The sequence below is a fragment of the Curtobacterium sp. MCLR17_007 genome (assembly GCF_003234655.2).
Lineage (GTDB): Bacteria > Actinomycetota > Actinomycetes > Actinomycetales > Microbacteriaceae > Curtobacterium.
Map to the genome: position 1 here is coordinate 3,591,068 of NZ_CP126271.1, position 107,890 is coordinate 3,698,957.

Genomic DNA, 107,890 nt, shown 5'->3' on the forward strand with positions numbered 1-107,890 from the left:
CCGAGCGCGGCCGACGGCGTCGTACAGCACGACGTTCCCGTCCGCCTGCATCCGGAGCGCCGCACCCGGGCCACCGGCCACCGTGAACACCGTCCTCGTGCCGATGATGATGCGGAGCTGCCCGTCGACGCGCACGAGCAGTCGGCGCACCCCGGTGGTGTCCCGGATCTCCTGCCCGGCGAGCAGGCTCCCCCCGGCGACCAACCGGTCCCGGGTCGCCGGCACCTGCTGCCAGAGCACCGTGCTGCCGCGCACGAGCTGCACGACGCCGAGGTCCGAGACCTGCAGGGTCGGCGCGTCACCCGCGGACGGCGAGCCCGCACTCCACAGGGTCGCTCCCGAGGTCGCCCGGAGTGCCAGCGTGCCGTCGGTCCCGACGGCCAGGGTGGCACCGGGCGAGCGGGTCGGTGTCGACCACAGCACGCCGCTGCCGCCCCACTCGACGAGCCGACCGTCGGCCTGCACGTCCAGCCAGTACAGGCCGTGCGGCGACCGGATCGAGGTGCCCGACGGCACGGCGGCAGCGGATCCCGTGATCCCGGTGGCCGTGGCACCCGCGGCGGCCGCCGATCCGGCAGGGGTCCCCGAGGCGCAGGCGCTCGCCGGCAGCAGCGCACCGAGCACCGACCACCGCGGTGTCCCGAGTCCGGTCGCCCGGTCGTGTCCCCGCGCCGCGCGGTACAGGCCACTCGTCCCCGTCGTGATGTCGCGGAACGCACCGGGGTTCGCGTAGATCGTCTGGTGCAGGTCGCCGACGCCAGCCGTGCACCCTCGCGCGCCGAGTGCTGCGGCGAGCTGTCCGGCGACCACCGGCGCGGCGAGGCTCGTCCCGCCGCCGTACACGAACCCGTGCGCGGAACCGAGGTAGATGCCCGGTCCCTTCGCCGGGTCGGCCGTCGAGGCGATGTCCGGCACCAGGCGCTGCCGGCCCGACACCCCGACTCCCGTCTGCCACGCCGGTCGCGCGTAGGCCGCCGAGGTGCCGCCGCCGCTCGCGCCGAGGTCGTTCCCCCACGCCGACTCCGTCGTGGACGAGGCGGTCGTCGTCAGTGACGTCCCGCCGACCGCGACGACCGCCGGCGACGATGCCGGGTACGTCACCGAGCGGACGGCGCTCGACGGACCGGTCGGGCAGTCCGCACCGTCGTCCCCCGACGCAGCGAACACCGTGGCACCCGCCGCGACGATGCGGTCGAGCGCGTCGTCGATGGCGGCGCGGGCTCCGGCCGAGGTGAGCGACTCACACGACCCCCACGACACGCTCACCGCCGTGATGCCGGCGCGCTGGACGTCGTCGGCGATCCGGCTGTAGCTGTCGTAGATCCCCTGGAAGGAGTTCGGCGCGACGTAGACGCGCTGCCGTGCCGCGGGCGCGGTCGCGAGCAGCGCCTGCTGGTCGAGCGCCACCTCGGTCTCCCCGCCGGCGCCGTCGAACCGGTGCACATCGGCTCCGTCGATCGCGATCTGGTCGACCGCCGGGACCGGTCGGCCGACCGCGGCGGCGTACGCCACCAGGTCGTTGCGGTCCCACCCCGAGAACTGCACGGTGGCGACGGTGGTCCCGGCCCCGGCGGTCGCGGCGGACGACGAGCCGTAGGCGCGAGCGAGGTCGGCGGGCGCGTAGCCCCCGGGCAGGGCCGAGTGCGCCGCGGCGGGTCGGGTGTCGAGCCCGAGGACGGTCGTCACGGCGTCGCCGAACGATGCGGGCAGGACCGCGTCCGCGGCCGGGTGCATGCCGTCCCCGGTGCCGAGCAGCTGGACGCCGAACAGTGCTTCGGCACGGGCGGCGGTGCCGGTCGCCTCGAGCTCCCACGTGTCGAGGTCGGTCACCGCGAACCCGGCGGCGACGAGTGCGGTGCGGACCGCAGCCCCCCGCTGGGTTGCCGGGGCCACCGCGTCCACGGCGTCTCCGCGTTCGGCCACGCCGGCCTCGGCGGTCGTGATCGGCAGGGCACGCAGGGCCGCCTGGTCGGTCGGCCGCAACACGATCGTCAGGTCCACGGGGGTGTCGGCGGGCGTGCGCCCGTCGGTCGGGTCCGACGGCGTCGGGACGCCGGTGGACCCGAGGGCGGGCGTCGGCAGGGGATCCGCCGAGACGGGAGCGGCGATGCCGACGGCGAGGCTCGCGGCGAGTGCGGTCGCCGCGAGCAGGGCGAGGGGTCGGTACGGCATCGGTCACTCCATGACTCGGGACGGCGCCCGGTCCGTGGGCACCCGCGCCCGCAGCTGGACTGCGAGCCGCCAGCACGGTACCGCGCGCCGGATCGCGGCGTCCCGCCCCCGTTCGGGTCCGACTGGAGGCCCGTCCCACCGCCGCCACACCGCCCACCGTGGATCGTGGGCTGGTTCAGCAGAGCGGGACGTTCACGGCCAGACCGCCCATCGCGGTCTCCTTGTACTTCGTGGACATGTCGGCCCCGGTCTGCCGCATCGTCTCGACGACCTGGTCGAGGGACACGTGGTGCACGCCGTCCCCGCGCAGAGCCATGCGGGCGGCGTTGATCGCCTTGTTCGCCGCGATCGCGTTCCGTTCGATGCAGGGGATCTGCACGAGCCCTCCGATCGGGTCGCACGTCAGGCCGAGGTTGTGCTCCATGGCGATCTCCGCCGCGTTCTCGACCTGTTCCGGGGTCCCGCCGAGCACCTCGGCGAGTCCGGCAGCGGCCATCGACGCCGCGGAACCGACCTCACCCTGGCAGCCGACCTCGGCGCCCGAGATCGAGGCGCGCTCCTTGTAGATCGAACCGATCGCACCCGCGGTGAGCAGGAACCGCACGACCGCGTCGTCGCGGTCGTCGGGGCCGATCGACGGCACGTAGGTGAGCGCGTAGGCCAGGACCGCGGGGATGATGCCCGCGGCGCCGTTGGTCGGGGCCGTGACGACCCGGCCACCCGACGCGTTCTCCTCGTTGACGGCCATCGCGGTCAGGTTGACCCACTCCATCGCGAAGAGCGGGTCGTGGTCGGGGTCGTCCCGCACCAGCTGCTCGTACCAGTTCGCGGCGCGGCGACGGACGTCGAGCCCGCCGGGCAGCGTGCCGACCCGACGGATGCTCCGGTCGACGCAGGACTCCATCACCCGGTGGATGGCGAGCAGGCCCGCACGGACGTCGTCCTCGGACCGTTCGACCCGCTCGTTCGCCAGGGCGATGCCGCTCATCGGCAGGCCGGTCCGGGCGCAGGCCGCCAGCAGTTCGGCGCCGCTCGAGAACGGGTGCGGCACGGCGTCGACCACGGGGATGGCCGCTTCGCTCACCGCCGCGGGGGCGTCGTCGCCGTCGCGCGTGATGAACCCACCGCCCACGGAGTAGTAGGTCTCGACCGCGATCTCGGACCCGCTCGTGTCGAACGCCCGCAGCCGCATCGCGTTCGGGTGCCGCGGCAGCATGGTGAGCGGGTGCTGGACGACGTCGCGCAGGCGGAACGGCACGGTGGTCCCGCCCGACATCCGCAGGACACCGGTGCGCTCGAGCTCGTCGAGCGCGAGCGCCATGGCGTCGGGGTCGACCGTCTCCGGCTGCTCGCCCGCCAGGCCGGCCGCGACGGCACCGAGCGTTCCGTGGCCCTGGCCGGTGGACGCCAGCGAGCCGTACAGGTCGACGCGGATCGTCGCGACGGGCAGCTCCGCGACCTGCGCGGCGAAGGCGACGGCGGCCCGCATCGGCCCCACGGTGTGCGAGCTCGACGGGCCGACACCGATGCTGAAGAGATCGAACACGGAGACCGGCACGTCCGCCACCCTAATCCGTCCGGACGGTCGGTCCCCGATCGTCACTCAGCGTCGGCGACCGCCCTGTGCGGGCATCAGGATCCAGAGGATGACGTAGGCGATCCACAGCGGGCCGGGGAACAGGCTGAGCAGCGCCCAGATGACACGGACGAGGAACCGGGACCAGCCGAGACGGTCGGCGATCCCGGCACACACGCCGGCGAGCAGACGACCGGAACGGGGACGCGTGAGTGACTTCATGGCCCCGACGCTACGGGATCAGGACGATCTTGCCCCGGGTGTGCCCCTGCTCGAGCTGCTCGTAGGCGTCCTGCACGCGATCGAGCGGGTACGTGGCTGCGACGGGCACCTCGATCTCGCCGTCGGCGACCATCCGGGCGAGCGCCCCGAGGATCTCCGGGTCGGCGGTGTCGGTGCTGCCGGAGGTCTTCGCCCCGACCTCGGCCGCCGCCTCGAACGCGATGATCGTCTCGATGCGGTCCGCGGGGATGCCGAGCGCGATGCCCAGGTGGACGTACTCGGCGCCGTGCGTGTCGATCAGGGCGTCGACGCCGTTCGTCGCGAGCTCCTCGATGCGCTGCTGCAGTCCGTCGCCGTACGTCACCGGACGGGCGCGCTTCGACGCGAGCCACTCGTGGTTGGCCTCGGACGCGACGGCGATCACGTCGATGCCCTCGTTCGTGAGCAGCTGCGTGACGAACCCGCCGACGCCGCCCGCGGCGCCGGAGACGACGACCGTCTCCCCCGGCTTCGGGTCGACGGCGCGGACGGCCGCGGCCGCCGTGGTCGCGACGACGTCCAGCCCACCGGCGACCGTCCAGTCGAGCAACCGGGGCTTCTGGACGACCTGCTCCGCCGGCACGGAGACGTACTCCGCCTGGCTCGAGCGCTCCCACGACCAGCCGATGACCTCTTCGCGCTCGTCGACGCCGTCCACGCCCTCGCCGACCGCGACGACGATCCCGGCGAAGTCGGTGCCCTGCCCGGACGGGAGCTTCGTGTCGTCGCCACCGTCGAACAGGCCCTGGCGGATCGCGGCCTCGCCCGGGTTGATGCCGGCGGCGCGGACGCGGACGAGCACGCGCCCGGGTTCGACGGCCGGCACGGGGACGTCGGCCACGTGCAGCACGGAGCGGTCGCCCCACGCGTCGAATCGGACGGCTCGCATGGTCTCAGGAAGATCACTCATCACGCCCGACGGTACCCCTGCTGCGGCCCGACCCCGATGTGGACCGCTCCATCGGCGTGGCCGTGGGAGACTGGCGACCATGCCCATCCTCCACAAGGACATGCAGGTCTGCATCTCGCTCGCGGCCCGACCGAGCAACATCGGCACCCGGTTCCACAACGTCCTGTACGACGAGCTGGGGCTGGACTTCATCTACAAGGCGTTCACCACGACGGACCTGGCGGGCGCCGTCACGGGCATCCGGGCACTCGGGATCCGCGGCTGCTCGGTGTCGATGCCCTTCAAGGAGGCGATCATCCCGCTGGTCGACGTCGTCGAGGACTCGGCGGCCGCTATCCAGTCCGTCAACACCGTGGTGAACGACGACGGCGTGCTCACCGCGTCGAACACCGACTACGAGGCAGTCGCCGCCCTGCTGGCCTCGCACGGCGTCGACACGTCCGCGCGCGTGCTGCTGCGCGGCTCCGGTGGGATGGCGAAGGCGGTCACCGCAGCCTTCCGCGGCGCGGGCTTCGACCACCTGACGGTCGTCGCCCGCAACGCGGACACGGGGCGGGCCCTCGCCGACCAGTACGGCTACGACTGGACGCGCACCGAGGACGAGGCCGGTGACGCCGACCTGCTCGTCAACGTCACGCCCCTCGGGATGGACGGCGACCAGGCGGAGACGCTCGCCTTCGACCAGGCTCGCATCGACGCGGCCCACACGGTCTTCGACGTGGTCGCCTTCCCCTCGGAGACCCCGCTCGTGCGCGCCGGGCGAGCGGCCGACAAGCACGTCATCACGGGTGCCGAGGTCATCGCCCTGCAGGCCGCTCGCCAGTTCGAGCGGTACACGGGCGTCGCCCTGACCGACGACCAGGTGCGGCGCGCGAGCGAGTTCAGCCGCGCTCGGTAGCCGGCCACGGTCCGGACCGGGGGCTCGTCACCAGCTGGCACCGCGCCTCCCGTCAGCGGTCGGCGCGACCCGTCGCGACCCAGCCGAGCCGGCGGAGCGCCTCGCGGTTGCGGACCCAGATGAGCGGCTGCATGAGGAAGCCGGGGACGTACGTCATCGGCCCGCTGACCGCGTCCTCGACCATCGTGACCCGGCACCCGCGCGCATGCGGCTCGACCGTCAGGGCCACGCGTGCCGCGCCGAGCGGCCAGCCCTCGGGCTGGATCACCAGGCTGCGCGGCGGGTCCCACTCCATCGAGGTGGTGACGTCGTCGACCACGAGCGGCCACACACCGAACGAGTGGTGCAGGCGGGTGCCGACGGCCGGCCAGTCCGCCTCCTGCTTGCGCATGCGCGACGCACCCACGACCCACGTGGGGTAGAGCCAGCCGTCGCGGAGCACCGCGAAGACGGCCTCGGGCGAGCAGCGGATGATGCGGACGTTCTTCGCCATGGTGGTCACTCCTCCGGGCGCAGGTCGACGTCCTCGGACAGGCCGAACGTGTGCCGCAGGGCACTGCGCGCCGCGTGCCAGCCTGCCATGCCGTGCACACCGGGCCCGGGAGCCGCAGCTTCGGACGACAGGTACATGCCGCCGCCCATCCGCCACGGGTCGCTCGAGAGCACGGGGCGTTTGACCAGCTGCCAGAAGCTCGCGGCACCGGCGGCGATGTCTCCGCCGACGTAGTTCGGGTTGTACTCGCCCATCTGGACGGCGGTGCGGGAACTCGACGCCAGGACGGTGTCGCGGAAACCCGGGGCGAAGCGCTCGATCTGCCGGGTGACCATCTCGGTCGGGTCGACGTCGGAGCCCGCGGGCACGTGCGCGTACGCCCAGAAGACGTGCCTGCCGGCCGGCGCCCGCGACGGGTCGACGACCGTCGGCTCCGCGCCGAGGACGTAGGGCCGGTCGGCGTGCCGCCCGCGGGCGACCGCTCCCTCGGCCTCCGCGATCTCCTGGCGGGTCCCGCCGATGTGCACGGTGCCCGCCTTCCGGAGCTCGTCGTTGGTCCACGGCACGGCGTCGGACAGCGCGAAGTCCACCTTGGCGGCGGCGTTGCCGAACCGGAACCGGCGGAGTGCACCCCGGCGCGGCGACGGGATCTGGCTGCCGGCGATCCGCAGCATGCCGGGCACGCTCGTGTCGAACAGCACGGCCTTCGCGGGTGTCAGGTCACCGAGCGAGCGGATCTCGCGACCGGTCTCGATCGTGCCCCCGTGCGCGACCAGGTCGGCGGCGAGCGCGTCGACGATCGCCTGGCTGCCGCCGATCGGCACCGGCCAGCCCCGTGCGTGCGCGTAGGAGCCGAGCGACAGGGCCGCGGCGGCGGTCGAGAGCGAGGGGACGTGCTGGATCGAGTGCGCGGCGACGCCGGTCACTATCGCGGGGGCGACGTCCTGGCGGAAGCGTGCGTTCCACGCCCGGCTCCCCTGTTCCAGTGCGCGGAGCCCGAACCGCAGGACCGTGAGCGGGTGGCGCGGGACGTGCAGCAGCGCGTCGGTCGCGAAGTCGGCGACCTGGTCAGCGCTCCGCGACAGCGGGCCCATCAGGGAGCGGAAGGCGGGGCCGTCGAGCCCGAGTCCCGCAGCGGTGCGCTCGAGGTCCTGGTAGGCGATGCCCGCGCGGCCGCCGTCGAGCGGGTGACCGTACTGCACCTCGGGCAGCCGGAGCTCGATGCGGCGTTCCATCTCGAACAGCCGGAAGAACTCGGACTGCAGCGCCATGGGGTGCACGGCGGAGCAGACGTCGTGGTGGAACCCGGGCAGCGTGAGCTCGGCCGTGCGGGCTCCCCCGCCGATCGTGTCGTTGCGCTCGACGACCTGCACCGACAGCCCCGCCCGCGCGAGCGTCACCGCGGCGGCGAGCCCGTTGGGTCCCGCCCCGACCACCACCGCATCGACCATGCCCCGAGCCTACGAGCGGGCGGTGTCCGCACTCGCAGGGTCGGTGCCCTCGTCGGACTCGTCGAGGTCGTCCGGCTCGTCGGTGTCCTCGAGCGCCGCAGGCCCGGACCCGACGGGGTGCTCGGCGAGCAGGGCGGCGAAGTCCTCGGCGAGCATCTCCTGCACGCGCTCGTCACGCCCGATCTCGTAGCCCTCGGTCGGACGCTGCGCCCAGCCGAGCCGCCCGACGACCGTCGTGCCGATGTCGTCCCAGGCGCGGGCCCGGGCGGCCAGCACGATCCGGTCGACGAAGCCCTGGTCGTCCCGCCGCGAGTCGAGCATCTCGGCCAGGCGGTCGTAGGTGGCCTCGCGCATCCGGAGCGCCAGGTCGTCGCCGCGCTTGTAGTCGTGCTGGTGCTTCGAACGGCCCTTCTGCTTGAGGGCCTTCGCGCGGATGTCCCGCATGCGCTCCGCGTCGCCGCGCTGCTCCTCCGCCATCCGGTGCAGTTCTTCGCGCACGGACTCGGCGGCGACGGCGTGGTCGAAGAAGCCCTGGTCACGCAGGGAGTTGGTGATGATGCGGTTCGCCACGGCGATCGTGACGGCCGCCTTCGAGATGAGGAAGCCCTCGTCGACCGCCCGCTTCAGCTCGACCTGGCTGACGGGTCGCTCGGTGGAGTCCTTGCCACGTCGTCCGAACATCGCCATGCCATCGACGATACCGGCGGAGGTCGGCCGTCCGTCCGCAGGTGGACCCGGATCACCGAGGGGAGGGACGACTCGCCGCACCCGCGTCCCTAGCGTGGTGCACATGGTCACCTCCACCACCGCTCCCCGTACCGGCCTCGGCACCGCCAGCCTGGTCCTCGGCATCTGCTCGCTGCTCGCCGGGTGGACCTTCGTCGCGCCGGTCGTGGGACTGGTGCTCGGCATCATGTCCCGTGGCCGCGAGCCCCTGGCCCGCGGTCGCGCGGGGTGGGGCATCCTGCTCAACCTCGTCGCGCTGGCGATCTGGGTCCTGCTCGGGATCGTGTTCCTGGCGTTCGGCACGATGGCCGTCTGGTCCCGCACGACCCAGGGCGGCTGAGCGACGGGTCAGAGCACCAGTCCGTACACGGCGACGTCGACGCGTCGCTCCCCCAGCGGCATGCCACTGCGCAGGGTCCCCTCGTGGGTGAACCCGAGCCGCTCGGCCAGCCCACGGCTGCGCACGTTGTCCGCCGCCGTCCGGATCTCGACCCGGTGCGCGCCCCGCGCCCGCGCGACCTCGACGAGGGCCGATGCCGCGCGCCGGGCGACCCCGCGGCCCTCCAGTCCGGCGTCGACCCAGTACCCGAGCGACGCCTGCCCCAGGTAGGTGTCGAACGCCAGCGACGCCGCGCCGACGATGCGGTCCTGCTCGCGGACGACGCACGGCAGCGACCGGTCCATCGCGTACTGGCCGAGCATGTGCTCCGTGTACCGCTCGGTGCCCGCGAGCGTCTGCGGTCCCCACGCCCACGGTTCGGCGGCCCGCAGACGGTCGAGGTTCGCGAGCACGAGGTCGTGCACCGGACGCACCGTCGTCAGGTCGCGCAGCGTCAGTGTGTACCCGTCACCGAGGTCCCGTCCGTACGCCGCCACGTCCTCGACACTAGGCATGCGCGACGGGCCCCGTCCGGCGTGGAGGGGTCCGTCGCGCGCGGTGGACCGGACTACTCGTAGCGCAGGGCCTCGATCGGGTTCTGGCGTGCCGCGCGGCGTGCGGGCAGTGTGCCGGCCAGGAACGCGATGGCCATCACGACGAGGATGATCGTGATCACCGAGGAGGGTGCGAACTGCAGGATCTGCAGCCCGGGCAGGTCCTTGAGCACGGTCCCGGCGAGCACGTTCGAGATCCCCGTCCCGAGTGCGATCGCCACACCGGCGCCGATCGCGCTCCCGAGGAAGCCGATGAAGACGGCCTCGAGCGAGAAGAGCGTGTAGACCTTGCCGCCGCCCATGCCCATCGCCTTCATGAGCCCGATCTCGCGGGTGCGCTCCTGGACGCTCATCAGCAGCGTGTTGATGATGCCGAACCCGGCCGCGACCAGGGCGATCACCGCGAAGGCGTTGAGGATGCCCACGATGCCGTTGATCACCGTCTGGAACTGGCCGAGCTGGTCCTGGATCGTCTGGCCCGTGTAGCCGTCCTTCGACAGCGCGCTCTTGACGGTGGAGGCCGACGCGCCGGATGCCAGCGTGGCCGAGGCGCTGGCGTACGAGGTCGCGATCGACGACGGCTTGCCGGTCTCCTGCGCGGACTGCATGGCGTCGGTGAGGGCCGCGTTCGCCCCCGCACCGCCGCCGAACAGTGACTCGTTCTGCACGCCGACGACCGTGGCGGTCAGGGTGTGTTCCGTCCCCTGGTAGTCGTCGACCGCGAAGGTCAGCTGCTTGCCGACGGCGGCCTCCGCACTGCCGAGCCCGAGCGACTTCAGGTCGTTGGTCGGCAGGATCACCTGGTTGGCCGACGCGTCGTCGTCGAGCTGCTTCCCCGCGGCCAGGTCGGCCTTGATCTCACCGGCGTTGGCGGTCAGGGCGACGACGTACTTGCCGTTGCCGTCGTACTCGGCGTACTTCGGCGACAGCGCGACGGCCGGGCGGACGTCCGTCACGCCCGAGATCTTCTTGATGGCGTCGACGTCTGACTGGGACAGGTACGCGAACGACGCCGGACCGCGGTTGACGCTCTGGTTGGACTCGTCCGGGTCGTACTTCGCGGGCCCGCCGTCGGTCGACCCGGTGTCGGCGGTCTTGGTGATCGTCAACGTCCCGGTGTCGCCGATGGAGGCCACCTGGGTGTCGATGTAGTTGCCGACGCCCGTGCCGATCGCCGAGGTCAGCGTGATGGTGAACGCGCCGATGAAGATCGCGATGACGGTGAGCGTGGTGCGGAGCTTCGAGCGGAAGGTGTTGCCGACGGCGGTCCGCAGCAGGTCGAGGAAGTTCATGCGGAGTGCCTTCCGTGGTGCTCGGGCTGGCCCGGGGCAGTGGGCGCAGCGGCGGCGGGCGCAGCGGCTGCCGGCGCGGGCGCGCCGTCCTCCGACCCGCCCACGATGAGCCCGTCGCGCACGTTGACGCTCCGATCGCACCGCGCGGCGAGCTCCTCGTCGTGCGTGACGACGACGAGCGTGATCCCCCGCTCGCGCTGCAGGCCGAACAGCAGGTCCTCGACGATCTCGCCCGTGTTCGTGTCGAGGTTGCCGGTGGGCTCGTCGGCGAAGATGACGCTCGGCTCCCCCACCAGTGCCCGGGCGATGACGACGCGCTGCTTCTGTCCGCCGGACAGGTCGTTCGCGTCGCTCCTGGCCTTGTCCGCCAGCCCGAGGGCGTCGAGTGCCGCCATGCCCCGGCGCTTCCGCTCGGCCCCGGAGACGCCGGCGATCTTGAGCGGGAGCACGACGTTGTCGAGCACCGAGGTCTTGGGCGTCAGGAAGAACTGCTGGAACACGAAGCCGAACGTGCTGTTCCGTGTGCGGTTGACCTGGCGGGCACTCAGCGACGCGGCGTCCGCTCCGTCGAGCAGGACCTCGCCCGTCGAGGGCCGGTCGAGCAGCGCCAGCAGGTGCATGAGCGTCGACTTGCCGGACCCGGACTTGCCCACGATCGCCAGGCTCTCGCCCTGGTGCACGGCGAGGGACACCCCCTTCAGTGCATCGAACCGCGTGGAACCGCGGCCGTAGGTCCTCGTGAGGTCTCTGGCCTCGAGCACGGGAGTCGTCATGGACCCACCGTACTGTCCGATGCACGAATGCAAGTTTGCATCTGCTGTAGACAGTGTGACGTTCCGGTTACAGTCGTGCCATGCCCGAGACCGCGCCGACCCCTGCACTCGGTCTCCGTGACCGCAAGCGGATCGAGACGCGGCACCGGATCGCCGAGTCCGCCCGCTCGCTGGCACTCGAGCAGGACATCGACCACACCACGATCGAGCAGATCGCCGCGCGAGCCGACATCTCGCCGCGCACCTTCTTCAACTACTTCGACAGCAAGGAGGACGCGGTCCTCGGGCACACGGAGCTCGACCTGTCGCCGGAGACCCTCGCGGACCACCTGCGCGCCGTCGCCGGGGAGCCCGCAGCGCAGGCCGTGGTGGACCTGGCCTTCCTGGTGTTCGGCGAGACCTTCGGCGACGAGCGCGAGCGCGAGACGCGGAAAGAGGTCCTGGTGCGGTTCCCCCAGCTGATGCGTCGGCAGGTCGCACGGATGACGACCGTCGCCGAGGCGATGACCGGCGCCGTCCGCACGGTGCTCGAGCGGGATCCCGCGTGGGGGCCGGAGGCTGCGACCCCCCAGGCCGCCGAGATGCTGCTCGGGATGGTGATGACCGCGCTCCGGAGTGCCGCCCGGCACGAGGGCACGGACCCGGACGAGGTCCGGGTGACCGTGGCGGCGCTGATCCGCGACACGGCGGCGCGGATCAGCGCGGCCTGAAACCGCACTCCGCAACGGACGGGAGGCGCGGTGCCAGCTGGCACCGCGCCTCCCGTCTGTCTGCTGGTCGGGTCCGGACTCGTCAGCCCTTGCTGATGAAGCCCTCGTCGACCATCCAGTCGAAGGCGACGTCGGCGGGTTCGCGCCCCTCGACGTCGACCTGGCGGTTGAGCTCCTGCAGCACCGCGTCGGTCAGCTTCGGCGAGATCTGGTTGTAGACACCGCGCAGCTGCGGGTACTCCTCGAGCGTCGCACTGTCGAGCACGGGCGCGACGTTGTACGCGGGGAAGAAGCCCTCGTCGTCCTGCAGCACGTCGAGCCCGAGGGACTTGATGCGACCGTCGGTCGTGAAGACCTCGCCGAAGTTGCACCGTCCGCGGTCCGTCGCCGTGTAGACCGTGCCGGTGTCGAGGATGTCGACGTTCCCCTTCGGGATGCCGTTGTCGCCCGAGCCACCCAGCTCGAGCCCGTACTTCTCGAGCATCGGCTTGAAGCCGTCCGCACGCGAGTTGAACTCGGACTCGACGCAGAACGTGCGCTGGTCCTTCGGCAGGTCGCCGATCTGCGACAGCTTCGTGATGCCGCCGAGCTCCTCGACCGCCTCCTTCCGCACCGCGAACGCGTACGTGTTGTTCATCGGTGCGGGCTTCAGCCAGGTCAGGCCGTTGCCGGCGTCCTCCTTGCGGACCGCCTGCCACTGCTCGGTCTTGTCCGGGATGCCCTCCTTGTGGCCCATGTAGGTCAGCCACGCGGTGCCGGTGTACTCGTACGTCATGTCGGCGTCGTGCCCGGTCATGAGCTGGCGGACGGCGACGCTGCCCGGGACGTTCGTCTCGTCGGTGACGTCGAACCCGGCGGCCTTCGCCGCGAGCACGCCGATCTTGCCGAGCACGAGCTGCTCGGTGAAGTTCTTCGACGTGACGGTGATGTGGGCACCCTCGGGCAGGTCGTCGATGCGCTCGATGGAGCCCGGTCCGGCGGCGGGGACGAACGATGCGGCGGGCTGCAGGCCACAGCCGGTCAGCGCCAGGGCGGCGGCACCGGCGACGAGCGTCGCGGCCAGGCGACGGGTCGTGCGTGAGCGGGTCGTCATCGGAGTCCCTTCGGTCGTGCGACGGTCTCGACGATGCGGCCGAGCCAGTCGATGGACAGCGCGAGCAGCGCGATGAGGAGCGCTCCGGACACCAGCACCTTGGGCAGGAACAGGTTCACGCCGGTGGTGATGAGCAGCCCGAGCCCACCGGCGCCGATGAAGGTCGCCAGCGCGGCCGACCCGACCAGCAGCACGAGGGCGGTGCGGATGCCCGCGAGCATGACCGGCACGGCGAGGGGCAGTTCGACCTTCACCAGGACCGAGAAGGCGCTCATGCCCATGCCACGGCCGGCCTCGACCAGGCGGCCGTCGACGCTCTCGATGCCGATGATGGTGTTGCGGAGCACCGGCAGGATCGCGTAGAGCACGAGCGCCACGACGGCGGCCCAGAACGAGAACCCGAGCCAGAACGCGAGCAGGACGACCAGACCGATGGCGGGTGCCGCCTGCCCGAAGTTGGCGATGGCCAGGATGAAGCCGCTGGCCCGGCGCAGCGGTCCGCGGGTCAGCACGATGCCGAGCGGGATCGCGACCACGAGCACGATGACGGTCGACACGATGGTCAGCTGCACGTGCTGCCAGGTGAGCGACAGCAGGCCGGAGGGGTTGAGCGTCGACCGCTCCGTCGCGGTCAGGTCGGCCGTGGCCAGCCAGACGGCGAACGCGGCGAGCACGACCAGGATCGCGACGGGCTGGATGACGAGCGGCTTCCACGACCCGCTGCGCGTGGTCTTGCCGGTGGTGGCGGCCGGTTCCACGAGGACGTCAGTCATCCGCGGACCCCCCGACGGTGGCCGGCGCGGGCATCGTCTCGATCGGGTTGGTGTTCGTGCCGACCGGCGTGTACGCCTGCTCCTCGGCCGCTGCGGCGCGGGACCGGGTGATCGCGTCCATCACGGTCTCGACGGTGATCACGCCGCGGAAGGAGTCACGGCGCCCGGTGACCAGCGCGGCACCGGCGCTCGAGACGAGCATGGTGTCGAGCGCGTCGTTCAGCGTCGCGGCCTCGCCGACCACGGGCAGGTCCGGCTCGATGCCCTCGGGGATGCGGTCGAGGCGCTCGAGCTGACGGCGCGACGGCCACCCGATCGGGCGCTGCCGACGGTCGACGACCACGGCGTGCCCGTGCCCACCGGCCTCGCGCATGCGCTGCAGCACGGCCTTCGCCTCCTCGCCGGGCGAGCAGGTGACGGCGTCGACGACCTCGACGTCGCGCACCCGGTTCAGCGTGAGCTGCTTCAGCCCGGCGCCGGAGCCGATGAAGTTCTCGACGAACTCGTTCGCGGGCTCGGCCAGGATGCGCTCCGGGGTGTCGTACTGCACGATGTGCGCGCCCTCGGAAAAGATCACGATCCAGTCGCCCAGCTTCACGGCCTCGTCGAAGTCGTGCGTGACGATCACGATCGTCTTGTGCAGCTCTTCCTGGATGCGCAGGAGCTCGTCCTGCAGGCGCTGCCGGGTGATCGGGTCGACGGCACCGAAGGGCTCGTCCATCAGCAGCACGGGCGGGTCCGCGGCGAGGGCACGGGCCACGCCCACGCGCTGCTGCTGCCCGCCGGAGAGCTCACGGGGGAAGCGGTCGCGGTAGGTGTCGGGGTCGAGCGACACCAGGTCGAGGAGCTCGTCCACGCGGGCGGCGATCCGGTCCTTGGACCACCCGAGCATCTTCGGGACGATCGCGATGTTCGCCGCGACGGTCATGTGCGGGAAGAGCCCGCCGGCCTGGATCACGTAGCCCATCCGCCGACGGAGCTCGTCGCCGTCGATGGCGGTCACGTCGTCGTCGCCCACCACGATCCGGCCCTCGGTGGGCTCGATCAGGCGGTTGATCATCTTGAGCGTCGTCGTCTTGCCGCAGCCCGAGGGGCCGACGAGCATGACGATCTTGCCGGCCGGGATCTCGAGCGTGATGCCGTCGACGGCGGGCTTCGACTGCCCGGCGTACCGCTTGGTGACGGTGTCGAGCAAGATGCTGCGGCCCGTGACGTCGCCGTCGGCGGCCACGGGTGCGTCGGTGGTGGACATGGGTGCGTCAGTGCTGGACACGGATACCTCGCGAGGTGGTCAGACGGCCGAGGCCGAGGAGGAGCAGGTCGAGGACGAGGGCGAGCAGGACGACACCGACCACACCCACCACGACGGAGTTGAGCGCGTTGGCACCGCCGAGTCGCGACAGGCCGGAGAAGATGAAGCCGCCGAGCCCCGGGCCGAGCGCGTAGGCGGCGACCGCGGCCACGCCCATCACCATCTGCGCGGAGACGCGCACGCCGGTGAGGATGATCGGCCACGCCATCGGCAGTTCGACCTGCACGAGCGTGCGGAACCGACCCATGCCGATGCCGCGGGCCGACTCGACGACGGCAGGGGAGATCTCGCTCAGCCCGACGACCGCGTTGCGCAGGATCGGCAGGGCGGCGAAGAAGGTGATCGTCACCACGGACGGCACGACGCCGAACCCGAGCGGGACGAGCAGCAGGCCGATCACGGCGAACGACGGCAGCGTCAACCCGATGGTCGACACCTCGTTCGCGACGGACCGGAAGCGCGGGCTGCGGTAGACGAGTGCTGCGAGCACCACGGCGATGACGGTGGCGAGCACGGTGCACTGGACGACCAGTGAGAAGTGCTGCCACGACGCGAACCAGATCTGGCTCCATCGCTCCACGACGTACTGGAACACCGGGACGGGCTCCTCTCGGGTCGGCAGTCCTGCCCACGGAACGGGGCACGAACGTCGCCAAAGCTAGCCATCGCACGCGGTAGTTGTACAACCGCAAAGGTCCGGAGCGCGCTCGACGCTGCTCGCGACGATCACGAGAAGCCCAGGTCAGCGGCTGTTGTCCGCAGCAACCCTGGGAGAACGGTAACGATCCGGCTGGGGACCCCGCTACAGCCCAGCGCTCCGCAGGCCCGCCTGTTCCGCGATGCCGACCAGGTGCTCCCGCCAGTCCTGCCACGCAGCGGGCGACCGGTCCGCCAGGTTGCCGTCGCCGTCGCCCGCCAGCCCGTCGAGCATCTCGCGGACGATGTCGACGTGTCCCGCATGCCGTGCAGTCTCGTACGCCATGTGCACCAGGACCCGGTGCAGCGTCACGTCGCGCACTTCCTCCGGCCACCACGGGACGACCCCGCGGGCGTCGAGGTCGAGCGCCGCGATGGTGGCGTCGGCGTGCGCGGCGCTGGCGTGGTGGAAGGCGACGACGTCGGCCACGGTCTCGTCGAGCGTCGCGTACATGTCGGCATCGGGGGCCGCACCCTCGCGCATCCAGGGCGGCAGGTCCGGGAACGGACGCCCGAACACCGCCCCGAAGTACTCCACCTGCACCGATGCCACGTGCTTGACCACGCCGAGGACGTTCGTGCCGGTCGGCGTGACCGGCCACCGAGCCTGGCGCTCCGCGAGCCCGTCGAGCTTGCCGACCAGTGCTGCCCGGTGCTTCTGCAGGTACCGGTGCAGGGTCGACTTCACGGTGGCGGCGTCGGTCACCGGCCGCGTCCCCTCGTCCGACAGCCGGGCGTTCCCGATGCCGGCGAGGGTGTCGCCGTGCACCGCCGACCGCACTGCCGGCACGTCGTCGGGCACGGGGGAGTCGACAGCGGGGCTCATGCTCCCGATCGTGCCACCGTCCGCTCGCGGACGTGCTCCGACTCGGTCACCGCGACGCGTTCCGCCGTCAGCAGGAGTCCGGCGACGTCCGCGGAGGTCCGCGACGGTGCGTCGTTCCAGCTCGTCAGGTCACGCACACGGCCCATCCGGACGTCGGGTGCGGGGCACCAGAGCACCGGTGCGCCCTCGTCGGCTGCCAGCGCGTGCCACACCACGTCGAGGGCGCGCTGCACCGGCTGCGAGTGGACGGCATGCGGGCCCCCTGCGGCGTAGACCACCGCGCCGACCAGGCACGCCCCGACGAGCGGGCGTCCGGCGACGTCCATCGCGGCGGCGCTCGACGCCTTGCGGGTCCGGCCCTTCTCGTCGACGTAGGCGAACCACGCGTGCTGGATCCAGCCGCGTTCGATCACCGCGCGAGCACCGGAGAGCAGGCGCTCGAGGTCGGCGAGCTCGAGCAGCTCGGCTTCGGCACGGCGGACCCGGGCAGCGGCACGGCGGGCCGCGAGACGGTCGAGGAGACCGCGGACGCCGGAGCGGGCGGGCGCGGAGGAGGAGGGAGCGGCGTCGGTGTCGACGTCGTGCTGGACGCGGAACTCGAGGGTCATCAGGCCCCTCCGATCTTCACGTGCACGGATTGGTGTGGAGTGACGATAACCCCGTTCTCGTCACCCGTCGAGAGCCGCTGCCATCCCGCGCACACCGACGGTCCGGAACGCGCGGTCGTCGCTGGTCCACAGGGCCGATGCGATGGACACGGCCCAGCCGCGGGCCCGCATCCGGGTCGCGTCGTCGACCGCGACGCGCTCCAGGAAGACGGCCCGTGCCTCCCGGTCGAGCGTCAGCCAGGCGGTGGCGAGGTCGACGGCGGGGTCGCCGGCCGTGACGTCGCCGAAGTCCACGACCGCCGACAGGCGGTCGCCGTCCGGTCCGGGTTCGACGAGCACGTTGAACGGGTGCAGGTCGCCGTGCACCCAGACGGGAGGCCCGGCGTGCGTCGGTGCGGACGCCGCGGTCCGCCAGAGGGCGGCCAACTCCGGAGCCCGGGGCACGTCCTCCGACCGCAGCCGGTGCAGGACGGCGTCCGTCCGGGTGGCGAGGGGCACCGCGCGGACCGGGTTCACCGGGGCGTCCGACGGCGCCGGGACGTGGAGCAGGCGGACGAACGCGGCGAGCGCCTCGGCCAGGACGACGCCGCCGAGCCGTTCACCCACCACCGTCCCCGGCAGCCAGGGCACGACGCTCCACGACCAGGGGTAGCCGAGCGCCGGACGGCCGGTGCGGACGGGCGCGGGCACGGGGACGACGGCGGCGACCTGCCGGGCCAGCTCGGGGAGCCATCGCTGCTCGTGCTCGACGAGCTCGGCGGCGGCCGAACGGCGGGGGAGTCGGACGGCCAGCGTGTCCCCGAGGCGGACGATCACGTTGTCCCACCCGTTGGCGGCGACCGTGAGCGGCAGCGCGGCGAGGTCGGGGTGCTGGTCGGCCAGGAGCGCGCGCACCAGGGTCGCGTCGACGGTGTGCTCGGCGGCGGGTGTCGGCATCGGGTCAGGGTAGTGCGCGCCCCCGCCCGCCGTCCCCGCGAACGGGGGCGTGCAGATGGTGAGGACTGCTTGGTATTTTCTCAGCATCGGTCGCGTGGGCTCGTTGGGGGGGCTCACGACCCGAGAGCGGCAACGCTCACCGGCGCTCGTCAGGCACGGTGTCCTACGGTTCCCGGCATGGACGGATGGCGGAACCCGGTGCGCTGGGCACGGACGGGGCGGTGGCTCCTGGTGCCGATCGCGGTGCTCGACTGGTTCGCGCTCGTGCCCCAGGGTGCCTTCGTCGCCGCGTTCGCCGTCGCGGTGGTCGGGCTCGCGGCCGTCGCCGCTGCGCTCGTCGTGCGGATGCTGCGCGGCCGCCGCGGTGCGATGGCCGCACTCGGCGTCGTGATGCTGCTCGGGGGACTCGCCTGGTTCGTCCTCGACCCGTTCCCCGGGTCCTTCCCGCTGATCGACGCCTGGTGGCCGGACGCCGTCACACAGCCGCAGCACGTCGGCAGCGCCTACTGGCAGCTGGCCGGGCTCGGCATCGAGCTGTGCGCGTTCGGGCTGCTCGGGACGCTGCTGGTCGCCGCGCTCACCCGACCGGTCGGCGGGTCAGCACCGCGACGGTGACGTCGGCGTCCGGCGCCGTCGGCAGCAGCGCCAGGGCACGGTCCGCGAAGTCCGGGCCCGCGTCGACGGCGAGCGTGGCCACGGCGTCGATGTCCGGGAGACCGTCGAGTGCGAACACGCCGTCGGTGAAGAGCACGAGCCGGTCACCGGGCTCGAGGGTCCCCTCGACGTGCGTGCGCGCCGACCCCCGCTGCAGGCCGATCGGCAGGTCGAGCGTGCGCAGGACCGTGTGCGTGCCGTCCGCACCCAGGTGCAGCGCCAGGCCGTGCCCCGCGTCGACGAACACCATCCGTCCGGTGTCGGGTTCGACCCGCACCTGGAACAGCGACCCGACGGCTCCCGACGCGGCGAGGTCGTCGCCGATCTGGGTCTCGAGCGCCGGACCGTCCGACCCGAGTTCGACGTCGGTGCGCGCCACGACGGCCGACCTGATCGTCGACGCGAGCAGGGCAGCCGCGCGACCCGCAGCCGACACGGACCCGATCGTCAGGCGCAGCGTGCCGTCCGCGGCGAGGCGCCAGTCGGCGACGTCCCCGGATGACTCGCGTGCCGACGTCACCACCTGCAGGTCGTGGCCGGGGACCTCGACCGGGTCGGGCGTCATCCCGGCCAGGACCCTGCGGACCCGGTCCAGGTCCATCGCGTGTCCGAGCTCGCGCTCCGCCCAGCGCGCCAGGTCCGTCAGGAGCTCGAGTTCCTCGGCGGACAGGTCGCGGGGCTCGGCGTCCATGATGCAGAGCGTGCCGACCTGCGTCCCGTCGGGCATCGACAACGGGGCGCCCGCGTAGAAGCGGATGCCCTGCTCGCGGACCGCCGCCATGTCCTTGAACCGCGGGTCGAGTGTGGCGTCGCGGACCGTCACCGGGCCGTCGTGCATGACGGTCACCGAGCAGAAGACCTGGTCGGACGGGGCACTGCCCCCCTGCTGCCACCCCTGCGTCGACTGCGCGGTGACGACGTCGTGGTGCACGAGGTTGAGGAAGCTCAACGGGACCCCGAACGCCTGCTGCGTCATGCGGGTGATCCGGTCGAAGCGCTCCTCGGGACCGCTGCCGAGGATGCCGAGGGCCTCGACGGCAGCGGTCCTGCGGGTGGAACTCTGATCCGTGGTGGTGGTCACCCGTCCTGTCTACCCGCACCCGGAGCCAGGAACCAGTCCCGAGGGTGGGGGTCGGCGCTCAGTGTCCGGCGGGGCGTCGTCGGGGCTGCCCAGCCGGCCGCGTTCGCCAGGACCCGCTGGATGTCGGCGTGGTGGTACACCGGGTACTCCTGGTCGCCGGGCGAGAAGTAGAACACCCGTCCGCGACCGCGGCGGTAGGCGACACCGGAGCGGAAGACCTCGCCGCCGGCGAACGTCGACAGGAAGACCTCTTCGTCGGGTCGGGGGATGTCGAAGTACTCGCCGTACATCTCCTGCCGGTCGATGACGATCGGGTGCGGCACGCCCTCGGCGATCGGGTGCTCGGGCGCCGTGGTCCACACCAGCTCGCGCTCCCCGTCGTTGCGCCACTTCAGCGAGCACGTGGTGCCCATCAGCCACTTGAAGGGCTTCGAGTAGTGCCCGGAGTGCAGCACCACGAGGCCCATGCCGGCGTGGACGGCGTCGACCACGCGCTGCACGACCTCGTCGGCGACCTGGTCGTGCGCGACGTGCCCCCACCAGAACAGGACGTCGGTGGCGTCCAGGCGTTCCTGCGTCAGCCCGTGCTCGGGCTCCTGCAGCGTCGCGGTCGTGACGTCGGCATCGGGGTGGTGCTGGCGCAGCGCGTCCGCGACCACGGTGTGGATGCCGTTCGGGTAGTGCCCGAGGACGATCTCGTCCCCGCGGCTCTCGTGCACGTTCTCGTTCCAGACGACGATGTTGGTCACGCCTACACCTCCACTTCGTGCCCGGCAGCCGCGGACGCGTAGATCGCGTCGACGACACGGCTCCGGTGCAGTGCGAACTCCCCGTGGTGGCCGTCGTGCAGGCCGCTCCGGATCGTCGCGATGAACTCCTCGATGACGCGCTGGTGGTGCCCGGACGGCACCTGGACGGCGGGACGGGTGACCGTCGGCACGCCCTGCTCGTCCGAGTACAGCGTCACGGTGCCCTCGGTCGCGTAGTCGCGGACGAAGAGGCGTGCGCCGCCGGTCGACCCGAGCAGCTCGACCTCGATGTCCTCGGCGTCCTTCGAGTAGCTGGCCCACGAGGCCTGCAGCTGCAGGCTCGACCCGTCGTCGAAGCGCAGCAGGGCGCTCGCGAAGTCCTCGACGTCGAACGGGCGACCGGTCGCGGCGGAGACCGGCGTGCGGGCACTGCCACCACGGCCGGCGCTGCCGAGCTCGTTGTACGCCACGGCGCTCGCCGTGACCACCCGGGGTTCGCCCATCAGGTGCAGCGCGATGTCGAGCACGTGGGAGCCGAGGTCGATGAGCGGACCGCCGCCCGCCGTCTCCTTGTTCGCGAACCAGCTCTGGATGCCGGGGATGCCGGCACGGCGCAGCCAGCTGGCACGGGCGTGGTAGACGTGGCCGAGCGGGTCGCCCTGGGCCAGGTGGTTCGCCAGGAACTGCACGTCGGCGCGGCGCCGGTGGTTGTAGGCGACCTCGAGCACCCGGTCGTTCTCGACCGCGGCGTCCACCATCTCCTGCGCCTGGTCGCCGGTCGTGGCGAGGGGCTTCTCGCAGAAGACGTGCTTGCCCGACGTCAGCGCGGCCACCGCGATCGGGTGGTGCAGGGAGTTCGGCACGCCGATCGACACGATGTCGAGGTCGTCGCGGGCGACCAGGTCCTGCCAGTCCTCGTACCGGTTCGGCACGTGCCGGGACTCGGCGAGCTCCGCCAGGCGGGCCGGTTCCTGCCCCGCGAGTGCCACCACCTCGACTCCGGGCAGGGCCGTGTAGGCATCGAGGTGGGTGGTCCCGGCGAACCCGAGCCCCACCACCCCGACTCGGAGCGTGCGGGTCGGATCCGTCGTCGTGTTGGTCGTCATCGACATGCCTCCGACGCTACCCGAGGCTCGGGTCGAATCGATACGACCTCCGGCGTGTCATCGCCTCCGCGCGTCGCGAGGTCGCACGACGCGTCGCGCACGTCCCGCGACGTCGCGCACCCTGTCGCCCGCGTGCTCGACGGCCGGCGGAACGTGCGACGTGGGCCGATGACGTGCGGCTCGTCGTGCGGCGCCGGAGCCCTGCCCGAGCGCGGAGCATTCCCAACCACGGTCCGGGACGATGGACGCATGACGCCTCGATCCCTGTTCCGCGCACTGGCGGTCGCCGAACTCGTGACCTGGACGATGCTGCTGGTCGGCATGCTCATGAAGTACGCGATGGGCCTCGGTGACCTGCCCGTGCGGATCGGCGGCAGCGTGCACGGGTTCGTCTTCCTGGCGTACCTCGTGGTGGCCACGGTCGTCGCAGTGAACCAGCGCTGGTCGTTCGGCGCCACGGTGCTCGCGTGGGTCAGTGCGATCGTGCCCTACACGACGCTGCCGTTCGAGCTCGGGGTCGCCCGCCGCGGCATGCTCGACGGTCCCTGGCGCCGCTCGGGCGACGGCGGTCGTCACCCGGGGTTCCTCGACCGACTGCTCTTCGCCGTGGTCGCGCACCCGTTCGTCGCCGCGCTGATCGGCGTGGTCCTGGTCGCACTCGTGTTCGCCGTCCTGCTGACGATCGGTCCGCCGGTCCCGTCCCGCTGACCGCAGCGCGCACGCTCGGCCAACCGTCGCATCCACCTCCTGAGGTTCCACGACTCGCCGCTCAGTTCCGCCCCGGTTCCGCAGACGACCGGTGCGGGCGCTCGAGGTTCCGTAATTACGGAACCTCGAGGTGCGTGAGTGGGCCCCAGGACGGACGGGAGGCCCGGTGCCAGCTGGCACCGGGCCTCCCGTTCGTCGCGTCTCGCGCCTACAGCGCGGCCAGGACCGCGTTCAGCGTGGCGGACGGACGCATGACCGCGCTCGTCTTGGCGTCGTCCGGGCGGTAGTACCCGCCGATGTCGACCGGCGAACCCTGTACGGCGACGAGCTCGTCGACGATCGTGCGCTCCTGCTCGCCGAGCTGCCCGGCGATCTCGGCGAAGGCCGCCGCGAGCTCGGTGTCCTCGGTCTGCGCCGCCAGTTCCTCGGCCCAGTACTTGGCCAGGAAGAAGTGGCTGCCACGGTTGTCGATCGTGCCGATCTTGCGACCGGGGGACTTGTCCTCTTCGAGGAAGGTGCCGGTCGCACGGTCGAGGGTCTCGCCGAGGATGCGTGCGCGGGCGTTGCCCGTGACGCCGGCCAGGTGCTCGAGGGAGACCGCGAGCGCCAGGAACTCGCCGAGGCTGTCCCAGCGCAGGTAGTCCTGCTGCACGAGCTGCTGCACGTGCTTGGGCGCGGACCCGCCGGCGCCGGTCTCGAACAGACCCCCGCCGCCCAGCAGCGGGACGACCGACAGCATCTTGGCCGAGGTGCCGAGCTCCATGATCGGGAACAGGTCGGTGAGGTAGTCGCGCAGGACGTTGCCGGTGACCGAGATGGTGTCCTCGCCGCGGCGGATGCGCTCGAGTGAGAAGCGCATCGCGTCCTCGGGCGACATGACCTCGATCTGCAGACCCTCGGTGTCGTGCTCGCCGAGGTACCGGTGGACGAGCTCGATGAGCGCCGCGTCGTGCGAACGGGTCTCGTCGAGCCAGAAGACCGCCGGCGTCTGCGAGGCGCGGGCGCGGGTGACGGCGAGCTTCACCCAGTCGCGGATCGCGACGTCCTTGGTCTGGCACGCGCGCCAGATGTCACCCTGGGCGACCTGGTGCTCGATGACGGTCTCGCCGGCGGCGTTCGTGACGCGGACGGTGCCGTCGCCGGGGACCTCGAACGTCTTGTCGTGGGAGCCGTACTCCTCGGCCTTCTGCGCCATCAGGCCGACGTTCGGGACCGACCCCATGGTCGACGGGTCGAAGGCCCCGTTGGCGCGGCAGTCCTCGATCACCGCCTGGTAGATGCCGGCGTAGCTCGAGTCGGGGATGACCGCGACCGTGTCGTGCTCGTCGCCGTCCGGGCCCCACATGTGCCCCGACGTGCGGATCATCGCGGGCATCGAGGCGTCGACGATGACGTCGCTCGGCACGTGCAGGTTCGTGATGCCCTTGTCCGAGTCGACCATCGCGAGCTCGGGGCCCGCGGCGATGCCGTCGGTGAAGGCCTGCTTGATCTCGGCACCGTTCGGCAGCGCGTCGAGCCCGGTGAGGATCGAGTTCAGGCCGTCGTTCGGCGTCAGCCCGGCGGCGGCGAGGTCGGCGCCGTAGCGGTCGAAGACGTCGGGGAAGAACGCGCGGATGACGTGGCCGAAGATGATCGGGTCCGAGACCTTCATCATCGTGGCCTTGAGGTGGACCGAGAACAGGATCCCCTCGTCCTGCGCGCGCTGGATCTGTGCGCGGAGGAACTGCTCGAGCGGCCCCACGTGCAGGACGGTGCCGTCGATGACCTCGCCGGCGAGGACCGGGATCGACTGCTTGAGGACCTGCGTGCTGCCGTCGGTGCCGACGAACTCGATCGTCAGGGTGTCGTCGGCGGGGGCGACCCATGTCTTCTCGTTGGAGCGGAAGTCGTCCGCGCCCATCGTGACGACGTTCGTCTTCGAGTCCGGGCTCCACTTGCCCATGCGGTGCGGGTGCTTGCGGGCGTAGTTCTTGACCGAGAGCGGCGCGCGACGGTCGGAGTTGCCCTCACGCAGGACCGGGTTGACAGCGCTGCCCTTGACCTTGTCGTACCGGGAGCGGGTGTCGCGCTCGTCGTCGGTCGTCGGCTCGTCCGGGTAGTCCGGCAGGTCGTAGCCCTGCGACTGCAGCTCTGCGATCGCGGTCTTGAGCTGGGGGATCGAGGCCGAGATGTTCGGCAGCTTGATGATGTTCGCCTCGGGGGTCTTGGCGAGGTCGCCCAGTTCGGCCAGCGCGTCGTCGAGTCGCTGCTCGTCGGTGAGCCGCTCGGGGAACAGCGCGATGATCCGGCCGGAGAGGGAGATGTCCCGGGTCTCGACGTCGACGCCGGCAGTGCCGGCGAACGCCTGGATCACGGGCAGGAAGGAGTGGGTGGCGAGGAACGGCGCCTCGTCCGTGAGCGTGTAGATGATCTTGGCCATGCTGGCGGGTACTCCCTTGTTCGCGCGTCGGTGGCTCCACGCTACTCGCGGTGAGCATTATCTCGACATCAAGATACATGGGCTGTGGACGAGCCTCCCGAGATGCCGACCTGTGGAAGCCGGAGGGTGCCACCCTGGGGACATGACAGATCCCCTCGTCGTCGGGCTGGTCGGGCTGCTCGTGATCGCGGGTGCCGCTCTGGTCGGGCCGAAGATCGGTGTCGCCGCGCCCCTGGTGCTCGTCGCGGCGGGCATCGTCGCGAGCCTGGTGCCGTGGATCCCGGACGCCGAGATCGACCCCGAGTGGATCCTGGCCGGCGTCCTGCCACCCCTGCTCTACGCGTCGGCGGTGTCGATGCCGACGATGAACTTCCGCCGGGAGTTCGGTGCGATCAGCGGGCTCTCCGTCGCGCTCGTCGTCGGCAGCTCCCTCGTGCTGGGGCTCTTCTTCGCCTGGGTCGTCCCGGGCCTGGGCCTGGCGTGGGGCATCGCGCTCGGCGCCATCGTCAGCCCGACCGACGCGGTGGCGACGTCGATCGTCAAGCAGACCTCGGTGTCACGCCGGGTCATCGCGATCCTGGACGGTGAGTCTCTGCTCAACGACGCGACGGCGCTCGTGCTGCTCCGGACCGCCATCGCCGCCGGTGCCGCGTCGTTCTCGTTCTGGGGCGCGGTGGGGGACTTCGCCTACGCGGTCGCCGTCGCGGTCGCGATCGGGCTGGTCGTCGGCTGGCTGAACCTGCGCGTCCGCGCCCGGGTGACGAACGCGACGGTCAACACCGCCCTGTCCTTCGCGGTGCCGTTCGCGGCGTCGATCCCCGCCGAGGGCCTGCACGCATCGGGCCTGGTCGCCGCGGTGGTCGCCGGGCTCGTTACGGGCATCCGGGCGCCGCGGGTGCTGCCGCCGACGCACCGGCTGTCGGACGCGCAGAACTGGGGGACGGTGTCCTTCGTGCTCGAGGGCGCGGTCTTCCTGGTGATGGGCCTCGAGCTCGCATCGATCGTGGCCGACGTGCAGCGCGACCACGCCGGCATCGTGCCGGCGCTGCTCATCGCCCTGGGCGCCCTCGTCCTGACCGTCCTCGTCCGGGCGGCGTACGTCGTCCCGCTGCTGTGGGGCCTGTCGCGGAGCGCCGACCGACAGGCCCGACTGCAGGGCCGGCTCGAGGAGTACCGCTCGGCCGACCGCGCGGCGACGAGCGCCGCCCTGCAGGAGCACCGCTTCGGCAACCGACAGCCGAGCGAACGTGACCTCGAACGCTTCGGCGCCCGGATCCGTCGGGTCCTCGCCGACATCCGGTACTTCTCGGCGGCTCCCCTCGGGTGGCGTGAGGGCACGGCGGTCGTGTGGTCGGGGATGCGCGGCGCCGTGACGGTCGCCGCCGCCCAGACCCTGCCGGACGGCACCCCGCAGAAGTCCCTGCTGGTGTTCGTCGCGTTCGCCGTCGCCGTGCTGTCGCTGCTGCTGCAGGGCGGCACGATCGGCCCGCTCCTGCGGCGGATCAGCCCGCCGCGGTCCGACGACACGGCGAAGGACCGCGAGGAACGCCGCCGTCTGATGGAGGTCATGCGGAGCGCCGCCGAACAGGTCACCGCGGCGAGCGCCGAGCCCACGGCGCCGCGCACGCGCGAGGAGCTCGAGGCCACCGACCCGGCGGAGCTGCGGGCGTGGTTCGGCCGCGAGAAGACCCGGCGACTCCAGGTGCTCGACGCCCAGCGGTCCGCGCTGCTCGACGCCCGTGACGACGGCGTGTTCGACGCCGACGTGCTCGAGTCGGTGCTCGGGAACCTCGACGCCGAGCAGATCGCGCTCGAGCTGCGCGGCGGACCGGCCGGCTGACGGGCACGGGCCGGTGGGGACCCCAGCCGGTTCGGTTCAGTGCCCGATCGTGATCCGGAAGACCCGCACACCCGCGGCCTGCAGCGCCGCCAGTCCGAGCCGCAGCCGCATCGTCCGGAACGGTCGCCGGAACCCGGACGGAGCCGATGCGGCCCCGATCTGGTGGAGGACCTCGGACGTCAGGGTCCGCTCGAGCTTCGGGACCAGGCGGGTCGCACCCGACACCGTGATCACGATGCGGACCGCGTGCGGCGTGAGCAGGGGTCCGATCAGGTCCGCCGCCTCGTGCGCGCGGTGGAAAGCCGGGTCGTTCCCCGGACGTCGGATCGCGATGACGGCGAGCTCGGCGTCACCCGTCTCGGACGGGTCGGGCAGGTCGTCGACACCGATGACCCGCATGCGTGCCGCGTCGACACCGGCGCGGACGGCCGCGACTCGGAGCACCGGCAGGAGTTCCTGCGTGCCGGCGAGGACGACCTCGGCGTGCTGCAGGTCGATCGGCTCGTGGCGTTCCCGGGGCGTTCGGGCCATGAGGGGGTCCTTCCGCTCGTTCGTCGTCCCGACAGTACTGATCGGCGGCTGACCGGGCCGGTCCACCCCGAGACCGGCCCGGTTCGCCCCTAGGCTGGCGCCATGGCACGGGTGCTGCGGACGGACCGGGGGCTCGACCGGCTCGTGAACTTCTCGGACGCGACGGTCGCGATCGCGATCACGCTGCTGCTCCTGCCGCTGGTCGACGTGGCGAACGACATCGACCGGATGTCCCTCGGCGCGCTGCTCAGCGAGAACGTCGGCAAGCTCATCGCCTTCGTCGTCAGCTTCGTCGTGATCTCGCGGCTGTGGTTGTCGCACCACGGCCTGTTCGAGGCGACCCGCTCGTACTCGACCACGGTCATGCGTGTGAACTTCGTCTGGTTGGCGAGCATCGCGTTCCTGCCCTTCTCGTCCAACCTCATCGCGCAGACCACCCACGACCGCGGCGTGAACGCGCTCTACATCGGCACGATCGCGCTCGCGAGCCTGAGCATGACGGCGATGCAGTGGACGATCTGGCGGGACCCGGAGCTCATCCGTCCGGACGGTCGCGGCATGGTGCACCCGGTGGACGGCACGGTGACGTTCATCGCCCTGGTGGTGGCGCTGGTCGGCGCCGTGATCGTGCCTGCCGGGGGGCCGTTCTGGCTGTTCCTGCTGGTGCCGGCCGGCTGGGTCTCGACGGCGCTGGAACGCCGGCTCCATGCGGATGACGGGTGGGCAGCGACCCCCCACGAGGACGACACCGGCGACGTGTGACCCCGTCGAGGGGCTGTACAACCGGACAGCTTCGTGCAGAATGGTCTGCGGCCATGACGATTCCCAGCGACGCAGACCAGCAGCACGCCACCCCGACCGTGCACCTGTCGCGTCGTGCTGCCCTCGAGGCGGAGCGCGCCGCGGCGAAGAAGCCGAAGCCCATCGTCACGAAGGCGACGAAGCCCGTCGTCTCGAAGGCGACGAAGAAGACGAAGCCCATCGTCACGAAGGCGACGAAGAAGCCGAAGCCCGCCAGCGCAGCCCCGACCACCCGCTTCACCCGCACCCCGCGCCGCACCGTCACCACCCGCCCGAGCCTGCGGCGCACCAGCCGGCTCACGCTGACCAGCGCCGCGGCCGCCGTCGCGATGTTCGCCGCCTCGGCCATGCCCGCGCACGCCACGGTCGGCACGTCGAGCGCCACGTCGACGCTCGCCCCGGTCGTCCGCACGCAGGACTACGCCGTCACGCAGGCCGTCGCGACCGCCACGACCTCGCGGGACGGCTTCACCATCGGCGGCGGCAACAAGGTCGTCACGACCGACCCCGATGCCGCGGTCGTGTACGGCGGCGAGGTCCGGTCCCCGTTCCCCGCTCCGGTGCGCATGAGCTCGGGCTTCGGGTGGCGCTCGGCCCCGTGCGCGGCGTGCTCCTCGCAGCACCAGGGCCTCGACTTCAACCCCGGCATGGGTGCGCCGATCGGTGCCGTCGCCGCCGGTACGGTCCGCGTCTCGGGCACGTACTTCTCCTACGGCAACGCGGTCATCATCGACCACGTGGTCGACGGCCGGAAGGTCTCCACGCTCTACGGTCACATGATCCCGGGGTCCTCGCCGGTCACGGTCGGCCAGCGGGTCGAGGCCGGCGAGTTCATCGGCAGCGTCGGCTCGTCGGGCGTCTCCACGGGCGCGCACCTGCACCTCGAGGTCCTGATGGACGGCACACTGCCGGTCGACCCGCGCGCGTGGATCGAGTCCCACACCGGACGCCCGCTCTAGCCTCCTTCCCAGCACCTGCGGGCTGATCACCCAGCCGACCTGTGCAGGATCACAGGGTGGACACCTGGATCGCCTTCGCCCTCGTCGTCGTCTTCGTGCTGGTCGGCGGGGTGTTCGCGGCAGCCGAGATCGCCCTGGTGTCGCTCCGCGAGTCCCAGCTCCAGCAGCTGGAGCGCCGTGGCAGCCGCGGTGCACGGGTGGCCGCGCTCGGCCGTGACCCGAACCGCTTCCTGTCCGCCGTGCAGATCGGCGTGACCGTCGCCGGCTTCTTCTCCGCCGCGTACGGTGCGTCCTCGATCGCCCCCGACGTGGCCCCGCTGTTCACCGGGCTCGGGCTCGAACGCGGTGCCGCCGAGGCCGTCGCCCTGGTCGCCATGACCCTGGTCATCGCCTACCTGTCGCTCGTCTTCGGCGAACTCGTGCCGAAGCGCCTGGCCCTGCAGCGTGCCGAGGGCTTCTCGATGGCCGTCGCCCCGACGCTCGACCGGTTCGCGGTCCTGATGCGGCCCGCCATCTGGGTGCTGTCGAAGAGCACCGACGCCGTCGTGCGGCTGCTCGGCGGCGACCCCGACGCGCGCAGCGAGTCGATGAGCACCGAGGAGCTGCGCGGACTCGTCTCCGACCACGACGCGATCGACGAGCAGGGGCGCCGCATCGCCCGCAGCGCGCTCGACGCCCACGACCGGATCCTGCGCGAGTCCATGCGGCCCTGGTACGACGTCGCGACGCTCGACGGCGCACAGAGCATCGCCGAGGCCACCGACCGCGCGCTCGACCTCGGGCACACCCGCTACGTCGTCACCGACGGCTCCCGTGACGGGGTGACGGGCTTCGTGCACCTGCGCGACCTGCTCCGACCCGAGGACGCGACGGCCGAGATCCGGTCGGTCAGCCGGTCGATCGTCGCCTTCCCCGAGACGAAGTCCCTGTCGAGCACCATCGCCGAGATGCGCACCTCCGGCGCCCAGATCGCGCTGGTCGTCGACGAGTACGGCGGCAGCGCGGGCATGGTCACGCTCGAGGCACTGCTCGAAGACCTGGTCGGCCCGATCCGTGACGAGTACGACGCCCCAGTCCGTGACACGGGCGACGTCGACGGCGCCACGGTGCTCGAGGACCTGGTCGCCGACGGCGGACCGGCCCTGCCGGACGGCGACTACGAGACCGTCGGCGGACTGGTGCAGGTGCACCTGGACCGCGTCCCCCGGGTCGGCGACGTGGTCGAGGTGGGGGACCACCGCCTCGAGGTCACCCGCATGGACGGCCACCGGGTGGCCCGCGTCGCCGTCACCGCCACGACGGAGCGCGTCGTCACCACCTGACCCGCGTCACCACGTGATCCGCGTCACCACGTGATCCGCGTCACCACGTGACGGACTGGAGGCCCGGTGCCAGCTGGCACCGGGCCTCCAGTCCGTCTGTGCGAGCGTCAGAAGTCCGTGCCCCGACTCACCGACTCCCACGCGTCCACCTCGGAGCGGAGCGCGTCGAGCGCGGCTCGGAACCCGTCGGACGCGTCGTTGCCGAGCAGCAGCATGAACGGCGTCGCGTCGGACTGGACCGCGGTGATGAGCGCCTGCGCCGCCTTCGCCGGGTCGCCGGGCTGTGTGCCGTGGGCGGTGTCGTGCTCGATGCGCCGCTTGCCGGCGGTGTCGGCGTAGGCCTCGATCGGCGTGGCGGACTGGGTCAGCGAGCGCCCCGCGAAGTCGGTGCGGAAACCCCCGGGCTCGACGACCATGACGTCGATGCCGAGCGGCGCGACCTCCTTGCGGAGGGAGAGCGACAGGGCCTCGAGCGCGGCCTTGACCGCCGCGTAGTAGCCGGAGCCCTCGGGCGAGATGCGGGCGCCGATCGAGGAGATGTTCACGATCGTGCCGGTCCCGCGCGCTCGCATCCACGGCAGGACGGCGCGGATCAGCCCGGTCGGGCCGTGGACGTGGGTGTCGAAGAGCGTCCGGACGGCCTCGGGCTCGCCCTCCTCGACCGCGGCGCGGTAGCCGTACCCGGCGTTGTTGACGAGGACGTCGACGCGGCCGAACCGCTCCTCGGCAGCGGCCACGGCGGCCGTCACGGCGTCGGGGTCCGTGACGTCGAGCGCCAGGGCGAGCGCGCGGTCGGGCGCGGTGTCGGCGATGTCCTGCACGCGGGCGGCATCGCGGGCGGTGACGACGACGGAGCCGCCGGCGGCCAGGACGGCCTCGGCGAACGCGCGACCCAGCCCGGTCGAGCAGCCGGTGATGAACCAGGTGGTGTCGGAAGTGGTGGTCATGCGCCCATGCTGCCGCTGTGCACGGGGGCGAGACGGGGCACGGTGGTACCTGCCTGACGTCAGGCACCAGGACGTAGCCTTCTCGGCATGGGTATCGACGTGCGCAACGAGATCCGCGACTTCCTGTCCTCCCGGCGGGCGCGGATCACGCCGGACCAGGCGGGCATGCCCTCGTTCGGCGGCGGGGTCCGGCGGGTGCCGGGGCTGCGTCGGCACGAGGTCGCGATGCTCGCCGGTGTCAGCGTCGACTACTACACACGGCTCGAACGCGGCACGCTCAAGGGCGTCTCGGACAGCGTGCTCGAGGGCCTGGTCGGCGCACTCCAGCTCGACGAGGACGAACGGACGCACCTGTGGGACCTCGCCCGCCTGGCGAACTCGGGCGTGAAGACGATGCACCGGACCATGCCGACCCGGATCCGCCCGGGTGTGCAGCGACTGCTCGACGCCATCACCGGCGCGCCGGCGTGGGTGCGCAACGAGCGCGGTGACGCCCTGGCGGCGAACGAGCTCGGCCGGGCGCTGTACGCACCGATGTTCGCCGGCCCGGGCCGTCCGGTGAACTCCGCGCGCTTCACGTTCCTCGACCCGGCGGCGCGGACCTTCTTCGTGGACTGGCCCCGGACGGCGCGTGACTCGGTCGCGATCCTCCGGGCGGCCGCGGTCGCGAACCCCTGCGAGCCCGGGCTCGTGACGCTCGTCGGCGAACTGTCCACCCGCAGCGAGGAGTTCCGCACGTGGTGGGCCGAGCACGACGTGCGTCTGCACCGCAGCGGCAAGAAGCGGCTCGACCACCCCGTCGTCGGCGTGCTCGAGCTCGACTACGAGGCGCTCGACCTGGTCGCCGACCCCGGCCTGACCATGTTCACGTACAGCGCCGAACCCGGCTCCGAGTCCGAACGGTCGATCGCACTGCTGGGCAGCTGGGCCGCCACGGAGCGCGCCGAACAGGTCGCGGCCGAGGCCTGAGCGCGACCGACGGAATGCCGACGCCGAACGACGACCCCGATGTCGTACGACGTCGGAGATGTCGTCGCGGCGCCGCGGATCGACGCCGCCGTAGGCTGACCGCGTGAGCACCCCCGGCGCCGACACCGACCACCGCGCCGAACCCGCGTTCGCCCGCGCGGTCGCCAAGGCCCTCGGGGAGGCTCGGACCGTGCTGGCCCTCGGCGCCGGCAGCGTCCAGTACCTCCCGAACGCCGTCGACGTGACGACCGTCGAGGACCCGACTGCCCCGCTCCCTGCCGCGGACGCCGCCGTCGCCGCCTTCTGCGTGCAGGACTGGTCAGACCCGGAGCGCGTGCTCGCCGAGGTCCGGCGCGCCACCACCGGCCCGGTGGTGGTCCTGACGCGGGACCCCGCGCGGATCGCCGAGCACTGGCTGGCGGAGTACGCCCCCGACGTCACGGCCGCCGACGCGGCGCGCCACCCCATGCTCGACCGCATCGCCGCGGCGCTCGGCGACGAGGTCACGACCACCCGGCTGCCGGTCCCGTTCACGAGCGTCGAGCGGTTCGCCGAGGCGTTCTACGCGCGGCCGGAGCGGCTGCTCGACGCCGACGTGCGCCGGGCCGACCCGGCCTGGGGACTGGTCGACGAGATGAGTGCCCGGCGCTCGGTCGCCGCGCTCCGCAGCGCGCTCGAGACCGGCGCCTGGGACGACCGGTACGGGCACCTGCGCGTCCAGCCCGCGTACGACGGGTCGGTCGCGCTCTTGACAGCGGGTCCTAGGCTGACCTCGTGAGCAATCGTCCCCAGGAGGTCGTCGGCGTCCACGCCGGCATCAGGGCCTGACGCCCCCGGCTGTGTCGTCCGACACGGCCGCGCTCGTCGACCCCCCTCCCGGAAGCGCCGTCCGGCGCGACGCCCGTGGGCGCCCCGGACGGCACCACAGAACGGTTCACACCATGCTGCCCATCAGCGAGACCACCATCCGCACGTCCTTCGTCAACGCCTCGCGCAAGGAGACGAGCGACGTCACGCTGCCCGCCGGCTTCGACACGATCGTCTGGGACGACCTCGACTACCTGGGCTGGCGCGACCCCAAGATCGGACGGCGCGCGTACGTCGTCGTGCCGACGCTCGACGGCGGCCTGGTCGGGATCCTGTTCCGCCAGGCCGAGGCGTCGCCTCGCTCCCGGGCCCAGTGCTCGTGGTGCCAGGACGTGCAGCTGCCGAACGACGTGGTGTTCTGGAGCGCCAAGCGCTCCGGCAAGGCGGGCCGGAACGGCAACACCGTCGGCACCCTGGTGTGCGAGGACTTCCAGTGCTCGCGCAACGTCCGGAAGACCCCGCCGTTGGCCTACGAGGGCTTCGACGTGCAGGCCGCACGCCTGCGGCGCATCGAGGACCTGCAGGTGCGCGCGGCGGGCTTCGCCGCCGAGGTCTGACCCACACCCCAACACGGACGGGAGGCCCGTGGCGGGGTCGCCACGGGCCTCCCGTCCGTCTCCTGGTCGGTTCTACCGGCCGATGCTCGACATGTCGGGGTAGCGGTCGCCCGACGGGGCGGGCAGCGCCGACAGACGCTCGACCTGCTCCGGGGTGAGGGTGAGGTCGGTGGCGCCGACGTTCTCCTCGAGTCGGCTGACGCGCTTGGTGCCCGGGATCGGGACGACGTCGTCGCCCTGCGCCAGCAGCCAGGCGAGGGCGACCTGGGCGGGCGTGCCGCCGACCTCGTCCGCGACGTGCTTGACCTCGTCGACGATGCGCATGTTCGTCGCGAAGGCCTCCTCCTGGAAGCGGGGGTTGTCGAGGCGGAAGTCGCCGGAGTCCAGGTCCGAGGGCTTCGTGATCGCTCCGGTCAGGAACCCGCGGCCGAGCGGCGAGTACGGCACCAGGCCGATGCCGAGTTCGCGCAGGGTGTCGAGCACGTCGCCCTCGGGGTCGCGGGTCCACAGCGAGTACTCGCTCTGCAGGGCCGTGATCGGGTGGACGGCGTGCGCCTTGCGGATCGTCGCGGCACTGGCCTCGGACAGGCCGATGTGGCGGATCTTCCCCTGCTGGACGAACTCGGCGAGCTGGCCGATGACGTCTTCGATCGGGACCTGCGGGTCGACGCGGTGCTGATAGTACAGGTCGATGTGGTCGGTGCCGAGGCGGCGGAGGGAGCCCTCGAGCGCCTCCTGGACGGACTCGGGGGCAGAGCTGATGCCACGCTGCGTCGCCGGCTCCGCTTCGCCCGGCTGGTGGGTGATGAGGCCGAACTTCGTCGCGATGACGACGTCGTCGCGGCGGTCGGCGAGGGCTCGACGCAGGAGCTCCTCGTTCGTGTAGGGACCGTAGGCCTCGGCGGTGTCGAAGAGGGTGACGCCGAGGTCGATCGCGCGGTGGATGGTGCGCACCGACTCGTCGTCGTCCGTGCCGGCGCCCGTGTAGAAGGCGCTCATCCCCATCGTCCCGAGGCCGAGGGCGCCGACGTGGAGGTCACTGAGCTTGCGTGTCTGCATGCATCCCGGTCTACTCGTGCTGTGATCAGAGCGTGAACCTGTACTTCCGGCTGCTGCTCCTGCGTCTCCGGACCCGGCGAGCGCGCCGCCTGTCGCTGTGGGACGAGGCGAGGACGCCGTTCCGCGTGGTGCCGACCGACCTCGACCCGCTGCGGCACGTCAACAACGGCAAGTACCTGTCCATGCTCGACCTGGGCCGGATGGACCTGATGCTCCGCTCCGGGTTCTGGCAGTCGCTGACCGATCGTGGCTGGTACCCGGTCGTCGCCGCGCAGACGATCACGTACAAGCGGTCGCTGACGCTCGGGCAGCGGTTCGAGCTCGTGACCCGCGTGCTCGGGGTGGACGACCGGGCCGCGTACATGGAGCAGACGTTCGTGCGGCGCGGGTCCGTCGTCGCCCGTGCGGTGGTGCAGGCACGCTTCCTGCGGACCAGTGGCGGCACGGTGCCCTCGGCGGAGTTGCTCGACGCCCTCGGCGGGGCCCCGGCGGACCGGGAGCTGCCGGCGTGGGTGCACGACTGGGCCGGAGCCGTCCGCATCAGCTCGACGGAGGCGTAGACAGGTTCCGTGAGCGAACGACCGTCGAGCAGCACCACCCGCAGGAGACTCATCGCCGGGGGAGTCGGCCTGGGACTGGCGGGGGTGCTCGCCGCGTGCAGCGGACCCGCACCGAAGCCGTCGGGGTCGCCCACGTCCGCACCGTCCGACTCCACGCCGTCCGGATCCGCGTCGCCGTCGTCGGGCGGGACCGGTCCGACCACCTGGGACGCGTTGGCCGCGGCCGTGTCCGGCACGCTGCTCAGATCCGGCTCGCAGGGATGGGACGGTGCCCGCGTGCTCGAGAACCCCCGCTACGACGACGCCGACCCGCAGGGCATCCTCCGCGTGGCGGACACGGACGACGTCGCCGCGGGGTTGGCGTTCGCGCGGAACACGAACACCCCCGTGGCACTCCGCGCCGGCGGTCACTCGTACACGGGGTGGTCGGCCGGCGGCGCCGCGGGCACGGACGTCCCCCGGTCGCTCGTGATCAGCACCGCGGACCTCGACGGTGTCCAGGTGTCCGGCGACTCGGTGACGGTGGGCCCCGGCGCACGGCTCGCGGACGTCTACGCGACCCTGGCCGATGCCGGACGTGCCATCGGCTCGGGCTCCTGTCCGACGGTCGGCATCGGCGGCCTGACCCTCGGCGGTGGCGTGGGGGTGCTCGTCCGCTCGTTCGGGCTCACCGCCGACCAGGTGACCGCCGTCACGATGGTCACCGCGGACGGGACCGTGCACGAGACGTCCGCGTCGTCGGACCCGGACCTGTTCTGGGCCAGCCGTGGCGGGGGTGGCGGGACGGTCGGCGTCGTGACGTCGATGACGCTGCGGACGCAACCCGCGCCTCCCGTGCTGCTCTTCACCGTCGTCTTCCCCTGGTCTGCCGCTGCGGCGGTCGTGCGTGCCTGGCAGGCCTGGGCGCCCCGGGCGGACCCGAAGCTGTGGTCGACCCTGAAACTGCTGGCCGGGTCGCGACACAGCACACCGACCGTGACCGTCACGGGAACGTGGACCGGCGAGAAGTCGGGCGCAGACACCTCCGTCGACGGTTTCATCGCGTCCGCCGGGGTGACTCCGACGACGCACACCGCGACGGAGCTCAGCTACGGCGCTGCGATGGCGCAGCTGGCGGGGAAGCCGCAGCGGGTGTCCGAGGCGGCGACGTCGTCGATCGGGACCACGGCGCTGTCCGACGCGCAGATCGACGTGCTGGTGCAGCAGGCCGCGGGTGCGTCCGACGTCTCCGGGATGCAGGAGGGCGGTGTCGCGCTCGACGCCCTCGGCGGGGCCGTGGCCGACGTCGGGCGAACGGACACCCCGTTCCCGTGGCGGTCGGCGCTGTGCACCGTGCAGTACACGGCGGTGTTCGCGAACGGCAGCGACCCGGCGCCGTTCGACCGGTACGTGCGCGGGTTCCGCTCGGCGATGCGTCCGGCGTGGGGCGATGCGGCGTACGCGAACTACTGCGACGCCGCGATCACCGACCCGTCGGCGTACTTCGACGTCAACACCTCACGGCTGCACCGCATCGCTGAGCAGGCCGATCCGCACGGGGTGTTCGCGCAGCCGCACTGGGTCTGAGCCGCGGCGCTGATGCGGGCGCGGGCGGAACGGCACTGCACGCCGGAACGGACACAGCACCACGGGATCCCGTGGTGCTGTGTCCGTTCTGCGGTGCGGTGCGGGCTGCACGCCCGCGCGCTGTGGCTCAGCCGCGGCGGAAGTAGCCGTTCGACGCCGGCAGGAACATCAGGACCGTCGCGATGATGACCGCGATGAGGCCGATGGTGCCGAGGATCGTGAACGAGGCAACGCCGAACAAGACCTGCAGGATCGCCAGGACCAGCAGCACGATCCGGGCCCAGTTGCGGCCATCGCGCATGCGGAAGACGATGAACAGCTGAACCAGCGCGATGACGATGCCGATAATGCCGCCGGCCACAGCGATGCCGCCCATGTTCTGAGCCTGGACCTGCGTGGAAGCAGAGCTGGAGAACAGGGCGACGACGCCGCCGATCAGGCCCAGCAAGACGGTGATCAGCCAGAGGAAGAACGAGACGGTGACCGCGGTCGGCCGCCCAGAAGATGCGCTCATGGTGTGTGTTCCCTTCGTGGTCCCTGTGGACCGGATGTGACAGAAGGTAGTCGTCGGCGGCCCGGTTCGTCCGCGACGACCTACGATGTGCGCATGGTGGCACCGGAGCTGGTCGTCCTCGACGCCGATGCCTGGCGTGCCTGGCTGGTCGCGCACGAGGACGAACCCGACGGCGTCTGGCTGGTGCTGGCGAAGAAGGGCACCACCGAGCCGACGAGGCTCACCTACGCCCAGGCGCTCGACGAGGCGCTGTGCTCGGGCTGGATCGACGGGCAGAAACGCTCGCGTGACGCGGCCACGTTCCTGCAGCGGTTCACCCCGCGCCGGAAGGCCTCGCTGTGGTCGGAACGGAACATCGGCCTGGTCGCGACGCTGACCGCCGCGGGCCGGATGCGCGACCGCGGACAGGCGGAGGTCGACCGGGCGAAGGCGGACGGACGGTGGGACCGGGCGTACGCGGGCGCGGCGAGCGCCACGGTGCCCGAGGACCTGCAGACCGCGCTCGACGCCGACCCCGCGGCGGCCGCCCTGTTCGCGGACCTGGACGGGACCAACCGGTACGCCGTGCTGCACCGGGTGACGACGGCCCCGAGCCCCACCGCCCGCGCGAACCGCATCGCCAAGCTGGTCGGGATGCTCGGACGCGGCGAGACGCCGTACCCGCGACCCGAGCGCTGACCCGGGGGACAGGTGTGGATGCTCCACCCGCCATCGCGGCGTAGACCGGGTCCATGACCAACTCCGATACCACGACCCGTCCCGCAGACGCCTCCGGCACGTTCCGCATCGGTGGCGACCTCGAGGTCAACCGCCTCGGCTACGGCACCATGCAGCTCACCGGCCCCGGGGTGTGGGGACCGCCGAAGGACCACGACGAAGCCGTCCGCGTGCTCAAGCGCGCCGTCGAGCTCGGGGTGAACTTCTTCGACACCGCCGACTCGTACGGCCCCTACGTCGCCGAGGAGCTCCTCAAGGAGGCCCTGCACCCGTACGGCGACGACGTCGTCATCGCGACCAAGGCCGGCCTGACGCGGACCGGACCCAACAAGTGGCCGCCGGTCGGCCGTCCCGAGTACCTGCGCCAGGAGGCCGAGATGAGCCTCCGGCGCCTGGGGCTCGAGCGCATCGACCTGTTCCAGCTGCACCGCATCGACCCGAAGGTCCCGCTCGAGGACCAGGTCGGCGAGCTGAAGAAGCTGCAGGACGAGGGCAAGATCCGCCACATCGGCCTGTCCGAGGTCTCGGTCGACGACGTCAAGGCCGCGCAGGAGATCGCCACCATCGTCTCCGTGCAGAACCTCTACAACCTGCAGAAGCGCGACGCCGAGGAGCTCCTCGACTGGTCCACCGAGCAGGGCATCGGCTTCATCCCGTGGTTCCCGCTCGCCACCGGCGGACTGACGGGCGACCGCTCCCCGCTGACCGATCTGGCGCAGCGCAAGGGCGCGACCCCGGCACAGCTCGCCCTGGCGTGGCTGCTCAAGCGCTCGCCGGTCATGCTGCCCATCCCGGGCACGTCGAGCGTCGACCACCTCGAGGACAACCTCGCCGGTGCGACGATCGAGCTGACCGACGACGAGTTCGAGGAGCTGTCCGGCCTGGGCAAGTGACGCGACCGGGCCCCGCTGGCGGCGGTGGTTCCCGGATCGAGCGGTGACGAATCCGGTTCGCGATCCTGCGGGATCCCGGACCGGATTCGTCATCTGACAAAAGCGATGGCCGCCATCGCCCGCGCAGCAGCCCGGCCGAGCCCCTCCGCCGGCCTGGTCCACCGCCAGGGCGCGGGCGACTACCGTCGACAGCATGCAGCGACGCCCCCTGGCCAGCACCGGCCGCGAAGTCTCCGTCATCGGTCTCGGCACGTGGCAGTTCGGTGGTGACTGGGGGCCCGTCTCCGACGAGGACGCCTTCGCCGTGATGGACGCCTCCGCCGACGCCGGTGTGACCCTGTTCGACACCGCCGACGTCTACGGCGACGGCGAGAGCGAGCAGCGCATCGGCCGTTGGCTCAGGGCCAACGCGGACTCCGGGGTGACGGTCACGACGAAGATGGGCCGCCGCGCGGACCAGGTCCCGGAGAACTACGTCGCGGCGAACTTCCGCGAGTGGGTCGACCGGTCGCGGACGAACCTGCAGCAGGACACGCTCGACCTGGTTCAGCTGCACTGCCCGCCGTCCGTGGTGTTCGCGGACGACGCGGTGTACGACGCCCTCGACGCCCTGATCGCGGACCAGTCGATCGCCGCGTACGGCGTCAGTGTCGAGACCGCCGAACAGGCCCTGACCGCGATCGCCCATCCCGGTGTGGCCAGCGTGCAGATCATCCTCAATGCGTTCCGCCTCAAGCCGCTCGACGCCGTCCTGCCCGCAGCCCGTGAGGCCGGTGTCGCCGTCCTGGCCCGTGTGCCGCTGGCGTCGGGACTGCTCTCCGGCAAGTACACGACCGACACCGAGTTCGCCCCGCAGGACCACCGAACGTACAACCGGCACGGCGAGGCCTTCGACCAGGGCGAGACCTTCAGCGGCGTCCCGTTCGAGGACGGTGTCCGCGCGGCGCAGGAGTTCGCGGCGTCCCTGCCGTCAGGTGTGTCCGTCCCGCAGGCCGCGCTCGCGTGGATCGTCGCGCAGGACGGCGTCACCGCGGCGATCCCGGGTGCGCGCAACGCCGACCAGGCCCGCTCGAACGCCGAGGCCGGCTCGCTCGACCTCGACTCCGTGCCCGGCCTCGACAGCACGGTGAACGACCTGTACGACCGCTGGTTCCGCGCGACGGTGCACGAGCGCTGGTGACCTACGGCCTGAGCTCCTCCCAGCGTCGGCTCCGAGGGGCTTCAGGCAGCAGGCGTGGTTCCCACCGGTCCCACGGCTGACCGGCCCGGTGCGGGCCTACGGTGATCCCGCAGCTGCAGGACACCCGGGAGGACCGCCATGCGTCCGCGTCACATCGTCACCGTCGCGTCACTGGTCGCGGCCCTCGTCGCGGTCCCCGCCGTCGTCGTCCTCGCGTCGCACCCGGTGGTCACGACCACCGCCACCGCCGAGGCGGCACGCATCGCCGCGGCCCAGATCCGCGAGCTCCGGCACACGCCGAACCAGGTCCTCACCGGCGTCGTCGGCGCGGACGTCCGTGGTGCGGTGACGTTCGCGTACGCCGGGGACTCGATCACGGCCCGCCCGGGTTCGTGGCTCCGTGACCTCGCGAGCGACCCGACCGGCTCGGGTACCGGCGTGCACGCGCTCGGCGGCTACGCGCACAGCGGGTACCGCTCCGACCAGGTCCTGGCGCGGATGCCCGCCGTCCCCGGGGCGGACGTGCTGGTCGTCGAGCTCGGCACCAACGACGTGAACCAGGGCGTGCCGACCGACCGCATCGTGCGCACCATCGACACCCTCGTCGAGCGGCAGGGCACGCCGCACGTGCTGCTGGTCGCCGCTCCGCCGTCGAACCACACCACGAGCCTGTGGGGCGTCGACCGTCGGACCGGCAACCGGGTGCTCGACCGAGCCCTGGCGACGGACGCCCACGCGCACGGCTGGTCCTACGCCGACCCGTTCGCCGGCGACCGCGAGCCCGACGACTCCTGGGCGCCCGGCACGACGGCGGACGGCATCCACCCGACGACCGCGGCGAACGTCCGGATCGCCGGCGCGTTCGCCACGGCGATCCGCACGGCGTCGGGATCGTCGGGGACCGGCGCCCCCGCAGTCAGCGAGACCGCCGTCAGCGACACCACGGTCACCACGCGCTGAGCGTCAGCGCGAGGTCGTCAGCGCGAGGTGAGGACCTTCTGCGTGCCGGCGATCACCGCGGCGTCCTCGGCGAGCGCCACGAGCGGGTCGTGCAGGCCGGTGGTCTTCCCGACGGCCTTGCGCGCGGCCAGGCCCACGAAGCTGCCGATGACCGCGCCGACCGCGCCGAGCACGGCACCCTCGACACGGCGGTCGCGCCTGCCGGTCGTCCCGATGGCGAGCCCGACGACGGCTCCGGACGCTGCCCGGCCGATCAGCCCGGTGGCGGCGGTGCGGTTCGGGGTCATCGGGAGCTTGTCGCCGATGATCTCGCCGACCGCGGCAGCGACCAGCAGCCCGCGGCCGAGCGGCGTGCGGAACACCGCCCAGTCCTGCCACGACCCGGACAGCTGCGACTGGTCCCGGTTGAGTGCCAGCAGTGCGAGCGGGGTCGCGCTGCGGCCGCCGGTCAGGATCCCGAGCAGCAGTGCCTTGGTGCCGGTGTGCTTGGTGTGCTTCGCCATCGTGTGTCTCTCCTCGTACAGGTCCAGTCCGACGCTACGCGCACGCCTCGACGCCAGCTGGAGGGTGTAGCAATGTGCCGTGCATGTGGGCGTGATCGACGAGGCCGGACGGCTCCGACTGCTCGGCGCCGCGATCGCGGGGGCCGCGTTCGCGGTCGTCCTGGTGATGCTCGTGCTGTCGTCGTGGACCACGGCGACGACCGGCGTGCTCGTGTCCGTCGGCATCCCCGCCGCGGTCGTCGGAGGTGCGATCGGCGTCGCGCTGACACTGCGGTCCTGGCGGCTCGAGGGCGGCTACGAACGTGCGACGGTCGCGCAGCGGTGGGTCTCCGACGGCGAGGTCCCGGTCGACGTGCCCGCCACCGAGTGGATCCCGCTCGTCCAGGCGCAGGCCGAACGCCAGCTCGCCGGCTGGGGGAAGATCGTGCTCAGCGTGTTCTGGATCGCGATGACATGGTCGATGCGCGCGCAGCACGGCATGCTCATCACCCTGCTGCTCACCGGCCTGTGGGTGGGGCTCGGCCTCTGGAGCGCCGTCGTGGTCATCCCGCGGGCGCGGGCAGCTGCGGCGATGCTCAGGCGTCCGTTCGTCACCGAGCCGGATGGTCCGGTCACGTCCGTGTAGGCAGGGTGCATGACACCCCCGAAGCACCCGTTCCGTTCCCGTCGCGCCCTGGTCACCGGTGCCAGCGGTGGCATCGGCGAGGCCATCGCGGTCGGCCTGGCGCGCGCCGGCAGCGACGTGGTCCTGGTCGCCAGGTCCGCTGACGCGCTCGAAGCGGTCGCGGCGCGGATCCGGCGTGACCACCGGGTGCGGACCGAGGTCCTCGTGGCCGACCTGGCGACTGACGACGGGGTCGACCACGTCGTCGAGGCCATGCGGGGGACCCGCGTCGACATCGTGGTCGCGAACGCCGGGGTCGGCGCGCACGGAGACTTCGTCGACGCCACGGACGAGCGGAACCGGACGCAGATCGCGCTCAACTGCACCGCGCTGACCCGGATGGTGCACGCGTTCCTGCCCGCCATGCTCGAGCGTCGGGTCGGCGGTGTCATGACGATCGCGTCGACCGCGTCGTTCCAGCCGACGCCGGGCATGGCCGTCTACGGGGCGACCAAGGCCTTCGTGCTGTCGTTCACCGAGGCCGTCTGGCAGGAGACGCTCGGCTCGGGCGTCCGGGTCCTGGCACTCTGCCCCGGTCCCACAGAGACGGGCTTCTTCGACGCGGCCGGTGGCGGCGACGTCATGACGAGCGGGCGGCAGACCGCCGACCAGGTCGCCGCGGTCGGCCTGCGCGCCTTCGCCCGTGCCGGGGGCCCGACGGTGGTGTCGGGGCTCGGCAACACCGTGATCGCGAACGCGCACCGGTTCGTGCCGCGTGCCCTGATGGCGCGGATGTCCGCGAAGGTGACGGCCGAGCACTGAACCCGGCCACGGCCGGACGGGAGGCCCGGTGCGGGCCCGCACCGGGCCTCCCGTCCGGTGGTCAGGCCGTGAACTGCCGGTAGAAGGCGGCGGGGTCGGCCGCCAGGGCCGCCTTCGCGGCGGCGCTCCAGTCGTCGACGACGACCTCGAGCGCGTCGCGCTCGACCCCGTCGAGCGACGCCCGTGCCACGTCGGCCGGGTCGACCTTGGGGCCCTCATAGCCCGCCATCATGTCGGTGTCGGCCGCACCCAGGTGCAGCCCCTGCATGCTGATGCCCTTCGGCGCGAGTTCCAGGCGCAGGGCGTTCGTCATGTTCCACGCCGCCGCCTTGGCGATCGCGTAACTGCCCGAGCCGGGGTACGCGAACCACGACAGCGCCGACAGGACGTTCACGATGCCGCCGCCCCCGTTGCGCTCGATGACGGGTGCGAAGGCCCGGGTCATCGCGAGCGTGCCCCACACGTGCGTGTCGAGTTCATGCCGCAGGTCGTCCAGGTCGTCGGTCAGCAGCGCCGACTGCGAGGTGATGCCGGCGTTGTTGACCAGCAGCGTGACGTCGCCGGCGCGCTCCGCGACGGCGTCGACGGAGGCCTGGTCGGTGATGTCGAGGGGCAGGACCTCGACGCCGGGGACGTCGACGAGCTCGGGCCGGCGAGCGGTCGCGTAGACCTTCGCGGCACCGCGCTCGAGCAGCTCCGTGACGAAACGGCGACCGATGCCGCGGTTCGACCCGGTGACGAGTGCGACCGATCCGGTGATGTCCATGGTGTCCTTCCGTCGCGCGGGCCTCTCCCGCGACGACGGACGTACGCTAGGACCTCACATGGACGTCAGGGGCAAGTCGTGATCGACGAACGGATGCGCATCGGGGACCTCGCCGCACGGGCGGGCGTCAGCGTGCGGTCGCTGCGGTACTACGAGGAACAGGGGCTGCTCGTCGCCGACCGGACAGCGGCGGGGCAGCGCACGTACGACGACGCCGCCGTCGAGCGGGTCCGCCTGGTGCAGCAGCTCTACGCCGCCGGGTTGTCCAGCCGGACGATCGCGCAGCTGCTGCCGTGCGTGGACGCGGGTGTCGCCACGCCGGAGAGCTTCGCGCTGCTGACCGACGAGCGCGACCGGATCACGGCGCAGATGGCCGAGCTGCGCGCCGCGCGTGACCGGCTCGACGAGGTCATCAGCATCAGCGAGCACCCGACGCCGGAGCACTGCCCGGCGCTGCGCTGACCGTCAGCGGCGGGAGCGACCCGGGTCGACGACGCGCCGGTCCGCGGCGCTCGAGCGCACGGCGAAGCCCGCCGCGACGGCGCCCGCCGTGTCCGCAGCGAGGTCGCCGATCGTGTCGTCGTAGCCGACGAAGATCGACGAGTCGAGGTACGTGTGCCCGACCCACTCGCACATCTCCCACACGCCACCGATCGCCAGCCCGGCCGTCCCCGCCAGCACCACGACGGCGACCAGCGGCATCCGCCGGACGTCGGGGAGCACCCGGACGTCGGAGCCGATCACGACGACCAGGATGCTCAGCGCGCCGATGAGCAGGAAGTGGATGATCTTGTCCCAGAGGAACACGGTCGTGTACCACTCCAGGACGCTGCTCCAGCCGGCCACCAGTGCCAGCAGGCAGAGCGCGGTGTCGAAGGCCGGACGCAGGCCCAGGATGCGCGGGACGACGACGCCGAGCATCGTCAGCGACATCACCGCGAAAGCGATCGGGCCCCAGCCGACGGCCGCGACGGGGATGCTCACGAGCGTCAGTGCCCGGAGCACGTCGGCCACGTACTCGGCGCCGTGGGGACGACGCAGGAAGGTCGGGCCGGCGGTGGTGACGATGCTGGTCACTCAGGTCTCCCAACGAATGACGGCATGGACGGGGAGGTGGTCGGAGGGCCAGGTGCCCGACGGCCGCAGCGTGGAGATCGACACGCTGTCGACGGCCGGACGGGCCCCGGCGGCGCCGCGGACCAGGATCCGGTCGAGGCGGGGACCGCCGGGCTTCGGCTGTCGGTAGGCCGCGTACGTGCCGACGCTCGCCGGACGCCGCTCCGCGGGCATCAGGTCCCAGGTGTCCTCGAGCCCCGCCGCCGTCAGCACCCGGGCGGACGCCGAGCGCTCCCCGGCGTTCCAGTCGGCCATGACCACCGCGGGCAGCCCGGCGGCGTGCACCTGCCGCCCGAGCAGCCGCGCGGAGCGGACCTGCGCGAGCGGGGAGAACGGGTCGACGTGGGTCGCGACGGCCAGGAACGCCGTGTCCGACACGAGGTCGTGCAGGCCGACCAGCACGGCGATCCGCGGGAAGGGCGCTCCCCACGCCCGGGAGCCGATCCGGGTCGGGTCCAGCGCGAGTGCGATCGTGCGGGTGTCGCCGACCCGCAGCCGCTCGGTGTCGACGAAGAACCCCACGTGCTCGCCACCGCCGGCCGCACTGCGGTCGGCGACCACCGGGGCCCACCGTGACCCGAGTGCGGTGGCGAGGTGCTGCACCTGGGCGGACACGGCCTCCTGGACGGCCAGCAGGTGCGGTGCCTCGGACCGGACCAGTTCGGCGACGGCCGGGGCGCGACGGGTCCAGGCGTCCGGGTGCCCACGCCGCAGGTGCGGCATCGGCCGGCGCACGTTGAACGTCATGCAGTGCAGACCGGGGTGGTCGACCGTCACCGCTGCACCGGCACGGCATCGCTCGGCTGCGGTGCTCGATGCGGGGCCGCTCGACGGACGACCGGCACCGGGCGCGTGCCGACGAGTGCTCGCCGCATGATGCGGGCGGGGGAGAACGCCCGCATGCCGGACACCCAGAACGTGCGGGCGGCCTTCCGGGTCCGGACGACCAGTCCCCACGGATCCTGCACGGGCGTGCCCGACACCGACGCGACGAGCCCGGTGTCGAGCACCGTGCGCCAGGTCGGGTCGAACTGGATCGACAGGTCGACGTCGTCGTGGACCATCGGGTCCTCACGGTGGACGCGGTGCCGGATCGCCAGCCAGGCGGTGCGCCGCATGAACATGTTCGAGCCGAACAGCGGCGGGCGTCCGAGCGCCCCGGTCATCAGCGTGAAGTACGCCCGCATGTAGGCGACGTCCCAGAACCGTCCGGCGCCCGTGCCCAGTCCGCGGAAGTGCCCGGGACCGGTCACGGCCGTGACGAGCGGGTCGGCGAACCAGGCCGTCCCGCGGGCGATCCAGTCCGCCGGCAGGACCGAGTCGGAGTCGACACGGGCGATCAGGTCGCCGCGGGCGGCGTCGTACCCGTGGCTCGTGGCGGCACCGATCCCCCGCAGTGGCTCGTGCAGCACCGTCGCACCGGCCGCCCGTGCCACCGCGGCGCTGCCGTCGGAGCTGCCGTTGTCGACGACGACGACCTCGTCCGGCCGGCGGGTCTGCCCGGCGAGGGACGCCAGGCAGGCGGTGAGCTGGTCCGCGTCGTCGAGGACCGGGATCACGACGGTCACGGTCAGCGGGGAGTGCATGCACCCACCCAACCAAGAGGGTGCTGAGCACCGGTCACCCTTCGGTACGCGCGTGGTGTTCGGACGGCGTCCCCGGGTCGCCCTCGGGGTCAGCGCCGATGTCCGTCAGGTCGTCCCGGGTGTCGGCGTGCACCGGCTCGCTGTGCCCGAAGGTGCGTGCTGCTGCGCGCAGCCGGGCGACGAACTCGTCGTTCTCCATCTCGAGCTCGTCCTCGTCCGCGTCCTCGACGACCACCTCGCTCGCCGGTCCGATCAGGATCTTCGTCGTCGTCATGGTGCCGTCGTGCGCGACCGCCGGGACGGCGACGGTGTCGGCTCGGTCGCCCCCCGCGAGCGCCGCGGCGTACTCGATCACGGCGTCGGCGACGTCGTCCCCGGTCAGGATCTTCGAGCCGTCGTAGTTGATGTGCTTCATGGGTCTCCCTTCGCGGCCAGTGAAGCGTGCTCCGCCGGGACGGGCGCCCAGGAGGGACGGATCACGCGGACGGAGGCCGGTACGGTCGGGGCATGGGCCGACGCAACGTCCTGGTCGAGGGGGTCTCCGGCAGCGGGAAGTCATCCGTCTGCCGTGAGCTCCGGCGTCGTGGACACGATGCGGTGGACGGCGACCGCGAGCTCGCGTACCAGGGCGACCCCGTGACGGGTCGCGTGGTCGATGGCGTGACCGGCACGGACGTGCACCGCCACCACCTGTGGGACGTCGGACGCGTTCGCGCGCTGGTCGCTGATGACGCGACGCCGGTCACGTTCTTCTGCGGGGGATCCCGGAACGTCGGGGCGTTCATCGACCTGTTCGACACCGTGTTCGTGCTGACGATCGACCTCGACACGCTGCGGAGCCGGCTCGACCAGCGTGCCGCGGACGACTGGGCGGGGCGGGGGAGGACGGCGGAGCGGGCGATGGTCGAGGAGCTGCATGCGTCCGGTGCGGACACTCCGGCCGGGACGCCCGTCGACGCCACGCGGCCCCTGCACGTCGTGGTCGACGAGATCCTGCGGCGCTGCTGATCCCGCGCGCTGTGGTCCGTGCTGCTGTGCCGTGATCCGTGCTGTGGTCCGTGCCGTGGTCCGTGCTGCGATCCGTGCTGGGGTCCGTCAGGCGTGCGGGTCGTCGTCGGCTCCTGGGGAACCTGTCAGTCGCTGACGGAAGACCCAGACGCCCACACCGGTCATGACGCCACCGGACGCTGCCGCGACGAGGAACGCCAGGCCCGCCAGCACGTGGCCGCCGGTGAGCAGGACCACCCCGATCAGCGCGGCCGCCCCTACGAAGAGCGCGGCGAGCACGAAGGTGACGACGGTGCTGCGCGGCGTGGCGTTCTGCGCGAGCCAGGTGTCCCGTACCCAGTTCGGGTCCCGCGCCCGCCAGACGAGGCCGACCGTGGTGCCGAGCAGCACCACGATGCTCGCGAGGAGCAGGACCAGCGCCGCCATGCCCGAACCCTACCCGGACCGTTGAGTGTCGCTCGTGGATGCGCCAGGATCGGACCATGGTCGGGGAACAGGGAGACGGGCCGCGCGTCGTCGCGGTGAGCAGGGACGGCGAGCACCGGTTCAGCAAACCGCTCGTCGACGAGGTCGTCCTGGTCGAGGGATGGGGCATCGAGGGCGACGCCCATGCGGGGACGACCGTGCAGCACCGCTCCCGCGTGGCCCGCGACCCCTCGCAGCCGAACCTGCGCCAGGTGCACCTGATCCACGCCGAGGTCTTCGACGAGGTCGCCGCTGCCGGCTTCCACGTCGAGCCGGGGCAGATGGGCGAGAACGTCACGACGCGGGGGGTCGACCTGCTCGGCCTGCCCACCGGTACCGTGCTGCACCTCGGTGACTCCGCCCGGGTCCAGGTGACGGGGCTGCGGAACCCGTGTCAGCAGATCAACGACTTCGAGCCGGGGCTGTTGCGCGCGGTGCTCGGCCGGGCCGACGACGGCTCCGTCGAACGCAAGGGCGGCGTGATGAGCATCGTCCTGGCCGGTGGGACCGTGCGGCCCGGCGACGGCATCCGCGTCGAGCTGCCCGCTGGCGAACCGCAGCCGCTGCAACCGGTGTGAGCGTGCGGATCGCCGACCTCGCCGATGACCCGCCGGCCTGGTCCGGCACACTGCTGGTCGCGCGCGGGTCGGACAGGGCCGAGTGGGGTCCGACGGACGAGCGGTACCAGGCGGGCTCGATCAGCAAGCACCTGATGTCGGTCGTGGTCCTCTCCCTGGTGGGCCGCGGTGTGCTCGACCTGGACGCCCCCATCGCTCGCTGGGTGCCGACGCTCCCAGCGCACCTGGGACCGGTGACGCTCCGGCAGCTCCTGAGTCAGACCTCCGGGATCGGACACTGGGGGCAGATCCCCGGGCTCCCGCCGCTCCTCGAGGTCCCACCGCCGCGGGACGAGCTCGTCGCCATGGTCGTGTCCGCACCGCCGACGTCCGCGCCCGGGGAGCGCTGGCGGTACAGCTCGCCGGCGTTCCTGGTCGTCGCGCTCGTGGTCGAGGCCGCGACCGGCAGCGGGTACTCCGACCTCGTGACCGAGATCGTGCTCGGGCCCGCCGCGATGACGTCCACGACCTCCGGACGTTCCCCCCTCGGCGATCCGTCCGTCGCGGTCGGCCACCGGGACGGACAGGTGCTCGAACCCCACCCGGCGTTCGCGGCACTCCCGGGCAGCGGCGACCTGTGGACGACGACCGAGGACCTGCTGCGCTACAGCCGGGCGCTGCGCGGGGGAGCCCTGCTCCGCCCGGACCTCGCGTCACAGCTGTGGCAGCAGCACGCACCGATGGAGCAGGCCGACGCCGTCGAGCGCCCGACCGCGGCGTGGGCCTACGGGTTCGGGACGTTCCTCGGACGGGTGCTGGGGCAGGACGCCTGGTTCGTGCCCGGCGACAACCCCGGGTACCAGTCCCTGCTGGCATACCTCCCGGCAACGGACACCGACGTCGTCGTGCTGAGCAACGAGGAGTCCGGCGTCGACACCGTGCTCGGGCACCTGACGCTGCGGTGGACCTCGTCCGCGCGGATGACCATGATCGACCTGTGCCCACATCCACCAGCCTCGTGACCTCCGACGACGGGCACACGTTCGCGTGCGTCGACGGTTCGGGGGCCCCGGGACCGACCTGGGTCCTGCTGCACGGGTCGGACGGCAGCGAGCTCGACCTGCTCCCGCTCGCGGAGCGCCTCGCCCCGTCGGCCACGAAGATCGCTCCACGCGGCACGGTCAGGACGACCGGCGGGTGGGCGCACTTCCGTCGGAGGGCGGACCTGTACCCGGTCGAGGAGGACCTGACGGCTCGGATCGAGCCGCTCATGTCCCTCGTCACCGCGGCGCAGGCCGGCTCGCACACCGCGGTGCCGGGTCGCGCGGTCGTCATGGGCTTCTCGAACGGCGCGATCATGGCGGCGGCGCTGCTCGAACGACATCCCGAACGGTTCGCGGCGGGCATCCTCCTCCGCCCGCGAGCACCGTTCCGTGCCGATCCGGCTCCCGCGGCGTCGTCGATGCCGGTCCTGCTGCTCGAGGGGCGCGACGACGCCAGGCGGACTCGCGACGACGGGCTCATCGTCGCCGACCGCCTCCGGAGCGGCGGTGCTGCGGTGACGCACCTGGTCCTGCCCGTCACGCACCGCGTCACCCGGTCGGACGAACGAGCCGCCAGCGACTGGCTCTCCGAGCTGCCCGCTGACGCCCCCTGACGAACCGGAGCCAGAGCGCCCCTCCGGCTAGCGCTTCTCGTCGACCAGGGCGACGAAGCGGCTGCCGATGCCCTCGACCTCGTGCCGGGTGAAGCCCGCGACCGGGTCGGGCGCCTGGTACGGCGCGTGGTAGTCGCACATCAGGTGGTCCCAGTCGGGCCACCACTTCTTCGGACGAGCCGTCTCGGCGTACCCGCAGACCACGCACTCCAGCTGCACCCAGACCTTCTTGGAACCCGTCCGGTTGGCCCGGGACTGCACGAGCCACGCGGGCGGGTCCTGCTCGATCGCCTGGAGTTCGGCCTCGCTGAGTCGCGAGGGGATCCCGTGGTGGGTCGCCATCTCGAGGGGGATGTCGAGCCGCACGGCGGCGTCGCGTCGGGAGAGCATCCGGCCAGCCTAGGTTCTGTCGCCGGGCACCGCGTGCCGAGTGGCCTCGTCGTACACCCCGAGCAGGCGGTCGAGGAAGGACTGCACGACGGCGCGGTCGGCGCTGCTCAGATCGCTGATCAGGGACTCGACACCCGAGATCAGGGGGGCGACGAGTGCTTCCGCCCTGGCCGCTGACTCGGCGCCGGGGGTGATGACGACCTTCCGGCCGTCCTGCGGGTGCGGCTCGCGGTCGACGTGCCCCGCTCGCTCGAGCCGTTGCACCACGAGCGACAGGGCAGCCGTCGAGATGTCGAGCCGGTCCGCGAGCTCGGTCGGCGTCGAGGGGCCCGACGTCAGCAGGTGGTCCATGGCCCGGAGCCCGTTGTCGTCGACCGCGAGCTCGCGCACGAGGTGCCGCTCGAACGCCTGCTGCCGGACGGCGATCTGCTGCACACGGGCTCGCAGGTCGTCGTCGGGCATCGGGCGACCGTCGCGACGCGCACGCCGCCGGTCATCTCGGTCCGAGGGGTTCTGCTCATGCACGACGCCGATGATACCCGTGTAGATTGCCAATCTCATTGACAATTCACGGAGGCACCATGGCTCGTCGCGCACTCATCTCGGGCGCCAGCATCGCCGGGCCCACCCTGGCGTACTGGCTCCACCGGTACGGATGGGAGACGACGGTCGTCGAACGTGCCCCGGAACTCCGGCTCGGCGGCCAGAACGTCGACGTCCGCGGAGCCGGGCGCGAGGTCGCACGGCGGATGGGCGTCGAGGACGACATCCGCGCGGCCACCACCGGCGAGGTCGGCACCCGCTTCGTGGGCCGCAACGGCGTGACCAGCGCCGAGTTCCCCGCGGGGACGTCCGACAGCGGTGGGGCCACCGCGGAGCTCGAGATCCTGCGCGGCGACCTCGCGGCGCTGCTCGTGCAGCGCACCGCGGGCGACACCGAGTACCGGTACGGCGACCGGGTCACCGCCGTGCACGACGATGCCGCGGACGGCATCGCCGTCTCGTTCGAGCACGGTCAGGAGGAACGGTTCGACCTGGTCGTGGCGGCCGACGGTCTGCGGTCCAGCACCCGGGATCTGGTCTTCGGCGACGAAGCCGAGATCCGCCCGCTCGGCCTCGAGACCTCGTGGGCCACGATCCCGCGCACGGCGACGGACGACGACTGGTGGCGCTGGTACTCGGCACCGGGCGGCCGGTCCGTCACGCTCCGACCCGACCCGCACGGGACGATCCGCGCGGCGCTGTCCGTCGTGACCCCGCGGGACCGGGCCACGACGCAGCGGCGGCGTTCGCCCGACGAGCAGCGCGCTCACCTGCGTGACGTCTTCACGGGTGCGGGCTGGGAGACCGAGCGGGTCCTCGACGCGATCGACCTGGCCGACGACCTGTACTTCGAGTCGATCGCGCAGGTCCGGGCGCCGCGGTGGTCCTCCGGCCGTGTCGCGCTGCTCGGCGACGCCGCGTACTGCGCGTCACCCGTCAGTGGCATGGGCACGAGCCTGTCCCTCGCCGGGGCCTACGTCCTCGCCGGGGAGATCGCCGCACACGTCGACCTGCGCGATGCCTTCGGCGGGTACGAGCGTGTGATGCGCCCCTGGGTCGAGCGGGCGCAGCAGCTCCCGCCGGGGACCCCACGGCTGGCGAACCCCGTCACCCGCGCCGGCGTGACGGCGTTCGGCCTGGCGGTGCGGGTCGGGGCGTCGCCGGTCGCCGGCAGGATCGCCGGTCACCTGTTCACCCCACCCGCCGAGGCCATCGACCTGCCCGACTACCGGCACCTGGAGCGCTGATCATCGCACCAGCAGGCCGATCGCCGACGCGAGCCGCTCGCGGTGGGCGTCGCGGGTCCGCACCTGGTGCTTCAGCCCCACCGACACGCTGCACAGGGTCCGTGCGACGGCCGGTGCGTCGTCAGCGTGGCCGGTCAGAGCCGCGGTGAGCATGGCCTCGAACACCGCCGGCGCCTGGCGCACGCTGTCGTCGACCAGGTCCTGGTTGTCCTCGAGCACCGCCGGGACGTCGTGCACCATCCCGCCCACGTAGCGCCCGGCCCACCGGTCGAACGCCTCGAGCACGCGCTCGTCGACGGGGCGTCCGGCGTCGCCCAGGATCTGCTCGATGGCTGTCAGGTCGCGCGACAGCACGTGGGTGGCTGCTTCGCGGAACAGGGCCTGCTTCGACGCGAACAGGAAGTACAGCCCGGGTCGCGAGATCCGCGCCGCGCGTGCGACGGCGTCCATCGAGGTGGCGCGGTAGCCGGTGCGGGCGAACACGTCGAGTGCGGTCTCGAGCACGGCATGACGGCGACCGGTGTCCGCGGGTGCCGTGGTGTCGCTCATGCGATCGACCCTACCGCGCGGGAGACGCACTAGACAGTTCTTGTTCAGCGTGTACAGTCAGCTGCATGACCGACACCCGCATCCACACCCGGTTCGACGCCGGGTCCACGGCCGCCGACGTGCTCGTCGACGTGGACCTCACCGGCCTCCGTGCGGTCGTCACCGGCGCCTCGTCCGGTCTCGGCGTGGAGACGGCTCGTGCCCTCACTGCCGCCGGCGCCACCGTCACGCTCGCGGTGCGGGACACGACCGCCGGCGCGACCGTGGCCGAGGCGATCGCGCGGGAGACCGGACGACAGCCGGACGTCCGCGTGCTCGACCTGGCCGATCGCGGTTCCGTCGCCGGCTTCGTCGACGGGTGGACGGAGCCCCTGCACCTGCTCGTGAACAACGCCGGCGTGGTCACGTCCGGACTCGAGCGGACGGTCGACGGCCGCGAGCTGCAGTTCGCGACGAACCACCTGGGTCACCACGCCCTCGCCCGAGGTCTGCGTGCGGCACTCGCCACCGGCGCGGCCGAACGCGACGGTGCCCGCGTCGTCGTCCTGAGTTCCACCGCGCACATGCGTGCCGGGGTCGACTTCGACGACCTCGACTTCACCCGGCGCGACTACGACCCCCAGATCGCCTACGCGCAGGCGAAGACCGCGAACGTCCTGTTCACGGTTGCGGCCACCCGGCGCTGGGCCGACGACGGCATCGTCGCGAACGCCGTGAACCCCGGCGGCATCGTGACCGGGCTCCAGCGGAACTTCAGTGCGGCGCAACGGGCGTCGCTCGCAGCCGCCGAGGCCGCCGGTGCGTTCGCGTACAAGTCGGTGGAGCAGGGTGCCGCGACGACGATGGTCGCCGCGGTCGCGCCCGAGTTCGCCCACACCGGAGGGCACTACCTGGACGACGGCAACGAGGCGTACACGGTCCCGGACACCGCGACGCTCGTCGAGCACCCGCACGGGGTCAAGGCGTGGGCGCTCGACCCCGAGGCGGCCGAACGCCTGTGGGCGGTGTCGGACGAGCTGACCGCAGCGAGCTGACCGCATCCGCCCAGAGCGGACACGAGCCCGCCGCGTGCGCGTGGACGATTGACTGGCTAGATGCGGGCTCTGGTGCTGGGTGGGACGGGATGGCTGGGACGCGCGGTCGTGCGCGACATGCTCGCCGCGGGGACGGACGTCACCTGTCTGACGCGGGGGACGTCCGGCGAGGTGCCCGAGGGAGCGCACCTCGTCCGGGCGGACCGTCAGGCATCCGGGGCGTACGACGGTGTTCGTGGGGACTGGGACGACATCGTCGAGCTCTCGGCCGACCCGGACCTGGTCGAGCCGGCCCTGGACGCCCTCGCCGACCGGGCCGCGCACTGGACACTCGTGTCGACCGTCTCGGTGTACACCCGCAACGACCAGCCCGACGCCGACGAGACCGCGACCCTGGTCGAGCCACGCGACCTGACGCAGTACGCGGACGCGAAGGTCAGCGCCGAGCGCAGCAGCGCCGCCCGTCTGGGCTCCCGGCTGCTGATCGGCCGCCCGGGTCTGGTCGTCGGGCCGGGGGACCCGAGCGACCGGTTCGGCTACTGGCCGGCGCGGCTGAGCCTGGGTGGACGGGTCCTGTCGCCGACGACCGCGGGGCGCTTCGTCCAGGTCATCGACGTCGGTGACCTGGCCGCCTGGATCGGCCACGCCGGTCGCACCGGGCAGACGGGCGTCGTGAACGCGGTCGGCCCGGCGGTCCCCCTGGTCGACTTCCTCCGGCAGGTGACGACGAGCACAGCCGGCCCCCCGCGCACAGCCGGCCACGACACCGAGCTGGTCGAGGTCGAGGACGACGTGCTCCTCGACCGTGACGTCCGCTACTGGGCCGGCCCCCGCTCCCTGCCCCTGTGGCTTCCGCGATCGGACGCCGCCTTCGCACAGCGCTCCGGTCGGGCCTTCGTGGCGACCGGCGGCCGGACCCGCCCCCTCGAGCCGACGGTGGCAGCCGTCCTGGCGGACGAGCGTGCCCGCGGGCTGACTCGGGCCCGACGCTCCGGCCTCACACCGGTCGAGGAGGACGCCGTCCTGCGCAGCCTGCGCTGACCTTCGGCGACACCCGGATGATCCGCACCGTCACGCCAGCAGCGCCTCGCTGAGCTGCCAGAGACGCCGCGCGTCGTCGGCATCGAGCATCGCCGAGTTCGCGTCCGACGGGACGCTGTCGGCGGTGAGCGGTCGGACCTCGTCGTCGATCACCGCCACGTCGCTGTCCTTCAGGTAGACGCCCCCGACACCGTCGAGCAGCGGGCTCGCCGCACCGAAGACGAGCGTCGCCGCACCCTGCTCGATCGACTTCCAGCCGCGCTCCGGGTCGATGACCGTCCGCCCCTGCTCGTCCACGAGCCCCTGCTGACGGTAGGACGCGATCCGGCTCGCGTCGTGCGGCCCGGGCCCGATGACGACCCCGGGGTGTGCGGCGAACGCCCGGACACCCCGGCCGGCGTACCGACGGTCTAGCTCGACCGTGAACAGCACGTTCGCTCGCTTGGACTGCCCGTAGGCCGCACCCGCGTCGTAGCCGTGGGCGAACGCCGGGTCGTCCCACCGGATCTGGCCGAACCGCGCCGCGCCGGACGTGACGTTCAGGACCCGCGCACCCCGGGCCTCCAGGAGGGCGGGGAGCAGCGCCCGCGTGAGCTGGAAGTGGCCCAGGTGGGAGGTCGAGAACGACAGTTCGTTGCCGCGCGCGTCCACGCGGCGGTCCGGGGTGAACAGCACGGCGGCGTTGTTCACCAGGGCGTGGAGGGGACGGCCGGAGGCCGACCACCGTGCCGCGAAGGCGTCGATCGACGCCGGGTCGGTGAGGTCGAGCGGTTCCACGCGGACGTCGGGGATGCCGTCGAGCGCCGCGGCGGCGCGGTCGACGTCCCGCGATGCGACCGTGACCGCGGCGCCGGCCGCGGCGAGCGCCCTGGTGGCCTCGCGGCCCAGCCGGCCGTGGCCGCCGGTGATGACGACAGTGCGTCCGGTCAGGTCGACGCCGCGCAGGACGTCGGTGGCGGTGGCTGCGGCGGTGAAGCCGGTCCCGATGGGCTGCAGGTCGGTGGTCATGATGGTCCTGCTTCCGGTCGTGGGGGTTCGGTGGTCACTTCGGGTCGATGTGGCCGACGGGCTCGACGCCGGCGGCGATGAACGCGGACCAGGCACCGGCGTCGACGCCGAGTTCGGTCTGCAGGAACGCCGTGCTGGCTCGGCGGACCAGGTCGACGCGCTCGGGGCTCTCGTCCGTGGTGGCGGTGGAGTCGTAGTCCTGGATCCCGCCCAGCAGGTGCTCACCGCCGTGCACCGTGACCAGCGCCCGGGCGCCGGGGCTGTGGTGGAACACGTCGGTGAACCAGTCCGGGCCGCGCGTCGACAGCTGCGACTGGTCCTGGTCCCCGGCGACGACCAGGGACGGCGTGCGCAGCTGGCTGAAGTCGGGGCTCATGAACGCGAAGTGCTCGCGCGCGAAGGGGGTGAGGTCGTCCCCCGCGAGTCCCGTCGTCGAGAGGAGGACACCGGCACGGACGCGGTGGTCCGTGCGGTCGACGCCCGGGTGACCGTCGGCGTCGAGCACCCGCGCGCCGAGGAGCATCCCCACGGACTGCCCGCCCCACGAGTGTCCGACGACCGCCAAGCGCGCCGTGTCGACCCGGCTGGGCAGCCCCGGTACCGCGGTGAGCAGCACGTCGAGGTCGTCGATGACCCGTTCGAGGTCATCGACCCGGGTCGCCCAGATGGTCGGGTACCGGGGGTCGTCGAGCGTCAGCCCGTAGGCCTTCGCGTCGAGGAACGTGGGCTGCACGACGACGAAGCCGTTCGCCGTCCAGTGGTCGACGAGCGGGTCACCGCCGGTCATCGACTGGCCGAACCCGTGGGCGAAGACGATGACCGGCAGGTCGGTGCCGGTCACCGGGGCGGTGACGCGGACCTCGAGGTCATGGCCCCGTCCGGGCGCGGACAGGGCGACCGGGCGGACGCTGAGGATCTGGGGTCGGGTCGGGAGCGTGGACATGCGGGTCCTTCCTGGAGGCGGTGCTCACCGAAACGGAGCAACGTTCCGCAACGATACGGAACGCTGATCCGGATCGCAAGCGAAACGGAGCGATGTTCCGCTCCAGGCGGACAGCATGCGATGATCGACGCATGAGCACCCAGGCCAGCGAGGACACGGCACCCCGCCGCCGACGGGACGTCGCTCGCAACGAACAGACGATCCTCGACGCTGCCGCCACCGTGTTCACCAGGTCGGGTGTGGGCGCTCCGGTACGCGAGGTCGCCGCCGCGGCCGGCGTCGGCGTCGGCACGCTGTACCGGCACTTCCCGACCCGGTCCGACCTGGTCGTCGCGGTCTACCGGCACCAGATCCAGGCGCTGGCCGCAGCCGGCCCCGAGCTGCTGGAGTCCGCACCGACCCCGTTCGCCGCCGTGCTGCGGTGGGTGCACGGGTTCGTGGACTTCCTCGGCACCAAGCACGGGCTCGCGCGGGTGTGGGAGGGCGACGCCGACGGGTTCACCGCGCTGCACGCCCTGTTCGTCGACGAACTCGTGCCCGTGCTCGGACGGCTGCTCGACGCCGCGCGGGCGTCGGACGAGGTGGTCGCGGCGGCGTCCGCGTACGAGGTGCTCCGCGCCGTGGGGGACCTGGTGGCATGGAGCCCGCAGGACCCGGACTACGACGTGCGGCGCATGGTGACGCTGCTCGTCACGGGGTTGCGGCAGGAGCAGCCGGTGGTCGGGGCAGACCCGTCCTGACCCGCGGCGGACGCTTCCCCGACCTCAGGCGCCGGTGGTCACGCGGTCCGCGCGGTGGCGGGCACCGTCGTCGTCCTGCGTGCTGAGGTACAGGCGGTGGCTGGTGATGATCATCGACAGCCACCCCGCCCCCGTGACCCACCCCACCGCGACGTCGGTGAACCAGTGCGCACCGAGCAGGACCCGCGACAGGCCCACCGTCAGCGCGGTGCCGGCCGCCGTCCCGATCACGGCGACCTGCGGGCCGTCCCGCTCCTGTCGGAGAGCCATCAGGTAGGCGATCACGCCGAGGATCGTCGTCGCGTTCAGGGTGTGTCCGGACGGGAACGACGGGGACTTCTCGAAGGGCGGGATCGCATCGCGACGCCGCGGACGGTTGCGCTTGATCAGGTCCTTGCCGATCAGGGTCATCGCGAGCGAGCCGGCGCCCGCGGCGACGAGCAGGGTCGCCGGGCTCAGCCGACGGTCACGCACGGCGAAGCCCACGGCGGCCCCGATCGTCAGGACCGGCATCGCGACCGGGCCGAAGGCGTGCGCGATCCCGGCGGCGGCACCGTCGACGGCGGGGGACCGCAGGCGCTTCGCCCGCGCGAGTGCCGGTCCGTCCAGGCTCTCGATCCCGTCACGGCCGGTCACACCGTCGTAGATGTACGCCGCGGCGGCCGTCGCGGCGACCGCGATCCCGCCGCCGACCGCCAGGGTCGTGACGAGGGCCCGTCGGGCGCCGACGCGTTGCGCCAGGCTCCGGTGCCGCTCGGCCAGGCGCTTGCCGGCGCGGGAGCGCCACTCCGTGACGTCCCGCCGTCCGATCCGCCGGTCGTACCGCGTCGTGGCCGTCGGGGTCGAGTCCGAGGTCGGGGTCGAGGTGCCGGGGTCGGTCATGCGGCCAGTCTGACCCGCCCCGGTCGAGCACGGTCAGGAACGCGCTGCGGGTCCGTCCAGGTCGGCGAGCCGCCGGATACCGTCGACCCATGACCGACATCGACTGGACCACCGGCACCTGGACGAACGCTCCCACCCGAGTGGAGATCACCGACGACGGGATGCACGTCACCGCGGTCGAGGAGAGCGATGCCTGGCGCATCACCTCCTACGGCTTCGTGCACGACACCGAGCACGCGCTGCTCACACCGTTCGAGCAGGACACGGCGATGGAGGTCGCGTTCCACCTGGACTTCTCCGCCCAGTTCGACCAGGCCGGCATCTTCGTCAAGGTCGACGAGACCACGTGGACCAAGGCCGGCGTCGAGCGCAGCGACGGGGCGGACAGCCTCGGCGCCGTGGTCACCCGCGATGTGTCGGACTGGTCCCTCGCGCCCGTTCCCGGGTGGCACGGGCGGCTCGTCACCGTCCGCGCCAGCCGCTCCGGCGACGCGTTGACCATCCGTGCCCGGGTCGACGACGAGCCCTCGCGTCTGGTGCGGGTCGCCCCCCTCGACCCCGACGCCGCGGTGTCCGCGGGGCCGATGTGCTGCGCGCCGTCGCGGGCCGACCTCACCGTGCACTTCACGGCCTGGCGGACCGGCCCCGCAGACGCGAGCCTGCACCCGGACGACTGACGCGACCGCGCACCGGCGTGCAGGCAGTGCCGCTGGCATACTGACGACGTGACGATGGCGCAGCCCGTCATCGGGCGTGAGCGGGAGACGGCCGTCCTCCGGGATGCCGTCCGCGACGTCGCCGGCGGCGGATCCGCGTTCGTGGTGGACGGTGAAGCGGGCATCGGGAAGTCATCGCTCGTCGCCGCGGTCGTCGCGGACGCGAGCAGCCACGGTCTCCGGGTCCTCACGACCACCGGCACCCTGGCCGAGTCCGCCGAGCCGTACACCGCGCTCCACCTGCTCCTGTACCCGCTCCGCGACGGCATCGGGGACCTCCCGGCACCGCAGCGGCAGGCGTTGGAGGTGGTGTTCGGGCGCACGTCGGGCGACCAGCCCTCGCCGCTGCTCGCGGGACTCGCAGCCCTCACGTTGCTCTCCGACGCTGCCGCCGCTCATCCGCTCCTGGTCGTCGCCGAGGACCTGCACTGGGTCGACGCGCCCTCCGAGTGGGCACTCCGGATGCTGGCCCGTCGCGTCGGTGAGGACCCGGTCGTCATGGTCATGACCACGCGGGACACCGCAACTGCGCAGGACCCCGGTCTCCGACGTCTGCACCTCGCCCCGCTCGATGATTCGGCTGCCGACGAACTGCTCGAAACCGTGCCGGGAGCGCCGCGGGGGCCGGCGCGACGCGACCTCGTACTCCGAGCCGAGGGCAACCCGCTGGCGCTGCACGAACTCGGCCGGTCGGCATCCGGGGGACGGCCCCGAGAGCGCCCGGTCGTCGGTCGGGTCGAGCAGGAGTTCGCCGATCGGTACGCGGAGCTGGACCAGACCGTCCGGTTGGCGATCCTCGCCGTGGCACTGTCTGGCGGGACCAGCGCAGAGGAGGCGGCCCGGGTCGCCGCACGGGCCATCGGGCGGTTCCCGACGCCGACGTGGACCGAGCAGGCCTCGGCATCGTCGCTGCTCGAGTGGGCCGCGCCACGCGGGATCCGCTTCCGGCACCCGCTCGTGCAGTCAGCAGTCCTGTCGGCGTCGTCACCGACGGAGCGGACCGCGGTCCTGCGGTCCCTCGTGCTCGAACACGAGGACGACCCGGCGCGCACGGTCTGGTGGCGCGCCGAGCTCGCCACCGGTCACGACGATCCCCTGGCCGAGGAGATCACCGCGCTCGGCGTCGGACGGACGGCGATGTCCGACCCCCTCGTCGCGAGCCGGGCGTACGAACGAGCGGCCGAGCTCTCGTCGGACGTCGCCGCGCGGGTCGAGCGGCGCATCGTCGCGGCCGAGCTCGCGGGGCTGTCCGGCCGGGTGTCGGAAGCGGCGCTCCTCGTGCAGCGAGCGCGCGAGGAGGCCCCGGACCCGCTGCTCGCGGCGCGCGCGGCCTGGGTCGCCGAGACCCTGCCGACCGGCCGGACGGGGCTCGCCCTGGGCGACCTCGGCCCGGCTCTCCACGCCGTGTCCGCGATGCAGGCAGCTGGCGGGGTCGAACACGCCACCGCCGCGTTGCTGCACCTGGCCGCGATCGCCTGGGACCACACCACCGAGGCGGACCCCGGCGACCCCATGCTCGTCGTCGTCGAGGCCCTCGGGCTCCCGGACGACGACCCGCGGTCGATCCTGCTGGCGGCCCGGACCGAGCCGGTGGCCCGGGGCGACCAGGTCATGGAACGTGCACTCGCCGCGGCACCGCACGCCGACGACGAGGAGTCCGCCTGGCTGCTCGGCTACGCCCTCAACCTGGTCGGGGAGATCGAGACCGCCCGTGTCCTGCTCGACCGAGCCCTCGCGAGCATGCAGGCACGCGGGGAACTGCGGACGTTCCCCCAGGCGCTCATGGGGACCTCCTTCACCACCTCGCTCGCCGGGGACGTCGCACGGGCGCGCGCCCTCGCGGGACAGGCCGTGGCGCTCGGCGGTGACCTGGGCGATCCGGGCTTCTCCGCTGCGGCGCGGTGCGCGCTCGCCTGGTTCGACGCACTCGACGGGGAACTGCCCGACCTCGAGCGGATCACCGGTGGGACCGAGGCGGGCGCGCAGGTGCTCCGCTCCAGCGCCATGCGCGCGACGGTCCTCGGCGCCGAGGGGGCGGCGCACCTGGTCTCCGGTCGGGCGACGGAGGCCCTGGAGCGCCTCCGGTGTCTGCTCGACCCGGACCACGACGCCCACAACCCGTCGTTCGCGGTGCTGACCTCCCACGACTTCGTCGACGCCGCACTGGAGTCGGGCAACCGGGCGGACGCCGAGCAGCGGTTGGCCGACCTCGAGGGGCTCCACGCGCGCTGGCACACGCCCATGGTGCGGACGGCGGTCGACTACGCCCGGCTCGCACTCATCGCCGACGACGAACTCGAGTCGGCATGGGCGACCCTGCAGCACGAACGCTGGCCGATGCCCTACCTGCAGGCCCGCGCGCTCCTCCGACTCGGGCGCCGCCTGCGTCGGGCCGGCCGGAACGACGTCGCCCGCGCCGCACTCCACGCCGCCCAGGAACGGTTCCGGGCGATGCCCGCGCCGGCATGGGAGGAGCACACGCGCGACGCCCTCCGGGCCGCCGGGGAGCGCCTGCCGACGGCCCGGCGCCGCAGCGTCGAGCTGCTGACCCCGCAGGAGTTCCGCGTCTGCACGCTCGCGGCGCGGGGCATGAGCAACCGGGCCATCGGCGAGCACCTCTTCGTCTCGCCCCGGACGGTGGGTGCGCACCTCTACGCCGCGTTCCAGAAGCTCGGGATCTCGACCCGGCAGCAGCTGCCGGCAGTCCTCGCGACCGACGGCGGGCAGGCGGCGGACGACTAGGTCATCCGGCGGCAGATCTCGGTCACCACGACCGATGTGCACCGGTGGTGCCGGTCCGTACCGTCACGAGCGGACCGACACCCACCCACCGACGCAGGTTCGGGCCACCGGCTCCGGACCAGAAAGGACCGCGCCATGCCCGGATCCCCCACCATCGTCCTCGTCCACGGGGCGTTCGCCGACGCCTCCAGCTGGGCTCCCGTCACGAGGCTCCTGCTCGACCAGGGCCACCAGGTCCTCGTCCCGCCGGTGTTCAACCGCAGCCTGTCCGGCGACGCGGCGTACATCCGGTCGTTCGTCGAGCAGATCGACGGACCGGTCCTGCTCGCCGGGCACTCCTACGGAGGTGCGATCCTCACGGTCGCCGGCGTCGCGGAGAACGTCGTCGGCCTGGTGTTCGTCGCCGCGTACGCACTCGAAGAGGGTGAGAGCCTCGGTGCGCTCCAGGGCGGCTTCCCCGACAGCGACCTCGCCGGGGCCCTCGTGTACTCGCCGTACCCGGTCGACGGCGCCGAACCCGGCACGGACGTCTCCGTTGCCGTCGACCGCTTCCCGGCGGTCTTCGCGGGCGGCCTCGACCCGGCGCGCGCGGAGGTCCTCGCGGTCTCGCAGCGTCCGCTGTCCGCGGTCGCGTTCGGCGAGCCGGCCTCCGCGGCAGCGTGGAAGACGAAGCCGTCCTGGGGCATCGTCTCGAGCGCCGACCACACCATCAACCCGGACGTCGAGCGCTTCGGCTACCAGCGGGCCGGGGTCCGCAGGGTCGTCGAGCTCGATGCGCCGCACCTGGTGATGCAGACCCACCCCGCCGAGGTCGCAGCGGTCATCACCGACGCGATCACCGAACTCGGCTGACCCACCACACCGATCCAGACCCGACGACCATCCAGAGGAGAACGACATGGGATTCGTGACCACCGACGACGGTGCAGAGATCTACTTCAAGGACTGGGGCAGCCCCGACGCCCAGCCGATCGTGTTCCACCACGGGTGGCCGCTGTCGTCCGACGACTGGGACGCGCAGATGCTGTACTTCCTGGCCGAGGGGTTCCGCGTGGTCGCCTCGGACCGACGGGGCCACGGGCGCTCGTCGCAGATCGGCACCGGGCACGACATGGACCACTACGCCAGCGACGTCTCGGCCGTCGTCGAGCACCTCGACCTGCACGACGCCGTCCACGTCGGCCACTCGACCGGCGGTGGCCAGGTCGCCCGCTACGTCGCCCGGTACGGCCAGCCGCAGGGCCGGGTCGCCAAGGCCGTCCTCGTGTCCGCCGTCCCGCCGCTCATGGTCAAGACCGAGGCCAACCCCGAGGGCACCGACATCTCGGTGTTCGACGGCTTCCGACAGGCGCTGGCTGCGAACCGCGCCGAGTTCTTCCAGGCGGTGGCCTCCGGCCCGTTCTACGGCTTCAACCGTCCGGGCGCGACGACGTCGCAGCCGGTGGTCGACAACTGGTGGCGACAGGGCATGACGGGCAGCGCACTCGCGCACTACGAGGGCATCAAGGCGTTCTCGGAGACGGACCAGACCGAGGACCTGCAGGCCATCACCGTGCCCGTCCTGGTCCTGCAGGGCGACGACGACCAGGTGGTGCCGTACAAGGACGCCTCCCTGAAGCAGGCGGAACTCCTCAGCGACGCGACGCTCAAGGTCTACGAGGGCTACCCGCACGGCATGCTGACGACGCACGCCGACGTCATCAACCCCGACATCCTGGCGTTCATCCGCGGCTGACGTGGACGACGCTGCGTCCGCAGCGGACCGGACTGGAGGCCCGGTGCGGGTGAGCTGACCGGCTCACCGGCACCGGGCCTCCAGTCCGTCCGGCTGCGACCAACGGGTGTCCTGGCAGAGCATCCCTCGTTCCCACCTCGACTCGTAGGGTCGGCTCATGACCACGAACCGCGACGACGTCAAGGACTTCCTCGTCAGCCGCCGTGCCCGGGTGCGTCCGGAACACGTCGGCCTGCCGGCGGGGCCGAACCGTCGGGTCGCCGGGCTGCGCCGCGGCGAGGTCGCGGTGCTCGCCGACGTCAGCGTGGAGTACTACTCCCGACTCGAGCGCGGCAACCTCTCCGGGGTCTCCGACAGCGTGCTGCACGCCGTCGCGGACGCGCTGCTGCTCGACGACGCCGAACGCGACCACCTGTTCGACCTCGCCCGCGCCGCGAACGCCTCCCCGGTGCGCGGCCTCCGACGCTCCAGCACGCCGAAGACACTCCGTATCGGCCTGCAGTACGCTCTCGATGCCTTCACGGGCGGACCGGCGTTCATCCGGAACGACCGACTCGACATCCTGGGAGCGAACGCGCTGGGGCGGGCCCTGTACGCCGACCTCTTCCGCAGGGCGGCACGCCCGAACCTGGCCCGCGCCGCGTTCCTCGACCGCGACTGGGCCGACGCGTTCTACCCGAACTGGGACCTCGCTGCGGACCAGAGCGTCGCGATCCTCCGCGCCGCCGCCGGCCACGACCCCCACGACCGGGACCTGCAGGACCTGATCGGCGAGCTCTCGACGCTGAGCCCGGAGTTCCGGGCGAAGTGGGGCGCGCACGACGTCCGCCGGCACGCCACCGGGGAGAAGCACTTCGTGCACCCGGTCGTCGGTGCGCTCGACCTGTTCTTCGAGGGCTCGCGGCTGATGAGCGACCCGAGCCTGAGCTTCCTCGTGTACACGGCGGAGCCCGGCTCGCCGACCGCCGACGCGCTCCGGCTGCTCGGGTCCCTGGACGCCACCGACCGGCTGGCGGCCGAAGCCGACGACAGCAGGGCGCACGCGGACACGTGATCCCGGGCCGCGGTCGCGACGACCTGTCGGACGGGAGGCCCGGTACCAGCTGGCACCGGACCTCCCGTCCGACACATGGTCTGGACCCGCGTCGCGGCTCGTGTCAGACCGCCGGCATCCCCCCGAGCAGTTGCGCGTTGCGCGCCGCGATCGCCTCGGCGGTGTCCGGGAAGATCATCGGCAGCCCGAACTGCTCGGTCTCCTTCTGGATCTTCTCGGCGGTCGGTCGGAACGCGCGCTCGTACTCTGCGAAGGCGCGTTCGATGTCACCGTCGGTGGCGAGGAACGCGTCGTACAGGGCCGTCGCGCCCAGGATCGCGACCGACCCGCCCATCCCGGCCGCCGGAGACGGGCAGTACGCCGCGTCGCCGACGAGCGCGACCCGGCCGGAGGACCACCGCGGCAGCCGGTTCTGGCTGAGCTTGTCGAAGTAGAAGTTGTCGGCGGTGAGCGCCGGCTCGACCAGCCCGGTGAAGGGCTTGCCCGCGTCGGCGAACCGCTCGCGGATGATCTGCTTCTGCTGGTCGACGTCGTGGTGGTCGTACCGGATCTCGTGGTCGGCGTGGAACACGAAGACGACGCGGTGGTGTCCTCGTAGGAGTTGAGCAGCAGCGTCCGTCCCGGGGTGTTCTGGATCCGTGAGGTCCACGGCGGGATCACCGTGCCGTCAACGATCGTGACGGACGTGTAGTGGTGCAGGAAGTGGCTGTGGTCCGCCTCGGGCCCGAACCGGAGTCGACGCACGCCGGAGTGGTTGCCGTCGCAACCGAGCACCATCGTGAAGTCCCGCGTCGCTCCGGTACGGAAGGCCGCGCGGACGCCGCCGGGGACGTCGGTGAGTTCGGTGATCGCGTCGTCGAAGACCACCTCGACGGTGCCCTCGGCCTCGGCCCACAGCACGGCGAGCAGGTCGTCGCGGTGGACCTCGACGTCGTCGTACCGGTGTACCTCGTAGTCGTCGATGACGAGCGTCCCGCTCGTGTCCTCCGGTTCCATTGCGGCGATCGGTGTGCCGTCGACGTCCGCGAACTCGGTCCGACGCGGTGGGAGCGCCCTGGCCCGGACGGCGGGGAGCACCCCCATGCGGTCGAAGATCGTCATCGCGTCGTTCCGCAGGTCAACCGGCGTGCCGCCCTTGCGCAGTCCGGGGGCGTTCTCGACGACGGTGACCCGGTAGCCCAGGCGCTGCATCCAGATCGCCGTCGTGAGGCCGGCGAAGCTCGCTCCGGAGACGAGCACCGTCCCAGGCTGGTCGTTCGTGGTGGTGTCCATGCCGTGCTCGCTTCCCACCCGGTCATCGGGTGATTCTTGTAGTGACTCCAACTTGCTGGACGGTACCACGGAAAGTTGGAGTGACCACAAGTTCGTGCGAGGATCGTCCCATGACGACGGCAACCAGCCTGCGCGAGCGGAAGAAGCAGGAGACACGAGGACGTCTGGCGACGGTCGCAGCCCGGCTGTTCGCGGAGCACGGCTACGACGCCGTGTCGATGTCCGACGTTGCGCGGGCGGCGGGCGTCGCCGACCAGACGGTCTACAACTACTTCCCGACCAAGCCCGACCTGGTCCTCGACCGGGCCGACCAGATGCTCGAACGGTCGTGTCGTGCGGTTGCCGAGCGGGATCCGTCTCTGACGCCGGCCGACGCGCTCCGGGACCAGGTGCACGACGACATCGATCGGTTCCTGGCTCGGGACCCGTTCCTGGCACGCGGGGAGTACCCGACGCAGTCCGTGGTGAGCGACGCACTCCGCCGCTACGCGCTGCAGTTCCGGCACGCCCAGGCGGCGGCGATCGCGGCGACCATCCGCGAGACCGACCCGGAGATCAACGAGCTCGTCGCCTTGGCGCACGCGACCGTCCTGGTCACGGTGATCCAGACCGTCACCGACCGGATCGGCGCGGTGGAGCTGTCCGACGCCGACCTGCCGGCGCTCGCCCGCGAACTCCACGAGGACGCCGAGGCCACGCTCGCCGACGCTGCCGAGAACTTCCGGGCGACGAAGGCGCGTGCCGTCGCAGGGGCTCGACGGCCGCGGTAACGTGCGGTCGTGACTGACAGCAACGGACACGGACCGCACCCGAAGGTCGCCGTCGTGACGGGTGGTGGCAGCGGCATCGGCAGGTCCGCAGCGCTCGCCCTGGCCGACGACGGCTGGACGGTCGTCATCGCCGGACGCCGAGCCGGACCGCTCGCCGAGGTCGCCGCGGACTCGACCCGGATCGTCCCGATCGTCGCGGACGTCTCCGTCGAGCCCGACGTCCAGCAGCTGTTCGACCAGACCGTGGAGCGCTTCGGCCGCGTCGACCTGCTCTTCAACAACGCCGGTGTCGGCGCACCCGCCACGCAGTTCGACGAGCTGGCCCTGGAGACGTGGAACACCGTGATGGCGACGACGCTGACCGGCTCGTTCCTGTGCGCCCGTGCGGCGTTCCGGGTGATGCGGTCGCAGGACCCGCAGGGCGGCCGGATCATCAACAACGGTTCGATCTCCGCGCACGCACCGCGCCCGCTCTCGGCGCCGTACACGGTGGCGAAGCACGCCGTGGCCGGTCTCACGAAACAGCTCCAGCTCGACGGACGACCGTTCGGCATCGCGTGCGGCCAGATCGACATCGGCAACGCGGTCACCCCGATGACCGCCGGCGGCGGGGGCGGGACACTGCAGGCCGACGGCTCGGTGCGACCCGAAGCGACGATCGACGTCGGCGAGACCGGGCGCGCGATCCGCTACATGGCCGGCCTGCCGGACGGGGTGAACGTGCCGAACCTGACGATCATGCCGACCACGATGCCGTTCGTCGGACGCGGCTGACCCGCTGCGACCCGTCCGGCTCGGGCGTCGGTCAGAAGATCGCCTGGGGGTTCACGGGCACTCCGGTGAGCCCGTTGATGCGGGGTGGGGCGACGCTGAGCAGGAAGGTGTGCCGGCCGAGCTCGGCACAGGTCGCGGCGAGGTCGTCGGTGGCGACGCTGTCGATCAGGGGCATGCCCAGCCGGGCCAACCCCACCATGTGCATCGGCATGGGCATCGCCGGGTCGCTCGGCGGGAACGAGTCGCTGACGTCGCCGGCGTACAGGGCGACCCCGTGGTCGCGCATCCATGCGACCGCGTCGACGGTCATGCCCGGCGCCTGGACCTCGGCGTCCCAGCTGAAGCCCCAGCCGCTCCGCACGACGACCGCGTCACCGGGCAGGACCTCGACGCCCGCGCGTGCCTGTGCCGCGTCCAGGTCCGCGGCGGTGACGGGGTGCGCGGCCGGCAGTCGACCGTCGGGCGCCAGGTCGAGCAGGACCCCCCGCGTGACGATCCCCGCGGCGAAGGCGGTCGTCGAGCCGTGCCGGACACCGCCCGCCGTGACCGCGTCCTCGAGCGGTCGGCCGGGGTAGACGGTGCCGTCGATCGGCATGTGGGCGAACGCGTCCACGTGCGTCAGCGCCGGGTGGTGCGGCGTGACGACCAGCACCTCGGACATGCCCATGGGCGGTGTGCCGGTGTACAGCAGTGCCTGCTGCACCGGCGGCGACGGCGGAGCCGGAGGCGCGAACGGCCCTCCGAGCATCGAGGCCGGCTCGACCGGGTAGGCGAGGGACACGCTCGTGCCGACCCGGACCTCCCGGGCTGCGCGCGCACGCGCGGCGTCGTCGATCAGGTTCAGGGTGCCGAGTTCATCGTCGGCGCCCCAGCGGCCGCGGTCGTCGGGGAGTTCGGAAGCGGTCATGGTCTGTGTCCTGTCGGTTCGACGGCGGGCGGGTGGGTGGTGCACACTCCAGGGAGGACCTGCAGTAGCAGGTTCCTGCACCCTAGTCCTACAAACAGGTCCCTGCTTGTGGGAAGGACGACGAGGAGGCCCACATGGACACCGACGAACGCTCCGGCCTCGACTCCGTGCTGGGCTGGAACGCAGTGAAGGTGGCACGCATCATCGGGTCCCAGATCACCGCGGGGATGGCCGAGCACGACCTGAGCCTGGTGCAGTTCGGCGTGCTGTCATGCCTGGCCGACGGCGCCCAGCTGACGTCAGCGGAGATCGCGCGTGCGGTCTTCGTCCGCCCGCAGACCATGTCCGACGTGCTCGACGGCATGGAGCGACGCGGTCTGGTCCGACGCGTGGGTGTCCGGGCACGGGGGCGCAGGAACCCGGCGGAGATCACCCCGGCCGGTAGGGCTGCCCTGGACGCGGCACAGGCCGTGGCGCTGGCGACGAACGACCTCAGTGCCTTCGGCCTGGACGCGTCGGCGAGCGCGCAGTTGAACGCACTCCTGCTCGCCGTGATCAGCGGAGCCGAGGCGGCGGGTCGTGACGAGCACCCGGGACGGCCCGACGGGGCCTCGGGGTAGCGTGGCGCCATGGCGAACGACGACGGTCCGCATCACGGGGGCTTCCCGTTCGTGCCGGTCGTCGCCTTCGCGCTCGGCGGTCTCGTCGTCGTCGCAGCGGCACTCGGCGCTCGGCCCGTCATGACCGGTGCCCGGTGGTCCCCGCCCATCGGCCAGGCCACGGCACCCCCGCCGCTCCGGGTCACCTCGGACCAAGCCACCGTCGCGCCGCAGCGGTCCGGGACGCAGGCGGCGCAGCACGTGGACACCTCGTGGCTCCTCGTCGTCGCCGCGGTCGTCGTCGCCGTGCTCGTGGTCCTGGCGGTGCTGTACGTCCTCCGCCACCGGCGTCGCCGTGCTCGCCCGGAGCGGATCGACGTCGCCGGACTCGCTGTCGACGTGACGGCCGATCCCACGGCCGAGGTCGGGCTTCAGCACATCCGCCGTGGCCTCGCCCGTGCGCTCGCGGTGCTGTCCGACCCGCGCGACCCGTCCGACGCCGTCACTGCGGCGTGGGTCGGGCTACAGGAGTCCGCGGAGGACGCCGGGTTCCAGCGAGGCTCCGCGGAGACGCCGACCGAGTTCACCACGCGCATCCTCCGGCAGCTCGACGTCGACGAGACCGCCCTCGGCACCCTCCGTCGGTGCTACCTGGCGGTGCGGTTCGGCGGTGCACCGGCCACCGAGGCGGACGTCGACGCGGTCCGCGCCGCCCTGCGCACGCTGGAGCAGCAGTGGGCCGCGGCACCGACGGGCCGATCGTGAAGGCCCGCGTCACCGGCGTCGTGGTGGTCGCCGTGGTGGCGGCCGGCATCGTCTGGTTCTTCGGTGTCGGCATCCTGCTGTCCCTCGCCGTCGGGGGCGCGTTCGCCGCGGTGGGGCTGACGTGGGCCGCGGTCCGTGACGGTCCCTCGTTGGCCTGGCCCGTGCCTCCCGTCCGGTCCGCACCCGGCGCCCGACGCGACCTGTCCGAGATCGCCTGGACGCTCCGGTCCCACGGCGGCGTGCCGGAGCGGGCGCTCGGCCGCGTCCGCGCGGTCGCACGGCACCGCCTGCGCACGCTCCACCGACTCGACCTGGACGACCTGGACGACCGCACCGCGATCGAGGCGCTCCTGCCGCCGGCCGTCGTCGCCGTGCTGCGGAGCGAACGGCGGCCCGAGCTCGACCTCGCCGCCTTCGGCTCCGTCCTGACCGCCGTCGAGGCGCTCGCCCCCGACACCGACCGCACCGCGACCGAGAGGCAGCCGTGACCCAGACCGAGACCGCGCCCCCGATGCCCATCGCCGACGTCGCCGCACGGGCGCGTGACGTCCTCGACACCGTCGGCGCCGTCGTCGTCGGGATGCGGGAGCCGCTCGCCCTGGCGTTCGCGAGCATCCTGGCGGGCGGCCACGTGCTCTTCGAGGACGTCCCCGGCCTCGGCAAGACCCTCGCCGCACGCAGCCTGGCCGCGGCGTGCGGACTCGACTTCCGCCGGCTCCAGTGCACCCCGGACCTGCTGCCCGCCGACATCACCGGGTCGTTCGTCTACGCCCCGGCCACGGCCGAGTTCGTCTTCCGGCCGGGACCCGTCTTCACCGGGATGTTCCTGGCTGACGAGATCAACCGGACGTCGCCGAAGACGCAGTCGGCGCTGCTCGAGGCGATGGCGGAGGGGCAGGTCACGGTCGAGGGCGAGGGCTTCCCGCTCCCGCGGCCGTTCCACGTCATCGCGACGTCGAACCCGATCGAGTACGAGGGAACGTACGCGCTGCCGGAGGCCCAGCTCGACCGCTTCATGGTGCGGCTCTCCGTCGGGTACCCGTCCCGCGACGGCGAGCACCGCGTGCTGCTCAACCGGATCGCCCGACGGCACGAGGTCGCCGAGGTCCCGGCCGTCGTCAGCGCCCCCGAGATGCTGCGCATGCAGGCGAGCGTCGAGGGCGTGCACGTCGACGAGGACATCGCCCTGTACTGCGTCGACCTCGCGGGTGCGACGCGGACCCACCGTGACGTGCAGGTCGGGGCGTCGCCGCGCGGAGCGCAGGCGCTCATGCTCGTGGGTCGCGCACGCGCGGTCATGGACGGGCGGGACTTCGTCACCCCGGAGGACGTCAAGACCGCCGCGGTCGCCGTGCTCGCGCACCGCATCTCGCTGACGCCGCAGGCGTGGGCGAACGGGGTGGACCCGGCCGGGATCGTCCGGGGGATCGTCGCGCAGGTGGCCGGGCCTCCGGTGGTGGGCGCCGGTGCGTCCGGCGCGTCCCGGACGTCTGGTGCTTCCGGTGCTTCCGGTGCTTCCGGCCTGGAGGCTCGGTGAGCGTTCCCGACCCGGCTCCCGCCCGCCCCGCGGCCGGGCCCGACGTCACACCGTTCTGGGTGCGCAGTCCGGCGCTGGTGTTCGGGGTCGCCGGCGGCGTGTTCCTCGCCGGCCTCGCGCTGGTGCTGGGGCGCCCCGAGCTCGCCGTGGTGGCCCTCCCGGTGCTCGTCACCGCCGGGTTCGGTGCGGGTCGGCGTCTCGGCGGCGAGCAGGTCCGGGTGGTCGCGACGCTCGCCCCGTCCGACTCGGGTCGCGGCGTCGGGTACCGGACGCAGGTGACCCTGCCGCCGTCCGCCGAGGCCGTCGCCCTCGAACTCCGCGTGGCGGGTGACCGACGGCACGTCGTCGTGGTCGATCGCCGGACCGCGGCGCAGCTCGCCGGCACCGTCCCGGTGTCGCACTCCGGACCGCAGGAGATCCTGCGGACGCACCTCTCGCTCCTCGAACGCGGCGGCACCGCGGTGTCGGTGCCGGCGGCGGGCCCGATCCGGTCGGCGGTCGTCCCCCCGCCGCACCTGCGCATGCAGCACCTGCCGATGCCGCGGCGCGTGACGGGCATCACGGGCGCGCACGACTCCGCGCGCTCGGGCGACGGCGGCGAGTTCCGCGACGTCGCGCTGTTCGCGCCCGGGGACCGTCTGCGACGCATCGACTGGCGGCGCACCGCACGGCGTGCCGAGCGGCCCGGGGACCTGTACGTGCGGCGCACCTTCGCCACCGCGGACGCCCTCGTCGTCCTGGTCATCGACGGCCGCGACGACCTCGCCTCCGACGTCACGACGTGGGGCGGCTCCCGCCACGACACGTCCGAGGCGACGTCCCTCGACGTCGCACGCGAGGCCGCCGTCTCCCTCGCGACCGCGTACATCGGCGCCGGTGACCGGGTCGGTCTGCGCTCCCTGGCCGGCACCGCACGCTCGGTCGAACCCGGCGGCGGCACACGGCACCTGGAGCGGCTCCGCTCGACGATCGCCTCGGTCATCCCGACCGGCGACGCGACGACGGCAGCGCGAATGCCCCTCGTGCCGGCCGCGTCGCTCGTGGTCGTCCTGTCGACGTTCCTCGACGACCAGGCCGCGACGATGGCGATGACGTGGGCGGCCACCGGGCACCGGGTCGTCGCGGTGGACGTCCTCCCGACCCCGGACGTGACCGGGGTCAGCAAGCAGGAGCGCACCGCGTTCCGGCTCATCGCGCTCGAGCGCCAGGACCGGCTCGCCGAGATGGCGGCCACCGGCGTCGAGCAGATCCGTTGGCAGACGGGCGACGGTGACTCCCCGGCCGTGCAGCTCCGGCTGCTCAGTCGTCCTCGGCGGGCCGGATGAGCGTCGGCTCGCGCGCGGAGCGGACCGGGTCGCCGGCGATCGGACCGGCGGTCCCCGCATGGTCGATCGGGGCACTCGGCCTGGTCGCGGGGCTCGTCGGGTCGGTCGTCGTGATCGGGGCGAGCGGGTGGCTCGTCGTCGCCGCCGTCCTCGCCGTGGCCGCCGCCGTCCTGCCCCGCGGTCCGTTCGCCGCCCTGCTCGTGGTGCAGCTCGCGATCGCCGGGATCGGCGGGTCGAACCTGGCCGTGCTCGTCCTCACGACGCACCTGGTCCTCGCCACGAGCTTGCTCTGGGCGTGGACGCCCCGGACCGCGCGGGTGCAGCTCCGGGCGCTCGTGCCGTCGGCGCTGCGGTTCGTCGTGGTGCAGGTCGGGGTGCAGGCGGTGGCGTTCGTGGTGGTCGGGTTGTTCGGCGACGCCGGACAGGTCGGGGGCGTCTGGCTGGCGGTCGCTGGCGCGGTCGGGCTCCTCGCACTGGCGCTCGGGCTGTTCGTGCCGCGGTTGCTGCACGTCGGGGACGACGTCGGGCGCTGAGCCGCTGGGTCTACGCCCGCAGCTCTCGCGCGAAGGTGCTGTACACCGTCGGGTCGCCCGCAGCGTCCGTCTCGGCGAGCGCGGCGATGTCCCCGAGGTGGATGAACCCGCTGTTCCGCGCGACGGCGATCGAGGCCGGATTGCCGAGCTCAGCGCGGATGACGGCACGACGTCCGGCCCCGATGCGCGCGAGGTGGGCACAGACGAGCTGGACGGCCGCGGTCGCAACTCCCCGTCCCCGCGCCCAGGGGTGGACCGAGTACGCGACATTGACGTCGCCGGGTTCTGGCATGTCGCCGGCATCCGGGTCGAAGTCGATGTAGCCCGCGAGCTCGCCATCGAGCAGCACGCCGAACCCGCGCTTGCCGCCCTCGCAGCGCTCGTTCGCGCTGAGCATCGCGAAGTGGCGACGGGTGGACTCGGTCGTGCCACGCCGGCCGCTCAACCACCGGACGGTTGCATCGTCCTCGCCCGCGTTGTGGGCCGCCACGTCGGCGTCCGTCAGCGCACGCAGTGACACTCGCCCGTCCGCAAGTGGTCGGGTCGTTCCGGGGCTCTGCTGTTCGTCGTCCACACCGTCACTCTTCCATCTGACGAACTGCTGGTTGTTGACCGCCGCTTGCTGCTTGATTGGAGGGCATGCGGCCCAACCCGGAACACTCGAGCCAGCGGCGTCGGAGGCCCATGGTGATCCTGCTCGGAGTCGTTGCGGCTGCTCTCTGGGTCGTCGCGGTCGCGCTCCCGATCCTGGTCCTCGTGCTCATCGGCGGCCTCCCCGGTGATGACCCGGCACATACGCAGCGGTCCCTCGTGATCGCATCCGGTGCGTTCGTGACCGTCGCGCTCCTAGCGATCGCGGCGACGATCGGCTTCGTCGTCCTGCGACGAGCACAAGACCGCGACCACGACTCCTGACGACGTATGGTCGAGCGATGTCTGACTTCGACGACGGTCGTTCACTTCCGGAGTCGCTCTGTCTGGTCGCGACCTGTCACGACCCGCTCGGACGGTTCGCAGCAGAGATCGAGAACGCCCGGCCTGCGCTCACGCAGGTGTTCAGTGCCGTCGCAGTGAACGTCACCGCTGAAACGCATCCCACGACCATTGCGGCGCTGCAGGATCTGCCCGTACCGCTGGCCCTCGACGAGCACGGTGCCGGAACGATCGGGATCGGGACGGCGCGGAAAGACGCGCTCGCCCTCGGGCTGCGCAGCGGCTGCGGGTGGCTGTTCCACTCCGACCTCGACCACGTCCTCCGGTGGCTGGCCGACGCACGAGACGAGGTGGAGTGCACGCTCGCACGACGCGACGCCGACTTCCTGGTCGTCGGACGCTCCGCGGTGGCGATGGACGCCGCTCCGGATCGGCTCCGCCGGACGGAGGAGGTCGTGAACCACGTGTACGGGCTCGCGAACGGCCTCACGCAACGGTGGGACCTGATGATCGCCATGCGACTGATGACCCGCGACACCGCACGGCTGATCATCGACCACACTCACGACGCGGCGATCACGAACGATGTGACCTGGCCGATGCTGGTCAGCGCACTCGGATCCAGCGTCGGGTACGCCGAGGCCGACGGGATCCGGTTCTTGGCCCGCGATGACTTCGATGACGTCGACCGTCGTGACGAGGACCCACGGGAATGGCGGGCGCGCATGGACACCGCGACCGCCCACGTCACAGCGATCGTCGACTTCGGCGGAGACGGTACGGTGTGAGCCGTGCCCGCAGAGGAATGGACCATCAACCACTTCTCGCAGAGCAATCCGACCGGCGAGGACCAGGGTGACGTCCCCGCTCTCCTCCGCCGCGTCGCCGACAGCATCGAAGCACTGGGCGATGTCGACGTGCAGGACGTCACCTTCTCCTCCGGGGTCGCTGACACGGAAGACGACCTGACGATGACGGTGTACTTCCACCGACAACCGCGCCGTCGCTCGGGAGCGAGTCCGTCCGTGCCCGAGCTCGACCAGGAACACCCCGGCGGCGATCAGGGCGATCCCGTCGAGCATGAGCCCCGTCAGAGAAGAGCAACGAGGCGTTGAACCCGGCCGTCTTCCTCGAGGAGACCCGGGCTACTACGTCATGTCGGGCTTCACCCCAGCCCGCGCACACGGGTTCCGGTCGCCGTCCGTGACACTGGTGTACCCGGAAGCCTTCTGGGCCACGGACACCGTCGGACTCCGATGACCCCCGCCGTTGTGCGTGCCGGGCGGATCAGCGACCGGGGAGCGTGTCCAGCGACCGCGAGCGCTGCTCGAGCAGCTCGGCGTAGGTGCCGTCCCGCTCGGCCCAGCGGAGCGGCTGCGCCCGCTCGACGACGATCTCGTGCGGTGTCGGGTCCTGCGAGAGCAGGCCGAGCACCTCGTCGAGGAACGCGTCCAGAGGCAGTGCGTTCGGGTTCACCTTCTCCTGCCCGGCCGTCGCCACCGCCGGCGGGACGAGTTCGGTGACACCGACGCCCGTTCCGGCGAGGTGGGCGCGGAGCGACTCGCTGTAGGCGTGGACGGCGGCCTTCGACGCGCCGTAGGTCGGCATGAGCGGGAACGGCATGAACCCGATGCCGGAGGTGACCGTGAGGAAGTCGCCACGGCCGTGGCCGATGAGGTGCGGTGTGAACGCGTCGAGCACGCGGATGGTGCCGAGCAGGTTGACGTCGATCGTGGACTGCGCCTGCGCGAAGTGCGCCGGGTCGCGCAGGTCCTCGAGGATCATCACGCCGGACATCGTCACGACCAGGTCGAGGTCCGGGTGCTCCGCGAGCACCTCGTCCCGGGCCCGGAGGACCGACTCGGCGTCGGTGACGTCGATGGACACGGTCTCGAGGTCGTCGACCCGGCTGGTGTCGCGCCCGCCGACGACGACGGTGGAGCCGGCGTCCGCGAATCGGCGCGCGAGCCCGCGGCCGATGCCGGAGGTCCCTCCGACGATGAGGACGGTGCGGTCGGTGATGTCCATGTCAGGCTCCCTGGTGCTGTCTGGTGGTCGGTACATCACGATGGTGCGGCGAGCGCCTCCGCCCGGGAAGGACCCCCGTGGTCCAGGGCACTGACGGGGCACCCCCTCCCGGCGCTGCGGCTCACTAGCGTGAGGCCATGGACGAATCACCCGCGGCGAACCGGCTCGGCGACTACCTGCAGGCACGACGTGGTCTCGTCACGCCGGAGCAGGTCGGCCTCCCGACGGCGAAGAACCGGCGGGTCACGGGCCTCCGCCGCGAGGAAGTGGCGCTGCTGGCCGGGATCAGCCTCGACTACTACCTCCGCCTGGAGCGAGGGCGCGACCACAACCCCTCCTCGCAGGTCCTGGAATCACTGGCACGGGTGCTGCAGCTCGATGACGTCGAGACGGAGTACCTCATCGGTCTGGGCGCGCACCGGCCCCGGTCTCGCCGACGTCATCGTCCCGAGGAGCGCGTCCCCGCACGCCTGCACCACCTCCTCGCTGCGCTCGAGGTCCCCGCGTTCATCGAGGGACGCTCCTTCGACGTCCTCGCCTCGAACGACATGGCAACGGTGTTCTCGCCGCGTCTTGCGCCGGGGCACAATCGGCTCCGATCGCTCCTGCTCGACGAGGAGGAGCGTGCGTTCCAGGACGACTGGGAGCGCGCGACCGTCGATGCGATCGCGTCGTTCCGGCACCTCGTCGGCGATGACGTCACCGACACCCGGGCGATCGAGATCGTCGGCGAACTGTCCATGGCGAGCGCCCGGTTCCGCACCATCTGGGCCCGCCAGGACGTCCGCCGACTCGCGGGGAACTCGACCGTCGTGCACCACCCGTCCGTCGGGACGATGCAGATGCACCGCGAGAAGCTGCCCGTGGACGGTCTGATGCTCGTCGTCTACTACCCGGACGCCGACAGCGACAGTGCCGAGAAGCTCCGGCTGCTGGCCACCCTCTCCGCCGACCGTCACGCCAGGTCGACGGAGGCATGAGCGGCGTCTCCATCCGCAGCGGACGCGTCAGTGCCCGAGCTCGACCAGGAACACGCCGGCCACGATCAGGGCGATCCCACCGAGCATGAGCCCCGTCAGCGGTTCGCGGAAGAGCACCCGACCCAGGATCGCCGTCAGTGCGACCCCGGTCGCCGCCCAGATCCCGTAGGCGACGCCGATCGGCAGGCCGAGCGTCAGGGCCACCGCGAGCAAGCTGAACGCGATGAGGTAGCCCGCGACGACGGGGACGAAGAACACCTTCTTGCCGTCGGTGGCGAGTTTGAGGCTGATCGTCGCGCCGACCTCGGTGACGATCGCGACCGCGAGCAGGACCCAGGCCATCAGCGGACCTGCCGCTTCCGTGCGGCCAGAGCGCGTTGCGACCCGATCTCGACCAGCAGCACCCCGGCAGCGATCAACGCGATCCCGATGACCATCGTGACCGTCAGCGCCTGCCCGAACAGCACGGCGGCGAGCACCGCGGTCAGGGCGACACCGGACGCGCCCCAGATGCCGTAGGCGACCCCGACCGCCATGCCCGCCCGGAGCACCAGGATCAGCATCGCGAACGCGGCGACGTACCCGACGGCGACGAGCACGTACCAGCCGGGCTGGTCGACGGCAGCCTGCATCGAGAGCGCTGCCGTGACCTCGGCGACGATCGCCGTGCCGAGGAACACCCACTTCATGCGCCGCTCCCGTCGGCCAGGGACGCGATCGCCCGTGCTGCGGCCAGGACAGTGGCCTCCGCCGCAGCGTCGTCGCGGTCAGCGAGCCACGTCGATCCGATGCCGTCGGCCGTGGCGATGAGCAGTCGGACGACCTGGTCGACGGGGATGGTCCACCGGATGTCGTCCTCGGCGGTCCACGCCTCGACCTGCGCACGGACGGCAGCGAGGTACGCATCCTGCTCCCAGGCCGCGAGGTCCTGCAGGTCCGGGTCACGACGCGAGTACGTGACGAGCTCGACCAGGGCGAGTGCAGTCGCTGGGTCGCTGCGCGTCTGCGCGAGGTGGGCCGACAGGCCGGAGGCGATCCGGGCCTCCAGGCCGAGCGGGGTGACCGGGGGGGCGAACGCGACCGCCATCGCGGTGCGCAGCTGTCGTTCGAGCACGGCGTGGAAGAGCGGCGCCTTGCCCGCGAAGCAGTAGTGGAAGGCGCCGTGCGGCAGCCCGGCACGGGCGGTGACCGCGCGGGTGGTCACCGCAGCGATCCCGCCGTCGCGCAGGACGGCGATCGCGGCGTCGACGAGCTGGTCGCGCCGTTCCTCGACGCTGCGGTGCTCTTGCTGGAGGGTCATGCGAGGACCCTAGCGCCACACTTGGCCAGTTGGCCAAGTATGGGCTGACGATCACCTCTGTGTCGTCGCGTCGACGACGCACCATGCCCCTCGAGGTCAGCTGGCGAGTTCGTCGATCCAACTGGATCGCATCCGCAGGGCGCGCTCGGTGCTCCCCATGACCGCGCCGAGCCCGACGAGCACGTTCAGGTGCAGTGGCAACCGCACCGGCGAGGTGAAGGTCCCGACCGCGTCGGCGACGGGTGGGATCTGCGAGATCGTCTCGACGAGCTGGGGTACCGCGACACCGAGGCCGCCGGCCACGAGCGCGATCGAGACGAGCCCGATGCTGCGACTCACGGTCGGGTGGTCCCGGTGCAGACGGGCACGACGGCCCTCCGCCGACGCGGGGTCGGGTGCGAGCTGTCGCTCGGTACCGTCCTGGCTGACGTGGTGGCAGCGCTTCAGCCCGAAGCCGTTGATCGCGACTTCGATGCGACCATCCGGCACGGTGAACACGGCTGGCATCGTGGAGTACGACCGCAGCGCGCCGTCGACGAAGAGCCTGGCTCGCACCGCACCATCGCGTGCGTCACCCCCGTGCCGGACGTCGATCGTGTAGGTCGAGGCCGTTCCGTCCGGGCCGGCGATCGTGGTCGAGCGGAGTGACCGGCTGAACATCTGCCACCAGCGGAACCGTCGGAGCGGCTCTCCGGAGCCGGATCGCACGCGCCGACCCCGCAACCCTACGAATCGCATCTCCCACTCCTGACCATGGTTGCTAGTACACCGTGATAGTCCATGCGAAGTGAAGCTAGCACATTGTGATAGAACTTCGAGAGGCTCGTCCGGCTGTCGGGGCACGCTCGTGCCGCACCGGACGACAGCGAGACGGAGGACACGGATGATGAGGACACCAGTGACGGCGGAGCACGTCCATGGAGCCCTCGACGTCGAACGAACGCGATCGGGCGTGCGGCCACACCGACTCCCGACCGGCATCCGGTCGCGTGACGCGGACGCGCAACTGCTGAGCGCCGAGGCACAACCGTCCGGCGTCCGCGTCGTGGTCCGCACGACGGCGCGTCAGGTGGCGCTCGAACTCCGAGCCAGCCGGGTCGTGTACCGCGGCGTACAGCGACCACGCGGAGTCGTGGACGTCGTCGTCGACGGGGGAGCCGTCCGCAGCACTGCCCTCGAGCACGGCGACAGCATCGAGGTCGACCTGTCCACCGGTGCGAGCACCCCGCGCTCTGGGGACGCCGACGTCGTGACCGTGACCGACCTGCAGCCGGGGGAGAAGCAGATCGAGTTCTGGCTGCCGCACAACGAGCAGGTCGAGCTGATCGCGCTGCACACGGACGAGCCCGTCGGGCCGGGTCTGGCAGGCGGACGTGTCTGGGTGCACCACGGCAGCTCGATCAGCCACGGCTCGAACGCGACCCGTCCGACGGGGATCTGGCCGGTCGTCGCAGCTCGCCGGGCCGGTGTGGACCTCATCAACCTCGGCTTCGGCGGCAGTGCCCTCGTTGACCCCTTCATGGCCCGCCTGATCCGCGACACCCCGGCGGACGTCATCAGCCTCAAGCTCGGCATCAACGTGGTCAACCTCGATGCGATGCGCCTGCGGAGCTTCGTCCCGGCGGTCCACGGGTTCCTCGACACGATCCGCGAGGGGCACCCGACGACGCCGCTGCTCCTGGTCTCGCCGATCCACTGCGGCATCCACGAGGACACGCCGGGCCCCGGAGCGTTCGACCCGGAAGCGCTCGCCAGCGGAGTCGTGCGGTTCGTCGCCACCGGTGAGCCGTCGGACGCCGATCAGGGCCGGCTCACGCTGCGGGTCATCCGGGAACAGCTCGCGCAGATCGCCGCAGCTCGCTCGGACGCGGCCCTGCAGGTCCTGGACGGCCGCACGCTCTACGGCCCTGGCGACGCCGAGACGGATCCCCTCCCGGACGCGCTGCACCCGAGTGCGTCGGCGCATCGGATGATGGGGGAGCGCTTCGCCGACATCGCGTTCGGTCCCGGCGGTCCGCTCGCGGAAGTGCCCGCATGACCGCCGCCGGGGGGCGGCGCGGCGCCATGCGGGCTGCCCGCCGCGGGGGGCGGCGTGACGCCATGCGGGCTGCGCGCCGCCGGGGGGCGGCGTGACGCCATGCGGGCTGCGCGCCGCCGGGGGGCGGCGTGACGCCATGCGGGCCGCTCCCCGATGCGTCGTCAGCTGGCGAACTGGAAGGCGATCACCGAGATCACTGACGACGACGCGTTGTTCACCGCGTGGACGACGACACCTGGCCAGACCGATCCGGTCCGCCGGATGAGGAGCGCGGCAGAGACGCCGACGATGAACGCAACGGGCGTGGCGAGGTTGACGCCGTGGGTCAGTCCGAACACCGCTGCGCTCACCAGGGTCGCGACCCAGGCGCCGTAGCGGGTCAGCAGGTTGTGGACGACACCCCGGAAGAAGAACTCCTCGCCGATCGGCGTGAGGACGGCTCCGAGCAGGATCGCGGCCAGGAAACCGAGCACGCCGCTGGTGGCGGCGGAGCGGTAGTCGGTCTGCACATCCTGGGCAGGAGTGGCTGCCGCGACGATGCTGCTGATGGCGACGTTCAACGCGACGACGCCGAGTCCGATGACGAACGCGACGAGGAGCCACTTCGGCGCGACTCGGCGCAGCCCGAACAGTCGTCGGTCGCGACGGCGGAGTGCGATCGCGATGACGGTACCGCCGAGGGGTGCCAGTCCGGACACCGCGTAGAGTGCCAGGCCGCGGGACAGCGCGTCGCCGTCGGGGACCAGGCGGTACAGCGTGATCCCGATCGCGTACAGTGCGACGGTCGCCGCGGCGGCGATCCCGAAGTCCGCCCAGGTCACCCGCGACGGGCGCGCGACGTTCGAGCCGGTGTGCGGTGACGTGTGTGTGGTCGGCATGGTTCCTCACTGGTTCTGTTCGGGGCGCGATGGCCGTGGAGTGGATCGGGTTGGTGTCGGTGCGCTCAGAGGAGCCACTGGCTGAGCGGGTGGATGAAGTAGCGCAGGGAGTACGCCTCCCACACGGCCCCGACGACCAGGAGGGCCACCGCCGGCACCGCGAGGACGCCCGTCGTCCGCAGCCCGGCGACGTACCCGTCCCGTCGTCGTTCGACCCCGGCGGATCGCGGTCGGAGCCAGTACCTGCCGATGAGGAAGGCACCGAGCGCGAAGACGATGTAGGCCTGCAGTTCGATCACGATGGTCAGCGAATGCGGGATCATCGCCACCCACCCCTCACCAGTGGCGGGCACGAGGGTCACCCCGGTCTGGACGAGCCAGTACCCGAAGAACGCCAGTCCGGCGAAGGGGACGATCAGCGACGGCACGACGATGGTGAGCAGGCTGAGGCGGAAGAGGTTCACGGCGAAGATCAGCAGGGCGAACAGCGGCGGCCGGCTCACCACTGACCCGACGAGGTCCGCGGTTCCGTCGTCCTGCAGCGCCGTGGCGCGGTCCTGACTGAGCTGCGGGAACAGCAGCCCCGCGGCGAACCCCAGCACGACGAGTCCGTACGTCGCGACGTTGAGGACGAGGTAGGTCCGGGCGTTCCCCCGGATGACCTCCAGGGGCCGGCGCCAGACCGCCGCACGACCCGGTGGCTCGGAGCGCGGATCCAGACGGTTCGCTGTCGCGCTGTCGTGGTCCGGTGGCTGGCTCATGTGTGATGCTCCTCGTTCTGGCGGTCATGGGTGGGGAGCGTCCTGGGCGTCCCGGGTGGCGAGCGCTGCGTGATCCCGCGATCACGCGGATGTGTCTGGACACTCGGGTGCTAGTACAGTGTGATAGCCCCGAACGAGAAACTAACACAGTGTGCTAGTCAGATAGAAGTGAAGTGACGACTGATGGCCCATCCGAACAGCCCGGACACACGATCGAAGATCCTGATCGCCGCGGCGACGATGCTCGGAGAGGACCCGACAGCACGTCTCACGGTCCGCGCCGTCGCGGCGCACGCCGGTGTGAGCACGGGGTCACTCCGCCACTTCTTCCCGACCCAGCAGCTGTTGCTCGACACGGTCGTCGAGGGGCTCCAGACCGTCGAGATCGCGGACGACCCGATGGCCGACACGTCCAAGAGCCCGGCCGATCGCCTCGAAGCCTGCCTCCGGGTGCTCCTCACGAGCGTCGGCACCGGCGCCGCCGCACGAGAGAACTGGATCGCGATGCACGACGCGTACATCGCGTCTCCCACCCCCGACGAGTCCGGGAACACGTTCCTCGCGATGGAGCGCCTGGGCATCGGCCGCGTCGAGCGCTGGCTGGACGTGTTGCGGCAGGAGGGCGTCGGGATCGCCGTCGACCTCGAACAGGCAGCGCGGTTCCTGCTCACCGTCGTCAACGGCCTCGCCCTGGACCGCGCGTTGCCCGGAGCGAGCGCACGCATCCCGTTCGAGGAGCGGTCACTCCGACTCGCCGTCGACGCGGTCCTGGTTGCAGGGGCCAGCTGAGGTCGCGCGCGCGATCGCGGATGCCGGGGAGGGGAAACGGTCGCAGTGACGGATCACGAACCGCTGGTACCGCCAGCCACCACGAAGATGCAGAACGGGTGGCCGGCCGGATCGGCGAGGACCCACAGCGCCTCCTCCGGGTCAGCGCTCCGGTCCTCGAGGACCGTGGCGCCCAGCGCGACAGCCCGCGCCCGCTGCTGCTCGAGCTCAGCCAGGTCCGCGACGCTGAAGTCGAGATGCAGCTGCTGGCGGACCGGCCCGTCCGGCCAGGTCACCCGAGGCAGCTCGTCCACCCGTTGCACCGTGACGTCCACCCCCTCGGAGGTGCTGATCGCGACCCAGTCCGCCCGGTCGTCCGAACCGTCGACGGGAGGCTCGTCACCAGCCCGGTACTCGCCACCCAGCAGGGCGATCCAGAACGCGGCGAGCGCTCGCGCGTCCTCGGCGTCGAGCACGATCTGTCGCAGATGCAGCGTCATCACCGCAGGCTAGGCCGGAAGTGCTCGGAGCGTCGCAGGACGGGATCAGACTCCGGATGGCGACTCCACGGTCAGTCGACCGCGGTCGACGTCGAGGACCGCGCGTGTGCCGAGGGGCACGGTGACGAGGTCCTCGACGTGACCAAGAGGAAGCCCACCCAGTACCGGCACGCCGAGCGCGTCGAAGTGGTCGCGCAGGGTGTCGACGACGGTCCAGCCGCGGTCCTGGTACCCGGCGAACTGGTCGATGCTGCCGAGAGCGACCCCGACGACACCGTCGAGCGCTCCGGAGTACCGGAGCTGCGTCAGAGCGCGGTCGACCATCCCCAGTCCAGCAGCGCGGTTGATCTCGAGCAGCAGGACCGCCCCGGCCAGGTCGAAGTCCACCACCCCGACCGACCGCGCGAGCATCTCGAGGTTGCCACCGGACAGCGGCCCCTCCACGCGGCCCGTCGTCGTGAGCTCGGCCGAGAGTGCGGCGGCATCCGCGTCGACGACCGTGTCCGCGTCCTCCATCAGGAGTCGCCGGACGTGGTCACCGTGGGTGCCGGCGATCGCACCGTGCAGCGACGGGACGCCGGCAGCGTTCCAGACCTGGTGCAGGGCGGTGACGTCGCTGTACCCGACGAGCATCTTCGGGTCGGCGCGGAGCGCCCGGACGTCGACGTCCGGGACGATGCGGAAGCTGCCGCACCCGCCGGTGGAGGCGATCACGGCACGGACCGTCGGGTCGCGGATCGCGTCGTTGAGGTCCGCCGCACGGTCGACGTCGCTGCCCGCGAGGTAGCCGCGGTGGTCGAGGGCGTGCGGCGCGATGACCGCGCGCAGGCCCCACGCCTCGACCTGTCGAGCGATCCAGGTCGGCACCGACCCCTCTGGCCACGACGCCGGTGAGACGATCGCCACCGTGTCGCCGGCGGTCAAGGTGCGCAGTCGCAGCGTTGTCGCTTCCATGCTCCGGGACCCTAGCCAGCACCCCCGTCACCGCGGAGACGGAGTCGCGTCAGCCGATCAGCGCAGGGACGGCGTGATCGTCAGCTGTGCCACCTCGACCACCGCGTCGGAGGGCATGTCGGGGTAGTAGTTCTCGCGGAGCTGCTGTGCGAAGCGCTGCATGTCGGTTCCTGGCGGCTGATGCGCCTGCTCGGCCGTGAGGGTGTCGAGTCGGTGCTGCCGCACGACGGTCACGACACCGGCGACGTCCTCCGCCGTCGGGTGCTCGTCGAAGACGAAGATCGCCGGCCCCACCGGTGCGCTGGGCTCGGCGGCGTCGGCCCCTTGCCGATCCAAGCGAAGGAGGCTCCACTCGCGCCCGACGCGGGCATGTCCCGTTCGTTCACGGAGACCTGGGCGCCCGCCTTCGCCAGGTGGTACGCGATCGATGCCCCGACGACGACGCGCTTCATGGGGACATCCTCGTCCGCTTCCACCATCAGGCGCGCCTCACCTCCGGCGATGCAGCAGGTTCTGCACGACGCCAGCCCAGAGGACAAGGCCCGAGAAAGCCAGGCCGAGCCCGAGGAGCCACATCGGGAACCCGTGCCGAGAAACCTGGTCCCGCAGCGGCGTCAGGAAGCACACGAGCGCAAGGACCACGAACACGGACGCCACGACGGCGACTGGCACTTCCTTGCCCTCCTTGACGATCACCACGCCCCTCCCTCGTGCGCCGCAGACCCCTGCGTCAGCGACCAACGATCACCACCCCTGCTTGGTGCGAATTGTACCTGCCGGGGTCATCTCGTCACAGAGCCTGCGCAGGGCGGTGCGTGCGAGGTCGTGTGCCGACCACGACGCGCTCATCCTCCCGACAGTCCCCACGGTCATTGACGCCTCGGAACGCTCTCGCTCGCCAAGCGGGGGAAGAGCTGTTCGGCGGCTGCTCGATGCACCTCACCCAGTCGCTCTGCGCCGGGGCCGTCGTAGGCACCGAGATCGTGGTCGAAGCGGGCGGTCCAGTCGGGGTGCGCGTAGGGGAAGTCGCTGCCGTAGAGAACGTGGCCGGGCTCCGCGAACGCCAGCAGTGACGGCAGCGACGTGGGAGATGCGGACAGGGCGGTGTCGAAGTAGAACTTGCGCAGGCCCGCTTGGATGCGCTCCGGCGTGGTGTCCGGGTTGAACATCGCGGCAGCGCTGAACCGGCTTGCGGCGTAGGGCAGGAAACCACCGGCGTGGGACAAGATCACGCGAAGTTCCGGGTAGCGGTCGAACACGCCGTGCGCGACGAGGTCCACGGCGGTGCGGGTGGTGTCGAACGGGAAGTCCAGCAGTGCGGTGGGCATCCCCGGCAACTGCGTGATCGGTGGTGCGGTGGGGTGCACGAAGACCACGGCTGAGCGGGCGGCGAGTTCCGCCCACAGCGGCTCGTACGCGGGGTCGCCCAGGTACCGTCCATGCGCGTTCGACAGCAGGAGCACACCGTCGGCGTGGAGCTCATCGAGTGCTCGCACGGCTTCGGCGACCGCGCCGTCGAAGTCCGGCAGCGGCAGCACCGCGAAGTGCCCGAACCGGTCGGGCCGCTCTCGGACCAGCTCGGCCTGGTAGTCGTTCAGTTCGCGGGCGAGTTGGCACGCCGCGGCGTCGTCACCGAAGTGCACGCCCGGTGCGCTGATCGAGAGCATCCCGGTCTCGATCCCCACTTCGTCCATCATCGCGATCGCCGCTTCGGGGCTCCACTCCGGCATCAACCAGCCGCCGATGGCCCGGGGCCCTCGTCGCGGTGCGGTCCCGCCGCTCTCACCCCACGGGTCCCACTGCGCGGACCCTCCGGTCGCAGCCTGCGCATCCCCCGGAGCGCCGGCCCCCATCGCTTTCGATCCTGCCGCTGCCATTGCCTCGAAGTAGCGGGGCGGGAGCAGGTGCTGGTGGACATCGATCTTGCCTGGCATGGTGCGGTCCTCCGATCGTCCTCAGCAATGAGGGCTGGTTGTGTGCAGAAGTGGTCGTCGTGATGGTTCCCGCCGGTCGGACCGGGAGTGGTTCGACCGTTTGCGGGCGTCGAGCAGGCCTGTGGTGTTCAGGGTGTCGGGGTCAACGGGAGCAAGGCCGCGTTCGGCGTTCCTGCGGCGGACTCGAGGTGGGAGCCCGATGGGCCGGCTGCCGAGCGGGGACCTTGCTCGTGACGGAGTCCGCCCTTCGGTCGAGCAGCGCCTTCGCGTCGGTTCCGGATGAGCATCGCCGTCAGGGTGAGCAGGATCCCCGCCACTGCCCAGATGCTCAGCCGGATGATCGGGGCGGCGACCGCAGCGCCGTCGAAGTACTGGACGGACCGCAGCAGGTCGAGCGCGTCGCCCTGCGGGAAGACGTAGTAGAGCGTCTGGAAGAAGTCGTTGAGGACGTGGATCCCGAGCGGGCCACCGGATGACGTGTTCCCGAGGATCACCAGGGCGAGCGTCACCACCAGAGCCGCGATGGTTCCGCCCAGTGCGGCGACGCCCGTGACCGCTCCCCCGATGGCGACTCCGGTCAGCCAGAGAATCCCGAACACGCCCCAGGGACCGACGGTCACCGCCCCGAGTGCGGAGTCGATCCACAGGGTGATCAGTCCGGCGAGGAGACCGGCGTAGAGCACGAGGACGATGCTGCGCTCGACGAACTTCGCGGCCGTGTCGACCGTGCCGAGGATGCGTCCGAACACCGTCGCACCGAGGGCAGCCCCAAGGCCGGCGAAGAGGATCGCGTAGAACTCGATCGACCCGACCGGGTCCTGCTTCGGCAGGGGTGCGAGGTCGGTGGCCGTGTTGGTGGTCTGCAGCTTCGCCGCGATCGAGTCGCCGATGCCGGAGACCGCCTGGCCCAGCCCGCGGCCACCGCCGCTGGCGATGTAGGTGGTGACGCCGGCGCCCTTGCCCGGCGCCGGCAGGATGACGGCGCCGTCGACGTCGCGGTCGAGCACCGCGGATCGTGCCTGCCGCTCAGAGGCCACGACGGTGAGATCCAGCGACCCCTGCTGCTCGAGCGCGACGATCGCGTCAGCGTCGCCGGTGACCGCGAGATGGACGTTGTTCGGCGTCGGGTTTCCGAACGCGCTCGAGTAGCTCGTCAACATCGCCATCGCCAGGAGCAGGATCGCGATCGCACCGAGGACCAGGTTCCGGTAGCGATGCGCTGATCCCGGCCCTTCGGAGTCCAGCGCGCCTCCCGCGACCGCCGCTTCGAACTCGGGGTGCTGCGGGCCGTCTCCGCGGCCAGTGGCAGGCTCGGTCACGTGCGTCATGATGTCCTTTACAGTTGTCCAGTAGATGACGAACGTACATCACCATCCGGGCTCTGACAAGATGGAGTCATGAGGGACGGAACAGGCACGGTGCCGCTCGCGAGCCAACGGGTGGACCCGCGCGTCACCCGCACCCGCGCTGCCCTGATCCGGGCGTTGGCCGCCCTGGTGTCCGAGACACCAAAGGGCGAGACGATCTCGATGAGCGCCGTGGCACAGCGCGCTGGGTTGAGCAGACAAGCGCTCCACAACCACTACAGCAACGTCGGCGACCTGGCGACGGACCTCTGGATCAGTCGGCTTCTCGAGGACTGGCTCCCCCTCGACGAGGCCGCTGCGAACCTCCCACAGGCCCTCACCGACGCCGTTCGGGAGCGCGGGATCGAACCGCTGCTCGCCGCGGGACGTGCGGATCGCGGCTTCTTCGACAAGCTCCGCGCCGTTCCACGTGGCGAGCGCGTCGCCGAGGTGCTCGCAGCCGCGATGACGACCTGGCTGTCGGAGTCGGATCACGATCCCGATCACCATCGACCGGAGATCGCTCTGACCGGGGACGCCCGGACCTTCACGATCGGCGGCATGATCGCGCTCGTGTCGACGTGGCAGATGGCCGACGCGCCCCCGAGCACGGCCGAGCAGGTGGCGACACTCCGGACCTTCGCCGCGGCGGCGGCAGCGGCTGGCGCCGACTGAACCGCGCGGACCCGGGTCCCGGCAGCCCGGCGGATCCCGCCCAGGCCAGCAGCCCGGGCGGGAGGCGCGTCAGCCGTCGTACGCGACGTAGTGCAGCTCGGCATCCCGCCGCTCGTCGTGGAGCTTCACGTAGGACTGCGCGATGACCGCCGGTTCAGCGTCCGGTCGCCCACCGCCGATCAGCGCGGTGATGGCGACGAACCCGACGTAGACACCCTTGTCAGCGAGAGCGGCATTGAGGTTGAGCGTCCAGTTCCGGAGCCCCGCCGCTGCGATGTTGACGTTCCCGCGGACCGGCGTCTGGGCGAGCGCACCGCCACCGGTGGTCACGAGGACCGTGCCGGCGCCCGCCGCGATCATGGCCGGCAGGACCTCTCCGACGGCCGCGATCGCGCCGCCGAGGTAGAAGTCGAGCTGTGGCTGCAGGTTCTCCATCGTCACGTCCACCGCGTCGACCGACTCCAGGGTCCGGTCAGCCGGGGAGAACTCGAGGACGTCGATCGGCCCGAGCGCTTCCCGGATCGATCGGAGGGCACTCCGGATAGTGTCGGGCTCGCTGACGTCGGCGGTGAAACCACGAGCCTGGATGCCCTCCGCGACGAGCTCACCCGCCAGGGAGTCCACGTTCGCCTGGCTGCGGGCCACGAGCGCGACGTCGAAGCCCTTCTGCCCGAAGGCCCGCGCGATCTCGAGACCCAGACCAGGGCCTGCGCCGATGATGGTGATGAGGGGCATGATGCGTCCTTCCGTGGCCCATTGCCGGGCCGTGCGAGCTGGTGCGGTAAGTTGAGGTCGTCCTCAAACCTCTGCAGCCTATGTTGAGGCTGACCTCAATTTCCTCCGGAGTCGCTGTGAGCACCGCACCCCGCCTGCGCCGAGACGCGCAGGCGAACGTCGAGAAGCTCCGCGCTGCCGCGATCGCGGTGTTCTCAAGTCGAGGGCTCTCTGCGCCACTGGAGGACATCGCGCGCGAGGCCGGGGTGAGCATCGGGACGCTCTACAACCGCATCGGATCGCGCGAAGACCTCATCGACGCCGTCGTGCCCGACATCGCGGGCGCGAAGCTCCGCACCCTGCGGGAACGGACACTGGCCCAGGACACCCCGCGTGCCCAGCTCGAGACCTTCATCGCCGAGATGATCGACCTGCAGCGAAGCGACCCGGCCATGAACGACGCGATGCTCCGGCGCTACCCCGACGCCGTGCTCCTCATCAACGCATGCGAACGATCCATGGCGCTTGGAGCGGAACTCGTCGCCAACGCACACAACGCCGGCGTGCTCGCCGAGGACTTCACCACCGAGGACCTGATGACCGTCCTGTGGATGGCCGGGATGGCCAGCCACGACCCTGCCGCTCCGGACGGATGGCGCCGTGTCGTCGACCGGAGCGTGTCCGCAGCCTGGACCGTCCAGGGCTGACGCCGCGACGCGCCTCGCCTCGCCTCTGCACCACCGGCAAGGCCGCTCTCGTATCGCTGCGCCGCAACGCAGGAACGATCCGCCTGTGGAGCCGATCGCCTACCGGGCGGTACTCGTCTGGACGAACAAGGAGAGGGCGAACACAAGCACTCCCAGTCCGAGCGGGGCAAGGATGACCAGGAACGGCGCCCCCGCTCCTTCGGCAGCGAGCATCATCGCGACCCAGAAGAACGTGACGATCCCCGTTCCCGCACTCACCGCCCCGAAAGTGATCGCAGTGCCCCATCGCGACGCGTCCGAAGACAACGGGACGACCAGCAGACTGCAGACGAGTGCTCCGACGATGCCCGGCACGATGCACGACCAGAACGCAGCGTCCGCCGAAGCCCACTGGTCAGGGCCTGATCCCGTCCAATGCACGGGCACTCGAGAAGGAGGGTCCGCCCATGCCAGGCGGAGAGCGATCACTGACGCTGGAGCAAGCCAGGCCACCAGCGCAGCCATGACAAGCGCAGCACTCACGCGCGACCGTGGCTTGACGACGCCAGAACTCGACACCCGTGCACGGTATCGCTGCCAGACGCGTCCGGTAGCCGATCGGCTACCGAACGGCTTGGAGCCACTCACTCAGTCGCATCCGGCTCGATGCTCTTGGTCGCGGATACGCTGCGGACCATGAGCAAGACGGGGGTGCGGTTGCTTTCGGAGTTGGGGCGGTTCAGTGACGAGCATCCTTGGTCGCACAACGATGCGTACGCGCCGTTCGTGCTCTGCACGCACGGCGGGTGGGCAGAGGGGCCGCGGTGCTCGATGTCGGGTGCGGGGCCGGCACACTGCTGAGGCGGCTCGCTCGGTCCGGAGGAACGGTCGTGGGCCTCGAACCAGAAGCCCGCGCGGCGGCAAAGGCACGGATGAACGTCAACGGCCTCCGCAACGTGACGGTACGCGAGAAACCCTTCGACGTCACCATCCGAGATGAGCCGCGTTATGACCTCATGACCTTCGTGGCGTCGCTTTACCATCTTCCGTTGGTGCCCGCCCTGGAAGCGGCGCGCTCGATGCTGTGGCCAGGCGGACGACTCGTCATCGTCGGCCTGGCCCGAGAGACGTCGAGAGACCTTCCGTGGTCCATCGCCTCGCTGCTCCTGAACGTCGGCGTCGGCGTGATTCTCCACCCTCGCCGCGCGGTGGAACCGCCGGAGAGCATGACGGCGCCGACGACGATGCCGCTGCTCACGTTCGAAGAGATTCACGCGGTCGCTTGCCAAGTACTCCCGGGCATCAAGATGCGACGTCCGCTGTTCTGGCGATACCGAGCGGTCTGGGCAGCCCCGCCCGTACGGTAATCGATCCATTGCCGGATGCCGCGACGCGGTACGTTGCGGTCGTGCAGATCGTCGAAGGCGTTTGTGTTTGGTGGAGCGACGACGACGGCTGGGGTGCCCTTCGTTCGAAGGCGCTCGAGTCCGACGTCTTCGTGCACTTCTCCGTCCTGGGTGGTCCCGGCTTCCTCTCACTGCGGCCCGGTCAGGGCGTGCGCTTCGAGGTGGAGCCCTACCTCGCCGGACAGGACGGCTACTTCTTCCGCGCGCACAACGTCACGCGCACCTGATCAGAAGCCGTTTGGCCGGTGGACTCAGCTGCTCGCAGCGAACGCGTGGTCAGTTCCCGCGACCGAAGTCGCTGCATCGCTGAGATCCCCATCCCCGCGCTGAACAGCGACACGTTGTGGGCGAAGGAGAGAAGTTGTGTGCGCGACGACACTTGTCGACGTGGGCTCCAGTCGGTCCGCCCTGAGGACCTTGAGTGGCATCGCGCCAGCAGCTCGTCCGCGAAGCCCGCCATTCAGGCAGTCCGCGCCCGAGCGAACAGGTCAGACAACGGAACCGACCACATTTCCCAAGCTCTCAGGACTCGCTGACGGCAGCGCAACATCGGATGCTCTTATGTCAGTTAAGCGCAGCACGAAGCTCACACGCTAAGGGACGTGAACGAGAGGGCAGCAGAAGCGGCTGAAAAGGCGAAGGTCGAGAATGAAGAGGTCCTCGAAGCCGCGCGATCAGGCCGACAGGATCGCAGCCTAGATGTCAAGCGAAGGCAAATAGCTCTCGCTTCGCCGAGCGGAGCCCTAATGAACCTTTCCTGTTAATCGTGTCATGGCTGAGAAAGACCAGTAGGATCTGGGCTGGCCGAATGCCTTCCGTGATTTGCGTTTTGCTTCAAATCATCGGCGAGCCTGCCAACGATTTTCTGAGCGTCTTCCAGCAGGTTCTCGTTGCTCTGCGGTACGTCAATAGGTTCTCGGCCTTCAAGGGCGCGTAGAGCGTTCACTAGACGCACGTGAGCTTTCCCCTGTTCCTCCAACGCCCAGATCTGACCGTCCTTCTCGTAAGGTGGCATCAGCAGCACCGAAGTGGTCAGCACGTACCGGTCGAACTCGGATTTTATGGTAGATGGGTAAACAAGACTAAAAGCGTTGGCCGCGAGTGCGAATGCCTCAGTAGCGGGCTTGATCTTGCCGCTCACCGCCGCGAGGAACTGCGCTGTGTTCCGTGGGAGGGCGAGCAGGGCCAGCTCTTTCAATCCGTCACCGGTCGACAGCAGGGACGCTCCAGCTTCGACGACCTCCTTCAGCTGCCGTTCCGCCCGGTCCCGATGGAACTTCGTCTTATCGTTCGCCCTCGTCAGCAGGTAAGAGAGGAACCCACCCAACAGGAGAAAGCATCCCGCCAGGACCGGGACGCCCCACCACGGAGCCGCAGACGGTTGGTTCGTCAGCTCGACGAAGAGGTGCGAAGGGCTCGGAGACGGGCCTATGGTCATGCTCGGCGTAGGAGTCGGGCTCACGGCGCGACTCTAGACCCTCGTCGGCGTGCTCCTTGTCAATCGATCTCGAAGTGCTTGCGAACTGCTTCCTCAAGCTCCGTGGCCATCTGGTGCAGCTGGTGCAGCTGGGACACGCCTCTCTGCGTCGTGACGACCTCGGTATGAGTCTTCAGGAATTTCGGCGCTGCGGATTCCAAACGCGAAGCGACGTCGCGGACGTCCGCCGGCGCAACGAGTTTGAGGGTAGCGATCTGGCGCATCAAAGCCTCGAAAGAATCGTCAAGCGCAGCAATCGACGCATCCCCGATTGGGGGCGGTGAAACGGGCTCGCCTGCTTGCATCTGACTGACGGCAGCATCGGCGAGTGTGCCGACGACCATATCATACTCCATACCGTCTTGAATGAACTGGCGGACCATCGTGACGACATTCGACGTGTAGCTCAAGAGATTTTCGTCCCATCGCGCGTGGCGCTCGCGCTTGGCGTGCCGATCGTCCTGGATACGATTGAAAAAGAACCCTAGCAGCGCACCAACGATCAGAAAGCAACCAGCCACGACCGGCACGCCCCACCAAGGCGCGGCCGGAGAGGCTATTGACTCGGGGACCGGACTGGGGCTTGCAATAGCCAGCAGAATCATCATCAATCAGAAATCCTTGGGTTCGCGCGGTCCGCCTCGGTGGACGTCGTAATGGTGGAGCGCTCAGGAGGAGCGCGGGCGGAACCGCCCGTGTTGCAACCTGAGGACAGGCGCTGCGTCAGTAATCTTGGTCCTGCCAATTCTCAAGTAATGCCTCGTCGTACTCTCCAGATTCCAACACGTATCGCTCACCGGGTAGGCCAGCCTCGGCGAGTTCCTCTTGATCCGATACCCGGAAGTTACAGACGGCACAGGCGAACTCATCGGGATGGAACCAAACCACAGGAAATGCCTGATAGACAGGCTTCCAGCCGTCTACGTCGCGCTCCACATCGACGTCAACTTCAACCTCGATGTCGGCCTCCCCCTGAAGGCGTCCCACATAATCGCAGGCTGGGCACTCCGAATCCACCCCGATGCGTCCGCTATCCGACGGGTCTAGCAATCGTCGGGCCGACTCCTTGCTCACCAAAGCACCCTCGTAACCGGTCCGCCCTAGCCGGGCCTCGAGCGCTGCGAGCTGAGCGAGCGCCTGTTCTCGGCGGAGTTTGACGCGTCCCTCAACCGTCTCACGACGTTTATTCATAAGCGCATCTACGAGACCCGCGTACGGTCCAAAGTGCTGTTCCTTCGTCAGCCCTACGTGGGGCAGTAGAACCGCAGTGGCTAGGAGACAATCCTGCAGAACACTCTCCACTCTGTCGGTGATCCCCACGTGCGCTGCGCCGTTGCGTACGTCAGCTATCAAAGATTGACGCGACTTCGGTATGGGCCAGTTGGGTATGAGCGACGCCAGTCGGCTCAAAACTCCCCCAAGGCCGACCGTGCGAGCGCTCGGATCTCGAAGATCTGGGCGGGACACGGACCGAAGTAATTGTTCCTCCGAAGGCGCTGACGGCATTACCAGCACAGGGTTCATATCCCATAGCGTTGCCTTGCCGAGTAGTTCAAGGCTCAGCGGCGCTATCATAGCCACATGCTCGAGGTCGTCGTTCGACCAAGCTTCGAGCGCATCTCTCATCCACCGCTTGGCCCCTTCTCGCAGTAGTTGCGCGGACGCCTTTCTCGGGTCGTCGACAGCGGTCGGCTTGGGATGCGCTTCTTCCGGTGATGCCACCCCGCAAGCATAAGACTTGGACGGGCGGCGGAGGGGGCGCGATTTCCGGATTGGCGTCCGCGGTGACTCGATGGGGATCGCGACTCCCCACCTCATGTGCTACTTTCTGACCAGTCCGTTGGATCAGGTCAGGGGCAGGGGTTTGGGGTTCGATTCCTCTCGTCGCCGGCGCGCTCGGTGTTTTCGCGGTTCTCATTGCAATGCGGTTTGTAAGTCTGATTACCTCACTGAAAGACAAGTCAGAAACCCGTCGAAATGAAATCCTGAAGGAGACACCCATGAACAAACACCTTTCGCACAAGATTCTCAGTACCACTTTTGAGACCGCGTGGGCGCTTGGCGTATCGGTGACAGCTGGGCTGCTGCTCTCGTCCTGATTCAACGGCCGAATGACTTGTATTGCCGGCCATCGGAGACCGTGATCGGTCTCAGTAAGGCTTCGTCGCTGAGCCGCCAGCAGGGCGCTCAAGGCTAACTGGGAGTGTTCCGCGACTCACTTCCTTGTCATCGTGCCCAGGAGGCGAACGACGTGAACCAGCAGCAGAAGGGCTATCGGGAGCTCCCCGTCGAGCGCTGGTCGAGGCAGATCGCTAGCCGCGAGCTCGGACTATCCGTCGACCGCTTCGAAAATGGCACTAGTAATGGCATGGTCGACGCCGTCATCAGGGCCCCGTTCGGCCTCATCCCGCTTGAGGTCGTGCAGGACGTAAACGTCCCAGAGCGGCGGCAGACCGAGGCATTCCAGGCGCACGGCGCACACTTACAGGTTCCCGGAATCGGGCACGGTTGGTACATGAGCATCCTGCACTCTGCTCGGGTCAAGACCGTGCGAGAGGTCCTCCCGGGGTTGCTGCGTCGTCTGGACGAAATTCTCGACGACCGGCCAGGGTGGGTTCTCTCGAAGTCGCAGGAGCTGTGGGGGGAGGAGGTTCCACGTCCGCTGCAACGCCTGGGCGTCCAGTTCATGGCACCGCTGTTCGACGAACGAGGACGAGATCTCATCGTCCTCGGCGGCGAAGGATGGAGCGGGACTGACGAGCCGGATCGACTCAACAGCTGGGTACTCGAGGTTCTCGAGCGTGAGGACGACGTCCCAAAGAAGATTCGCTCGTTCGCCGGCGGACACGGAGATGTGTTCATTTGGGCGACACTCGCCAGCGACCTAACTGTTACGGGACTTCTCACTGATCCAGACGTCGCGCTGATCCCGCGCCTCCTGCCGGATCGGGCCCCAGAGCTACCTCCGGGCGTTGACCGCGTGTGGGTGGCGTGCACGCTCGCGAGGCGAAGGGCCGTCGTTGCCGAAGGCGGCCGCTGGCGTTGGCTCGAATGGGTCGCGGACGTATCAATGGAGGACGAAGGCGAGCATTGAGACTTCATCGCCAGGCTTCGATCATTCAACTCGACGCTGGCTCGTCAAGCGTCCCGAAGCACTTCCCGCACTCCTACGCCACCGCCGGCATCAGCCGCTGACGCTCCACTTTTCGACTCCGGTGAACGTAGTAGAAGCTCTGCGGGATCGAGCTTGCCTCTAGCTCGTCTAGCGTTTGAGGTCGGGCATAGCGGGTGGCCTGATCAACAACCAAGGCGACGGCCTGAGTCGACGACGCGTAGTAGTCATCGAAATTAGTTTCGTCGATGATTCCCACCTCGCCGAAGGTGGCCCAGATGGACGCGGGCTTATCGATCACCGTCTCTTTGATGCTGAACTCGCCAACGACCCTCTGAACCGGAGCCGTTGCATAGATGAGCACCGTCGTGATGTCATCGGCAAGCTTCCGCTTCCGGAACTCGACAAGCTTCTCGCCGCTGAGGATCGCATCCGCATAGCGGGGGTGAATCGCCATGACCGCTACGCGCTCAGTTGCTGCAGTACCCATGCGCGCCCTTCGTCCGATGCTGCTCGCGTGATCGCCTGAGGGGCCCCGTTGAGCACTCGCATCTCGATGAGTTCATCGAGACTCCACGGCCCCTCAAGGAAGCGGTCCTGGCGGAACAGAACCGCGATCACGCCACTTTGACACATGCCGGCGACTTCTTCTGCGCTGTACACGGTACGTCGCCCAACGAACGAAAGGACCTCGGAGGGAACCGAGCTACGCAAGGTGCGTTCGACGACGCCGATCGCGCGCACTGCCCCGCTGCCCGGCTTGTCGCCAGCGGACTTGTAGAAGAGGAGCACCGCGCCCTGAGGGAGTGCTCGACGCTTCGAGTTGCTGAGGTACGCCTTCCGCAGTGCGTTGCCGAACGGGAGGAGCTCAGTGACGTCGAACAGAGCGGCTGCGTCCGCCTCCTCGGCGGGGCTGTCTGGGAAGAGCCCACCGTACCAGCGCGGCTGTATCGGCACGACGAAGACCTCACTTCGCGGAGCGATCGCTGGTGGCCCGTACTTCATGTGGTATGCGAGCGGATCGGTCGGCGCGTCCGGCTTAGGCTGCAGCGTCTTCTCGAACACCCACTCGTTCTCCCTATCGGGCAGCCGACCGGTTTCCTCGAACCCGAACGTTTCAAGGAAGCGAACGAGGAGTTGCTTCGCCTCATCCTTGATCACTGTGACGAACATGGCCTCGACACGCTTTGTCGCTGCCCAGCCGAGCACCGTCTTCAGGAGCAACTCTCCGAGCTTCTCGCCCTCAGCTCGTTCATCGACCTTAAAAGTCGAGATCTTCATCAGCTTCCGACCGGGCACGAGCGGGTGGTCATCGGAGAGCTTGACGATCGCGATCGCACGGTACCCGCCATCAGCATCCTCGACGGTCCACACACGACGATTCGGGTCGGGTGCGACCGTCGTGCGGATCCAGTGATCGAACTCGGCGTAGTCGCGTCGCAGGGAGTCGAAGATCGGCTCGTCGAGCCTGAGTTCGGCGGCCATCCGACGATGCACTTGCGGCGGCGCTGCCGGATCATCCGGGTACAGCGTGCGGAGAAGCGTTAGTGCTTCTGCAGGCCGAAGGACCTGCTCCTCGAGACCAGCCCGAGCAGCACGGCGAAGGAGCCGGCGGTCGTTCGTGACCAGGTGCGTTGCCGCCCCAGCAGCAGCGGCGGCAAGCAGTCGCAAATCTCGATGATCATTTAACCCATCGACGACAGTGCCAAACGCATCACGCAGATCGTCAGCGATCGGTGGCTCGCCGATCAACTCGTACTTCCGAAGCGCCCGGAGGTTCGCGGCACGGTGGCCTTCGTCCGCGGTTTCGCGGAGGTCGTCGTAGTTGGCCGGGTGAACGACGACGTGGTGGTTGTGCTCGCGGGCGAGGCGGAGCAGGTCCGCCAGGGCGGGACTCTGCTCGTCGTCGGAGCCTGCGTACGGTTCCAGCGCGATCACCGCGTTGGTGTCGAGTAGGAAGGTAAGGAGCGGCGGCGCAGCCATGATCGAAGCCCATTCGTGAGGTCGATCTGAAGCTAGTCGAACGCGAGCGTTCCTTGGGAAACCCGCGCGGGTGTCGGGATTGCTCTCTCCCCGCGTCTTCGGTCCGTCGTTACGTCGAGCGGACCCAGGGTGGCTTCAATGGAAGGAGTGCGAGCCAATCGATTGGCTCGCAGCGGTGCCCTGTCGGTGGTGGGAAAGCGGTGATGGCCCACCGCACCTGTCGCTCCGGCCGCCCAAGCTTAACGGCGAGGGCCTTCAGCGACAGCGCTCGGGACTGCTGCAGGTTTGGTTGACTCCTGAGAGGTAGGGGCATGGGCTCCTGCTGGAAGGATGTGCGCCATGGTGAAGGCGTATCCGGAAGAGTTCCGCCGCGATGTGATCGCGGTCGCCCGGAAGGGTGAGACGTCGGTGCGGCAGGTCGCGAAGGACTTCGGTGTGTCCGAGTCCTGCCTGGCCCGCTGGTTGCGTCTCGCGGACCGTGATGACGGCGTCCCTGCTGCTGCGTCGCCATCCGTGAAGGCGATTGAGCAGGCCGAGCTGCGGGACGCACAGAAACGGATCCGGCTGCTCGAGCAGGAAAACGAGATCCTCCGCCGGGCAGCGGCGTACTTCGCCCAGTCGCAACTCCCAAAATGATCTACCCGCTGGTCCTAGAACTCGCCGCCGATGGTGTCCCCGTCGCGGTGACCTGCCGGGTGCTGGGTTTCTCGAAGCAGGCCTTCTATCGGTGGCGCGCCGACCCGGTTTCTCAGCGGGACTGGGAGGACGCGCACCTGACCAACGCAGCGATCGATGCGCACCGGGACGATCCGACGTTCGGGTATCGGTTCATCGCCGACGACCTGATTGCGTCCGGTCATACGGTGTCGGAACGGCGAGTGTGGCGGTTGTGTTCGCAGCAGCGGCTCTGGTCACTGCACGCGAAGAAGCGCGGCCTGAATCGCAAGGCTGGGCCGCCGGTGCACGATGTTCGTGTCCGCCGTGCGTTCACCGCGCCAGACCTCGACAAGCTCTGGCTGACCGATATCACCGAGCACAACACGGCAGAGGGCAAGCTGTACCTCTGCGCGATCAAGGACGCGTGCTCGCGGCGGATCGTGGGCTATTCGAGCAGTGACCGGATGCGGTCCTCGCTTGCCGTCGCGGCTCTGCAGATGGCGATCTCCCGCCGGAGCCCGTCAGGGACGGTCATCCATTCGGATCGGGGCAGCCAGTTTCGTTCGAAGAAGTTCGTCCGGGCGCTATCGGACGCCAGGCTGCTCGGATCGATGGGGCGGGTCGGCGCGTGCGCGGACAACGCGGCGATGGAATCGTTCTTCGCGCTCCTGCAGAAGAACGTCCTCAACCGGAGACGCTGGGCGACCCGGGAAGAGCTCCGGCTCGCGATCATCACCTGGATCGAAGCGACCTACCACCGGAAACGGCGCCAACGTGGTCTGGGGAAGTTGACCCCGATCGAGTACGAGACGATCATCAACCCACAGGTCGCACTCGCGGCCTAATCGAACGAGTCAACCAAACCTGCAGCAGTCCCTCTGGTCGTCCTCGCCAGCATTGTGCGCCGCAACGTCGTCGTCGGTCAGGGCACGAAGGCGGACACGATCAGCGCCAGAATCTCTGCGTTTCCGCGCCATGTGCATGCACATCACGATCGTCCATCCGCGCCGACGGGTCAAGCGCGCGTCGTGTGACTGGTGTGCGACGTTCGCTGTGTCAGCATCAGGAGATGCGTGACCTTCTCGCTCGGATCTCCGACCTCTCCGGCTACGTCCTGAGCAACGGGCGGCGCCTGACCGGCGGCGAGCAGGGCGGCGCGCTGCTCGCGGAATCGCCGGTCGGGCCCGTGGTGGTGAAATTCCAGCCTGACCCGGAGAAGGCCGCTCGGGTGCTCGCAGCCGCTCGTGTCATGAAAGCGACGCAGGCGAAGTGGTCCGTCGCGGACTGGCTGGCAGTCGGGCCGCTCGGCGACGGCGCATTCCACGTCCAAGAGTTCGTCCAAGGCGCCATCCTCGACGTCTCCAAGAACGCCCAAGTCGACGCGGTGATCGGCGCGAACCGGCGACAGAAGGGCTTGGCGGTCGCGGGCGCGTACGACCATTCTGCCCAGATCGTCGCCGTCACGATGGACCGACATCCATGGTTCGGTGGCGTTGCACGTCGATCGCAAGCAGGAGCACGGGTAGCGGCGGATGCGCGCTCGCTCGTCGCGGTCGCGGGGACGGTCGAGCTCCCCAGTGACGACATCGTCCACGGCGACCTGAGCGCGTCGAACATCATCGTCACGCCGACCGGCGAATCTCGATTCGTCGATGCAGAGACGGTCGGACGTGGCCACCGAGCCCTCGATCTGGCTGACCTGTACCGGCAGTGCGTGATCAGTGGTCACGCGCCTGAGACCGTCTTCCGGCGTCTGACCGTAGCCGGCGTTTCGGCGTCCGGTTCAGCCGCATTCATCACCTTGATCGTCGGCGCATGCCTGAACAACCTCGCCTGGCATGCAGCGAATCGATCCTTGCCGCAGTTCGAGCACATGTGCTCGCGGGCTCAGCGCGTTTTCCATCGGGTCGAAGGTGACTGCGAAGCTGTCGAGCACTGCCCGTCGCAATAACCGATCAGCTACCGGACGCTGATCGGGCATGCGGGACTAGTCTCCCGGCATGCGAACGCGACGGCTCGAAGTGGACGATTGTGCTGACCTTGTGCCGCTTCTTGACCAGCTCGGATATCCCACGACGGAGGCGGCCCTGAGCCCGCGCATCGATCTTCTCCTGACGGATCCGCGGACGGGATGCTGGGTTGCTGATCGCGACGAACGAATAGTCGGCCTGGTCACGGGGTGCCTGAGCTGGCACGTCGAGTTCGACGGGCCGGCGGCCCGGCTGACAGCTCTCGTCGTCGACGAGAGCGTGCGCGGTCAAGGCGTCGCGCGCCTGCTCGTCAACGTGTTCGAGGACTGGGCCCGAGAGCAGGGGGCGCGCAGGGCATCGCTCAACTCAGGGGTGGAACGCGACGGAGCCCACGCGGCCTACGAGAAGCTCGGCTGGTCCATTACCGGAGTCCGCTTCAGCAAAGACCTGTCCGCACCTGAACGACAGGTTCCGTTGTCGATCCTCTAACGGCCGTTGAGGATTCGTTGGGCGACTGCGGCTAGCTCTTCACCCGGCAGAATCGGCTGCTCCGTCACGAACGGGAGCGGGTCCCATCCGAGGTACCACTCACGCATCCGATCCGGGCTGACCTCAGACGCCAGCGTACGTCCCGCATGCCGTCGCAGGGTCTCCTCAAACGTGAGGTTGAAGGCGTAGAAGCGAGCGTCGGTCGATGTGCTCGAAATGCGTTCCAGCATCGTTGCGTAGCGATCGGACTGGAAGATCCCTTCCAGGACGACGTCCTGACCGGCCGAGAGGCAGTGCTTCGCTGCGACTTCGAGAAGCGCCGCGTGCTCCATGCCGTCAGCGTGACCGGCGTCCTGGCGCTCCTTGTATATGGTCCGCCGGAAGTGATCTTGTCCGAACACCGCGGTGGGCCAGCCCAACTCCTGTTGCAGCTGCGCCGCCAGGGTCGACTTGCCAGAGCCAGAGGCGCCGCGGATCACGATGAGCACGACAGGCAGGATAAGACTTCGCCGACTGTCTGCCCTGGCTCGGCTGCCGATCGATCAGCGGTGACCGAGGCTGAACGCGTCCCATAAGCCGGTGCTCCAGTCGACTGACGAGTGCCCGAAGACGACGCCGACTCCTACCGCCCTGCGTCGAGACCAACTCTGTCTCACATGGGTGGTCCGCGAACTTTCGCAAATCACCCCCGCCTTACGGGCGCCTCGGGACCAACGAAGGCTCAGTCGCGCTGCGGTCGGCTCAACCCGTTCGCGCTGCCAAACAACGTGTCCATCTCCGTATTTCAGACACGTTGAGTGGCAGTCGGACAAGTTAGCTGGCGGACGACACTTGTCGTTCTACTGCGGCATGTCCACGAACCGCGAGAACATCCCGTGGAACGCCACCGTGATCGTGTCCGTCGGCCCGTTGCGGTGCTTCGCCACGATCAGGTCCGCCTCACCCTGACGCGGGTTGTCCTTCTCGTACGCCGACTCACGGTGCAGCAGGATCACCATGTCGGCGTCCTGCTCGATGGACCCGGACTCACGCAGGTCGGAGATCATCGGCTTCTTGTCGGCACGCTGCTCGGGCCCACGGTTCAGCTGGGACAGCGCGATCACGGGGACCTGGAGCTCCTTCGCCATGAGCTTCAGCGCACGCGAGAACTCCGAGACCTCTTGCTGGCGGCTCTCGACCTTCTTGCCCGAGGTCATCAGCTGCAGGTAGTCGATGACCACGAGCTTGAGGTTGTGCTGCTGCTTGAGTCGACGGCACTTGGCGCGGATCTCGACCAGCGTCATGTTGGGGGAGTCGTCGATGAAGAACGGGGCGTCGTTGATGCGTCCGCGGGTCTGCGCGATGGTGGTCCAGTCGCGCGAGTCCACGGTGCCCTTGCGCATGTTCTGCAGGGGCACGCTGGTCTCGGCGGAGAGCAGACGCATCGCGATCTCGGCGCGGCCCATCTCGAGCGAGAAGAACGCGGCGGTCTGGTCGTGCTTGACGGCAGCGGCACGGCACAGGTCGAGCGCGAGCGTCGACTTTCCCAGTGCGGGTCGCGCGGCGATGATGATGAGCTGCCCGGGGTGGAAGCCGTTGGTCAGGCCGTCGAGCTGCGCGAACCCGGTCGGCACGCCGGTCATCTGCCCGTCACGGCCCTTGGCGGCTTCGATCTCGTCGATGGCGGCCGAGATCGCCTCGGTCAGGGGGACGTAGTCCTCGGTCTGCACCCCGCCCGCGACGTTGTAGACCTCGGCCTGGGCGCTGTTGACCAGGTCGGTGACTTCACCCTCGGACGCGTAGCCCATCTGCACGATGCGGGTGCCGGCGTCGACGAGACGCCGCAGCACCGCCTTCTCGGCGACGATGGCGGCGTAGTACCCGGCGTTGGCCGCGGTCGGCACCATGCTCGTGACGCTGTGCAGGTACTCGGCGCCGCCGGCTCGGGACAGCAGACCGGTCTTGGTCAGTTCGTCCGTGACGGCGATGACGTCCGTGGGCTCACCGTGGGAGTACAGCGACAGGATGGCGTCGAAGATCACCTCGTGCTTGGGGATGTAGAAGTCCACCCCGCGAGCGGTCTCGATCACGTCGGCGACGGCGTCCTTCGACAGCAGCATGCCGCCGATGGTCGACTGCTCGGCCAGCAGGTCGTGCGGGGGAGTGCGCTCCATCCCACCGCGATCGCCGTAGCTCCCGCCACGCTCCGCGTAGTCCTGCGGCGCCGTGTCCAGGTGTGCGATCGACACGCGAGCTCCTTCAGTTCAGCGACCCGTCCGGACGACACCGGACCAGGCAGTTCTACCCCGTGCGACCGACATCCCCGAGTCGCTGGGCCAAGCTACGGGTACGAAGTTATCCCCAGCAAACGGCCCTGTGGACAACTCTGTGGAGAGACTGCGGAACACGCCGGGAACGTGTGTGAACAGCTGTGGACAGGCCTGTGGAAACAGGGGCCTGAGAACATACTTTCGACCGCTTGACCTGGGCTTTTCATTTCCACACTGTGTGTGGACAACCGGGCTTCAATGTGCGCTTGAAGGTTCCCGATTTGACGTTTCCACTGTGTGAAACGACTTGACAAACGACCTCGGGGTTCGAAGTCTCCCGGCTGGCTCACAGCCAACCGCGGAGCAGTCCGGACGGTAACCAGACAAGCCAGAACGGTGACAGACAGCATCCAGTAATCCAGCGGGAACGACGGAAGGCAGGCCTCCCGAATCGGGCACAGCACCCGCGACCCGGCGGGAACGACGGAAGGCGGGCCTCCTGTGTGGAGACCCGCCTTCCGACGGAACCGACGCTGTCGGACCGAAGCAGCCTTACTTGGCGGCGACGACCTTGAGCGAGATCACGGCAGTGATGTCCTCGCGCAGACGGACGGTGGCCTCGTGGTCACCGACGGTCTTGATGGTCGCGGGGACCTCGACCTTGCGCTTGTCGAGCGAGCCGACACCCTGAGCCTGCACGGCGTCTGCGACGTCGGCGGGACGGACGGAGCCGAACAGGCGACCGTCCTTGCCGGCCTTGACGGTCAGCTGGATGGTGGCGTTCTCGAGCTTCATCTTGAGGTCCTGTGCCTCTTCGATGGTGGCGAGCTCGCGCGCGGCACGGCCGGCGCGGATCGACTCGACCTGCTTCTCGCCGCCCTTGGACCACGCGACAGCGAAGCCCTGGGGAACGAGGTAGTTGCGGGCGTAGCCGTTCTTGACGTCGACGACGTCACCGGCGGAGCCGAGGCCGGAGACCTCGTGGGTGAGGATGAGCTTGGACATGGTGATCCTCCTGATCAGCGGCCGGAGCCGGCGTAGGGGAGGAGCGCCATCTCACGGGCGTTCTTCACGGCACGGGCAATGAGGCGCTGCTCCTGGACGGAGACGCCGGTGATGCGACGGGCGCGGATCTTCCCACGCTCCGAGATGAACTTGCGAAGGGTCGCGACGTCCTTGTAGTCGATGACGCCGACCTTGATCGCCTTCGCGGGGGCGGCGTTCTTGCCGCCCTTGCCGCGAGGCTTCCGGCGGTCGCCGGTGCTCTTTCCAGCCATGATTTTTCCTTAGGAGAAGAAGAAGTGTTGTGTCCGCGGACGGATCAGAACGGGGTCTCGTCGTCGTAGGTGCCACCGGGGGTCGACCACACGTCGTTCGACTGTGCTCCACCGCCCTGCTGCTGGCCACCCTGCGGGGACCACGGCTCGTCCGAGCGGCCGCCGCCGGAAGCGTTGCCGCCACCGCCGTTGCCACCGAAGTTGCCGCCGCCCGAACCACCGCCGACCTGGCCACGACCGCCGCCACTGCCACCCGCTGCACGGGTGATCTGGGCGGTCGCGTACCGGAGCGACGGGCCGATCTCGTCGACCTCGAGTTCGATGCTCGTACGCTGCTGGCCCTCACGGTCCTGGTACGAGCGCTGACGCAGACGGCCCTGCGCGATGACGCGCGAGCCCTTCGTCAGCGACCCCGCGACGTGCTCGGCGAACTCGCGCCACACGCTCGCACGGAGGAACAGCGCGTCGCCGTCCTTCCACTCGTTCGCCTGACGGTCGAACGTGCGAGGGGTGGACGCGATGGTGAAGTTCGCCACAGCGAGCCCGTTCTGCGTGTAGCGCAGCTCGGGGTCAGCAGTGAGGTTGCCCACCACCGTGATGACGGTTTCGCCGGCCATCGGTTACTCGGCGCTCGCGGTCGCGGCGGCCGGGGCAGCGGCAGCGTTGGCTGCCTTGCGAGCGGCACGGGCCTCGTCGCGCTGCTTCTGGGCGGCGACCTGCGCCATGCCCTCTTCAGCGCGCAGGACCTTCGTGCGGAGCACGGCCTCGGAGAGACCGAGCTGACGGTCGAGCTCCTTGGCGGCGTCGGCGGAGGACGTGAAGTTCACGACGGCGTAGAGGCCTTCGTTCTTCTTGGCGATCTCGTAAGCGAGACGACGACGGCCCCAGACGTCCACGTTGTCGACGGTGCCACCGTCGTTGCGGATCACGGCGAGGAACTTGTCCAGGCTGGGAGCGACGGTGCGCTCGTCGAGCTCGGGGTCGAGGATCGCCATCAGTTCGTACTTGTGCATGCGGAACCCACCTCCTTTGGTCTTGGCGGCTCCGGGCGGTTCCCGGAGCAGGAGGGTTGATGCATGTGCGCCGACACGCAGGTGCGGTCGGCACAACCCCGCAAGCCTAGCGGACAGCCTGGAGGCCCGCTACCGGTCCGGCAGATCGGTGTGCGGCGGTCAGGCGGTCGGCCCTGCGGTCAGGCGGTCGCGTCGCGCGCGGCCCACCACTCGCGCAGACGCTGCTCTGCCCGGTCGGGCCCGAGGGGGCCCTCGTCCATCCGCGCCTCGAGCAGGAACCGGTAGGCCTCGCCCACGGCGCGCCCCGGCGGGATGTCGAGGACCCGCATGATGTCGTCGCCGGTCAGGTCGGGGCGCAGGGAGTCGAGTTCCTCTTGGTCCGCCAGCACGCGGATGCGTTCCTCGAGGTCGTCGTACGCGAACGCCAGGCGGTCGGCCTTGCGCCGGTTGCGCGTCGTGACGTCCGACCGGGTCAGTTCGTGCAGCCGCTCGAGCTGGGGTCCGGCGTCGCGGACGTACCGGCGCACGGCGGAGTCGGTCCAGGCGCCGTCGGTGTACCCGAAGAAGCGCAGGTGCAGCTCGATCAGCCGGGCGACGGCCGCGATCGTGTCGTTGTCGAAGCGCAGGGCCCGCAGCCGCTTCTTCGCGAGCTTCGACCCGACCAGGTCGTGGTGGTGGAAGCTCACGGCGCCGCCGGGCTCGAGCTTGCGGGTCGCCGGCTTGCCGATGTCGTGCAGGAGCGCAGCGAGCCGCAGCACGGTGTCGGGGGCGTCGCCCGCGTGCCGCTCGTGCTCGTACCCGATCGCCTGGGTCAGGACGGTGAGCGAGTGCTCGTACACGTCCTTGTGGTGGTGGTGCTCGTCGATCTCCAGGCACATCGCGGGAAGCTCCGGCAGGAACCGCTCGGCCAGGCCGGTGTCGACGAGCAGCCGGAGTCCGGGGACGGGATCGTCCGTGTTGAGCAGCTTGACGAGCTCGTCGCGCACGCGTTCGGCGGAGACGATGTCGATCGAGTCGACGAGCTCCTGCATCGCGAGGCGCACCTCGTCGGACACGGTGAACCCGAGCTGCGCGGTGAAGCGCGCCGCACGCATCATCCGCAGCGGGTCGTCGCGGAAGGACACGGTCGCGGTCTGCGGCGTGCGGAGTCGACCCGCGAGCAGGTCCTCGACGCCACCGTGCACGTCCACGAGCTCACGGTCGGGCAGCCGGAGGGCCATCGCGTTGACGGTGAAGTCACGACGCAGCAGGTCGTCCTCGATGGTGTCGCCGAACGCCACCTCGGGCTTGCGGGTCGCACCGTCGTAGACGTCGCTGCGGTACGTCGTGATCTCGACCTGTTCACCCTGCACCCGGGCGGCGATGGTGCCGAACTGCCGGCCGACGTCCCAGGTGGCACTCGCGATCGGCTCGACGATCGCGAGGACGTCGTCGGGACGGGCGTCCGTCGTGAAGTCGAGGTCGGTCACCGGGCGTCCGAGGAACGCGTCGCGCACCGGACCGCCGACGAGCGCGAGCTCGTGCCCGGCCTCGGCGAACGCGCGGGCGAGCGCCGCGACGGGCGCGGTGGCGGCGAGTGCGTCGAGTCGTTCGACGGCCTGGGCAACGGACTGCATGACGTCGTCGATCATCCCAGATCGACGCCGCCGGTTGTCCACCACCTCCGCGCGCACGCCGGGCTCTCATGGTCCGGCCTCATACACTCGTCCGAGGTCCGAACCGATCCCGGGCCGTCCTCGTATGCGCATCCTCCGATCCACGCTCGCCGCCGCCGCGTCCGCCCTGGTCGCCCTCGGCCTCGTCGTCACGCCCGCGTCGGTCACGGCAGCGCAGGCGACGACCGCCCCGACGACGTCCACGCACGTCGCACGACCGGTCGCGGCGCAGGCGGGCAAGGCCTCCATCGAGATCGTGCCGGCAGACCGAGGTGTGCTGCAGCCGGACCAGGACCTCACGCTCTCGGTGACGGTCACGAACGACACCGACACCGAGCTGCCGGCCGGCACCGCCGAGCTCGACATCTTCCGGCAGTACGCGGGGACTCGGGACGTCATCAGCGACTGGCTCGCCGACACCAGCACAACGGGTTACTTCGGCGCCCCGATGGGCTCGGTGGACGTCCCGGCCGTGCCGGCGCATAGATCGGTCACCCTCGACGACGTCCGGGTCGTCCC

At 70.8% G+C, this 107,890-nt stretch carries 125 protein-coding genes and 1 pseudogene (2 of these 126 cut by a window edge); 57 read left to right on the forward strand and 69 right to left on the reverse strand.

Annotated elements, in window-relative coordinates; all coding sequences use genetic code 11:
- The 4 genes from DEJ13_RS16995 to DEJ13_RS17010 all read right to left on the reverse strand — a co-directional run.
- Positions 1-2,172, reverse strand: partial view of a S8 family serine peptidase gene (locus tag DEJ13_RS16995; RefSeq protein WP_111106021.1) — the 5' portion only. It extends 120 nt beyond the left edge of the window; 2,172 of the gene's 2,292 nt are visible here — the first part of the coding sequence; its start codon is at positions 2,170-2,172; its stop codon lies off the left edge, out of view.
- 175 nt (positions 2,173-2,347) lie between these two features.
- The gene (locus DEJ13_RS17000) at positions 2,348-3,730 is read right to left on the reverse strand and encodes an L-serine ammonia-lyase (protein WP_111106176.1); all 1,383 of its coding nucleotides are present in this window, start codon (positions 3,728-3,730) and stop codon (positions 2,348-2,350) included.
- Between the two features lie 45 nt (positions 3,731-3,775).
- Positions 3,776-3,970 (reverse strand): PspC domain-containing protein, encoded by a 195-nt coding sequence (locus DEJ13_RS17005; RefSeq protein WP_056121204.1) that lies wholly within the window; start codon positions 3,968-3,970, stop codon positions 3,776-3,778.
- Between the two features lie 10 nt (positions 3,971-3,980).
- Positions 3,981-4,919 carry an NADP-dependent oxidoreductase gene (locus DEJ13_RS17010; RefSeq protein WP_235515442.1) on the reverse strand — a complete coding sequence of 313 codons (939 nt, stop codon included), beginning with the start codon at positions 4,917-4,919 and terminating at the stop codon, positions 3,981-3,983.
- Positions 4,920-4,998: 79 nt separating this feature from the next.
- On the opposite strand from DEJ13_RS17010, the gene DEJ13_RS17015 reads away from it, so the two are divergent.
- A complete protein-coding gene (locus DEJ13_RS17015; protein ID WP_111106022.1) occupies positions 4,999-5,817 on the forward strand; it encodes a shikimate 5-dehydrogenase in 819 nt (272 codons plus the stop codon).
- Between the two features lie 52 nt (positions 5,818-5,869).
- Here the strand turns inward: DEJ13_RS17015 and DEJ13_RS17020 are convergent, their stop codons facing one another.
- From DEJ13_RS17020 to DEJ13_RS17030, 3 genes are read right to left on the reverse strand one after another with little or no spacing between them, the layout of a single operon-like run.
- Positions 5,870-6,310 (reverse strand): SRPBCC family protein, encoded by a 441-nt coding sequence (locus DEJ13_RS17020; RefSeq protein WP_056121607.1) that lies wholly within the window; start codon positions 6,308-6,310, stop codon positions 5,870-5,872.
- Between the two features lie 5 nt (positions 6,311-6,315).
- Positions 6,316-7,761: a phytoene desaturase family protein gene (locus DEJ13_RS17025; RefSeq protein ID WP_111106023.1), complete on the reverse strand. Its 1,446-nt coding sequence runs from the start codon at positions 7,759-7,761 to the stop codon at positions 6,316-6,318.
- Positions 7,762-7,770: 9 nt separating this feature from the next.
- A complete protein-coding gene (locus tag DEJ13_RS17030; RefSeq protein WP_111106024.1) occupies positions 7,771-8,448 on the reverse strand; it encodes a hypothetical protein in 678 nt (225 codons plus the stop codon).
- 103 nt (positions 8,449-8,551) lie between these two features.
- Between DEJ13_RS17030 and DEJ13_RS17035 the strand changes: the two genes are divergently transcribed.
- Positions 8,552-8,827, forward strand: coding sequence for a hypothetical protein (locus DEJ13_RS17035; RefSeq protein ID WP_111106025.1), 276 nt, complete (start codon positions 8,552-8,554; stop codon positions 8,825-8,827).
- Positions 8,828-8,835: 8 nt separating this feature from the next.
- Here DEJ13_RS17035 and DEJ13_RS17040 read toward each other — a convergent pair whose 3' ends face one another.
- The 3 genes from DEJ13_RS17040 to DEJ13_RS17050 all read right to left on the reverse strand — a co-directional run bounded on the left by DEJ13_RS17040 (position 8,836) and on the right by DEJ13_RS17050 (position 11,485).
- On the reverse strand, positions 8,836-9,363 hold the full coding sequence (locus DEJ13_RS17040; RefSeq protein WP_181436938.1) for a GNAT family N-acetyltransferase: 528 nt from the start codon (positions 9,361-9,363) through the stop codon (positions 8,836-8,838).
- A 71-nt stretch (positions 9,364-9,434) separates the two neighbouring features.
- Positions 9,435-10,712 (reverse strand): ABC transporter permease, encoded by a 1,278-nt coding sequence (locus tag DEJ13_RS17045; protein WP_111106027.1) that lies wholly within the window; start codon positions 10,710-10,712, stop codon positions 9,435-9,437.
- Positions 10,709-11,485, reverse strand: coding sequence for an ABC transporter ATP-binding protein (locus DEJ13_RS17050; RefSeq protein ID WP_258374022.1), 777 nt, complete (start codon positions 11,483-11,485; stop codon positions 10,709-10,711). The genes DEJ13_RS17045 and DEJ13_RS17050 overlap by 4 nt, the downstream gene beginning before the upstream one ends.
- An 80-nt stretch (positions 11,486-11,565) precedes the next feature.
- Here DEJ13_RS17050 and DEJ13_RS17055 point away from each other — a divergent pair, with 80 nt between their 5' ends.
- Positions 11,566-12,195, forward strand: a complete 630-nt coding sequence (locus DEJ13_RS17055; RefSeq protein ID WP_056121188.1) for a TetR/AcrR family transcriptional regulator — start codon at positions 11,566-11,568, stop codon at positions 12,193-12,195.
- 82 nt (positions 12,196-12,277) lie between these two features.
- Here the strand turns inward: DEJ13_RS17055 and DEJ13_RS17060 are convergent, their stop codons facing one another.
- The 7 genes from DEJ13_RS17060 to DEJ13_RS17090 all read right to left on the reverse strand — a co-directional run bounded on the left by DEJ13_RS17060 (position 12,278) and on the right by DEJ13_RS17090 (position 18,439).
- Positions 12,278-13,288: a glycine betaine ABC transporter substrate-binding protein gene (locus DEJ13_RS17060; protein ID WP_111106028.1), complete on the reverse strand. Its 1,011-nt coding sequence runs from the start codon at positions 13,286-13,288 to the stop codon at positions 12,278-12,280.
- Positions 13,285-14,061, reverse strand: a complete 777-nt coding sequence (locus tag DEJ13_RS17065; protein WP_111106029.1) for an ABC transporter permease — start codon at positions 14,059-14,061, stop codon at positions 13,285-13,287. Before DEJ13_RS17065 ends, DEJ13_RS17060 begins: the two co-directional genes overlap by 4 nt.
- The gene (locus DEJ13_RS17070; protein WP_056121183.1) at positions 14,054-15,313 is read right to left on the reverse strand and encodes an ABC transporter ATP-binding protein; all 1,260 of its coding nucleotides are present in this window, start codon (positions 15,311-15,313) and stop codon (positions 14,054-14,056) included. The genes DEJ13_RS17065 and DEJ13_RS17070 overlap by 8 nt, the downstream gene beginning before the upstream one ends.
- A 7-nt stretch (positions 15,314-15,320) precedes the next feature.
- A complete protein-coding gene (locus DEJ13_RS17075; protein ID WP_056121178.1) occupies positions 15,321-15,968 on the reverse strand; it encodes an ABC transporter permease in 648 nt (215 codons plus the stop codon).
- Between the two features lie 207 nt (positions 15,969-16,175).
- A complete protein-coding gene (locus tag DEJ13_RS17080; protein WP_111106030.1) occupies positions 16,176-16,895 on the reverse strand; it encodes a DinB family protein in 720 nt (239 codons plus the stop codon).
- Positions 16,892-17,503: a DUF6197 family protein gene (locus DEJ13_RS17085; RefSeq protein ID WP_111106031.1), complete on the reverse strand. Its 612-nt coding sequence runs from the start codon at positions 17,501-17,503 to the stop codon at positions 16,892-16,894. The genes DEJ13_RS17080 and DEJ13_RS17085 overlap by 4 nt, the downstream gene beginning before the upstream one ends.
- 60 nt (positions 17,504-17,563) lie before the next feature.
- A complete protein-coding gene (locus tag DEJ13_RS17090; RefSeq protein ID WP_111106032.1) occupies positions 17,564-18,439 on the reverse strand; it encodes an aminoglycoside phosphotransferase family protein in 876 nt (291 codons plus the stop codon).
- A 177-nt stretch (positions 18,440-18,616) separates the two neighbouring features.
- Here DEJ13_RS17090 and DEJ13_RS17095 point away from each other — a divergent pair, with 177 nt between their 5' ends.
- Positions 18,617-19,054 carry a hypothetical protein gene (locus DEJ13_RS17095; protein ID WP_111106033.1) on the forward strand — a complete coding sequence of 146 codons (438 nt, stop codon included), beginning with the start codon at positions 18,617-18,619 and terminating at the stop codon, positions 19,052-19,054.
- On the opposite strand, the gene DEJ13_RS17100 is transcribed toward DEJ13_RS17095, so the two are convergent.
- From DEJ13_RS17100 to DEJ13_RS17110, 3 genes are read right to left on the reverse strand one after another with little or no spacing between them, the layout of a single operon-like run.
- Positions 19,017-20,174 (reverse strand): PP2C family protein-serine/threonine phosphatase, encoded by a 1,158-nt coding sequence (locus DEJ13_RS17100; protein ID WP_111106034.1) that lies wholly within the window; start codon positions 20,172-20,174, stop codon positions 19,017-19,019. The genes DEJ13_RS17095 and DEJ13_RS17100 overlap by 38 nt on opposite strands.
- Entirely contained in the window at positions 20,171-20,923 is a 753-nt protein-coding gene (locus tag DEJ13_RS17105) for a ThuA domain-containing protein (protein ID WP_111106035.1), read from the reverse strand. The genes DEJ13_RS17100 and DEJ13_RS17105 overlap by 4 nt, the downstream gene beginning before the upstream one ends.
- A 2-nt stretch (positions 20,924-20,925) precedes the next feature.
- Positions 20,926-22,035, reverse strand: coding sequence for a Gfo/Idh/MocA family protein (locus tag DEJ13_RS17110; RefSeq protein WP_258374023.1), 1,110 nt, complete (start codon positions 22,033-22,035; stop codon positions 20,926-20,928).
- Between the two features lie 243 nt (positions 22,036-22,278).
- Between DEJ13_RS17110 and DEJ13_RS17115 the strand changes: the two genes are divergently transcribed.
- Positions 22,279-22,737, forward strand: coding sequence for a DUF3817 domain-containing protein (locus tag DEJ13_RS17115; protein WP_111106036.1), 459 nt, complete (start codon positions 22,279-22,281; stop codon positions 22,735-22,737).
- Between the two features lie 208 nt (positions 22,738-22,945).
- Here DEJ13_RS17115 and DEJ13_RS17120 read toward each other — a convergent pair whose 3' ends face one another.
- Positions 22,946-25,156, reverse strand: a complete 2,211-nt coding sequence (locus DEJ13_RS17120) for an NADP-dependent isocitrate dehydrogenase (RefSeq protein ID WP_111106037.1) — start codon at positions 25,154-25,156, stop codon at positions 22,946-22,948.
- Positions 25,157-25,298: 142 nt separating this feature from the next.
- On the opposite strand from DEJ13_RS17120, the gene DEJ13_RS17125 reads away from it, so the two are divergent.
- Positions 25,299-26,996, forward strand: a complete 1,698-nt coding sequence (locus tag DEJ13_RS17125; protein WP_111106038.1) for a cation:proton antiporter — start codon at positions 25,299-25,301, stop codon at positions 26,994-26,996.
- A gap of 36 nt (positions 26,997-27,032) precedes the next feature.
- Here the strand turns inward: DEJ13_RS17125 and DEJ13_RS17130 are convergent, their stop codons facing one another.
- On the reverse strand, positions 27,033-27,527 hold the full coding sequence (locus DEJ13_RS17130; RefSeq protein WP_056121163.1) for a hypothetical protein: 495 nt from the start codon (positions 27,525-27,527) through the stop codon (positions 27,033-27,035).
- A gap of 102 nt (positions 27,528-27,629) precedes the next feature.
- On the opposite strand from DEJ13_RS17130, the gene DEJ13_RS17135 reads away from it, so the two are divergent.
- The 3 genes from DEJ13_RS17135 to DEJ13_RS17145 are packed head-to-tail and all read left to right on the forward strand — an operon-like array spanning position 27,630 to position 30,609.
- On the forward strand, positions 27,630-28,289 hold the full coding sequence (locus tag DEJ13_RS17135) for a TMEM175 family protein (RefSeq protein ID WP_111106039.1): 660 nt from the start codon (positions 27,630-27,632) through the stop codon (positions 28,287-28,289).
- A gap of 53 nt (positions 28,290-28,342) precedes the next feature.
- The gene (locus tag DEJ13_RS17140) at positions 28,343-29,287 is read left to right on the forward strand and encodes a M23 family metallopeptidase (protein WP_111106040.1); all 945 of its coding nucleotides are present in this window, start codon (positions 28,343-28,345) and stop codon (positions 29,285-29,287) included.
- A gap of 56 nt (positions 29,288-29,343) precedes the next feature.
- A complete protein-coding gene (locus DEJ13_RS17145) occupies positions 29,344-30,609 on the forward strand; it encodes a hemolysin family protein (RefSeq protein WP_111106041.1) in 1,266 nt (421 codons plus the stop codon).
- A 107-nt stretch (positions 30,610-30,716) separates the two neighbouring features.
- Here the strand turns inward: DEJ13_RS17145 and DEJ13_RS17150 are convergent, their stop codons facing one another.
- On the reverse strand, positions 30,717-31,556 hold the full coding sequence (locus DEJ13_RS17150) for an oxidoreductase (protein WP_111106042.1): 840 nt from the start codon (positions 31,554-31,556) through the stop codon (positions 30,717-30,719).
- Between the two features lie 87 nt (positions 31,557-31,643).
- On the opposite strand from DEJ13_RS17150, the gene DEJ13_RS17155 reads away from it, so the two are divergent.
- From DEJ13_RS17155 to DEJ13_RS17165, 3 genes are all read left to right on the forward strand, one after another.
- Positions 31,644-32,525, forward strand: a complete 882-nt coding sequence (locus tag DEJ13_RS17155) for a helix-turn-helix transcriptional regulator (protein ID WP_056121156.1) — start codon at positions 31,644-31,646, stop codon at positions 32,523-32,525.
- Between the two features lie 103 nt (positions 32,526-32,628).
- Positions 32,629-33,303 (forward strand): SAM-dependent methyltransferase, encoded by a 675-nt coding sequence (locus DEJ13_RS17160; protein ID WP_111106043.1) that lies wholly within the window; start codon positions 32,629-32,631, stop codon positions 33,301-33,303.
- A 163-nt stretch (positions 33,304-33,466) separates the two neighbouring features.
- Positions 33,467-33,949 (forward strand): FBP domain-containing protein, encoded by a 483-nt coding sequence (locus DEJ13_RS17165; RefSeq protein ID WP_111106044.1) that lies wholly within the window; start codon positions 33,467-33,469, stop codon positions 33,947-33,949.
- Between the two features lie 72 nt (positions 33,950-34,021).
- On the opposite strand, the gene DEJ13_RS17170 is transcribed toward DEJ13_RS17165, so the two are convergent.
- Positions 34,022-35,008, reverse strand: coding sequence for an aldo/keto reductase (locus DEJ13_RS17170; protein WP_056121149.1), 987 nt, complete (start codon positions 35,006-35,008; stop codon positions 34,022-34,024).
- A 32-nt stretch (positions 35,009-35,040) separates the two neighbouring features.
- Between DEJ13_RS17170 and DEJ13_RS17175 the strand changes: the two genes are divergently transcribed.
- Both DEJ13_RS17175 and DEJ13_RS17180 read left to right on the forward strand, forming a co-directional pair.
- The gene (locus DEJ13_RS17175; protein ID WP_056121147.1) at positions 35,041-35,568 is read left to right on the forward strand and encodes an acyl-CoA thioesterase; all 528 of its coding nucleotides are present in this window, start codon (positions 35,041-35,043) and stop codon (positions 35,566-35,568) included.
- 9 nt (positions 35,569-35,577) lie between these two features.
- A complete protein-coding gene (locus DEJ13_RS17180) occupies positions 35,578-37,134 on the forward strand; it encodes an FAD-binding oxidoreductase (RefSeq protein WP_111106045.1) in 1,557 nt (518 codons plus the stop codon).
- A gap of 127 nt (positions 37,135-37,261) precedes the next feature.
- Here the strand turns inward: DEJ13_RS17180 and DEJ13_RS17185 are convergent, their stop codons facing one another.
- The gene (locus DEJ13_RS17185; RefSeq protein WP_111106046.1) at positions 37,262-37,648 is read right to left on the reverse strand and encodes a hypothetical protein; all 387 of its coding nucleotides are present in this window, start codon (positions 37,646-37,648) and stop codon (positions 37,262-37,264) included.
- Between the two features lie 93 nt (positions 37,649-37,741).
- Between DEJ13_RS17185 and DEJ13_RS17190 the strand changes: the two genes are divergently transcribed.
- The 4 genes from DEJ13_RS17190 (at position 37,742) to DEJ13_RS17205 (ending at position 41,398) form a co-directional block, all read left to right on the forward strand.
- The gene (locus DEJ13_RS17190; protein WP_111106047.1) at positions 37,742-38,326 is read left to right on the forward strand and encodes a YdeI/OmpD-associated family protein; all 585 of its coding nucleotides are present in this window, start codon (positions 37,742-37,744) and stop codon (positions 38,324-38,326) included.
- Between the two features lie 53 nt (positions 38,327-38,379).
- Positions 38,380-39,258, forward strand: coding sequence for an aldo/keto reductase (locus tag DEJ13_RS17195; RefSeq protein WP_056121139.1), 879 nt, complete (start codon positions 38,380-38,382; stop codon positions 39,256-39,258).
- Between the two features lie 193 nt (positions 39,259-39,451).
- The gene (locus tag DEJ13_RS17200) at positions 39,452-40,438 is read left to right on the forward strand and encodes an aldo/keto reductase (protein ID WP_056121137.1); all 987 of its coding nucleotides are present in this window, start codon (positions 39,452-39,454) and stop codon (positions 40,436-40,438) included.
- 138 nt (positions 40,439-40,576) lie between these two features.
- Positions 40,577-41,398: an SGNH/GDSL hydrolase family protein gene (locus DEJ13_RS17205; RefSeq protein ID WP_056121135.1), complete on the forward strand. Its 822-nt coding sequence runs from the start codon at positions 40,577-40,579 to the stop codon at positions 41,396-41,398.
- A gap of 17 nt (positions 41,399-41,415) precedes the next feature.
- Here the strand turns inward: DEJ13_RS17205 and DEJ13_RS17210 are convergent, their stop codons facing one another.
- Positions 41,416-41,901, reverse strand: a complete 486-nt coding sequence (locus DEJ13_RS17210) for a DUF4126 family protein (RefSeq protein WP_056121133.1) — start codon at positions 41,899-41,901, stop codon at positions 41,416-41,418.
- Positions 41,902-41,980: 79 nt separating this feature from the next.
- On the opposite strand from DEJ13_RS17210, the gene DEJ13_RS17215 reads away from it, so the two are divergent.
- Positions 41,981-42,526, forward strand: coding sequence for a hypothetical protein (locus DEJ13_RS17215; protein WP_162241693.1), 546 nt, complete (start codon positions 41,981-41,983; stop codon positions 42,524-42,526).
- 9 nt (positions 42,527-42,535) lie between these two features.
- Positions 42,536-43,327 carry an SDR family NAD(P)-dependent oxidoreductase gene (locus tag DEJ13_RS17220; protein WP_111106048.1) on the forward strand — a complete coding sequence of 264 codons (792 nt, stop codon included), beginning with the start codon at positions 42,536-42,538 and terminating at the stop codon, positions 43,325-43,327.
- Between the two features lie 61 nt (positions 43,328-43,388).
- Here the strand turns inward: DEJ13_RS17220 and DEJ13_RS17225 are convergent, their stop codons facing one another.
- Positions 43,389-44,093 carry an SDR family oxidoreductase gene (locus DEJ13_RS17225; RefSeq protein ID WP_111106049.1) on the reverse strand — a complete coding sequence of 235 codons (705 nt, stop codon included), beginning with the start codon at positions 44,091-44,093 and terminating at the stop codon, positions 43,389-43,391.
- Between the two features lie 78 nt (positions 44,094-44,171).
- Between DEJ13_RS17225 and DEJ13_RS17230 the strand changes: the two genes are divergently transcribed.
- Positions 44,172-44,555: a MerR family transcriptional regulator gene (locus DEJ13_RS17230; RefSeq protein WP_258374024.1), complete on the forward strand. Its 384-nt coding sequence runs from the start codon at positions 44,172-44,174 to the stop codon at positions 44,553-44,555.
- 3 nt (positions 44,556-44,558) lie between these two features.
- Here the strand turns inward: DEJ13_RS17230 and DEJ13_RS17235 are convergent, their stop codons facing one another.
- Genes DEJ13_RS17235 through DEJ13_RS17250 form a run of 4 tightly spaced genes read right to left on the reverse strand, consistent with a single transcriptional unit; the run spans position 44,559 to position 47,210 of the window.
- Positions 44,559-45,170, reverse strand: coding sequence for a DUF2238 domain-containing protein (locus tag DEJ13_RS17235; RefSeq protein ID WP_111106050.1), 612 nt, complete (start codon positions 45,168-45,170; stop codon positions 44,559-44,561).
- Positions 45,171-45,986 carry an endonuclease/exonuclease/phosphatase family protein gene (locus DEJ13_RS17240; RefSeq protein ID WP_111106051.1) on the reverse strand — a complete coding sequence of 272 codons (816 nt, stop codon included), beginning with the start codon at positions 45,984-45,986 and terminating at the stop codon, positions 45,171-45,173.
- Positions 45,983-46,795: a glycosyltransferase family 2 protein gene (locus DEJ13_RS17245; protein WP_111106052.1), complete on the reverse strand. Its 813-nt coding sequence runs from the start codon at positions 46,793-46,795 to the stop codon at positions 45,983-45,985. The genes DEJ13_RS17240 and DEJ13_RS17245 overlap by 4 nt, the downstream gene beginning before the upstream one ends.
- Before the next feature lie 34 nt (positions 46,796-46,829).
- Positions 46,830-47,210, reverse strand: a complete 381-nt coding sequence (locus DEJ13_RS17250; protein WP_258374025.1) for a hypothetical protein — start codon at positions 47,208-47,210, stop codon at positions 46,830-46,832.
- 92 nt (positions 47,211-47,302) lie between these two features.
- On the opposite strand from DEJ13_RS17250, the gene DEJ13_RS17255 reads away from it, so the two are divergent.
- Positions 47,303-47,803: an AAA family ATPase gene (locus DEJ13_RS17255; RefSeq protein ID WP_111106053.1), complete on the forward strand. Its 501-nt coding sequence runs from the start codon at positions 47,303-47,305 to the stop codon at positions 47,801-47,803.
- A gap of 87 nt (positions 47,804-47,890) precedes the next feature.
- On the opposite strand, the gene DEJ13_RS17260 is transcribed toward DEJ13_RS17255, so the two are convergent.
- Positions 47,891-48,229 carry a hypothetical protein gene (locus tag DEJ13_RS17260; protein ID WP_111106054.1) on the reverse strand — a complete coding sequence of 113 codons (339 nt, stop codon included), beginning with the start codon at positions 48,227-48,229 and terminating at the stop codon, positions 47,891-47,893.
- Positions 48,230-48,285: 56 nt separating this feature from the next.
- Between DEJ13_RS17260 and DEJ13_RS17265 the strand changes: the two genes are divergently transcribed.
- The 3 genes from DEJ13_RS17265 to DEJ13_RS17275 are packed head-to-tail and all read left to right on the forward strand — an operon-like array spanning position 48,286 to position 50,482.
- Positions 48,286-48,846 (forward strand): MOSC domain-containing protein, encoded by a 561-nt coding sequence (locus tag DEJ13_RS17265; RefSeq protein ID WP_111106055.1) that lies wholly within the window; start codon positions 48,286-48,288, stop codon positions 48,844-48,846.
- Between the two features lie 2 nt (positions 48,847-48,848).
- Positions 48,849-49,847 carry a serine hydrolase domain-containing protein gene (locus tag DEJ13_RS17270; RefSeq protein ID WP_181436940.1) on the forward strand — a complete coding sequence of 333 codons (999 nt, stop codon included), beginning with the start codon at positions 48,849-48,851 and terminating at the stop codon, positions 49,845-49,847.
- Positions 49,823-50,482 (forward strand): alpha/beta hydrolase, encoded by a 660-nt coding sequence (locus DEJ13_RS17275; protein ID WP_146245170.1) that lies wholly within the window; start codon positions 49,823-49,825, stop codon positions 50,480-50,482. The genes DEJ13_RS17270 and DEJ13_RS17275 overlap by 25 nt, the downstream gene beginning before the upstream one ends.
- Before the next feature lie 27 nt (positions 50,483-50,509).
- Here the strand turns inward: DEJ13_RS17275 and DEJ13_RS17280 are convergent, their stop codons facing one another.
- Positions 50,510-50,872, reverse strand: a complete 363-nt coding sequence (locus DEJ13_RS17280; protein ID WP_111106058.1) for a hypothetical protein — start codon at positions 50,870-50,872, stop codon at positions 50,510-50,512.
- 9 nt (positions 50,873-50,881) lie between these two features.
- Positions 50,882-51,334 (reverse strand): MarR family winged helix-turn-helix transcriptional regulator, encoded by a 453-nt coding sequence (locus DEJ13_RS17285; protein ID WP_111106059.1) that lies wholly within the window; start codon positions 51,332-51,334, stop codon positions 50,882-50,884.
- 119 nt (positions 51,335-51,453) lie between these two features.
- Here DEJ13_RS17285 and DEJ13_RS17290 point away from each other — a divergent pair, with 119 nt between their 5' ends.
- Complete coding sequence (locus DEJ13_RS17290; protein WP_111106060.1) at positions 51,454-52,662, forward strand: FAD-dependent monooxygenase; 1,209 nt, start codon at positions 51,454-51,456, stop codon at positions 52,660-52,662.
- Here DEJ13_RS17290 and DEJ13_RS17295 read toward each other — a convergent pair whose 3' ends face one another.
- Entirely contained in the window at positions 52,663-53,211 is a 549-nt protein-coding gene (locus tag DEJ13_RS17295; protein ID WP_111106061.1) for a TetR/AcrR family transcriptional regulator, read from the reverse strand.
- A gap of 65 nt (positions 53,212-53,276) precedes the next feature.
- Between DEJ13_RS17295 and DEJ13_RS17300 the strand changes: the two genes are divergently transcribed.
- The gene (locus DEJ13_RS17300; protein ID WP_111106062.1) at positions 53,277-54,245 is read left to right on the forward strand and encodes an SDR family NAD(P)-dependent oxidoreductase; all 969 of its coding nucleotides are present in this window, start codon (positions 53,277-53,279) and stop codon (positions 54,243-54,245) included.
- A gap of 60 nt (positions 54,246-54,305) precedes the next feature.
- Positions 54,306-55,286 (forward strand): NAD-dependent epimerase/dehydratase family protein, encoded by a 981-nt coding sequence (locus DEJ13_RS17305; RefSeq protein WP_111106063.1) that lies wholly within the window; start codon positions 54,306-54,308, stop codon positions 55,284-55,286.
- 30 nt (positions 55,287-55,316) lie between these two features.
- Here the strand turns inward: DEJ13_RS17305 and DEJ13_RS17310 are convergent, their stop codons facing one another.
- Positions 55,317-56,294 (reverse strand): SDR family NAD(P)-dependent oxidoreductase, encoded by a 978-nt coding sequence (locus tag DEJ13_RS17310; RefSeq protein WP_111106064.1) that lies wholly within the window; start codon positions 56,292-56,294, stop codon positions 55,317-55,319.
- A gap of 34 nt (positions 56,295-56,328) precedes the next feature.
- Positions 56,329-57,237, reverse strand: a complete 909-nt coding sequence (locus DEJ13_RS17315; protein ID WP_111106065.1) for an alpha/beta hydrolase family protein — start codon at positions 57,235-57,237, stop codon at positions 56,329-56,331.
- Between the two features lie 131 nt (positions 57,238-57,368).
- Between DEJ13_RS17315 and DEJ13_RS17320 the strand changes: the two genes are divergently transcribed.
- Positions 57,369-57,977 carry a TetR/AcrR family transcriptional regulator gene (locus tag DEJ13_RS17320; protein ID WP_111106066.1) on the forward strand — a complete coding sequence of 203 codons (609 nt, stop codon included), beginning with the start codon at positions 57,369-57,371 and terminating at the stop codon, positions 57,975-57,977.
- 24 nt (positions 57,978-58,001) lie between these two features.
- Here the strand turns inward: DEJ13_RS17320 and DEJ13_RS17325 are convergent, their stop codons facing one another.
- A complete protein-coding gene (locus tag DEJ13_RS17325) occupies positions 58,002-58,859 on the reverse strand; it encodes a phosphatase PAP2 family protein (protein ID WP_111106067.1) in 858 nt (285 codons plus the stop codon).
- An 89-nt stretch (positions 58,860-58,948) separates the two neighbouring features.
- On the opposite strand from DEJ13_RS17325, the gene DEJ13_RS17330 reads away from it, so the two are divergent.
- From DEJ13_RS17330 to DEJ13_RS17350, 5 genes are all read left to right on the forward strand, one after another.
- Positions 58,949-59,536 (forward strand): DUF1349 domain-containing protein, encoded by a 588-nt coding sequence (locus DEJ13_RS17330; protein ID WP_111106068.1) that lies wholly within the window; start codon positions 58,949-58,951, stop codon positions 59,534-59,536.
- Positions 59,537-59,590: 54 nt separating this feature from the next.
- Positions 59,591-62,317: an AAA family ATPase gene (locus DEJ13_RS17335; RefSeq protein WP_111106069.1), complete on the forward strand. Its 2,727-nt coding sequence runs from the start codon at positions 59,591-59,593 to the stop codon at positions 62,315-62,317.
- Positions 62,318-62,452: 135 nt separating this feature from the next.
- Positions 62,453-63,169 carry an alpha/beta fold hydrolase gene (locus DEJ13_RS17340; RefSeq protein WP_111106070.1) on the forward strand — a complete coding sequence of 239 codons (717 nt, stop codon included), beginning with the start codon at positions 62,453-62,455 and terminating at the stop codon, positions 63,167-63,169.
- 46 nt (positions 63,170-63,215) lie between these two features.
- Entirely contained in the window at positions 63,216-64,052 is an 837-nt protein-coding gene (locus tag DEJ13_RS17345) for an alpha/beta fold hydrolase (protein WP_111106071.1), read from the forward strand.
- A gap of 157 nt (positions 64,053-64,209) precedes the next feature.
- On the forward strand, positions 64,210-65,106 hold the full coding sequence (locus DEJ13_RS17350) for a helix-turn-helix transcriptional regulator (protein WP_111106072.1): 897 nt from the start codon (positions 64,210-64,212) through the stop codon (positions 65,104-65,106).
- Between the two features lie 103 nt (positions 65,107-65,209).
- Here the strand turns inward: DEJ13_RS17350 and DEJ13_RS17355 are convergent, their stop codons facing one another.
- Together DEJ13_RS17355 and DEJ13_RS18155 are read right to left on the reverse strand one after the other, a co-directional pair.
- Complete coding sequence (locus DEJ13_RS17355; RefSeq protein ID WP_111106073.1) at positions 65,210-65,755, reverse strand: FAD-dependent monooxygenase; 546 nt, start codon at positions 65,753-65,755, stop codon at positions 65,210-65,212.
- Between the two features lie 146 nt (positions 65,756-65,901).
- A pseudogene (locus tag DEJ13_RS18155) lies at positions 65,902-66,378 on the reverse strand (FAD-dependent monooxygenase); the annotation flags it as partial.
- Between the two features lie 110 nt (positions 66,379-66,488).
- Between DEJ13_RS18155 and DEJ13_RS17365 the strand changes: the two are divergent.
- Together DEJ13_RS17365 and DEJ13_RS17370 are read left to right on the forward strand one after the other, a co-directional pair.
- A complete protein-coding gene (locus tag DEJ13_RS17365; protein WP_111106074.1) occupies positions 66,489-67,148 on the forward strand; it encodes a TetR/AcrR family transcriptional regulator in 660 nt (219 codons plus the stop codon).
- A 9-nt stretch (positions 67,149-67,157) separates the two neighbouring features.
- Positions 67,158-67,922 (forward strand): SDR family oxidoreductase, encoded by a 765-nt coding sequence (locus DEJ13_RS17370; RefSeq protein WP_111106075.1) that lies wholly within the window; start codon positions 67,158-67,160, stop codon positions 67,920-67,922.
- A 31-nt stretch (positions 67,923-67,953) separates the two neighbouring features.
- Here DEJ13_RS17370 and DEJ13_RS17375 read toward each other — a convergent pair whose 3' ends face one another.
- On the reverse strand, positions 67,954-68,829 hold the full coding sequence (locus tag DEJ13_RS17375; protein WP_111106076.1) for a cyclase family protein: 876 nt from the start codon (positions 68,827-68,829) through the stop codon (positions 67,954-67,956).
- A gap of 134 nt (positions 68,830-68,963) precedes the next feature.
- Between DEJ13_RS17375 and DEJ13_RS17380 the strand changes: the two genes are divergently transcribed.
- Genes DEJ13_RS17380 through DEJ13_RS17405 form a run of 6 tightly spaced genes read left to right on the forward strand, consistent with a single transcriptional unit; the run spans position 68,964 to position 73,588 of the window.
- Entirely contained in the window at positions 68,964-69,449 is a 486-nt protein-coding gene (locus DEJ13_RS17380) for a MarR family winged helix-turn-helix transcriptional regulator (RefSeq protein WP_111106077.1), read from the forward strand.
- Positions 69,450-69,458: 9 nt separating this feature from the next.
- Positions 69,459-70,193, forward strand: coding sequence for a DUF4129 domain-containing protein (locus DEJ13_RS17385; protein ID WP_111106078.1), 735 nt, complete (start codon positions 69,459-69,461; stop codon positions 70,191-70,193).
- Entirely contained in the window at positions 70,190-70,681 is a 492-nt protein-coding gene (locus DEJ13_RS17390) for a hypothetical protein (RefSeq protein ID WP_146245172.1), read from the forward strand. The genes DEJ13_RS17385 and DEJ13_RS17390 overlap by 4 nt, the downstream gene beginning before the upstream one ends.
- Positions 70,682-70,704: 23 nt before the next feature.
- Complete coding sequence (locus DEJ13_RS17395; protein WP_111106179.1) at positions 70,705-71,730, forward strand: AAA family ATPase; 1,026 nt, start codon at positions 70,705-70,707, stop codon at positions 71,728-71,730.
- Positions 71,727-73,055 (forward strand): DUF58 domain-containing protein, encoded by a 1,329-nt coding sequence (locus DEJ13_RS17400; protein WP_111106080.1) that lies wholly within the window; start codon positions 71,727-71,729, stop codon positions 73,053-73,055. Before DEJ13_RS17395 ends, DEJ13_RS17400 begins: the two co-directional genes overlap by 4 nt.
- Entirely contained in the window at positions 73,052-73,588 is a 537-nt protein-coding gene (locus DEJ13_RS17405; RefSeq protein ID WP_111106081.1) for a hypothetical protein, read from the forward strand. Before DEJ13_RS17400 ends, DEJ13_RS17405 begins: the two co-directional genes overlap by 4 nt.
- A 10-nt stretch (positions 73,589-73,598) precedes the next feature.
- Here the strand turns inward: DEJ13_RS17405 and DEJ13_RS17410 are convergent, their stop codons facing one another.
- Complete coding sequence (locus DEJ13_RS17410) at positions 73,599-74,162, reverse strand: GNAT family N-acetyltransferase (protein ID WP_181436941.1); 564 nt, start codon at positions 74,160-74,162, stop codon at positions 73,599-73,601.
- A gap of 110 nt (positions 74,163-74,272) precedes the next feature.
- On the opposite strand from DEJ13_RS17410, the gene DEJ13_RS17415 reads away from it, so the two are divergent.
- The 3 genes from DEJ13_RS17415 to DEJ13_RS17425 are packed head-to-tail and all read left to right on the forward strand — an operon-like array spanning position 74,273 to position 75,636.
- A complete protein-coding gene (locus DEJ13_RS17415; RefSeq protein WP_111106083.1) occupies positions 74,273-74,503 on the forward strand; it encodes a hypothetical protein in 231 nt (76 codons plus the stop codon).
- A gap of 17 nt (positions 74,504-74,520) precedes the next feature.
- Positions 74,521-75,309 carry a hypothetical protein gene (locus DEJ13_RS17420; RefSeq protein ID WP_111106084.1) on the forward strand — a complete coding sequence of 263 codons (789 nt, stop codon included), beginning with the start codon at positions 74,521-74,523 and terminating at the stop codon, positions 75,307-75,309.
- Between the two features lie 3 nt (positions 75,310-75,312).
- Complete coding sequence (locus DEJ13_RS17425; protein ID WP_220037552.1) at positions 75,313-75,636, forward strand: hypothetical protein; 324 nt, start codon at positions 75,313-75,315, stop codon at positions 75,634-75,636.
- Between the two features lie 172 nt (positions 75,637-75,808).
- Here the strand turns inward: DEJ13_RS17425 and DEJ13_RS17430 are convergent, their stop codons facing one another.
- The gene (locus DEJ13_RS17430) at positions 75,809-76,549 is read right to left on the reverse strand and encodes an SDR family oxidoreductase (protein ID WP_111106085.1); all 741 of its coding nucleotides are present in this window, start codon (positions 76,547-76,549) and stop codon (positions 75,809-75,811) included.
- 137 nt (positions 76,550-76,686) lie between these two features.
- Between DEJ13_RS17430 and DEJ13_RS17435 the strand changes: the two genes are divergently transcribed.
- Positions 76,687-77,529 carry a helix-turn-helix transcriptional regulator gene (locus DEJ13_RS17435; RefSeq protein WP_111106086.1) on the forward strand — a complete coding sequence of 281 codons (843 nt, stop codon included), beginning with the start codon at positions 76,687-76,689 and terminating at the stop codon, positions 77,527-77,529.
- Positions 77,530-77,556: 27 nt separating this feature from the next.
- Here the strand turns inward: DEJ13_RS17435 and DEJ13_RS17440 are convergent, their stop codons facing one another.
- The 4 genes from DEJ13_RS17440 to DEJ13_RS17455 all read right to left on the reverse strand — a co-directional run bounded on the left by DEJ13_RS17440 (position 77,557) and on the right by DEJ13_RS17455 (position 79,537).
- Complete coding sequence (locus tag DEJ13_RS17440; RefSeq protein ID WP_111106087.1) at positions 77,557-77,871, reverse strand: DMT family transporter; 315 nt, start codon at positions 77,869-77,871, stop codon at positions 77,557-77,559.
- On the reverse strand, positions 77,871-78,218 hold the full coding sequence (locus tag DEJ13_RS17445; protein WP_111106088.1) for a DMT family transporter: 348 nt from the start codon (positions 78,216-78,218) through the stop codon (positions 77,871-77,873). The genes DEJ13_RS17440 and DEJ13_RS17445 overlap by 1 nt, the downstream gene beginning before the upstream one ends.
- The gene (locus DEJ13_RS17450; RefSeq protein ID WP_111106089.1) at positions 78,215-78,829 is read right to left on the reverse strand and encodes a TetR/AcrR family transcriptional regulator; all 615 of its coding nucleotides are present in this window, start codon (positions 78,827-78,829) and stop codon (positions 78,215-78,217) included. Before DEJ13_RS17450 ends, DEJ13_RS17445 begins: the two co-directional genes overlap by 4 nt.
- 96 nt (positions 78,830-78,925) lie before the next feature.
- Positions 78,926-79,537 carry a hypothetical protein gene (locus tag DEJ13_RS17455; RefSeq protein ID WP_258374028.1) on the reverse strand — a complete coding sequence of 204 codons (612 nt, stop codon included), beginning with the start codon at positions 79,535-79,537 and terminating at the stop codon, positions 78,926-78,928.
- A 178-nt stretch (positions 79,538-79,715) separates the two neighbouring features.
- On the opposite strand from DEJ13_RS17455, the gene DEJ13_RS17460 reads away from it, so the two are divergent.
- The gene (locus DEJ13_RS17460) at positions 79,716-80,867 is read left to right on the forward strand and encodes an SGNH/GDSL hydrolase family protein (RefSeq protein ID WP_349815045.1); all 1,152 of its coding nucleotides are present in this window, start codon (positions 79,716-79,718) and stop codon (positions 80,865-80,867) included.
- Between the two features lie 161 nt (positions 80,868-81,028).
- Here DEJ13_RS17460 and DEJ13_RS17465 read toward each other — a convergent pair whose 3' ends face one another.
- On the reverse strand, positions 81,029-81,745 hold the full coding sequence (locus DEJ13_RS17465) for a CPBP family intramembrane glutamic endopeptidase (protein ID WP_111106092.1): 717 nt from the start codon (positions 81,743-81,745) through the stop codon (positions 81,029-81,031).
- A 65-nt stretch (positions 81,746-81,810) separates the two neighbouring features.
- A complete protein-coding gene (locus DEJ13_RS17470; protein ID WP_111106093.1) occupies positions 81,811-82,506 on the reverse strand; it encodes a stage II sporulation protein M in 696 nt (231 codons plus the stop codon).
- A 183-nt stretch (positions 82,507-82,689) separates the two neighbouring features.
- Here DEJ13_RS17470 and DEJ13_RS17475 point away from each other — a divergent pair, with 183 nt between their 5' ends.
- Positions 82,690-83,295: a TetR/AcrR family transcriptional regulator gene (locus tag DEJ13_RS17475; RefSeq protein WP_111106094.1), complete on the forward strand. Its 606-nt coding sequence runs from the start codon at positions 82,690-82,692 to the stop codon at positions 83,293-83,295.
- A gap of 53 nt (positions 83,296-83,348) precedes the next feature.
- Here DEJ13_RS17475 and DEJ13_RS17480 read toward each other — a convergent pair whose 3' ends face one another.
- The 7 genes from DEJ13_RS17480 to DEJ13_RS17505 form a co-directional block, all read right to left on the reverse strand.
- Positions 83,349-83,774: a VOC family protein gene (locus DEJ13_RS17480; RefSeq protein WP_111106095.1), complete on the reverse strand. Its 426-nt coding sequence runs from the start codon at positions 83,772-83,774 to the stop codon at positions 83,349-83,351.
- A 45-nt stretch (positions 83,775-83,819) separates the two neighbouring features.
- The gene (locus DEJ13_RS17485; protein WP_111106096.1) at positions 83,820-84,728 is read right to left on the reverse strand and encodes a S66 peptidase family protein; all 909 of its coding nucleotides are present in this window, start codon (positions 84,726-84,728) and stop codon (positions 83,820-83,822) included.
- Between the two features lie 57 nt (positions 84,729-84,785).
- Positions 84,786-85,064: an ASCH domain-containing protein gene (locus DEJ13_RS17490; protein WP_181436950.1), complete on the reverse strand. Its 279-nt coding sequence runs from the start codon at positions 85,062-85,064 to the stop codon at positions 84,786-84,788.
- A complete protein-coding gene (locus DEJ13_RS18160) occupies positions 84,959-85,207 on the reverse strand; it encodes an FAD-dependent oxidoreductase (protein ID WP_111106097.1) in 249 nt (82 codons plus the stop codon). The genes DEJ13_RS17490 and DEJ13_RS18160 overlap by 106 nt, the downstream gene beginning before the upstream one ends.
- Positions 85,208-85,217: 10 nt before the next feature.
- On the reverse strand, positions 85,218-85,427 hold the full coding sequence (locus DEJ13_RS17495; protein WP_111106098.1) for a hypothetical protein: 210 nt from the start codon (positions 85,425-85,427) through the stop codon (positions 85,218-85,220).
- Positions 85,428-85,597: 170 nt separating this feature from the next.
- Entirely contained in the window at positions 85,598-86,662 is a 1,065-nt protein-coding gene (locus DEJ13_RS17500) for an amidohydrolase family protein (protein WP_111106099.1), read from the reverse strand.
- A gap of 128 nt (positions 86,663-86,790) precedes the next feature.
- Positions 86,791-87,981 (reverse strand): ABC-2 transporter permease, encoded by a 1,191-nt coding sequence (locus tag DEJ13_RS17505; RefSeq protein WP_146245173.1) that lies wholly within the window; start codon positions 87,979-87,981, stop codon positions 86,791-86,793.
- Positions 87,982-88,059: 78 nt separating this feature from the next.
- On the opposite strand from DEJ13_RS17505, the gene DEJ13_RS17510 reads away from it, so the two are divergent.
- Positions 88,060-88,683 carry a TetR/AcrR family transcriptional regulator gene (locus tag DEJ13_RS17510; RefSeq protein WP_146245174.1) on the forward strand — a complete coding sequence of 208 codons (624 nt, stop codon included), beginning with the start codon at positions 88,060-88,062 and terminating at the stop codon, positions 88,681-88,683.
- 69 nt (positions 88,684-88,752) lie between these two features.
- Here the strand turns inward: DEJ13_RS17510 and DEJ13_RS17515 are convergent, their stop codons facing one another.
- Positions 88,753-89,418 (reverse strand): SDR family NAD(P)-dependent oxidoreductase, encoded by a 666-nt coding sequence (locus tag DEJ13_RS17515; RefSeq protein WP_111106101.1) that lies wholly within the window; start codon positions 89,416-89,418, stop codon positions 88,753-88,755.
- A gap of 116 nt (positions 89,419-89,534) precedes the next feature.
- On the opposite strand from DEJ13_RS17515, the gene DEJ13_RS17520 reads away from it, so the two are divergent.
- The 3 genes from DEJ13_RS17520 to DEJ13_RS17530 all read left to right on the forward strand — a co-directional run bounded on the left by DEJ13_RS17520 (position 89,535) and on the right by DEJ13_RS17530 (position 91,716).
- Positions 89,535-90,104 carry a TetR/AcrR family transcriptional regulator gene (locus tag DEJ13_RS17520; protein ID WP_111106102.1) on the forward strand — a complete coding sequence of 190 codons (570 nt, stop codon included), beginning with the start codon at positions 89,535-89,537 and terminating at the stop codon, positions 90,102-90,104.
- A 734-nt stretch (positions 90,105-90,838) separates the two neighbouring features.
- Positions 90,839-91,450, forward strand: coding sequence for a class I SAM-dependent methyltransferase (locus DEJ13_RS17525; RefSeq protein WP_111106104.1), 612 nt, complete (start codon positions 90,839-90,841; stop codon positions 91,448-91,450).
- Positions 91,451-91,491: 41 nt separating this feature from the next.
- A complete protein-coding gene (locus DEJ13_RS17530; protein ID WP_111106180.1) occupies positions 91,492-91,716 on the forward strand; it encodes a cold-shock protein in 225 nt (74 codons plus the stop codon).
- A gap of 542 nt (positions 91,717-92,258) precedes the next feature.
- On the opposite strand, the gene DEJ13_RS17535 is transcribed toward DEJ13_RS17530, so the two are convergent.
- The 3 genes from DEJ13_RS17535 to DEJ13_RS17545 form a co-directional block, all read right to left on the reverse strand.
- Positions 92,259-92,951, reverse strand: a complete 693-nt coding sequence (locus DEJ13_RS17535; protein WP_146245175.1) for a hypothetical protein — start codon at positions 92,949-92,951, stop codon at positions 92,259-92,261.
- 35 nt (positions 92,952-92,986) lie between these two features.
- Positions 92,987-93,574 carry a hypothetical protein gene (locus DEJ13_RS17540; protein WP_111106105.1) on the reverse strand — a complete coding sequence of 196 codons (588 nt, stop codon included), beginning with the start codon at positions 93,572-93,574 and terminating at the stop codon, positions 92,987-92,989.
- A 115-nt stretch (positions 93,575-93,689) separates the two neighbouring features.
- The gene (locus DEJ13_RS17545; protein ID WP_146245176.1) at positions 93,690-94,688 is read right to left on the reverse strand and encodes a hypothetical protein; all 999 of its coding nucleotides are present in this window, start codon (positions 94,686-94,688) and stop codon (positions 93,690-93,692) included.
- 529 nt (positions 94,689-95,217) lie between these two features.
- Here DEJ13_RS17545 and DEJ13_RS17550 point away from each other — a divergent pair.
- The gene (locus DEJ13_RS17550; protein ID WP_111106107.1) at positions 95,218-96,060 is read left to right on the forward strand and encodes a hypothetical protein; all 843 of its coding nucleotides are present in this window, start codon (positions 95,218-95,220) and stop codon (positions 96,058-96,060) included.
- A gap of 73 nt (positions 96,061-96,133) precedes the next feature.
- Here the strand turns inward: DEJ13_RS17550 and DEJ13_RS17555 are convergent, their stop codons facing one another.
- Complete coding sequence (locus tag DEJ13_RS17555) at positions 96,134-96,568, reverse strand: ASCH domain-containing protein (RefSeq protein WP_146245177.1); 435 nt, start codon at positions 96,566-96,568, stop codon at positions 96,134-96,136.
- A complete protein-coding gene (locus tag DEJ13_RS17560; RefSeq protein ID WP_146245178.1) occupies positions 96,541-98,061 on the reverse strand; it encodes a PIN domain-containing protein in 1,521 nt (506 codons plus the stop codon). Before DEJ13_RS17560 ends, DEJ13_RS17555 begins: the two co-directional genes overlap by 28 nt.
- A gap of 339 nt (positions 98,062-98,400) precedes the next feature.
- Here DEJ13_RS17560 and DEJ13_RS17565 point away from each other — a divergent pair.
- The 3 genes from DEJ13_RS17565 to DEJ13_RS17575 all read left to right on the forward strand — a co-directional run bounded on the left by DEJ13_RS17565 (position 98,401) and on the right by DEJ13_RS17575 (position 101,177).
- Positions 98,401-99,563 (forward strand): IS3 family transposase gene (locus DEJ13_RS17565; protein WP_111106110.1). Its coding sequence is split into 2 segments (ribosomal slippage): positions 98,401-98,680 and positions 98,680-99,563, totalling 1,164 coding nucleotides; the frame shifts between segments, so codons are not numbered across the junction.
- A gap of 224 nt (positions 99,564-99,787) precedes the next feature.
- Positions 99,788-100,669 (forward strand): phosphotransferase family protein, encoded by an 882-nt coding sequence (locus DEJ13_RS17570; RefSeq protein ID WP_111106111.1) that lies wholly within the window; start codon positions 99,788-99,790, stop codon positions 100,667-100,669.
- Between the two features lie 49 nt (positions 100,670-100,718).
- Positions 100,719-101,177, forward strand: coding sequence for a GNAT family N-acetyltransferase (locus tag DEJ13_RS17575; RefSeq protein WP_111106112.1), 459 nt, complete (start codon positions 100,719-100,721; stop codon positions 101,175-101,177).
- Here DEJ13_RS17575 and DEJ13_RS17580 read toward each other — a convergent pair.
- From DEJ13_RS17580 to DEJ13_RS17610, 7 genes are all read right to left on the reverse strand, one after another.
- The gene (locus DEJ13_RS17580; RefSeq protein ID WP_181436943.1) at positions 101,174-101,665 is read right to left on the reverse strand and encodes an AAA family ATPase; all 492 of its coding nucleotides are present in this window, start codon (positions 101,663-101,665) and stop codon (positions 101,174-101,176) included. The two genes, DEJ13_RS17575 and DEJ13_RS17580, sit on opposite strands and share 4 nt — an antisense overlap.
- Positions 101,666-102,016: 351 nt before the next feature.
- The gene (gene dnaB, locus DEJ13_RS17585; RefSeq protein ID WP_056121026.1) at positions 102,017-103,405 is read right to left on the reverse strand and encodes a replicative DNA helicase; all 1,389 of its coding nucleotides are present in this window, start codon (positions 103,403-103,405) and stop codon (positions 102,017-102,019) included.
- A 573-nt stretch (positions 103,406-103,978) separates the two neighbouring features.
- A complete protein-coding gene (rplI, locus tag DEJ13_RS17590; protein WP_056121023.1) occupies positions 103,979-104,431 on the reverse strand; it encodes a 50S ribosomal protein L9 in 453 nt (150 codons plus the stop codon).
- A 14-nt stretch (positions 104,432-104,445) separates the two neighbouring features.
- Positions 104,446-104,703: a 30S ribosomal protein S18 gene (rpsR, locus tag DEJ13_RS17595; RefSeq protein ID WP_056121021.1), complete on the reverse strand. Its 258-nt coding sequence runs from the start codon at positions 104,701-104,703 to the stop codon at positions 104,446-104,448.
- Between the two features lie 44 nt (positions 104,704-104,747).
- The gene (locus DEJ13_RS17600; protein WP_056121019.1) at positions 104,748-105,320 is read right to left on the reverse strand and encodes a single-stranded DNA-binding protein; all 573 of its coding nucleotides are present in this window, start codon (positions 105,318-105,320) and stop codon (positions 104,748-104,750) included.
- Between the two features lie 3 nt (positions 105,321-105,323).
- Complete coding sequence (gene rpsF / locus DEJ13_RS17605) at positions 105,324-105,716, reverse strand: 30S ribosomal protein S6 (protein ID WP_056121018.1); 393 nt, start codon at positions 105,714-105,716, stop codon at positions 105,324-105,326.
- 179 nt (positions 105,717-105,895) lie between these two features.
- Complete coding sequence (locus DEJ13_RS17610; protein ID WP_111106182.1) at positions 105,896-107,332, reverse strand: CCA tRNA nucleotidyltransferase; 1,437 nt, start codon at positions 107,330-107,332, stop codon at positions 105,896-105,898.
- Between the two features lie 124 nt (positions 107,333-107,456).
- On the opposite strand from DEJ13_RS17610, the gene DEJ13_RS17615 reads away from it, so the two are divergent.
- Positions 107,457-107,890, forward strand: the 5' end (the start) of a protein-coding gene (locus tag DEJ13_RS17615; protein WP_220037554.1) for a DUF6049 family protein. 3,655 nt of this gene lie beyond the right edge of the window; only the first 434 of its 4,089 coding nucleotides appear in the window; it begins with the start codon at positions 107,457-107,459; its stop codon lies beyond the right edge, outside the window.

Coding starts and splice junctions, on each gene's coding strand:
- DEJ13_RS17005 (WP_056121204.1), bottom strand. CDS start 3,970: ATGAAGTCACTCACGCGTCCCCGTTCCGGTCGTCTGCTCGCCGGCGTG.
- DEJ13_RS17010 (WP_235515442.1), bottom strand. CDS start 4,919: ATGAGTGATCTTCCTGAGACCATGCGAGCCGTCCGATTCGACGCGTGG.
- DEJ13_RS17015 (WP_111106022.1), top strand. CDS start 4,999: ATGCCCATCCTCCACAAGGACATGCAGGTCTGCATCTCGCTCGCGGCC.
- DEJ13_RS17020 (WP_056121607.1), bottom strand. CDS start 6,310: ATGGCGAAGAACGTCCGCATCATCCGCTGCTCGCCCGAGGCCGTCTTC.
- DEJ13_RS17025 (WP_111106023.1), bottom strand. CDS start 7,761: ATGGTCGATGCGGTGGTGGTCGGGGCGGGACCCAACGGGCTCGCCGCC.
- DEJ13_RS17030 (WP_111106024.1), bottom strand. CDS start 8,448: ATGGCGATGTTCGGACGACGTGGCAAGGACTCCACCGAGCGACCCGTC.
- DEJ13_RS17035 (WP_111106025.1), top strand. CDS start 8,552: ATGGTCACCTCCACCACCGCTCCCCGTACCGGCCTCGGCACCGCCAGC.
- DEJ13_RS17045 (WP_111106027.1), bottom strand. CDS start 10,712: ATGAACTTCCTCGACCTGCTGCGGACCGCCGTCGGCAACACCTTCCGC.
- DEJ13_RS17050 (WP_258374022.1), bottom strand. CDS start 11,485: ATGACGACTCCCGTGCTCGAGGCCAGAGACCTCACGAGGACCTACGGC.
- DEJ13_RS17055 (WP_056121188.1), top strand. CDS start 11,566: ATGCCCGAGACCGCGCCGACCCCTGCACTCGGTCTCCGTGACCGCAAG.
- DEJ13_RS17060 (WP_111106028.1), bottom strand. CDS start 13,288: ATGACGACCCGCTCACGCACGACCCGTCGCCTGGCCGCGACGCTCGTC.
- DEJ13_RS17065 (WP_111106029.1), bottom strand. CDS start 14,061: ATGACTGACGTCCTCGTGGAACCGGCCGCCACCACCGGCAAGACCACG.
- DEJ13_RS17070 (WP_056121183.1), bottom strand. CDS start 15,313: ATGTCCACCACCGACGCACCCGTGGCCGCCGACGGCGACGTCACGGGC.
- DEJ13_RS17080 (WP_111106030.1), bottom strand. CDS start 16,895: ATGAGCCCCGCTGTCGACTCCCCCGTGCCCGACGACGTGCCGGCAGTG.
- DEJ13_RS17085 (WP_111106031.1), bottom strand. CDS start 17,503: ATGACCCTCGAGTTCCGCGTCCAGCACGACGTCGACACCGACGCCGCT.
- DEJ13_RS17090 (WP_111106032.1), bottom strand. CDS start 18,439: ATGCCGACACCCGCCGCCGAGCACACCGTCGACGCGACCCTGGTGCGC.
- DEJ13_RS17095 (WP_111106033.1), top strand. CDS start 18,617: ATGGACGGATGGCGGAACCCGGTGCGCTGGGCACGGACGGGGCGGTGG.
- DEJ13_RS17110 (WP_258374023.1), bottom strand. CDS start 22,035: ATGTCGATGACGACCAACACGACGACGGATCCGACCCGCACGCTCCGA.
- DEJ13_RS17115 (WP_111106036.1), top strand. CDS start 22,279: ATGACGCCTCGATCCCTGTTCCGCGCACTGGCGGTCGCCGAACTCGTG.
- DEJ13_RS17120 (WP_111106037.1), bottom strand. CDS start 25,156: ATGGCCAAGATCATCTACACGCTCACGGACGAGGCGCCGTTCCTCGCC.
- DEJ13_RS17125 (WP_111106038.1), top strand. CDS start 25,299: ATGACAGATCCCCTCGTCGTCGGGCTGGTCGGGCTGCTCGTGATCGCG.
- DEJ13_RS17130 (WP_056121163.1), bottom strand. CDS start 27,527: ATGGCCCGAACGCCCCGGGAACGCCACGAGCCGATCGACCTGCAGCAC.
- DEJ13_RS17135 (WP_111106039.1), top strand. CDS start 27,630: ATGGCACGGGTGCTGCGGACGGACCGGGGGCTCGACCGGCTCGTGAAC.
- DEJ13_RS17140 (WP_111106040.1), top strand. CDS start 28,343: ATGACGATTCCCAGCGACGCAGACCAGCAGCACGCCACCCCGACCGTG.
- DEJ13_RS17150 (WP_111106042.1), bottom strand. CDS start 31,556: ATGACCACCACTTCCGACACCACCTGGTTCATCACCGGCTGCTCGACC.
- DEJ13_RS17155 (WP_056121156.1), top strand. CDS start 31,644: ATGGGTATCGACGTGCGCAACGAGATCCGCGACTTCCTGTCCTCCCGG.
- DEJ13_RS17165 (WP_111106044.1), top strand. CDS start 33,467: ATGCTGCCCATCAGCGAGACCACCATCCGCACGTCCTTCGTCAACGCC.
- DEJ13_RS17170 (WP_056121149.1), bottom strand. CDS start 35,008: ATGCAGACACGCAAGCTCAGTGACCTCCACGTCGGCGCCCTCGGCCTC.
- DEJ13_RS17185 (WP_111106046.1), bottom strand. CDS start 37,648: ATGAGCGCATCTTCTGGGCGGCCGACCGCGGTCACCGTCTCGTTCTTC.
- DEJ13_RS17190 (WP_111106047.1), top strand. CDS start 37,742: ATGGTGGCACCGGAGCTGGTCGTCCTCGACGCCGATGCCTGGCGTGCC.
- DEJ13_RS17195 (WP_056121139.1), top strand. CDS start 38,380: ATGACCAACTCCGATACCACGACCCGTCCCGCAGACGCCTCCGGCACG.
- DEJ13_RS17200 (WP_056121137.1), top strand. CDS start 39,452: ATGCAGCGACGCCCCCTGGCCAGCACCGGCCGCGAAGTCTCCGTCATC.
- DEJ13_RS17205 (WP_056121135.1), top strand. CDS start 40,577: ATGCGTCCGCGTCACATCGTCACCGTCGCGTCACTGGTCGCGGCCCTC.
- DEJ13_RS17210 (WP_056121133.1), bottom strand. CDS start 41,901: ATGGCGAAGCACACCAAGCACACCGGCACCAAGGCACTGCTGCTCGGG.
- DEJ13_RS17220 (WP_111106048.1), top strand. CDS start 42,536: ATGACACCCCCGAAGCACCCGTTCCGTTCCCGTCGCGCCCTGGTCACC.
- DEJ13_RS17225 (WP_111106049.1), bottom strand. CDS start 44,093: ATGGACATCACCGGATCGGTCGCACTCGTCACCGGGTCGAACCGCGGC.
- DEJ13_RS17245 (WP_111106052.1), bottom strand. CDS start 46,795: ATGCACTCCCCGCTGACCGTGACCGTCGTGATCCCGGTCCTCGACGAC.
- DEJ13_RS17250 (WP_258374025.1), bottom strand. CDS start 47,210: ATGAAGCACATCAACTACGACGGCTCGAAGATCCTGACCGGGGACGAC.
- DEJ13_RS17255 (WP_111106053.1), top strand. CDS start 47,303: ATGGGCCGACGCAACGTCCTGGTCGAGGGGGTCTCCGGCAGCGGGAAG.
- DEJ13_RS17260 (WP_111106054.1), bottom strand. CDS start 48,229: ATGGCGGCGCTGGTCCTGCTCCTCGCGAGCATCGTGGTGCTGCTCGGC.
- DEJ13_RS17265 (WP_111106055.1), top strand. CDS start 48,286: ATGGTCGGGGAACAGGGAGACGGGCCGCGCGTCGTCGCGGTGAGCAGG.
- DEJ13_RS17280 (WP_111106058.1), bottom strand. CDS start 50,872: ATGCTCTCCCGACGCGACGCCGCCGTGCGGCTCGACATCCCCCTCGAG.
- DEJ13_RS17285 (WP_111106059.1), bottom strand. CDS start 51,334: ATGCCCGACGACGACCTGCGAGCCCGTGTGCAGCAGATCGCCGTCCGG.
- DEJ13_RS17290 (WP_111106060.1), top strand. CDS start 51,454: ATGGCTCGTCGCGCACTCATCTCGGGCGCCAGCATCGCCGGGCCCACC.
- DEJ13_RS17295 (WP_111106061.1), bottom strand. CDS start 53,211: ATGAGCGACACCACGGCACCCGCGGACACCGGTCGCCGTCATGCCGTG.
- DEJ13_RS17300 (WP_111106062.1), top strand. CDS start 53,277: ATGACCGACACCCGCATCCACACCCGGTTCGACGCCGGGTCCACGGCC.
- DEJ13_RS17305 (WP_111106063.1), top strand. CDS start 54,306: ATGCGGGCTCTGGTGCTGGGTGGGACGGGATGGCTGGGACGCGCGGTC.
- DEJ13_RS17310 (WP_111106064.1), bottom strand. CDS start 56,294: ATGACCACCGACCTGCAGCCCATCGGGACCGGCTTCACCGCCGCAGCC.
- DEJ13_RS17315 (WP_111106065.1), bottom strand. CDS start 57,237: ATGTCCACGCTCCCGACCCGACCCCAGATCCTCAGCGTCCGCCCGGTC.
- DEJ13_RS17320 (WP_111106066.1), top strand. CDS start 57,369: ATGAGCACCCAGGCCAGCGAGGACACGGCACCCCGCCGCCGACGGGAC.
- DEJ13_RS17325 (WP_111106067.1), bottom strand. CDS start 58,859: ATGACCGACCCCGGCACCTCGACCCCGACCTCGGACTCGACCCCGACG.
- DEJ13_RS17330 (WP_111106068.1), top strand. CDS start 58,949: ATGACCGACATCGACTGGACCACCGGCACCTGGACGAACGCTCCCACC.
- DEJ13_RS17335 (WP_111106069.1), top strand. CDS start 59,591: ATGGCGCAGCCCGTCATCGGGCGTGAGCGGGAGACGGCCGTCCTCCGG.
- DEJ13_RS17340 (WP_111106070.1), top strand. CDS start 62,453: ATGCCCGGATCCCCCACCATCGTCCTCGTCCACGGGGCGTTCGCCGAC.
- DEJ13_RS17345 (WP_111106071.1), top strand. CDS start 63,216: ATGGGATTCGTGACCACCGACGACGGTGCAGAGATCTACTTCAAGGAC.
- DEJ13_RS17350 (WP_111106072.1), top strand. CDS start 64,210: ATGACCACGAACCGCGACGACGTCAAGGACTTCCTCGTCAGCCGCCGT.
- DEJ13_RS17365 (WP_111106074.1), top strand. CDS start 66,489: ATGACGACGGCAACCAGCCTGCGCGAGCGGAAGAAGCAGGAGACACGA.
- DEJ13_RS17375 (WP_111106076.1), bottom strand. CDS start 68,829: ATGACCGCTTCCGAACTCCCCGACGACCGCGGCCGCTGGGGCGCCGAC.
- DEJ13_RS17380 (WP_111106077.1), top strand. CDS start 68,964: ATGGACACCGACGAACGCTCCGGCCTCGACTCCGTGCTGGGCTGGAAC.
- DEJ13_RS17385 (WP_111106078.1), top strand. CDS start 69,459: ATGGCGAACGACGACGGTCCGCATCACGGGGGCTTCCCGTTCGTGCCG.
- DEJ13_RS17395 (WP_111106179.1), top strand. CDS start 70,705: ATGCCCATCGCCGACGTCGCCGCACGGGCGCGTGACGTCCTCGACACC.
- DEJ13_RS17405 (WP_111106081.1), top strand. CDS start 73,052: ATGAGCGTCGGCTCGCGCGCGGAGCGGACCGGGTCGCCGGCGATCGGA.
- DEJ13_RS17415 (WP_111106083.1), top strand. CDS start 74,273: ATGGTGATCCTGCTCGGAGTCGTTGCGGCTGCTCTCTGGGTCGTCGCG.
- DEJ13_RS17420 (WP_111106084.1), top strand. CDS start 74,521: ATGTCTGACTTCGACGACGGTCGTTCACTTCCGGAGTCGCTCTGTCTG.
- DEJ13_RS17430 (WP_111106085.1), bottom strand. CDS start 76,549: ATGGACATCACCGACCGCACCGTCCTCATCGTCGGAGGGACCTCCGGC.
- DEJ13_RS17435 (WP_111106086.1), top strand. CDS start 76,687: ATGGACGAATCACCCGCGGCGAACCGGCTCGGCGACTACCTGCAGGCA.
- DEJ13_RS17440 (WP_111106087.1), bottom strand. CDS start 77,871: ATGGCCTGGGTCCTGCTCGCGGTCGCGATCGTCACCGAGGTCGGCGCG.
- DEJ13_RS17445 (WP_111106088.1), bottom strand. CDS start 78,218: ATGAAGTGGGTGTTCCTCGGCACGGCGATCGTCGCCGAGGTCACGGCA.
- DEJ13_RS17450 (WP_111106089.1), bottom strand. CDS start 78,829: ATGACCCTCCAGCAAGAGCACCGCAGCGTCGAGGAACGGCGCGACCAG.
- DEJ13_RS17460 (WP_349815045.1), top strand. CDS start 79,716: ATGAGGACACCAGTGACGGCGGAGCACGTCCATGGAGCCCTCGACGTC.
- DEJ13_RS17465 (WP_111106092.1), bottom strand. CDS start 81,745: ATGCCGACCACACACACGTCACCGCACACCGGCTCGAACGTCGCGCGC.
- DEJ13_RS17470 (WP_111106093.1), bottom strand. CDS start 82,506: ATGAGCCAGCCACCGGACCACGACAGCGCGACAGCGAACCGTCTGGAT.
- DEJ13_RS17475 (WP_111106094.1), top strand. CDS start 82,690: ATGGCCCATCCGAACAGCCCGGACACACGATCGAAGATCCTGATCGCC.
- DEJ13_RS17480 (WP_111106095.1), bottom strand. CDS start 83,774: ATGACGCTGCATCTGCGACAGATCGTGCTCGACGCCGAGGACGCGCGA.
- DEJ13_RS17485 (WP_111106096.1), bottom strand. CDS start 84,728: ATGGAAGCGACAACGCTGCGACTGCGCACCTTGACCGCCGGCGACACG.
- DEJ13_RS18160 (WP_111106097.1), bottom strand. CDS start 85,207: ATGGTGGAAGCGGACGAGGATGTCCCCATGAAGCGCGTCGTCGTCGGG.
- DEJ13_RS17500 (WP_111106099.1), bottom strand. CDS start 86,662: ATGCCAGGCAAGATCGATGTCCACCAGCACCTGCTCCCGCCCCGCTAC.
- DEJ13_RS17510 (WP_146245174.1), top strand. CDS start 88,060: ATGAGGGACGGAACAGGCACGGTGCCGCTCGCGAGCCAACGGGTGGAC.
- DEJ13_RS17515 (WP_111106101.1), bottom strand. CDS start 89,418: ATGCCCCTCATCACCATCATCGGCGCAGGCCCTGGTCTGGGTCTCGAG.
- DEJ13_RS17540 (WP_111106105.1), bottom strand. CDS start 93,574: ATGATGATTCTGCTGGCTATTGCAAGCCCCAGTCCGGTCCCCGAGTCA.
- DEJ13_RS17555 (WP_146245177.1), bottom strand. CDS start 96,568: ATGGGTACTGCAGCAACTGAGCGCGTAGCGGTCATGGCGATTCACCCC.
- DEJ13_RS17560 (WP_146245178.1), bottom strand. CDS start 98,061: ATGGCTGCGCCGCCGCTCCTTACCTTCCTACTCGACACCAACGCGGTG.
- DEJ13_RS17570 (WP_111106111.1), top strand. CDS start 99,788: ATGCGTGACCTTCTCGCTCGGATCTCCGACCTCTCCGGCTACGTCCTG.
- DEJ13_RS17575 (WP_111106112.1), top strand. CDS start 100,719: ATGCGAACGCGACGGCTCGAAGTGGACGATTGTGCTGACCTTGTGCCG.
- rplI (WP_056121023.1), bottom strand. CDS start 104,431: ATGTCCAAGCTCATCCTCACCCACGAGGTCTCCGGCCTCGGCTCCGCC.
- rpsR (WP_056121021.1), bottom strand. CDS start 104,703: ATGGCTGGAAAGAGCACCGGCGACCGCCGGAAGCCTCGCGGCAAGGGC.
- DEJ13_RS17600 (WP_056121019.1), bottom strand. CDS start 105,320: ATGGCCGGCGAAACCGTCATCACGGTGGTGGGCAACCTCACTGCTGAC.
- rpsF (WP_056121018.1), bottom strand. CDS start 105,716: ATGCACAAGTACGAACTGATGGCGATCCTCGACCCCGAGCTCGACGAG.
- DEJ13_RS17610 (WP_111106182.1), bottom strand. CDS start 107,332: ATGCAGTCCGTTGCCCAGGCCGTCGAACGACTCGACGCACTCGCCGCC.